Genomic DNA, 115,343 nt, shown 5'->3' on the forward strand with positions numbered 1-115,343 from the left:
AGAAGGACTCCTCGATCAACGAGGAGGTCGAGCGGCTGCGCCACTCCGCGACGAACTCGCTGCTCACCCGGCGCGATGTCGTCGTGGTCGCCTCCGTCTCCTGCATCTACGGCCTCGGTACGCCGCAGGAGTACGTGGACCGGATGGTTCCGCTCAAGGTCGGCGACGAGATCGACCGCGACGAGCTGCTGCGCCGCTTCGTCGAGATCCAGTACACCCGCAACGACCTCGCGTTCACCCGCGGCACGTTCCGGGTCCGCGGCGACACCATCGAGATCTTCCCGGTCTACGAGGAGCTCGCCGTCCGCATCGAGATGTTCGGCGACGAGATCGAGGCGCTCTCCACCCTCCACCCGCTCACTGGCGAGGTGATCAGCGAGGACCAGTCCCTCCACGTCTTCCCCGCCAGCCACTACGTCGCGGGCCCCGAGCGCATGGAGAAGGCGGTCAACGGCATCGAGCGGGAGCTGGAGGAGCGCCTCGCCGAGCTGGAGAAGCAGGGCAAGATGCTGGAGGCCCAGCGCCTGCGGATGCGTACCACGTACGACATCGAGATGCTCCGGCAGATCGGCACCTGCTCCGGCGTCGAGAACTACTCGATGCACTTCGACGACCGCTCGCCCGGTACCGCCCCCAACACCCTTCTCGACTACTTCCCCGAGGACTTCCTCCTCGTCCTCGACGAGTCGCACGTCACCGTGCCGCAGATCGGTGCCATGTACGAGGGCGACGCGTCCCGGAAGCGCACCCTCGTCGACCACGGCTTCCGGCTGCCCTCCGCGCTCGACAACCGCCCGCTGAAGTGGGAGGAGTTCCTGGGCCGGATCAACCAGACGGTCTACCTCTCGGCCACCCCCGGAACGTACGAGCTGTCCCGGAGCGACGGCTTCGTGGAGCAGATCATCCGTCCCACCGGCCTCGTCGACCCGGAGGTCGTCGTCAAGCCCACCGAGGGTCAGATCGACGACCTGGTGCACGAGATCCGCAAGCGCACCGAGAGGGACGAACGCGTCCTCGTCACCACCCTCACCAAGAAGATGGCCGAGGACCTCACCGACTACTTCCTGGAGCTCGGCATCCAGGTCCGCTACCTCCACAGCGACGTGGACACCCTGCGCCGTGTCGAGCTGCTGCGCGAGCTGCGCTCCGGCGAGTACGACGTCCTGGTCGGCATCAACCTCCTGCGAGAGGGCCTCGACCTCCCCGAGGTGTCGCTCGTCGCCATCCTCGACGCGGACAAGCAGGGCTTCCTGCGCTCGGGCACGTCCCTGATCCAGACCATCGGGCGCGCCGCCCGCAACGTGTCGGGGCAGGTCCACATGTACGCGGACACGATCACCCCGGCGATGGCGCAGGCCATCGACGAGACCAACCGTCGCCGCGAGAAGCAGATCGCCTACAACACCGAGCGCGGCATCGACCCCCAGCCGTTGCGCAAGAAGATCAACGACATCGTCGCGACGATCGCCCGCGAGGAGGTCGACACCGAGCAGCTGCTCGGCACCGGCTACCGCCAGGCCAAGGGGGCCAAGGCCCCTGTCCCCGCACTCGGTGCCAAGGCGTCCGGCTCCGGGAAGAAGACCACCGCCGTGGTCACCGACCGGCCCGCCACCGAACTCGCCGGGATCATCGAGGAGATGACCGAACGCATGCGGGCGGCCGCAGCGGACCTGCAGTTCGAGGTGGCGGCCCGGTTGCGCGACGAGGTCGGCGAGCTGAAGAAGGAGCTGCGTCAGATGCGGGAAGCGGGTCTCGCCTGACCGCCATGCGGTCGATGTGTTGCAGGACCGACACAAAAACACCTCGAGCGGCCTCGTTGTCAGTGCGACTGCGTAGGGTGCTGAGAACACCGCGCACGGATGGTTGCGGGGCAAGCCGAGAGGGGACAGCGCGTGACGGTCAATATGACCAAGGGCCAGGCCATCAGCCTGCAGAAGAGCGACGGGGGAACCCTGACCGCGGTGCGGATGGGGCTCGGCTGGCAGGCGGCACCGCGCCGCGGCCTGTTCGGTTCGCGCACGCGAGAGATCGACCTCGACGCGTCGGCGGTGCTGTTCGCCGACAAGCAGCCGGTCGACGTGGTCTTCTTCCGCCACCTCGTCAGTGACGACGGATCGGTCAAGCACACCGGGGACAACCTGGTCGGGGGCGCCGGTTCGGGCGGCGACGACGAGGCGATCCTCGTCGACCTCCAGCGCGTGCCGGTCCACATCGACCAGATCGTCTTCACGGTGAACTCCTTCACCGGCCAGACGTTCCAGGAGGTGCAGAACGCCTTCTGCCGTCTCGTCGACGAGACCAACGGGCAGGAGCTCGCCCGCTACACGCTGGACGGCGGCGGGCAGTACACCGCCCAGATCATGGCGAAGGTGCACCGTTCGGGGAACGGGTGGCAGATGACCGCCCTCGGCAACCCGGCCAACGGCCGTACCTTCCAGGACCTGATGCCGGCGATCCTGCCGCATCTGTAACGACCTGGGGGCGGCAGGGGGGCGGAGCTCCCGCTCCCCGTCGCCCCAGGTTCGTGAGCACGGCCGGCCAGTCGGCCGACAGAGATACGCGCAGCTCCCGGAGGCAACGGCCGCCGGGAGCTGCACCACATGGTGCCGCACGGCACCGGGCGACACCGCACAGCGCAGCAGCAACTCGTCGAGGGGACATGGCAATGACGGCCGAGCTGGTCCGGGGGCAGAACCACACCTTGCCCCAGACCCGACTGGAGATCCGGGTATCGGCCGGCACGCCCGTCGTGGCAGGTGTCATGCTCGCCGACGAGAACGGCACCGTCCACGGCGCCGAGTGGGTCGCCCACCCCGGCGCGCCCCGGCTCCCCGGGCTCGAAGTGCCCCGTCAGGCCGCCGCCGGTCACCGGCTCGCCGCCGACCTCGACGCCGTGCCGGCCCAGGTGCACCGGATCACCGTGCTGCTGGCCCTGCCCACGGGCATCGGCGGCCCGGTCCGCTTCGGCGCGGTCGCCGCGCCCTTCGTCGCGGTCACCGGGCTCGACGGCGACGAGATCGCCACCTTCACCCTCACCGGGCTCGACACCGAATCGGCCGTCGCGGCCCTGGAGCTCTACCGTCGGCAGGGCGCCTGGAAGGTCCGCGCCGTCGGTCAGGGCTACGCGGGCGGCCTCGCCGCCATGCTCGCCGACCAGGGCCTGAACGGGGCGGCCGAGCTGGCCCACTCGATCCAGGACGCCGTCACCCGCGCGACGGCCCGCACGGTCGCACCGCCCCCGCCCCGCACCCCGGACGGTGATCGCGTCGGCCACGGCCCGCGCCCCGCACCGGCCCCGGACGTCCCCCCGGTCCCCGCCGCACCGCCCACGGCTCCCGGGGCCGAGCCACTCACCCAGCCCGCTCCGCCGCCGGGCACCGCCGCCACGGGTGGCCCCGTCGACTACACCCACCCGCGTCGCCAGACCTCCGCACCCCCGCCGCCCCCTCCCACCGCGCCGCCCGCCGCGCCCGGCAGCCCCGCCCAGCCCGTCGCCGGGGACGCCACCGGCTGGTCCATGGAGGAGCGCCTCTACAACCAGATCTGGGGCATGTTCGAAGACCTGGCCCGCACCACCGCCGCGTACCGCAGCGCCGTCGAATTCGCCGAGTCCCGCATGGACCAGGAACTCGACAGGACGCTGTCCGACCCGCGCAACCGGATCGGTGGCGCCGGCGACCGGGCCCGTGAGCAGGCCCGTGCCAAGCGCGACGAGCTCACCTTCCGGGCGAAGGAGGCGCTCGACCGCGACATCGCGCAGCTCACCGCCGAAGCCGCCGTGGTGGAACCCGCGCTCCCGACCGCGTACGCGGGATGGGACAACCCCGTCTGGCACGCCTACCGCGTCCCGATGGAGATCCCCATGGCACTGCGGATCGGCGACCTCCATCTGCCCGAGGCCACCGGTCTGCGCATCCCGCTGCTGGTACGGCTCCCGCTGGAGCGCGGCATCTGGGTGGACAGCGGCCGTACGGCATCCGGGGCGGCGGCCCTGGCGGACACCGCGCAACTGCGCCGTCTGGCCGTGGAGAGCGCCGTCGCGCACGTGGCCCGGCTGCTGGCCGTGTACCCGGCCGACGAGTTCTCCGTGCACGTCATCGACCCCGCGGGCGCGGCGGCAGGACCGCTTGCCCCGCTGGTCCGGTCCGGGGTGCTCGCCGAGCCGCCCGCCGCGGGCCCCGGCGGGGTCACCTCGGTCCTCGCCCGGCTCACCCGGCGCGTGGATCTGGTCCAGATGGCCATCCGGGCGGGCGCCGCCGACTCGCTGCCGCCGGACGTGGACACCGGCCAGCACCTGCTGATCGTCAACGACTTCCCCCACGGCTTCGACGACCGGGCCGTCACCCAACTGCGCTACCTGGCCGACGAGGGGCCCTCGGTCGGCGTCCATCTGCTGATGGTCGCGGACCGCGAGGACGCCGCCGCCTACGGGCCGGTGCTCGACCCGCTGTGGCGCTCGCTGCTCCGGCTCACCCCGGTCGCCGACGACCACCTGGCCGACCCCTGGGTGGGTCACGCCTGGACGTACGAGCCGCTCAGGGTGCCGCCCGGCAGCCGGGTGCTCGACGACGTCCTGGCCCGGGTGGCCGCGGCCCGCCGTACCTGGCGCCGCTGAGCCGCGGCGCCGCCGAGCGGCCTCTGACCACACCGCCCCGCTCTCGTTCACACCGCCTCCGACCTGGTGTTTTGATGATCCTTTAGCTATCTCTTTACCTTCCTTTGGTGTTTCCTGTACTGTTCCTTGGGCGGAGGGGAGTACTCCCACACGCGGCGTTCCCGTCAGTACGGACCCTGACCGGTCCCGGGGCGCCGGTCCTGGTGCGCATCGCGCGCCCGGGCGGAAGAGACCTCCGGCAGCGACGACGCTGAATCAGTAGCCGTAGTGAACTGCCGGAGGCGCAGTGGACGTTTCATGGACCCTCTGGGCGCTGACCATTCTCGGTCTGTCGGCCCTCATCGCCGTCGACTTCTTCATCGGGCGCAGGCCCCATGACGTGTCGACCAAAGAAGCCGGAATCTGGACGATCATCTGGATCACGCTGGCCGTGCTCTTCGGGCTCGGCCTGTTGGTCTTCGGTGACAGCCAGGCGTCGGGCGAGTTCTTCGCGGGCTTCATCACGGAGAAGTCGCTCAGCGTCGACAACCTGTTCGTCTTCGTCCTGATCATGGCGAAGTTCTCGGTCCCCTCCCATCTCCAGCAGCGGGTGCTGCTCGTCGGCGTGCTGATCGCGCTGGTGCTCCGAGCGGTCTTCATCGCCGCGGGTGCCGCGGTCATCGCCAACTTCTCGTGGGTCTTCTACATCTTCGGCGCGTTCCTGATCTACACCGCCTGGAAGCTCGTCCAGGAGGCGCGGGCCGATGAAGAAGGGGAGGAGTTCGAGGAGAACCGCCTGCTCAAGTCGATCGAGCGCCGCTTCGGGGTCGCCGACCGGTATCACGGCACCAAGCTCTTCATACGCGACAAGGGCAAGCGCGTCCTGACGCCGCTGATGGTCGTCATGCTCGCCATCGGCACCACCGATGTGCTGTTCGCCCTGGACTCCATCCCCGCGATCTTCGGCCTGACCCAGGACCCGTACATCGTGTTCACGGCGAACGCCTTCGCCCTGATGGGGCTGCGGCAGCTGTACTTCCTGATCGGCGGCCTGCTGAAGAAGCTGGTCCACCTCAGCTACGGGCTCTCGGTGATCCTCGGCTTCATCGGCGTGAAGCTGGTGCTGCACGCGCTGCACGAGTCCGGGGTGCACGTCCCCGAGATCTCGATACCGGTCTCGCTCGGCGTCATCTGCGGTGTCCTGGTGATCACCACGATCACCAGCCTGATCGCCGACCGGAAGCGGAAGCGGGCCGACGCGGCAGCGGAGGCGGACGAGGCCGAAGACGAGAAGGCCGGCATCGACGCCTGACGCGGCTGCCGCCCGACGCGGTTGCCGTCGGCCGACTGCCATGAGGGGCGCGCCCCCGTGCCCGTACCGCTTGCGACGCGGACACGGGGGCGCGCCCCGGCCCGTGTCCGCCGGGAGGCGGGAGGGGCGGGGCGCTCCGGAATCACGTGCGTGTCCCGCGCGGACCCGATGGGCCCGGCACGGGCGAAGTGGCCGCGGGAGCGGCCGGGTGTCACCAGCCGCGGGCGTGCCACTCGGGCAGCCGCGGGCGTTCGACGCCGAGCGTGGTGTCGTGACCGTGGCCCGGGTAGACCCAGGTCTCGTCGGGCAGTTGGTCGAAGAGCTTGGTCTCCACGTCGTGGATCAGGCTCGCGAACGCCTCGGGGTTCTTGCGGGTGTTGCCGACACCGCCCGGGAAGAGGCAGTCCCCGGTGAACAGGTGGGGGGCGCCGTGCGGGTCGTCGTAGACGAGCGCGATGGACCCCGGGGTGTGGCCGACGAGGTGGCGGGCGGTCAGTTCGACCCTGCCCACCCGGATCGTGTCGTTGTCGTCCACCAGGACATCGGTCGGGACCGGGATGCCCTCGGCGTCGTACCTGCCGGCGAACGTACGCGCTCCGGTGGCGGCGACGACCTCGCCGAGCGCCTGCCAGTGGTCGGGGTGCCTGTGGGTGGTGACGACGGAGGCGATGCCGTCGTCACCGATGAGCCGCAGCAGCGTCCCGGCCTCGTCGGCCGCGTCGATGAGGAGCTGCTCGTCGGTGGCCCGGCAGCGCAGCAGATAGGCGTTGTTGTTCCCCGGTCCCACGGCGACCTTGGAGATCATCAGATCCGTCAACTCGTGTACGTCAGCACGACCGCCGACCTTGACCGCTCCGCTGTACGTCATGCGTTCCAGCCTATAGCGGAGGCAGTGCGGGGAGGAGTCCGCCGTCGACGGTCAGCGCCGATCCGTCGCGGCGTCCGCAGAGCCAGCCGAGCAGTTCGGGCGCGGTGCCGCGGACCGCGACGGGGGCGCCCTCGGCGCCGCCGCCCGTGGACCAGGCACGGCCGTCGTCGGCGGTGATCCGCGTGGCCACGACCTCGGAGTGTCCGGCGAACCGTTCGGCGAGGAAGTCGATCTCCCGGGCGACGAACTCGTCCGGAAGGTCCTCCAGCTCGTAGCCGACGTTCAGGTCGACATGGTGCAGTTCGACCTCGACGCGGCGGCGGAAGGGGACCCGGGAGGCCGAGTCCGTCACGCCGTTGCGCAGGGTGACGGTGCGGGACCAGTCGGCCGGGGTTGAGGCCGCGTCCGCGAAGCGGGCCGCGCTGTCGGCGAGGTCGGTCAGCTGCTCCGCCTTCGGCCGGGGCGCGCCGCGTTCGATGTCCCGGTCGCGGGTTTCGCTGTCTGCGTACATCGGGCGGCCCTGGAGAACATTTACGAGCGCGTCGGCGTTACGAGAGAGGTGCGCGACGACATGGCCGCGGCTCCAGCCCGGCAGGCGCGAGGGCTCGGCAAGCGCCGCGTCGTCCAATTTCCCGGTGGCGCTGAGCAGCCGATCGGTCGCTTCACGTACGGCGCGCAGGTCGTGCGCGTGATCAGTCATGGCGCCGAGCGTAGCCCGCCCACTCATTCGGGTGAAGGGAGCGACAGCCGTCCGTAAATCGAATGTGCGTGCTATACGCTCGGAGTCGAAAAGCTTCGTACACCGCTGTGGCGCCCCCCATACCCTGGGACAGGGGCTCAGTTCCCCCACTTCTCTCTAGAAAGGTGCGGACCGGCGTGGTCGACCGTCTCATCGTCCGTGGCGCTCGCGAGCACAATCTCAAGAACGTCTCCCTCGACCTTCCCCGCGACTCGCTCATCGTCTTCACCGGGCTTTCCGGATCGGGCAAGTCGTCCCTCGCGTTCGACACGATCTTCGCCGAGGGCCAGCGGCGCTACGTGGAGTCCCTCTCCTCGTACGCCCGGCAGTTCCTCGGCCAGATGGACAAGCCGGACGTCGACTTCATCGAAGGCCTCTCGCCCGCCGTCTCCATCGACCAGAAGTCGACCTCGCGCAACCCGCGCTCGACGGTCGGCACCATCACCGAGGTGTACGACTACCTCCGGCTGCTGTTCGCCAGGATCGGCAAGCCGCACTGCCCCGAGTGCGGGCGCCCCATCGCGCGCCAGTCGCCGCAGGCCATCGTGGACAAGGTGCTGGGCCTCCCCGAAGGAAGCCGCTTCCAGGTGCTCTCGCCGCTGGTGCGCGAGCGCAAGGGCGAGTTCGTCGATCTCTTCGCCGATCTCCAGACCAAGGGATACAGCAGGGCCCGCGTCGACGGCGAGACGATCCACCTCGCAGAGCCGCCCAAGCTGAAGAAGCAGGAGAAGCACACCATCGAGGTGGTCGTCGACCGCCTCACGGTGAAGGAGGGCGCCAAGCGGCGGCTGACCGACTCGGTCGAGACCGCGCTCGGGCTCTCCGGCGGCATGGTCGTGCTCGACTTCGTCGACCTCCCCGAGGACGACCCCGAGCGCGAGCGGATGTACTCCGAGCACCTCTACTGCCCGTACGACGACCTCTCCTTCGAGGAGCTGGAGCCGCGCTCCTTCTCGTTCAACTCGCCCTTCGGCGCCTGCCCCGACTGCACGGGCATCGGCACGCGGATGGAGGTCGACCCGGAGCTGGTCGTCCCCGACGAGGAGCGGTCGCTCGACGCCGGCGCCATCCACCCCTGGTCGCACGGCCACACCAAGGAGTACTTCGGCCGGCTGATCGGAGCCCTCGCCAAGGCCCTCGGCTTCCGCACGGACATCCCGTGGGCCGGGCTGCCGCAGCGTGCCAAGAAGGCCCTCCTCTACGGTCACAAGATCCAGACCGAGGTCCGCTACCGCAACCGCTACGGACGCGAGCGCGCGTACACCACCCCCGCCTTCGAGGGGGCGGTGCAGTTCGTCAAGCGGCGTCACTCCGAGGCCGAGAGCGACTCCAGCCGGGAGCGCTTCGAGGGGTACATGCGCGAGGTGCCCTGCCCGACCTGTGAGGGCACCCGCCTCAAGCCGATCGTCCTCGCGGTGACGGTGATGGAGAAGTCCATCGCCGAGGTCTCCGCGATGTCGATCAGCGAGTGCTCGGAATTCCTCGGCCGGCTGACGCTGAACGCCCGGGACAAGAAGATCGCCGAGCGGGTGCTGAAGGAGGTCAACGAGCGGCTGCGGTTCCTGGTCGACGTGGGCCTCGACTACCTCTCGCTGAACCGTGCCGCAGGCACCCTGTCCGGCGGCGAGGCCCAGCGCATCCGGCTGGCCACCCAGATCGGCTCCGGCCTGGTCGGTGTGCTGTACGTGCTGGACGAGCCGTCCATCGGCCTGCACCAGCGGGACAACCACCGGCTCATCGAGACCCTCGTCCGGCTCCGCGACATGGGCAACACACTCATCGTCGTCGAGCACGACGAGGACACCATCAAGGTCGCCGACTGGGTCGTCGACATCGGCCCCGGCGCCGGTGAGCACGGCGGGAAGGTGGTCCACTCCGGATCGCTGAAGGAACTGCTGGGCAATGGCGAGTCGATCACCGGCCAGTATCTGAACGGCACGAAGGCGATCACGACGCCCGAGCTCCGGCGCCCCGTCGACCCGTCCCGCAGCCTCACGGTGCACGGTGCCCGGGAGAACAACCTCCAGGACATCGACGTCTCCTTCCCGCTCGGCGTGCTCACGGCCGTCACGGGCGTCTCGGGGTCCGGGAAGTCGACGCTGGTCAACGACATCCTCTACACCCACCTGGCGCGCGAGCTGAACGGTGCCAAGTCGGTGCCAGGACGGCACACCCGGGTCGACGGCGACGACCAGGTCGACAAGGTGGTGCACGTCGACCAGTCGCCCATCGGACGTACGCCCCGGTCCAACCCGGCCACGTACACCGGTGTCTTCGACCACATCCGCAAGCTGTTCGCGGAGACGATGGAGGCGAAGGTGCGCGGCTACCTGCCGGGCCGCTTCTCCTTCAACGTCAAGGGCGGCCGCTGCGAGAACTGCTCCGGCGATGGCACGATCAAGATCGAGATGAACTTCCTGCCGGACGTCTACGTCCCGTGCGAGGTCTGCCACGGTGCGCGGTACAACCGCGAGACCCTGGAGGTCCACTACAAGGGCAAGTCCATCGCCGAGGTGCTGGACATGCCCATCGAGGAGGGCCTGGAGTTCTTCGAGGCAGTCCCGACCATCGCCCGGCACCTCCGTACGCTCCACGAAGTCGGCCTGGGATACGTACGGCTCGGCCAGTCCGCGCCGACCCTCTCCGGCGGTGAGGCCCAGCGGGTGAAGCTGGCGAGCGAGCTGCAGAAGCGCTCCACCGGCCGCACGGTCTACGTGTTGGACGAGCCGACCACGGGCCTGCACTTCGAGGACATCAGCAAGCTCATCAAGGTGCTGTCCGGGCTGGTCGACAAGGGCAACTCGGTGATCGTGATCGAGCACAACCTCGATGTGATCAAGACCGCGGACTGGGTCATCGACATGGGCCCCGAAGGGGGCAACGGAGGTGGCCAGGTGGTCGCCGAGGGGACACCGGAGGAGGTAGCCGGAGTTCCGGCGAGCCACACCGGCAAGTTCCTCCAGGACATCCTCGATCCGGACCGGGTGAGCGAGGCAGCGGTTCCCGCGGCCCGCAAGCCGATGCGGAAGGTCGCCGCCAAGAAGGCGGTCGCCGCGAAGGCGGCCCCGGCCAGGAAGACGGCCACGGCCAGGACGAGCGCCGGGCAGGCCGCCAAGTCCACCACGGCCAGGACCGCCAAGACGACCGCGGCGAAGAAGCCCGCGGTGAAGAAGGCGACCGGCGCGCGCAAGTCCTGACGACCGCGTCCGGCCGGCGGCCCCCGACGAAGGGGGCCGCCGGCCTCGTCGCTGTCGCAGGATCCTCCACGCCGGCCCCGCCGCTGCCAAGAGCCCGCCGCCGTCGCCGGATCCGCGGCCGCTCCCGGCGCCTTCCCCGGTCCCGTCGGTACAGCTCAAGCCGTACCGATCCGGGCCCGGAATGCGCCCCTGACCAGCGGGAACCGGGCTCGGGTGGCCCGCGCGTCGGCCGCTCGGCCCTCGCCGGTATCGTCGGTTCCGTCACCGATGGCGCCGATGCCCGTGTACTTCCGGTACTCCCGTGTCCCCGCCGCCGGGCGACCTCCGTACGTTCCACCCCTCCGACCAGTGGAGACCGCATGCCCGGCCAGCCCGCCGCCCGCCGTACCGTGCTGAAGGGCGCCGCTCTCGTCGGCGTCGCCGGGCTGGGAGCGGCCGCCTGCTCGACCGAATCGGTGCTCGGCCACGCCGGGCCGCCCACGCCCACCGCTCCTGTCGACCTCGGCGCACCGGAGGAGATCCCGGTCGGCGCGTCCAAGCTCTACCGCGAGCAGCGGGTCGTCGTCAGCTGCCCGGCGAAGGGGCAGTACAAGGCGTTCAGCGCCCAGTGCACCCACGGGGGCTGCGTGCTGGACAAGGTCGAGGACAACGTGGGCAGCTGCCCCTGTCACGGCAGCCACTTCGACACGACGACCGGCACGGCGACGAAGGGACCGGCGACCGCGCCGCTGCCCGAGGTGCCGGTAAGGATCGAGGGCGGCAAGCTCGTCGCCGGCCCCAAGGCCTGAGACCGGCCGCGACCGCCCCGGGACCGGGCGTCCCCGCCATGGCGGGGACCGGCCCTCCGTGCCGTGGCGGGGACGCCCGGTCCCGCCGATCCCCCCGCTCCGGCCGGCGCCGACCCGTCCCGGGCCGCGCCGGGCGGAGGGGCGCGTCCGGACAGGCCGCACTGTCACTGCCCGCAAGTAGGGTGGGACACATGGCAGACCCCTCCAGCTACCGCCCCAAGCCGGGACAGATCCCCGACTCCCCGGGGGTCTACAGGTTCCGTGACGAGCACCGCCGGGTGATTTACGTCGGCAAGGCCAAGAACCTGCGCCAGCGTCTGGCCAACTACTTTCAGGACCTGGCCTCCCTCCACCCGCGTACGCGCACGATGGTCACCACGGCCGCGTCGGTGGAATGGACGATCGTCTCCACGGAGGTCGAGGCGCTCCAGCTGGAGTACTCCTGGATCAAGGAGTTCGACCCCCGGTTCAACGTCAAGTACCGCGACGACAAGAGCTATCCCTACCTCGCGGTCACGCTCAACGAGGAGTTCCCGCGCGTCCAGGTCATGCGCGGTGCCAAGAAGAAGGGCGTGCGCTACTTCGGCCCCTACGGTCACGCCTGGGCGATCCGCGAGACGGTCGACCTGATGCTCCGGGTCTTCCCGGTGCGCACCTGCTCCGCCGGGGTCTTCAGGAACGCGGCCAGGACCGGCCGCCCGTGCCTCCTCGGCTACATCGGCAAGTGCTCGGCCCCCTGCGTCGGCCGGGTCGCCCCCGAGGAACACCGCGAACTGGCCGAGGACTTCTGCGACTTCATGGCCGGTCGCACCGGCACGTACATCCGCCGCCTGGAGAAGGACATGATGGCGGCGGCCGAGGAGATGGAGTACGAGCGGGCGGCCAGGCTCCGCGACGACGTGGAAGCCCTCAAGCGGGCCATGGAGAAGAGCGCCGTCGTCCTCGCCGACGCCACCGACGCCGACCTGATCGCCGTCGCCGAGGACGAGCTGGAAGCCGCCGTCCAGATCTTCCACGTGCGCGGCGGCCGGGTGCGCGGGCAGCGCGGCTGGGTCACCGACAAGGTCGAGAACGTCGACACCTCGGGTCTGGTCGAGCACGCCCTGCAACAGCTGTACGGCGAGGAGACGGGCGACGCCGTCCCCAAGGAGGTCCTCGTCCCGGCCCTGCCCGAGGACCCGGACGCGGTGTCCCAGTGGCTCGCCGGCCGCCGGGGCTCCCAGGTCAGCCTGCGCATCCCGCAGCGCGGCGACAAGAAGGACCTGATGGCGACGGTCCAGCGCAACGCCCAGCAGGCCCTGGCGCTGCACAAGACGAAACGCGCCTCCGACCTGACGACCCGCTCCCGCGCGCTGGAGGAGATCGCCGAGGCGCTCGGCCTCGACACCGCCCCGCTCCGTATCGAGTGTTACGACATCTCGCACCTCCAGGGCGACGACGTGGTCGCGTCCATGGTCGTCTTCGAGGACGGGCTGGCCCGCAAGAGCGAATACCGCCGCTTCCAGATCAAGGGTTTCGAGGGTCAGGACGACGTCCGGTCGATGCACGAGGTGATCGGCCGCCGTTTCAAGCGGTACCTCCAGGAGAAGGAGCGGACGGGGGAGTGGGGGGAGACGACCGACCCGACGGACTCCACCGCGTTCCCGGACGGCCTCGCCGCGAAGGACCCCGCCGCCCCTTCCCCGGACGGACTTCCGACCGCGTCCGGACCCGTCGGTCCCGCCGCGGACGAAACCGGTCCGGGGAGTGAGCCCCGTGAGGACGACGGTCGTCCCAAGCGGTTCGCCTATCCGCCCCAGCTCGTCGTGGTCGACGGCGGGCAGCCCCAGGTCGCGGCGGCGAAACGGGCCCTCGACGAACTGGGCATCGACGACATCGCCGTGTGCGGCCTCGCCAAGCGGCTCGAAGAGGTCTGGCTGCCGGACGACGACGACCCCGTCGTCCTGCCCCGGTCGAGCGAGGGGCTCTATCTCCTCCAGCGCGTGCGCGACGAGGCCCACCGGTTTGCGATCACGTACCAGCGCACCAAGCGGGCCAAACGTATCCGCTCCGGCCCCCTCGACGCCGTCGCCGGACTCGGCGAGACCCGGAAACAGGCGTTGATCAAGCATTTCGGCTCCGTGAAGAAGCTGAGGCGGGCGACAATCGACGAGATCTGCGCGGTCCCGGGCATAGGCCGCCGGACGGCGGAGTCCGTGGCCGTCGCCCTGGCCGCGGCGGCCCCGGCCGCGCCCGCCGTGAACACGGCGACCGGAGAGATCATCGAAGAGGACGACGGGGGCAGCACGACATGACCGAGCACGAACACGAGAATCAGCGCAAGACCGGTCACGAGTACCGGGTCGAGCACGGCGGCACCGACCGAACAGACGGAGCAGGACACGTGAGTACGGGCACCACGATCGACAACGGCGACGGGGCCATCCCCGAGCTGGTGATCATCTCCGGGATGTCGGGCGCAGGCCGCAGCACCGCGGCCAAGTGCCTGGAGGACCTCGGCTGGTTCGTCGTCGACAACCTGCCGCCCGCCCTGATCCCCACCATGGTCGAGCTCGGCGCCCGATCGCAGGGCAACGTGGCGCGCATCGCCGTCGTCGTCGACGTGCGGGGCCGCCGCTTCTTCGACAACCTCCGCGAGTCCCTCGCCGACCTGGAGGCCAAACACGTCACGCGGCGGATCGTTTTCCTGGAGTCCTCCGACGACGCCCTGGTCCGCCGCTTCGAGTCGGTCCGGCGCCCGCACCCCCTCCAGGGCGACGGCCGGATCGTCGACGGCATCGCCGCCGAGCGCGACCTGCTGCGCGAGCTGCGCGGCGACGCCGACCTGGTGATCGACACCTCCAGCCTCAACGTGCACGAGCTGCGCGCCAAGATGGACGCCCAGTTCGCCGGTGAGGAGGAGCCGGAGCTGCGCGCCACGGTGATGTCCTTCGGCTTCAAGTACGGCCTGCCGGTCGACGCCGACCTGGTGGTCGACTGCCGCTTCCTGCCCAACCCGCACTGGGTCCCCGAGCTGCGCCCGTTCACCGGGCTCAACGAGGAGGTCTCCGCCTACGTCTTCGACCAGCCCGGCGCCAAGGAGTTCCTCAACCAGTACACGGAACTGCTCCATCTCGTCGCCGCCGGATACCGTCGCGAGGGCAAGCGCTACGTGACGATCGCCGTCGGCTGCACGGGCGGCAAGCACCGCTCGGTCGCCATGTCCGAGAAGCTCGCGGCCAGGCTCGCGACCGAAGGGATCGAGACCGTTCTGGTGCACCGGGACATGGGGCGCGAGTGACCAGCCGCAACCAGCGCCTGCGCCGACTGCGCAGAGCCACCTCCGCGCTGTCCGGCCGCAAACGCGGTACGCAGCCCAAGGTCGTCGCCCTCGGCGGCGGCCACGGGCTGTCCGCCTCGCTGGCGGCGCTCCGCCGGATCACCGGCGACCTCACGGCGGTGGTCACCGTCGCCGACGACGGCGGCTCCAGCGGCCGGCTCCGTGAGGAGCTGGGCGTGCTGCCGCCGGGTGATCTGCGCAAGGCGCTGGCCGCCCTGTGCGGCGACGACGACTGGGGCCAGACGTGGGCCCGGGTCATCCAGCACCGCTTCCAGTCCAAGGGCGACCTGCACGAGCACGCCGTCGGCAATCTGCTGATCGTCGCCCTGTGGGAGCAACTCGGCGATCACGTCCAGGCCCTGGACCTGGTCGGCAGGCTCCTCGGCGCGCACGGCAGGGTGCTGCCCATGTCCGCCGTGCCGCTGGAGCTCCAGGCGCTCGTACGCGGACACGACCCGGCCCGCCCGGACGACGTGGACACGGTGCGCGGCCAGGCGACGGTGGCGTTGACCCCGGGAGAGGTGCAGTCCGTCCATGTCGTGCCGAACGACCCGCCGGCCGTCCCCGAGGCCGTCGCCGCGGTCCTGGACGCCGACTGGGTGGTGCTCGGCCCGGGGTCCTGGTTCTCCTCCGTGATCCCGCACCTGCTCGTCCCGGAACTGCTCGAAGCACTGGTCGAGACCAGGGCCCGCAAGGTCCTCTCGCTCAATCTCGCTCCGCAACCCGGCGAAACTGATGGCTTCTCCCCGCAGCGTCATTTGGAGGTTTTGGGACGACACGCCCCTAAACTCGCCATGGACGTGGTGCTGGCCGACGAAGCCGCCGTGCCCGATCGTGAGTCCCTCGTCGATGCCGCCAAGCGGCTCGGCGCCGCGGTCGAGCTGGCGCCGGTGGCCTCACCCGACGGCGTTCCGATCCATGATCCGGAGCTGTTGGCCGCCGCGTACGACCGTATTTTTCGGATGCATGGAAGGATCGGCCCATGGCGATGACGCCGGCGGTGAAGGACGAAGTCTCCCGGCTTCCGGTGACCCGGACCTGCTGCAGGAAGGCGGAGGTCTCGGCGATTCTTCGGTTCGCGGGCGGGCTCCACCTGGTGAGCGGCCGGATCGTGATCGAGGCGGAGCTGGACACCTCGATGGCGGCGCGCCGGCTGAAGCGGGACATCCTGGAGATCTTCGGGCACAGCTCGGAGCTGATCGTGATGGCCCCCGGCGGGCTGCGGCGCGGCTCCCGCTACGTCGTACGCGTGGTGGCGGGCGGCGACCAGCTGGCCCGCCAGACGGGCCTGGTGGACGGCCGCGGCCGTCCCATCCGCGGCCTGCCCCCGCAGGTGGTCTCGGGGGCCACCTGCGATGCCGAGGCCGCCTGGCGCGGTGCCTTCCTGGCGCACGGCTCGCTCACCGAACCCGGCCGCTCCTCCTCCCTGGAAGTGACATGTCCGGGTCCGGAGGCCGCGCTCGCCCTCGTCGGTGCGGCGCGCAGGCTCTCCATCGCGGCGAAGGCCCGCGAGGTGCGGGGGGTGGACCGGGTCGTCGTCCGCGACGGCGACGCGATCGGCGCCCTGCTCACCCGGCTCGGCGCCCACGACTCGGTGCTGGCCTGGGAGGAGCGGCGGATGCGTCGCGAGGTCCGCGCCACCGCCAATCGGCTCGCCAACTTCGACGACGCCAACCTGCGCCGCTCCGCGCGGGCCGCGGTCGCCGCGGGCGCCCGGGTCGGGCGCGCGCTGGAGATCCTGGGCGAGGACGTGCCCGAGCACCTCGCCGCGGCCGGCCGGCTGCGCATGGAGCACAAGCAGGCGTCCCTGGAGGAGCTGGGCGCGCTCGCCGATCCGCCGCTCACCAAGGACGCGGTCGCGGGCCGGATCCGCCGGCTGCTGGCGATGGCCGACAAGAGGGCGCAGGACCTGGGGATCCCGGGCACCGAGTCCACTCTCAGTGACGAGCTCGCCGACGGTCTCGTGGGATGACCTGACAATCGCTTGGTGGGGTGAGCCGAAAGACGAGAAACCGGCTGAATGCGGAACAGGCAACACACGTACGTGTATTGACGCTCCGTGACACCCATCCGATGAGCGGCCATGTTTCCGCAGACCCGTACCCCTACCGAGGAGTACGGGTCTGCGCGGTTTCGACCGGACCCGTTCGATGTCACTCCCCGCCCCTCGGAGAGGTAGGGTCGGAGGCGGTCGGGGACATCCGTATACAACTCGCCGATTCCTAGGAACCGGCGTACCTGACGAGGAGATCGGTTTCGTGACGATCCGCGTAGGCATCAACGGCTTCGGTCGCATCGGTCGTAACTACTTCCGCGCGCTGCTGGAGCAGGGGGCGGACATCGAGATCGTGGCTGTCAACGACCTGGGTGACACTGCGACCACGGCTCACCTTCTGAAGTACGACACCATCCTGGGTCGTCTGGAGGCCGAGGTCAGCCACACCGCCGACAGCATCACCGTCGGCGGCCACACCATCAAGGTCCTCTCCGAGCGCAACCCGGAGCTCATCCCCTGGGGCGAGCTGGGCGTCGACATCGTCGTCGAATCGACCGGCATCTTCACCAAGAAGGCGGACGCCGAGAAGCACCTCGCCGGCGGCGCCAAGAAGGTCCTCATCTCCGCTCCGGCCAAGAACGAGGACATCACGATCGTGATGGGTGTCAACGAGGACACCTACGACCCGGCCAACCACCACGTCATCTCCAACGCTTCCTGCACCACCAACTGCGTCGCGCCGATGGCGAAGGTCCTGGACGAGAACTTCGGCATCGTCAAGGGCCTGATGACGACGGTCCACGCGTACACCAACGACCAGCGCATCCTGGACTTCCCGCACTCGGACCTGCGCCGTGCCCGTGCAGCCGCGCAGAACATCATCCCGACGACCACCGGTGCCGCCAAGGCCACCGCCCTGGTGCTCCCTCAGCTCAAGGGCAAGCTCGACGGTCTCGCGATGCGGGTTCCCGTCCCGGACGGCTCGGTCACCGACCTCGTGGTCACGCTGGAGCGCGAGGTGACCCGTGACGAGGTCAACGCCGCCTTCCAGAAGGCGTCCGAGGAAGGCCCGCTCAAGGGCAAGCTGTTCTACACCGAGGACCCGATCGTTTCCTCGGACATCGTCTCGACCCCGGCGTCCTGCACCTTCGACTCCCTGCTGACCATGGCGGAGGGCTCGCAGGTGAAGATCATCGGTTGGTACGACAATGAGTGGGGTTACTCGAACCGCCTCGTCGACCTGACCGTCTTCGTCGGCAGCCGTCTCTGACCGTCCGGTCGGCAGGCACCTCGATGTGAGTACGGGGCTCGAACGGCGCACTGGCGCGCCGTTCGGGCCCCGCCGCATGTTCTCTCGTCCTCCAAGGAGTCCAGCAGGAATGAAGACGATCGACGAACTCCTCGCCGAAGGGGTCACCGGCAGGCGCGTATTCGTCCGCGCCGACCTCAACGTGCCGCTGAGCGGCACCACCATCACCGACGACGGACGCATCCGCGCCGTCGCGCCGACCGTGGAGAAGCTCGCCGCGGCAGGTGCGCGGGTCGTCGTCGCCTCGCACCTGGGCCGCCCCAAGGGCGCTCCCGACCCGGCGTTCTCCCTGGCGCCCGCCGCCGCCCGGCTCGGCGAGATCATCGGGGCCGGCGTGGCCTTCGCGACCGACACGGTCGGCGAGTCCGCGCGCGCCACGGTCGCCGCGCTCGCCGACGGCCGGGTCGCCGTCCTGGAGAACCTCCGCTTCAACCCCGGCGAGACGTCCAAGGACGATGCCGAGCGCGGCGAGTTCGCCGACCGGCTCGCCGAACTCGCCGACGTGTACGTGGGCGACGGCTTCGGCGCGGTGCACCGCAAGCACGCCTCGGTCTTCGACCTCCCCGCCCGCCTCCCGCACGCCGCCGGCGACCTGATCGCCACCGAGGTCGGCGTCCTGAAGAAGCTCACCGAGAACGTCGAGCGTCCGTACGCCGTCGTGCTCGGCGGCTCCAAGGTCTCCGACAAGCTCGGCGTGATCGACCACCTGCTGGAGCGCGCCGACCGCATCCTCATCGGCGGCGGCATGGCGTACACCTTCCTCAAGGCCAAGGGCCACGAGGTCGGCAGCTCCCTCCTCCAGGAGGAGCAGATCCCGGTGGTGCTGGAGTACCTGAAGCGTGCCGAGGACAAGGGCGTGGAGTTCGTGCTCCCCGTCGACGTGGTCGTTTCCCAGCAGTTCCCCGACCTCGAGGCCAAGGCGCCGACCGAGCACCGCACAGTGCCCGCGGACGCCATCCCGGCCGGTTTCATGGGCCTCGACAACGGTCCCGAGACCAACCGGCTGTACGCCTCGAAGCTCGCCGACGCGGCCACCGTCTTCTGGAACGGCCCCATGGGTGTCTTCGAGCACCCCGACTACGCCGAGGGCACCAGGGCCGTGGCCCAGGCCCTCGCCGACTCCCCGGGCTTCACCGTGGTGGGCGGCGGCGACTCCGCCGCGGCCGTCCGCACCCTGGGCTTCGACGACAACGCATTCGGACACATCTCGACCGGTGGTGGCGCCAGCCTCGAATACCTCGAGGGCAAGACGCTTCCCGGCCTCGCCGCTCTGGAGGACTGAACTTTCATGACCACTCGCACCCCGCTGATGGCGGGCAACTGGAAGATGAACCTCAACCACCTGGAGGCCATCGCCCACGTCCAGAAGCTCGCCTTCGCCCTGGCCGACAAGGACTACGACGCCGTCGAGGTCGCCGTCCTGGCGCCCTTCACCGACCTGCGCTCCGTACAGACCCTGGTCGACGGCGACAAGCTGCGGATCAAGTACGGCGCCCAGGACATCTCGGCGCACGACTCCGGCGCGTACACCGGTGAGATCTCCGGACCGATGCTCGCCAAGCTGAAGTGCACCTACGTCGCCGTCGGGCACAGCGAGCGCCGCCAGTACCACGGCGAGACCGACGAGCTCTGCAACGCCAAGGTGAAGGCCGCCTACAAGCACGGCCTGACCCCGATCCTCTGCGTCGGCGAGGAGCTGTCCGTCCGCGAGGCGGGCAACCACGTCCCGCACACCCTCGCCCAGGTCGACGGCGGACTGAAGGACCTGCCCGCCGAGCAGGCAGAGTCGATCGTGATCGCGTACGAGCCGGTCTGGGCGATCGGCACCGGCAAGGTGTGCGGCGCCGACGACGCGCAGGAGGTCTGCGCGGCGATCCGCGGGCGCCTCGCCGAGCTGTACTCCCAGGAGCTGGCCGACAAGGTCCGCATCCAGTACGGCGGCTCCGTGAAGTCCGGGAACGTCGCCGAGATCATGGAGAAGCCCGACGTGGACGGCGCCCTGGTCGGAGGTGCCTCGCTCGACACCGACGAGTTCGTCAAGATCGTCCGCTTCCGCGACCAGTGAGTATGCGGTAGCGCGGATCCGTCGTACCCTTGCGGGGGCCGGGAAGGGCTCAGCCTCCCGGCCCCCGTTGCTCGCACATGCAGTCCAGAGGACTCCGGAAAGTAGGGACCAGCCGTGATTTTGGGGTTCGAGATCGCCCTGATCGTCTTCAGCCTGCTGCTGATGCTGCTGGTGCTGATGCACAAGGGGAAGGGCGGCGGCCTCTCCGACATGTTCGGTGGCGGCATGCAGTCGTCCGTGGGTGGCTCCTCGGTCGCGGAGCGCAACCTCGACCGGATCACGGTGGTCGTGGGCCTGCTCTGGTTCGCGTGCATCGTCGTGCTCGGTCTGCTGATCAAGCTGGACAGCTGACGCGTCGTGAGCGAATCCCGGTGAGGGTGTAACTCCTTTCACTGGACGCGCGTTGGGCCTTACGTAGACTGGGGCATCTTCGAGCACCATCACGCAGGGGAGTTACGACCGTGGCAAGTGGCAACGCGATCCGGGGGAGCCGGGTCGGGGCGGGGCCGATGGGGGAGGCCGAGCGGGGCGAGTCCGCGCCGCGTCTCCGCATCTCCTTCTGGTGCTCGAACGGGCACGAGACGCAGCCGAGCTTCGCCAGTGACGCGCAGGTACCCGAGACGTGGGACTGCCCGCGCTGTGGTTTCCCGGCCGGCCAGGACCGGGACTGCCCGCCCGACCCGCCGCGCACCGAGCCGTACAAGACGCACCTCGCGTACGTGCGCGAGCGGCGCAGCGACGCGGACGGCGAGGCCATCCTCGCCGAGGCCCTGGCGAAACTCCGGGGCGAGATCTGAAGACCACCGGCCGGGTACCCATGAGGGGCCCGGCCGGAGTGCATCCACCGGTGCCGCACCTCGTCGCCGCCTCGTCGGCCCCTTCGATCAATTAGGTTGGGGACTCGGCGGGGCATCTGCAATCACGAGAAGAAGTGGGCCGACAACCGGGATGAACACACCGAACCGAACCAGTCTCAACCGGACCCCCGAATGGGCGGCTCTGGGCAAGCACCGTGAGCAGCTCGGGGACACGCATCTGCGGCAGCTCTTCGCGGACGATCCGGAACGCGGCGCCCGATACACCCTCCAGGTCGGCGACCTGTACATCGACTACTCCAAGCACCTGGTCGACGACACGGCGCTGCGCCTCCTGCGCGACCTCGCGGCCGCCACCGGAGTGGCGCAGCTGCGGGACGCGATGTTCCGCGGCGAGAAGATCAACACCACCGAGGACCGCGCCGTCCTGCACACGGCGCTGCGCGCCCCGCGCGACGCGGTGATCGAGGTCGACGGCGAGAACGTGGTGCCGGGCGTGCACGCGGTGCTCGACAAGATGGCGGCGTTCTCCGACCGCGTCCGGTCGGGTGAGTGGACCGGCCACACCGGCAAGCGCATCAGGAACGTCGTCAACGTCGGCATCGGCGGTTCCGACCTCGGCCCCGCCATGGCCTACGAGGCGCTGCGCTCCTTCGCCGACCGCTCGCTCACCGTCCGTTTCGTGTCCAACGTGGACGGTGCCGACCTCCACGAGGCGGTGCGCGACCTCGACCCCGCCGAGACGCTGTTCGTCATCGCGTCGAAGACCTTCACCACGATCGAGACCATCACCAACGCGACCTCCGCCCGCAACTGGCTGATGACCGGCCTGAACGCCGGTCAGGAAGCGGTCGCCAAGCACTTCGTGGCGCTGTCCACCAACGCCGGCGAGGTCGCGGACTTCGGCATCGACACCGCCAACATGTTCGAGTTCTGGGACTGGGTCGGCGGTCGCTACTCGTACGACTCCGCCATCGGCCTCTCCTTGATGATCGCGATCGGCCCGGAGCGGTTCCGTGAGATGCTCGACGGCTTCCACCTCGTCGACGAGCACTTCCGCACCGCCCCCGCCGAGGCCAACGCCCCGTTGCTGATGGGCCTGTTGGGCGTCTGGTACGGGGCCTTCCTCGACGCCCAGTCGCATGCCGTGCTGCCGTACAGCCACTATCTGTCCAAGTTCACCGCGTACTTGCAGCAGCTGGACATGGAGTCCAACGGCAAGTCCGTGGACCGGGACGGCCGCCCTGTCGAGTGGCAGACCGGACCGGTCGTCTGGGGCACCCCCGGCACCAACGGACAGCACGCCTACTACCAGCTGATCCACCAGGGCACCAAGGTCATCCCGGCGGACTTCATCGGCTTCGCCGAGCCGGTCGAGGACCTGCTGCCCGGACTGGTCGCCCAGCACGATCTGCTGATGGCCAACTTCTTCGCGCAGACCCAGGCACTGGCCTTCGGCAAGACGCCCGACGAGGTCCGTGCCGAGGGCGTCGCCGAGGAACTCGTGCCGCACAAGACCTTCAAGGGCAACCACCCGACGACGACGATCCTCGCCGACCGGCTGACCCCGTCCGTCCTCGGCCAGCTCATCGCGCTCTACGAGCACAAGGTCTTCGTCCAGGGAGCCGTCTGGAACATCGACTCCTTCGACCAGTGGGGCGTCGAACTCGGCAAGGTCCTCGCCAAGCGGATCGAGCCGGTGCTGACCGACGGCAGTGGTGGCGAGGGGCTGGACAGCTCCACCGCGGCCCTCGTCGGGGCGTACCGCGCCCGCAGGGGGCGTTGAGCCGGTGAGTGCGGGGGAGCGGACGGTGCGGCTGAGGCCGCCGAACAACACCCTGGATCCCAGGGCGGTCGACTGGTGGCGCGCCCAGTGGCTGCTGCTGACCGCGCTGCCGGTGGTGGTCCTCGTCGTACTGGGCGTGTTCATCGAGCCCGCCAGGTTCTGGCTGCTGCTGCCCGCCGCGGTTCTCGCGGTGCTCGGTGTCGGCTGCGCCGTCCTCTTCCCGCTCTGGTGGTTCCGTACCCACCGCTGGGAGGTCACCGACGAAGCCGTCTACGTCAGGACGGGCCTCCTGTGGCAGGAGTGGCGGATCGCCCCGATGTCCCGCATCCAGACCGTGGACACCGTGCGCGGACCGCTCGAACAGCTCTACCGGCTCGCCACCGTCACCGTGACCACCGCCTCGTCCAAGGGCGCGGTACGGATCGCGGGGCTGGGTCACGAGTCGGCGGCCGAGCTGGCCGAACGCCTGACCAGGATCACCCAGGACACCCCCGGGGACGCCACATGAGCACGGAGGCGACCGCTTCGCCGCCCGGAGCGGGCGACGACGGCGTCGACACCGATGCCATCGGCGCGGTGACGGTGACCGGCGAGGGCACCGACTGGCGGCGGCTGGACCGGCGCACGGTCCTTGTCAGCGCGCTGCTCACGGCCGGTGTCGCGGTCGGCGCGTCCGTGCCCGTCACGCTCGGGCTCTCCGGGCGGTTCGGGTTCGGGGCGGCGGTGGCCCTGGTGGTGGCCGGTGCGCTCGCGCTGGTCGGCTGCGCTACGGCGGGCGACTACGTGCGGTGGCGTCGCACCCGTTACCGCGTCGGTGCCGAGCGGGTCGAGCTGCACACGGGGCTGCTCATGGTCAAGAAACGCTCGCTGGCCCGGGAGCGCGTCCGCAGCGTCGATCTCACCGCCCATCTGCTGCAACGGGTCCTCGGCCTGGTCACCGTCCGCATCGGTACCGGCGAGCACTCCGGAAACGACTCCACCCTGGAACTCGACCCGGTGGCCCGGGGCGAGGGCGAACGGCTCCGCCGCGAACTGCTGGAGCGCGCGGACACGGGCGCCCCGGGCACCCATCGCGAGGGCGAGCTCGCCGTCCTGGATCCGGGCTGGATCCGCTACGCGCCGGTGTCGTTCGTCGCCCCGGCGCTCGGCGGCGCGGCGGCCGGTGCGGTGATGCAGGTCAGCGACTGGTTCGGGGCGCAGGGCAAGGTCATCGGATGGGTCGGCGACCGGTTCCGGGACACCGCGCTGCCGGCCGTGATCGGGGTCGTCGCACTCGTCGTGCTGGCCGCCGGCGTCGTCGGCGCGCTCGGTCTGTGGGTCGAGATGTGGTGGAACTACCGGCTGGAGCGCGAAACGGGCGGCACCCTGCGCATCCGGCGCGGGCTGCTGACCTCACGTTCCGTCTCCATCGAGGAACGCCGACTGCGCGGTGTCGATCTCGTCGAACCGCTCGGCGTCCGGCTGTTCGGTGCCGCCCGGGTCGACGCGATCACCACCGGACTCGCCAAGGACGACGAGGAGCGCCACCGCGACCAGGACACCCTGCTGCCCGTCGCGCCCCGGTCCGTGGCTGACGCGGTGGCCGCCGACGTCCTGCGCGAGGCCGTCTCCCCGACCGGTGCCGCGCTGACCGCCCACCCCACGGTGGCGCGGGGGCGGCGGCTGCGCCGGGCCCTGTGGGCCGTCGCCGTACCCGTGCTCGTCCTGGTCGTGCTGGGGCTGCTGCTGACCCCCGTCCTGCTGTGGGCGGCGCTCGTCTGCGCGGTCGTGGGGCTGCCGCTCGGGCTGTTCCTGGCCCGGGACGCCTACCGGGGCCTGGGGCACGCGCTCAGCGGCGACTACCTGGTGGTCCGGTCCGGTACGCTCCGGCGTTCCACCGCCGCGCTGGAGCGGGCCGGGGTCATCGGCTGGACGGTGCGGCAGACGTATTTCCAGCGGCGGGCCGGGGTGATCGGCATCGCCGCGACCACGGCCGCCGGGGCGGGCGCGTACACGGCGTACGACGCCGACGAGAGCGAGGGCCTGGACTTCGCCTCCCGGGCCGTCCCGGGCCTGCTGGAGCCCTTCCTGGAGCGCACCCCGCCCACCGGCTGAGAGCCTGTCGGGGGGACCTTCGATCGGAGAGCGGACGCGGCGTGGTGCGTGCGATTCCAAGGCGCCGGAAGCGTGCGTGCCACGCCGCGTCCGCCCGATCAGAGGTCACCCGACAGGCTCCGAGACCGCGAGGACGGCCCCGCTCCCGCGTACGGGCCGAGACCGTGAGGACGGTGTGCCCGGCCCGGCCCCGCTTCCGGTGCGCCCTGGGCACGGCCGCCTCCCGGAACGCCCGCGGGCCCGGTCGCTCCGAGGAGCTGACCGGGCCCGCGGGCGTCGGTTCCGGGAACCGATCAGGACGAGGCCGGCGGATACAGGGCGCGCGGCAGCCGCGAGGCCGCCGCCGCGTCCAGCAGCCACAGCGTCCGGGCGCGTCCGTACGCACCGGCCGCCGGGGCCTGGATCTCCCCGGCGCCCGAGAGCGCGATCTCCGCGGCCTCCGCCTTGTCCTCTCCCGCGGCGAGCAGCCACACCTCGCGCGCGGCCCGGATCGCGGGCAGCGTCAGCGAGACGCGGGTGGGCGGCGGCTTGGGAGCTCCGTGCACACCGACGACGGTGCGCTCGGTCTCCCGTACCGCGGGCAGCTCCGGGAAGAGCGACGCGACATGCGTGTCCGGGCCGACGCCCAGCATCAGCACGTCGAACGTCGGCACCGGCCCGTGGTCCTCCGGACCGGCCGCGGCGGCCAGCTCGGCGGCGTACGCGGCCGCCGCCGTGTCGGCGTCGTTGCCCCAGGGGCCGTCCGACGCGGGCATGGCGTGCACCCGCGACGGGTCCAGCGGCACCGTGTCCAGCAGTGCCTCACGGGCCTGCGTGACATTGCGCTCCGGGTCGCCCTCCGGCAGGAACCGCTCGTCGCCCCACCACAGGTCGAGCCGCGACCAGTCGATCGCGTCCCGGGCGGGCGCGGCGGCGAGGGCGGCCAGCAGGCCGTTGCCGTTGCGCCCGCCGGTGAGGACCACCGAGGCGTGACCGCGCGCGGCCTGGGCGTCCACCACCTTCGTGATCAGCCGGGCCGCGGCGGCCTGTGCCATCAGCTCCTTGTCGCGGTGCACGACGAGTTGAGGGGCACTCACTTCGACGCCGCCTTCTTGGCCGGGGACTTGGCCGCGGCCTTCTTCGCGGCGGCCGGGGCGGGGGCGGCCCCGGCGGGCTCAGGGTCGGCCGGCTTCGGATCGGCGGGCTTCGAGCCCTCCGTCTTCGGCCGTGCCGGTCCGCCGAGCTTGTCCACGCCGAACTTCACCGTCGCCTCATAGGTGTTGTCCGGGTCCAGACGCCGCAGCTCCTCGGCGAGCAGTTCGGCGGTGTCCCGCCGCTTGAGCGCCACCGCGCGGTCCGGCTGGCCCTCCATCGAGAGCGTGGCCATCGAACCGTCCGGCCGGTCCAGGACGATGACACCGCTCCTGGTCTCCATCCGCACGGCCGTCAGGCCGGGACCGTCGGACTGGGCGCGCTCGACCGGGACCCCGAGCCGGTCCGCCAGCCACATGGCGAGCAGCTCGCAGCTCGGGTTCTCCGACTCGCCCTCGACCGTCGCCGAGACGATCTCGGCGTGCTGCTGGTCGAGCGCTGCGGCCAGCATCGAGCGCCACGGCGTGACGCGGGTCCAGGCCAGGTCGGTGTCGCCGGGGGCGTACGACCGGGCGCGCAGGGTGATCTCGTCGCAGGGGTGCTCCGCCGAGTAGGCGTCCGTGATCCGGCGCTGCGCGAGGGCGCCCAGCGGGTCCTTCGCCGGCTCGGCGGGCGCGTCCTGCGGCCACCAGACCACGACCGGGGCGTCCGGCAGCAGCAGCGGCAGGACGACCGACTGGGCGTGGTTGGCCAGCTCGCCGTGGAGGCGCAGCACGACCGTCTCGCCGGTGCCCGCGTCGGAGCCGACCCGCACCTCGGCGTCGAGCCGGGCGTCGCGGCGGCTGCGCGGCGAACGGCTGAGCCGCTTGATCACCGCGATGATCCGCGAGGGGTGCTCGCGCGAGGCGTCACCGGCCGACTTGAGGGCGTCGTACGCGTTCTCCTCGTCGGTGACGATGACCAGGGTCAGCACCATGCCGATCGCCGGGGTGCCGATGGCACGCCGGGCCGACACCAGCGCCTGGTTGATCTTGCTGGAGGTGGTCTCCGTGAGGTCGATCTTCATGGCCGGCGCCAGCTCCGTCCGTCTCGTGCGAGCATCTCGTCCGCCTCGGCCGGGCCCCACGTGCCCGCCGGGTACTGCGCGGGCTTGCCGTGCTCGGCCCAGTACTCCTCGATCGGGTCGAGGATGTTCCAGGAGAGCTCAACCTCCTGGTGCCGCGGGAAGAGGTTGGCGTCGCCGAGCAGCACGTCGAGGATGAGCCGCTCGTACGCCTCCGGGCTCGACTCGGTGAAGGACTCGCCGTACGCGAAGTCCATCGTGACGTCCCGGACCTCCATCGAGGTGCCGGGCACCTTGGAGCCGAACCGGACGGTCACGCCCTCGTCCGGCTGGACCCGGATGACCAGGGCGTTGCCGCCCAGTTCCTCCGTCGCGCCGGACTCGAAGGGCAGGTACGGGGCGCGCTTGAAGACCACCGCGATCTCCGTGACCCGGCGGCCGAGCCGCTTTCCGGTACGGAGGTAGAACGGCACGCCCGCCCAGCGGCGGTTGTTGATCGTCAGCTTGATCGCGGCGAAGGTGTCGGTCGTCGACCCGGGGTCGATGCCGTCCTCCTCCAGATAGCCGGGGACCTCCTCGCCGCCCTGCCAGGCGTGCGCGTACTGGCCGCGCACCGTGTGCTTGCCCAGGTCCTCCGGCAGGTCCACGGCCGCGAGCACCTTGAGCTTCTCGGCGACCAGGGCCTTGGGGTGGAAGGAGCCGGGCTCCTCCATCGCGGTCAGCGCCAGCAACTGGAGCAGGTGGTTCTGGATGACGTCACGGGCGGCGCCGATGCCGTCGTAGTAACCCGCCCGGCCGCCGATGCCGATGTCCTCCGCCATGGTGATCTGGACGTGGTCGACGTAGGACCTGTTCCAGATCGGCTCGAACATCGTGTTGGCGAACCGCAGCGCCAGGATGTTCTGGACCGTCTCCTTGCCGAGGTAGTGGTCGATCCTGAAGACCTCGTTGGGCGGGAAGACGTCGTGCACGATCCGGTTGAGCTCCTGCGCGCTCTGCAGGTCGTGTCCGAAGGGCTTCTCGATGACGGCACGCCGCCAGGAGCCCTCCTTCTGGTCGGCCAGCCCGTGCTTCTTGAGCTGCTGGACGACCTTGGGGAAGAACTTCGGCGGCACGGACAGATAGAAGGCGAAGTTGCCGCCCGTGCCCTGTGCCTCGTCGAGCTCCTGGATCGTCGCCTTCAGCGTCTCGAACGCCTCGTCGTCGTCGAAGTTGCCCTGGACGAAGCGCATCCCCTGGATGAGCTGCTGCCAGACCTCCTCGCGGAACGGGGTGCGGGCGTGCTGCTTGACGGCGTCGTGGACCTCCTGTGCGAAGTCCTCGTCCTGCCACTCCCGGCGCGCGAAACCGACGAGCGAGAAGCCCGGCGGCAGCAGGCCGCGGTTGGCCAGGTCGTAGACGGCGGGCATCAGCTTCTTGCGGGACAAATCACCCGTGACGCCGAAGATCACCAGGCCCGACGGCCCCGCGATGCGCGGGAGCCGTCGATCCTGGGGGTCACGAAGCGGATTGGCTCCGGGAACACCAGACAAGGTGGTCAGTCCTCCGAAGGGGCGAGGCGCTTGAGCTCCGCCTCGGTCGAGTTGAGCAGATCGATCCAGGACGTCTCGAACTTCTCGACGCCCTCGTCCTCCAGCAGCTGGACGACGTCGGCGTAGGAGATGCCGAGCTCCGCCACGGCGTCGAGCTCGGCGCGGGCCTGCTCGTAGGTGCCGGCGATGGTGTTGCCGGTGATCCGCCCGTGGTCGGCGGTGGCGTCCAGGGTGGCCTCGGGCATGGTGTTGACGGTGCCGGGAGCGACCAGTTCGTCGACGTACAGGGTGTCCTTGTACGCGGGGTCCTTGACCCCGGTCGAGGCCCACAGCGGGCGCTGCTTGTTGGCCTGCGCCTTGTCCAGGGCGGCCCAGCGCTCCGAGCCGAAGACCTCCTCGTACGCCTGGTAGGCGAGGCGGGCGTTGGCGAGCGCCGCCTTGCCCCGGAGCGCCTTGGCCTCGGGGGTGCCGATCGTGTCGAGCCGCTTGTCGATCTCGGTGTCCACCCGGGACACGAAGAACGACGCCACCGAGTGGATCTTGGACAGGTCCAGGCCCGCGGCCTTGGCCTTCTCCAGACCCGCCAGGTAGGCGTCCATGACCTCGCGGTAGCGCTCCAGCGAGAAGATCAGCGTGACGTTGACGCTGATGCCCTTGCCGATGACCTCGGTGATCGCCGGGAGACCGGCCTTCGTCGCCGGGATCTTGATGAGCGTGTTGGGCCGGTCCACCAGCCAGGCCAGCTGCTTGGCCTCGGCGACGGTGGCGGCGGTGTGGTGGGCCAGACGCGGGTCCACCTCGATGGAGACCCGGCCGTCCTGGCCGTCCGTGGCGTCGAAGACGGGGCGCAGGATGTCCGCCGCGTCCCGCACGTCGGCCGTCGTGATCATGCGGATGGCCTCGTCGACGGTGACCTTGCGGGTGGCGAGGTCGGTCAGCTGCCGCTCGTAGCCGTCCCCGCTCGAAATCGCCTTCTGGAAGATCGACGGGTTGGTGGTGACGCCCACCACGTGCTGCTCGTCGATCAGCTCGGCCAGATTGCCCGACGTGATCCGCTTGCGCGACAGGTCGTCGAGCCAGATCGCCACGCCCTCGTCGGAGAGGCGCTTGAGTGCGTCTGTCATGAGAGTTGCATCTCCTACTTGTCTCTATAAGGGCGTCAGCGCGCGGCGGCGGCGAGAGATTCCCGCGCGGCGGCGGCGACGTGCTCGCCGGTGAAGCCGAACTCACGGAAGAGGACCTTGGCGTCGGCCGAGGCACCGAAGTGCTCCAGCGAGACGATCCGGCCGGCGTCCCCGACATACCGGTGCCAGGTCAGGCCGATGCCGGCCTCGACCGCGACCCGCGCCTTCACCGACGGCGGCAGGACGCTGTCCTTGTACGCCTGGTCCTGCTCCTCGAACCACTCGACCGACGGCATCGACACCACACGGGTCGGGATGCCGGCCGCCTGCAGCTCCTCGCGCGCCTCGACGGCGAGGTGCACCTCGGAGCCCGTGCCGATCAGCAGCACCTGCGGCGACGTGCACTGGCCTTCGGGCCCTTCGGCGTCCAGGAGCACGTAACCGCCCTTGGCCGCGTCCTCGTTCGCCTCGTACGTCGGCACGCCCTGGCGGGTCAGCGCCAGGCCGTGCGGGGTCCCCTCGCCGAACACCTTGGTGTGGCGGCGCATGATCTCGCGCCACGCGATGGCGGTCTCGTTGGCGTCGGCCGGCCGGACGATGTTCAGACCCGGGATGGCGCGCAGCGAGGCCAGGTGCTCCACCGGCTGGTGGGTCGGGCCGTCCTCGCCGAGACCGATCGAGTCGTGCGTCCACACGTACGTCACCGGCAGGTGCATCAGCGCGGAGAGCCGTACGGCGTTGCGCATGTAGTCGGAGAACACCAGGAAGGTGCCGCCGTAGACACGGGTATTGCCGTGCAGCGCGATGCCGTTCATGGCCGCGGCCATGGCGTGCTCGCGGATGCCGAAGTGGATCGTGCGGCCGTACGGGTCCGCGCCGGGCAGCGGGTTGCCCACGGGGAGGAACGACGACGTCTTGTCGATCGTCGTGTTGTTCGAGCCCGCCAGGTCGGCGGAGCCGCCCCACAGCTCGGGGACGATCTCGCCGAGCGACTGGAGTACCTTGCCGGAGGCGGCGCGGGTGGCCACGCTCTTGCCGGGCTCGAAGACCGGGATCCTGTCCTCCCAGCCCGCGGGCAGCTCGCCCGCGGAGATCCGGTCGAACTCGGCGGCGCGCTCCGGGTTGGCGGTGCGCCACGCGGCCAGGGACTTCTCCCACTCGGCCCGGGCCTCACGGCCGCGGTCCAGCGCCTTGCGGGTGTGCGCGATGACCTCGTCGGAGACCTCGAAGGACTTCTCGGGGTCGAAGCCGAGGACCTTCTTCGTCGCGGCGACCTCCTCCTCGCCCAGCGCCGAGCCGTGCGACGCCTCGGTGTTCTGGGCGTTCGGGGCGGGCCACGCGATGATCGAGCGGGCGGCGATGAAGGACGGGCGCCCGGTCTCGGCCCTGGCGGCCTCCAGCGCCCGGTACAGACCCGCCGGGTCCAGGTCGCCGCTGGGCAGCTGCTCGACGCGCTGGACGTGCCAGCCGTACGCCTCGTACCGCTTCAGGGTGTCCTCGGAGACCGCGGTCTCCGTGTCGCCCTCGATCGAGATGTGGTTGTCGTCCCACAGCAGGACCAGGTTGCCGAGCTTCTGGTGCCCCGCCAGCGAGGACGCCTCGGCGGCGATGCCCTCCTGGAGGCAGCCGTCACCCGCGACGACCCACACCATGTGGTCGAACGGGGAGGTGCCGGGGGCCGCCTCCGGGTCGAACAGACCGCGCTCGTAGCGGGAGGCCATCGCCATGCCCACGGCGTTGGCGACGCCCTGGCCCAGCGGGCCCGTGGTCGTCTCCACGCCCGCGGTGTGCCCGTACTCCGGGTGGCCCGGGGTCTTGGAGCCCCAGGTCCGGAAGGACTTGAGATCGTCGAGCTCCAGGCCGTAGCCGGCCAGGTAGAGCTGGGTGTAGAGGGTCAGGCTGCTGTGGCCGGCAGAGAGCACGAACCGGTCGCGGCCGGTCCACTCCGGGTCGGCGGGGTCGTGCCGCATCACCTTCTGGAAGAGGGTGTACGCGGCGGGAGCCAGGCTCATCGCCGTGCCCGGGTGGCCGTTTCCGACCTTCTGAACGGCATCGGCGGCGAGGACGCGAGCGGTGTCCACGGCCCGCTGGTCCACTTCGGTCCACTGGAGATCTGTGGTGGTCGGCTTGGTGCTCACCCTGAGTCAGGGCTCCTCTCCACTGTTGTCAACCGGTGACGGTGACCGCACCGGGGATTCCGGTGACTGTGACCGCACCGGGATGGTCGAGCCTACCTGTGTCGGAACGCGCGTTTTCCGCTGCTTTCCAGGGTGCGGGCGGCCCGGCGGGTCCGCCTCCCGTATGAGCGCGGGGGCTCACTTCTGCGCCGCTCCGGTGAGCGGGCGAGGGCCCTTCCGTGCCGCTCCGGCGAGCGGGTTCCGCGCTTGCGTGAACGCTCCGACGACTGGCGTCCGGAGCCTGCGTGCCGCTCCCGCGGGCGAGACCGCGGGAGCCTTTCCCGTGCCGGTCCGCGCGCCGGACCGTCCGTCCGCGTCTCGATCCGGTGGGCGTGTCCCGCCGGGGTGCGCGGGGCACGGCGCCCGGAGGTGTGCGGAGCGTGCCGCTCCGGTGGGCCTCCCGCGTCGCCGCGAGGGGCGCCCGTCGCCGCCTCGACACCGCCGTGACGGGCGTGATTCCGCGCTTCCGTGCCACGCCAACACGATCCGACCCCCACGAAGGACGGCATGTTCCCAACGTCTACAGTGGTCTGGTTCGCGCAAGTCTTTACCGGGTCCTCACGCCCGGAGCTTGCTGGATTTCTCTGTCAGGGGTGTGCGTGACGGCCGTCGAGTCCCGACCCGCAGGGGTCGCCTTGACTTCCAGCCCGGGGGGCCATCGCCCGTTCGGGACTCGTGTCAAGGCATTCGTGGCGCTGACCAAGCCTCGGATCATCGAACTGCTGCTGATCACCACCGTGCCGGTGATGTTCCTGGCGGCCCAGGGCGTACCCGATCTGTGGCTCGTGCTCACGACCACCATCGGCGGATACCTCTCCGCGGGCGGCGCCAACGCGCTGAACATGTACATCGACCGCGACATCGACGCGGTGATGCACCGTACGTCGCAGCGCCCGCTGGTCACCGGCATGGTGAGCCCGCGCGAGTGCCTGGCCTTCGGCATCGTCCTCGCGGTGGTCTCCACGGTCTGGCTCGGGCTGCTGGTCAACTGGCTGTCGTCCGCGCTCGCGCTCGGTGCTCTGCTGTTCTACGTCGTGGGCTACACGCTGGTGCTGAAGCGGCGTACCGCGCAGAACATCGTCTGGGGCGGCATCGCGGGCTGCATGCCGGTCCTCATCGGCTGGTCGTCCGTGACGAACTCGATGTCGTGGGCCGCGGTCATCCTCTTCGTCGTGATGTTCTTCTGGACGCCGCCGCACTACTGGCCGCTCTCGATGAAGGTCAAGGACGACTACGCCCGCGCCGGTGTTCCGATGCTCCCGGTGATCACGACCAACCGTGTGGTGGCCCGCCAGATCGTGCTCTACAGCTGGGCGATGGTGCTCGTCTCGCTGCTGCTGACCCCGCTCGGCCACACCGGCTGGTTCTACACCGCGGTGGCGCTGCTGACCGGCGGCTTCTGGCTCTGGGAGGCGCACGCCCTGCTCAACCGGGCCAAGGCGGGAGTGACCGGCGCGAAGCTCAAGGAGATGCGGCTGTTCCACTGGTCGATCACCTACGTCTCGCTGCTCTTCCTCGCCGTGGCGATCGACCCCTTCCTGAGGTAGTCCCGCCCCGCTCCACCGGAGCGGTCCCGCCGACGGGCGGGGTACGTGGCCCACGCCACGTGCCCCGCCCGTCGCACGTCGTTCTACCCATCGATAGCATCCTGACCATGGCAGAGACGGCTGAGACCCAGGTGGAGAGCGGCAAGCGGGCGGCCCGCGCGGAGCGCAGGGCGGCGAAGCTCGCCAAGCAGATCGGTGCCTTTTCCAAGGCGCACGGCGGCGCGGAGGGGCAGCTCGCCTACATCGGGCAGATGGGCGCCCGCATCGTGCTCGTGGGCGAGGACGGCGGCTGGGGCGATCTGGTCGCCCCTTCGTACGCGGTCGCCGAGAGTGCCGCCCGGAAGGCCGGGATCACGATGCACGAGTCCTTCGACGGGGAGCTCGCGGCGAAGGTCCGCACCGGCCCGTACGAGTGGACGCGGATGGCCGGGATCCAGGTGGGCGGCCCGTCCGACAAGGGCTGAGAGCGGCCCCGATACGTCTGTACACCGATGCCGGGCGGTCCTTGGTCAAGGAACCGCCCGGCATCGGCGTACAGACGTATCGGCAGGGCCCACGAGGGCCCGCCCCGGCTCACCCCGCGGCGGCCGGCTCCGGCTTCTCGGCGGCGGGGCCGGGGACCGCGGGTACGGCCACCGGGCGCTCGCGCAGCGACAGCAGCACCCGCACCACCGCGATCCACACCAGACACGAACCGAACATGTGCAGGCCGACCAGGATCTCCGGGGTGTCCGTGAAGTACTGGACGTAGCCGATCACGCCCTGCCCCAGCAGCACCAGGAACAGGTCGCGGGCCCGCCTCCGCGGGCCGACCGGTGCGTCCACGGCCTTCAGCGCGAACCAGAGGGCGACGGTCAGCGCCACCACGACCCAGGCCAGGTCGGCGTGCAGCTGCGCGACCATCTGCCAGTCCACCGGAATGCGGGGGACGTCGCTGGAGTCGCCCGCATGCCGTCCGGCGCCCGTGACGACCGTGCCGACCGCGATCAGCAGCCCCGCCGCGACCACGAGCAGCCAGGTCAGCTGGGACACCGCCTTGCCCACCAGCGGCCGGGGCGCTTCGTCGCCCTCGCCGATCCGCTGCCACATCACCATCGCGACGGTGAGCAGCGCCGTGGTGAGCAGGAAGTGCGCGGCGACGGTGTACGGGTTGAGGCCGACCAGCACCACGATGCCGCCGAGCACCGCGTTGCCCATGACCACCCAGAACTGCGCCCAGCCGAGCCGGGTGAGGCTGCGCCGCCAGGGCTTCGCCGAGCGGGCGGCGATGATCGCCCAGCCGACGGCCGCGCACAGGACGTACGTCAGCAGGCGGTTGCCGAACTCGATGACGCCGTGCAAGCCCATCTCGCTCGTCGCGGTGAGGCTGTCCTCGGTGCACTTGGGCCAGGTGGGGCAGCCGAGGCCGGAACCGGTCAGCCGTACCGCACCGCCGGTGACGACGATGACGACGGACATGACGACGGCCGACAGGACGGCACGACGGACGATGCGTTCCGTCGGCGTCCACCGTTCGGCGATGTAGAGGAGCGGGTTCCGCGCGGCTTGAGCGACTTCGGCTCGGGTCAGCTTGGGCACGCGCACCATCGTAGGCGGCGGCTTGTGCAAGCTTTCACGAGGGGGACGAGTAGCGCGAAACGGCGACGGAGCGCTGACAAAGGCTCACGTCGAGCACCCGGACCGGGACGTCGCGCACCCGTCCGGCTCACTCCCAGCGGAAGAACTTCGCCGCCGCGCCCAGCCCGAGCACCGCCCACACCGCCAGCACGCCGAGATCGCCCCACGGCATCCCGGCGCCGTGCTGGAGGACGTCGCGCAGCCCGTCCGACAGGGCCGTGATGGGCAGCAGCCCGAGCGCCGACTGCACCGCGTCCGGGAACTTGTCCAGCGGCACGATCACCCCGCCGCCGACCAGCAGCAGCAGGAAGACCAGGTTGGCCGCGGCCAGCGTGGCCTCCGCCTTCAGCGTCCCGGCCATCAGCAGTCCGAGCCCGGAGAACGCGGCGGTGCCGAGCACCAGCAGCAGCACCACGGCGAACGGGGCGCCGTGCGGCGACCAGCCCAGCGCGAACGCGATCACCGTCAGCAGCACCACCTGCAGCACCTCGGTGACCAGCACCGAGAGGGTCTTGGCGGTCATCAGCGCCCAGCGCGGCAGGGGCGAGGCGCCGAGCCGCTTGAGCACCCCGTAGCGCCGCTCGAAACCGGTGGCGATGGCCTGGCCGGTGAAGGCCGTGGACATCACGGCGAGCGCCAGGACGCCGGGCGTCAGGAAGTCCACGGACCGCCCCGCGCCGGTGTCCACGACGTCGACCGCGCTGAACAGCACCAGCAGCAGCGCCGGGATGATCACGGTCAGCAGCAGCTGCTCGCCGTTGCGCAGCAGCATCCGCGTCTCCAGCGCCGCCTGCGCGGCGATCATCCGGGAGAGCGGGGCGGCGCCCGGCCGCGGGGCGTACGTACCGGCGCTCATGCGCGCAGCTCCTTGCCGGTCAGTTCGAGGAAGACGTCCTCCAGGGTGTGCCGCTGGACGGAGATGCCGGACGGCATCACCCCGTGCTGCGCGCACCAGGAGGTGACGGTGGCCAGCAGCTGCGGGTCGACGTCGGCCGTGATGCGGTACGTGCCCGGGGTGGGCTCGGCCGCCTCCGCGCCGTCCGGCAGCGCCTTGAGCAGGGAGCCGAGGTCGAGGCCGGGGCGGCCGGTGAAGCGCAGGGTGTTCTCGGCGCCGCCGCGGCAGAGTGCCTCGGGGCTGCCCTGGGCGATGACCCTGCCCGCGTCGATGACGGCGACGTCGTCGGCGAGCTCCTCGGCCTCGTCCATGAAGTGCGTGGTCAGGACGACGGACACGCCGTCGGCGCGCAGCTCGCGCACGAGGTCCCAGGTGGAGCGCCGGGCCTGCGGGTCGAGCCCGGCGGTCGGCTCGTCGAGGAAGACCAGCTCGGGGCGGCCCACCACGGCCATCGCCAGGGAGAGGCGCTGCTGCTGGCCGCCGGAGAGCCTGCGGTAGGTGGTGCGGCCGCAGGTGCCGAGGCCGAGGCGGTCGATCAGCGTGTCGACGTCCAGGGGGTGGGCGTGGAGCTTCGCCATGTGGCGGAGCATCTCGTCCGCGCGCGCCCCGGAGTAGATGCCACCGGACTGGAGCATCACGCCGATCCGGGGGCGCAGCCGGGCGGCGTCCGCGACCGGGTCGAGGCCGAGGACCCGCACCGTCCCGGCGTCGGGGCGGCGGTAGCCCTCGCAGGTCTCGACGGTGGTGGTCTTGCCGGCGCCGTTGGGGCCGAGGACGGCGGTGACCGTACCGGCGCGGACGCTCAGGTCGAGGCCGTCCACCGCGGTCCTGCGGCCGTACCGCTTCACCAGCCCGCGGATCTGGACGACCGGCTCGCTCTTCATGGCCGGTAAGTCTAAGGGCTGCCACTTCGCCCCCGGCGGGCGCGGGGGCGTCCCGCCGGACCCCCGTCGGGAGGGGCACGCGGCCGGTCTCCGGCGTGGATTAGGTGACCCTAAGTGATGAAGCGCACCGTAGATCGTTCCGGACCGTGGTTGTCAGGGCCGGATTAATTACGCAACAATGGCGTTGTGAAAAACGGCGAGACCAAGCGGGAGACACCCCAGGAGGAACTCGCGACCGGCGAGCGTTCGACGCGCAACAGGGTCGCGCGCTCCATCCTGGACCACGGCCCGTCCACCGTCGCCGAGCTGGCCAAGCGCCTCGGTCTCACCCAGGCCGCGGTCCGCCGCCATCTCGACACCCTCGCGTCGGACGGCGTCGTCGAGGCCCGTGAGCAGCGGGTCTACGGAGCACGGACGCGTGGCCGCCCGGCCAAGGCGTTCGCCCTGACCGACTGCGGACGGGACGCGTTCGACCAGTCCTACGACAAGCTCGCGGCGGACGCCCTGGGGTGGATCGCCGAGACCTCGGGCGAGGCCGCGGTCGCCGCCTTCGCCCGGGCCAGGATTGCGGCCCAGACCGAGGCGTACCGGGCGGCGATCGAGGCGGCGGATCCCGATGCGCGCACCGAGGCGTTGGCCAAGGCCTTGTCGGCCGACGGGTACGCTGCTACGGCGCGTAGCGCGCCCGGCCCGCAGCAGGGCGAGCAGTTGTGCCAGCACCACTGCCCGGTCGCTCATGTCGCCGAGCAGTATCCGCAGCTGTGCGAGGCGGAGACGGAATTCTTCTCCAGCCTTCTCGGTACGCATGTGCAGCGTCTGGCCACCATCGCCCACGGCGACGAGGTGTGCACGACGTACATCCCGCGCAGCGGTCGCCGCACAGCACCGAAGACCACTCATTCAGCATCTGCAAGCAAGGCCGGGAGGAACCCCGCATGACGCTCCCCACGGAGACTGCCCACCCCGAACTCGAGGGGCTGGGCACGTACGAATTCGGCTGGGCCGACTCCGACGCGGCAGGCGCCGCGGCCAAGCGCGGGCTCTCCGAGGATGTCGTCCGCGACATCTCGGCGAAGAAGAACGAGCCCGAGTGGATGCTGAAGCTGCGCCTCAAGGGCCTCAGGCTCTTCGACAAGAAGCCCATGCCCACCTGGGGCTCCGATCTGTCGGGCATCGACTTCGACAACATCAAGTACTTCGTGCGGTCCACGGAGAAGCAGGCGGAGTCCTGGGAGGACCTGCCCGAGGACATCAAGAACACCTACGACAAGCTCGGCATCCCGGAGGCGGAGAAGCAGCGCCTGGTCGCCGGTGTCGCCGCGCAGTACGAGTCGGAGGTCGTCTACCACCAGATCCGTGAGGACCTGGAGTCGCAGGGCGTCATCTTCCTCGACACCGACACGGCGCTGAAGGAGCACCCGGAGCTCTTCAAGGAGTACTTCGGCACCGTCATCCCGGTCGGCGACAACAAGTTCGCCTCGCTGAACACGGCCGTGTGGTCCGGCGGCTCGTTCATCTACGTGCCCAAGGGCGTCCACGTCGACATCCCGCTCCAGGCGTACTTCCGTATCAACACGGAGAACATGGGCCAGTTCGAGCGGACGCTGATCATCGTCGACGAGGACGCGTACGTCCACTACGTCGAGGGCTGCACCGCTCCGATCTACTCCTCGGACTCGCTGCACTCCGCGGTCGTCGAGATCATCGTGAAGAAGGGCGGCCGCTGCCGCTACACGACGATCCAGAACTGGTCGAACAACGTCTACAACCTGGTCACCAAGCGCGCCGTGGCCTATGAGGGCGCGACCATGGAGTGGGTCGACGGCAACATCGGCTCCAAGGTCACCATGAAGTACCCGGCCGTCTACCTGATGGGCGAGCACGCCAAGGGCGAGACCCTGTCCATCGCCTTCGCGGGCGAGGGCCAGCACCAGGACGCCGGCGCCAAGATGGTCCACATGGCGCCGAACACCTCCTCCAACATCGTCTCCAAGTCGGTGGCGCGGGGCGGCGGCCGCACCTCCTACCGCGGTCTGATCGAGATCGGCGAGGGCGCTCCGGGCGCGAAGTCGAACGTGCTCTGCGACGCGCTGCTGGTCGACACCATCTCGCGCTCCGACACCTACCCGTACGTCGACGTCCGTGAGGACGACGTGTCGATGGGGCACGAGGCGACCGTCTCCAAGGTCTCCGAGGACCAGCTGTTCTACCTGATGAGCCGCGGTATGACGGAGTTCGAGGCGATGGCGATGATCGTGCGCGGCTTCGTCGAGCCGATCGCCAAGGAACTGCCGATGGAGTACGCGCTCGAACTCAACCGGCTGATCGAGCTGCAGATGGAGGGTTCGGTCGGCTGACCCGGCCGACGACCGAATCCCCGGACACTTCACTGAGAAAGCGAGCACTACGACAGCCATGGCTGAGGCTCAGAACATCCCGGCGGGATCCACCACCACCGGTTCCATCGCGGTGGCCGCCGAATCGACCGTCGCCACGCGCATGAGCGCGCCGCCGTCCTTCGACGTCGCGGACTTCCCGGTGCCGCACGGCCGCGAGGAGGAGTGGCGGTTCACGCCGCTGGACCGGCTGCGCGGGCTGCACGACGGCACGGCGGTGGCCACCGGCGACGGCGTCAAGGTCGCCATCGAGGCCCCCGAGGGCGTCTCGGTCGAGACCGTCGGCCGCGACGACTCCCGGCTCGGCCGGGCCGGCACTCCGGTGGACCGCGTCGCCGCCCAGGCGTACTCGTCCTTCGAGCAGGCGTCCGTGGTCACGGTCCCCAAGGAGGCCGTGCTCACCGAGCCGATCCGCATCGCGGTGCACGGCGAGGGCGGGGTGGCCTTCGGCCACCAGGTCGTGGAGCTGGGTGCCTTCGCCGAGGCCGTCGTCGTCATCGACCACACCGGTGACGCGGTGCTCGCCGCCAACGTGGACTACGTCCTCGGCGACGGCGCGAAGCTCACCGTCGTCTCCGTCCAGGACTGGGACGAGAACGCGGTCCACGTCGGCCAGCACAACGCCCTGGTGGGCCGGGACGCCTCGTTCAAGTCGATCGTCGTCACCTTCGGCGGCGACCTCGTCCGCCTCCACCCGCGCGTCAGCTACGCGGGCACCGGCGGCGAGGCCGAGCTGTTCGGCCTGTACTTCACCGACAAGGGCCAGCACCAGGAGCACCGCCTCCTGGTCGACCACAACACCCCGCACTGCAAGTCCAACGCCGCCTACAAGGGCGCGCTCCAGGGCGACGACGCGCACGCGGTGTGGATCGGCGACGTGCTGATCCGGGCCGCCGCCGAGGGCACCGACACCTACGAGATGAACCGCAACCTCGTCCTCACGGACGGCGCGCGCGTCGACTCCGTGCCGAACCTGGAGATCGAGACCGGCGAGATCGTCGGCGCCGGCCACGCCTCCGCGACCGGCCGCTTCGACGACGAGCAGCTGTTCTACTTGATGGCGCGCGGCATCCCGGCCGAGGAGGCCCGCCGGCTCGTCGTACGCGGCTTCTTCGCCGAACTCGTCCAGCAGATCGGCCTGCCGGACGTCGAGGCGCGGCTGCTCGACAAGATCGAGACCGAGCTGAAGGCGTCCGTCTGATGGCCTTCGTCAAAGTCTGCGCGCTCAGCGAGCTGGAAGAGGACACCCCGAAGCGTGTGGAGCTCGACGGCGTCCCGGTGTCCGTCGTCCGTACCGAGGGCGAGGTGTTCGCGATCAACGACATCTGCTCGCACGCGAACGTCTCGCTGTCCGAGGGAGAGGTGGAGGACTGCATGATCGAGTGCTGGCTGCACGGCTCCAGCTTCGACCTCCGCACCGGCAAGCCGTCCGGCCTTCCCGCGACGCGCCCCGTCCCCGTATACCCCGTCAAGATCGAAGGGGACGATGTGCTCGTCTCCGTCACCCAGGAGTCCTGAGTCACCCATGGCAACGCTTGAAATCCGCGACCTGCACGTCACCGTCGAGGCCGACAACGCCACGAAGGAGATCCTCAAGGGCGTCGACCTGACCGTGAAGCAGGGCGAGACCCACGCCATCATGGGCCCCAACGGGTCCGGCAAGTCCACCCTCGCGTACTCGCTCGCGGGTCACCCCAAGTACACGGTCACCGGCGGTTCGGTGACCCTGGACGGCGAGGACGTCCTGGAGATGACCGTCGACGAGCGCGCCCGCGCGGGCGTGTTCCTCGCGATGCAGTACCCCGTCGAGGTCCCCGGCGTCTCGGTCTCCAACTTCCTGCGCACCTCCGCCACCGCCGTCCGCGGCGAGGCGCCCAAGCTTCGCACCTGGGTGAAGGAGGTCAAGGAGACCATGGAGCGGCTCCAGATCGACCCGGCCTTCGCCGAGCGCAACGTCAACGAGGGCTTCTCCGGCGGTGAGAAGAAGCGCCACGAGATCCTCCAGCTGGAGCTCCTCAAGCCGAAGGTCGCGATCCTCGACGAGACCGACTCCGGTCTCGACGTCGACGCCCTGCGGATCGTCTCCGAGGGCGTCAACCGGGTCCGCGGGACCGGCGAGGTCGGCACGCTGCTGATCACGCACTACACGCGGATCCTCCGCTACATCAAGCCCGACTTCGTGCACGTCTTCGCCAACGGCCGCATCGCCGAGTCCGGCGGTGCCGAGCTCGCCGACAAGCTGGAGAACGAGGGCTACGAGGCATACGTGAAGGGTGGCGCTTCCGCGTGACACAGCTGCCGGGCCTCCTCGACACCGAGGCGATCCGCAAGGACTTCCCCCTGCTGGATCGCACGGTCCACGACGGGAAGAAGGTCGTCTACCTGGACAGTGCGGCGACCTCGCAGAAGCCGCGCCAGGTCCTCGACGCACTCAACGAGTACTACGAGCGCCACAACGCCAACGTGCACCGCGGTGTGTACACGATCGCGGAAGAGGCCACGGCGCTGTACGAGGGCGCCCGTGACAAGGTCGCCGCGTTCATCAACGCGCCCAGCCGCGACGAGGTGATCTTCACCAAGAACGCCTCCGAGTCGCTGAACCTCGTGGCCAACATGCTCGGCTGGGCCGACGAGCCCTACCGGGTGGACCACGACACCGAGATCGTCACCACGGAGATGGAGCACCACTCCAACATCGTGCCCTGGCAGCTGCTCTCGCAGCGCACCGGCGCGAAGCTGAAGTGGTTCGGCATCACCGACGAGGGCCGCCTCGACCTGTCGAACATCGACGAGATCATCACCGAGAAGACGAAGATCGTCACCTTCACGCTGGTCTCGAACATCCTGGGCACGATCAACCCGGTCGAGAAGATCGTCCGCCGCGCCCAGCAGGTCGGCGCGCTGGTCTGCATCGACGCCTCGCAGGCGGCCCCGCACATGGTGCTCGACGTGCAGGCGCTCCAGGCCGACTTCGTGGCCTTCACCGGCCACAAGATGGTCGGCCCGACCGGCATCGGCGTGCTCTGGGGACGGCAGGAGCTCCTGGAGGACCTGCCGCCGTTCCTCGGCGGCGGCGAGATGATCGAGACCGTCTCGATGCACTCGTCGACGTACGCCCCCGCGCCGCACAAGTTCGAGGCCGGTACGCCCCCGATCGCGCAGGCCGTCGGCCTCGGCGCGGCCGTGGACTACCTCTCGTCGATCGGCATGGAGAAGATCCACCGTCACGAGCAGGCGATCACCGAGTACGCGGTGAAGCGGCTGCTGGAGGTCCCCGACCTGCGGATCATCGGTCCGGCGACGGCCGAGGACCGCGGCGCCACGATCTCCTTCACGCTCGGCGACATCCACCCGCACGACGTGGGCCAGGTGCTCGACGAGCAGGGCATCGCGGTCCGGGTCGGACACCACTGCGCACGGCCGGTCTGTCTGCGGTACGGAATTCCCGCGACGACGCGAGCGTCTTTCTATCTGTACTCCACGCCCGCCGAGGTCGACGCCCTGGTGGCCGGCCTGGAGCACGTACGGAACTTTTTCGGATGAGGGACGAGCGGCTGAGGGGTGACTGGTGAAGCTTGATTCCATGTACCAGGAAGTGATCCTGGACCACTACAAGCACCCCCACGGGCGCGGCCTGCGGGACGGCGACGCAGAGGTGCACCACGTCAACCCGACGTGCGGCGACGAGATCACTCTCCGGGTGAAGTACGACGGCGAGACCATCGCCGACATTTCGTACGAGGGTCAGGGATGCTCCATCAGCCAGGCCAGTGCGTCCGTGCTGAACGACCTCCTGGTCGGCAAGGAGCTGGGCGAGGCGCAGAAGATCCAGGAGACCTTCCTGGAACTGATGCAGTCGAAGGGCCAGCTGGAGCCGGACGACGCCATGGAGGAGTCGCTGGAGGACGCCGTCGCGTTCGCCGGTGTCTCCAAGTACCCCGCCCGGGTGAAGTGCGCGCTGCTGAGCTGGATGGCGTGGAAGGACGCGACGGCGAAGGCGCTGTCCGAAGGGAAGACGGCATGAGCGAGAACACGGTGACTTCCGAGGAGACCCCGGTGACCTCCGAAGAGACTCGGGTGACCAAGCCGGCCTCCGAGGAGGAGGTCCGCGAGGCCCTGTACGACGTCGTCGACCCCGAGCTGGGCATCGATGTGGTCAACCTGGGGCTGATCTACGGCATCCACATCGACGACGCCAACATCGCCACCCTCGACATGACCCTGACGTCCGCGGCCTGTCCGCTGACCGACGTCATCGAGGACCAGGCGAAGTCGGCGACCGACGGCATCGTCAACGAGCTGCGGATCAACTGGGTCTGGATGCCGCCGTGGGGCCCGGACAAGATCACGGACGACGGGCGGGAACAGCTGCGCGCGCTGGGCTTCAACGTCTGATCCCACCGCGTCGCACGCGGAACCCTCTCGCGTGTCACCCCGTACACGTCATCCCGTACGCCTCACGGCGTTCGGTACCGTGCCGCGTCGCACCATGTGTGGCACCGCGGGGTGGCGCGTGACATCCGTACCGACCGACGAACGGCCTCCGGTTCACACCGGGGGCCGTTCGCCGTGGTGGGCGAGGACGGCGTGCGGGTCTCCCGCGACGGGGGCGTGGTCCATGTGCACGGTCGCGGCGGTCAGCCGGGGCACGGCGTGGATCAGGGCGTGCTCGGCGGCGACGGCGATGCGGTGGGCCTCGACGACGGTCAGCCGCGGATCGACCACGACCTCGGTCTCGGCGCGCAGCTCATGGCCGATCCACCGCATCCGCACGCGCCCGGTGTCCAGGACGCCGTCGACGTTCCGCAGGGCGCAGTGGGCGGCGGCGACGAGGCCGGGGTCGACGGAGTCCATCAGACGTCGGCAGACCTCGCGGGCGGCGTCCTTGAGGACCATCAGGATGGCCACGGCGATGAGCAGGCCGACCACGGGATCGGCGGCGGGCAGGCCGAGCGCCGCGCCGCCCGTGCCCAGCAGGACGGCCAGCGAGGTGAATCCGTCGGTCCGGGCGTGCAGCCCGTCGGCGACCAACGCGGCGGAGCCGATGCGGCGCCCGGTGCGGATGCGGTAGCGGGCCACCCATTCGTTGCCGATGAAACCGATGAGCGCGGCGGCGGAGACGGCCCACAGGTGGGTGATGTCGCGGGGGTGGAGCAGCCGGTCCACCGCCACGCAGGCGGCCAGGACGGCGGAGGCGGCGATGGTCGCGACGATCAGGACGCCGGCCAGGTCCTCCGCCCGGCCGTAGCCGTAGGTGTAGCGGTGGTTCGCCGCCCGTCGGCCGAGGAGGAAGGCGATCCCCAGCGGGACGGCGGTCAGCGCGTCGGCGGCGTTGTGGACGGTGTCGCCCAGCAGGGCCACCGACCCCGACAGGGCGACGACGACGGCCTGGGCGACGGTCGTGGCACCGAGGACGACCAGTGAGATCCACAGCGTGCGCATGCCCTCGCGGGAGGCTTCCATCGCCGTGTCGACCTTGTCGGCCGTTTCGTGGCCGTGCGGCGTGACGAGGTGCGCGAGCCGGTGCCGCAGACGCGCGGTGCGGGAGACGCCGTGACCGGGCCGGTGTCCGGCCTCGCCGGGCGTGTGACCGTGGCCGTGCATGCGGCTCCCCGCGTGGCCGTGTCGGCCGTCGAGGCCGTGGTCGGGGAGCTGTCCGTGCTCGTGGCGGTCGTGTGCGTGAGTGTGTCCGTTCCCCTCCATGCGGTTCACGGTGGCACACGAATCCGATTGCGGCTACAGCCGTCGTACGCCCTGTGACCAGGTGCGATGTGCTCGCAACAGCGCTGCTGTGGCGCCCGGTGCCGACGGCCGGTACCGGCCCGGAGCGCCGAACCGGACACAGAACGTACGCCCGAAGTCTGCTCGGTGTGTGCTCGGTGTTGTCGCGGGTATCGGAGCCTTTCCGCACCTTCCCGCGCCACCACGCCGACGAGAGGCATGCCGTGCTGCACACGTCTTCGTTACGGAACCGTCGGACGGCCGCCGCCGCGGGCGCCGTTCTCGCGCTGACCGCCTTCGGGCCGAACACCCCCGCGCACGCCGCGAGTTACGGGACGCCGACCATCGGGCTCTCGGTCTCCTACCTCTCCGGTGCCGTCGGCGCGACCGGCGACCCCGTGGTCACCGTCACCGTCGCGCAGAGCGGTGCCGACGCCGGGGCGCTCACGGTGGCGGCGTCCGCCAGCTCCAAGCCGTCCGTCGCCGGGACCGGCGATGTGACCGTGACCGGGACGGGCACCACCCGGAGGCTGTCCGTCGCCGCCCACGGGCGCGGCTTCACCGACCTCACGGTCGAGGTCACCGGACTCGGCGGCAGGACCGCCACCAAGAAGCTGCACTACGCGGCGTCGGCCGCCGTGCGGGACGCCGCCGACACGCGCTACCTCGCCGGCTCGTCGGACGCCTCGGCCGCCGTGGACGTCGGCGGCGGCTACGCGGTCGTCGCCGACGACGAGTCCAACACGCTGCGCCTGTACGACCGTTCCGTCTCCGGCGCGCCGGTCAGGAGCTGGGACGTCGGCCCGGAGCTCGGGGTGTCGAAGGAGATCGACATCGAGGCGGCGGCCCGGGTCGGGAACACCATCTACTGGACCGGTTCGCTCGGCAACAACAAGAGCGGCGAGTACAAGGCCGACCGCAACACGGTGTTCACCACGACGGTGTCCGGATCGGGCGCCGGCACCCGGCTGACGGTCGGCGGTTCGTACAAGAGGCTCCGGGACGACCTCGTCGCCTGGGACGAGGCGCACGGCGACCGGTTCGGATTCGCGGCGGGGACGGCGGACGGCGAGGTACCCAAGCAGATCGACGGGTTCAACATCGAGGGCCTGGAGTTCGCGCCCGGCTCCACGACCACCGCGTACCTCGGCTTCCGGGCCCCGCTCGTGCCGCCGAAGACGGGCGGCAAGGCGCTGATCGTGCCCGTCACCAACTTCGACAGGGTGGCCGGCGGCGGGGCGAAGGCGGCCATCGGCATGCCGATCGAGCTGGACCTCGGCGGGCTCAGCATCCGCGACATCCGGAAGAATGCCGCCGACCAGTACCTGATCGTGGCCGGTTCCTGGGCGGCCGACGACAACTCCGACCCGTACGCCCTCTACAGCTGGGACGGGGTCGCCGCCCACGCCCCGGTCAGGCGGCTGGACCTGCCCACCGGCGACCCGGGCGGCTGGGAGGCCGTCGTCGACGTCCCGGACCTGACCGTGCCGGGCGCCCGGGTCCAGCTGATCACGGACTCGGGGTCGGCCGATCTGTACGGGGACGGCACGGAGGCGAAGGACCTCGACCACGCCGAATGGAAGAAGTCGCGCGCCGTCCGGTTCACCGTCGGCGACTGACGGCACGACGGGCACCGGCCCGGTCCCTGGTCGCCGGGGCCGGGCCGGAGGCCGGCCGGAGGTGCCGGGCACCGGATCCCGGGCGCCGCGAGCACCGCTACGGGCCGTGCGGGGCCGGCGCGGCGGCCGCCGCCTCGGCCAGGACCGGGCCCAGATTCTCCGTACGCATGCGCCGGTCGACGTAGAGAAGCCCGATCACCAGCTGGGGGAACGTCGCCGAAATGAACTGGCCGACCAGCTGCCCCAGCAGCATGATCACCATGTAGCCGCTCATGGCGAGGACGACCGATGCGGGGTTCGGGTCCTCGGCGAGGGCCGCGCCGCCGATGGCGCCGGAGAACATGCCGAGGAACGAGAACGGCATCTGGATCATGTAGCTCGCCACCGCGGCCATGGCGAGGCCCAGCAGAGCGATTCCGAAGATCCGCCACCAGTCGCCGCGCACCAACTGCGCCGAGCGGCGCATGGCCGCCACCGGTCGCAGGCCCTCGAAGACCACGGCAGAGGGGGCCAGGCTGAACTTCACCCAGAGCCAGGCGGCCAGCGGGGCGGTGGCGAGGGCGCCCAGGAGCCCGAAGGCGGACCACAGCACGGCGGCGCCGGCGCTGTCCGACAGGGTGATCACACTGACCATGAGGGCGATGAAGCCGACCATCGCGAGCACGACGGGGATCATCACGACCAGGGACACGAGGATCACCGTCCCGGCCACCGACGGTACGCGGGACCAGGCCCGGCGCCAGACGGCGGAGAAGGTCGTCGGCCTGCCCAGCACCGCTTCCTGGAGGACGGCCGGCACCGCCGCGTAGACCAGGGCCGTCGCCAGCACGAAGGTGAGCACGCCGACCAGCCAGACGGCGCCCAGACCGGTCAGCACCGGTACGAGATCGCCCGTCGCCGGATCCTCGTCCGCGCTGAGCTCCAGGAGCCGGCGCAGGTGCTCACCGGCCGTCGCGTACGCGATCAGGGCCGTCACCGCCACGACGGCCAGCGTCCCGCCGTACGCGGCCCCGCCGACCCCGAGCAGCTGCTTCCAGTAACGGCCCGTCGTGCCGAAGGCGCCCCCGAGTATGTCCGCGAGCTTCAGGGGCGCCAGCGGTATCACCCCGGGTTTCGGTGGCGGTGGCATCCAGCCACCCCAACCCGGCGGTCCTCCGTAGGGCGCTCCGCCGTACGGCGCCCCGCCACCCCACCCTGCGTCCTGCGTCACTGCTGCTCCGTCGTGTCTTGTGTCCGTTGCCGCCGTCCGTGCCCCGGTCCGGGACACCGTAGCCGCCCATCGGCGAGAAGTCGTCGTACCGTACGAAGAGCGGCGATGCGTACACTCGTACACATGGGTTACGGACTGCTTGCCGCGGCGATCGTGGCGGAGGTCGCCGGCACGACGGCGATGAAGTACAGCGAGGGCTTCACCCGGCTGTGGCCCTCACTGATCACCGTCGTGGGCTACCTCACCGCCTTCACGCTGCTCGCCCGGGCGCTGAAGACGCTCTCGGTGGGGACCGCCTACGCGATCTGGGCCGGTATCGGCACCGCCGCGGTCGCCGCCATCGGCATCCTCTTCATGGGGGAGTCCGGCGGTCCGGTCAAGCTCGCGGGCATAGCGCTCGTCATCGCCGGAGTGGTGGTGCTGAATCTGGGCGGGGCCCACTGATGGCCCGCCGGTACGACCCCGAGCGGCGTGATCGCATCATCGACGCCGCGCTCCGCGTGGTCGGCGCCAAGGGCATCGCGGGCCTCAGCCACCGTTCCGTCGCCGCCGAGGCCGATGTGCCGCTGGGTTCGACGACCTATCACTTCGCCTCGCTGGACGAGCTGTTGATCGCCGCGCTGCGCCGGTCGAACGAGAACTTCGCGAAGGTCATGCGGGAGAGCCGGGCCCTCGCCGACCCCGCGGCCGACCTCGCCGAGGAACTGGCCCGGCTGCTGGGGGAGTACTTCCGCGGCGGGCGGGGACGCGCGGAGCTGGAGTACGAGCTGTACCTCGCCGCACTCCGCAGACCCGCGCTGCGGCCCGTCGCCGCCGAGTGGACCGACGGCGCGGCCGAGCTGCTGTCCCGGCGCACCGATCCGGCCACGGCGCGTGCGCTGATCGCGCTCATGGACGGGATCTGCCTGCAGGTGCTGCTCACCGGCGGGAAGTACGACGAGGCGTACACGCGGGAGATGATGGGGCGCGTCGTCGGCTGACCGGTCCTCGGCGCGTGTGTGTTGCCGACGTGTGGCGTCCGGCGCGCCGACCGTGGCGGCTGCCCGCCGACCGACCGGTTCGCGGCCCGGCGTGTGGTGCACGGCGGCGGCCCGGCCCGCCGGACCGTGCGCCGCGTGCTCACTCGTCCGGCCGGGCCGCTCCTCGTACGGCCCGCAGCGCCGCCCGTACGCTCGCCTCGATGTCCGTGACCGGGTACAGCGCCTCGCGGATCGTCCGGTCCCGGTCGACCACCAGCGTCAGCCGCTTCAGCCGGCCGACACCGGCCGCCCGGAAGGTCGGCAGTCGCAGGGCCGCGGTCAGATCCAGCTCGGCGTCCGAGAGCAGCGGGAAACGCAGCCGCTCCGCCGCCGCGAACGCCCGCTGCTCGTCGGGCCGTTGGGTGGACACGCCGTGCACGGTCGCGCCGGCCGTCGTGAACTCGGCCAACTGGTCGCGGTATGTGCGGGATTCGAGCGTGCAGCCGCTCGCGCCCGGGATGCCCGCCCAGCCCGGCGGATAGGCGTCGCGGCGGGCATAGGCGCCGGGGAAGCAGTACAGGACGGTGTGCGGTGTGTCGGCGACCGGGTCGCGCCACTCGCCGTCGTGGTCCAGCAGGCGCAGTTCGGGCAGGCGGGTACCCACCAGGGCGTGCACCCGGGCCGCCTCCTTCGAGTTCTCCGCGGCCGTCGCCCTCACGTCCCCTTCCCCCATGACCCAGGTGTCGCCCCAGTCCTGGAGCGCGATCAGTACAGGCAGCAGCGCGTGTCCGCGCGGGGTGAGCCGGTACTCGTACCGGGGCGGCCGGTCCTGGTACGGCTCGCGCGACAGCACGCCCGCGTCGACCAGCAGCCGCAGCCGTTCGGTCAGCACCTTGCGGGACACGCCCAGTTCCGACTGGAGCGCATCGAAACGGTGCACCCCGCGTGCCGTGTCCCGCACGATCAGCAGGGTCCACCAGTCGCCGACGACGTCGAGCGCCTGGGCGATCGCGCAGTCGGCGTCGGCCAGGCTGGTGCGCTGGGGCATGGGATTCTCCGTGGGTCTCCGGCGCTCCGGGTCTCCGGGACTCCATTCCCGGCCCGTCGCCCGGATCGGCGCTCGGGAACCATGATGCCATGGTCGGTTCCCAAAGGAGACCGAGTGCGGGCCGGGAAAGGCTCGGGAGTCCTGGGAGCCTCGCGGGGAGCGGGCGCGGCCTTCCGGGGGGCTTGCCGCGACCACTCGGCGAGACCGGTTGGCTCCGGTCACACCTGCCCGGTTAGGTTTCGTGCATGAGCGATACGACTTCTCCCCGCACCACCGGCGCCGTCGCCGCCGGCCTCGCCACCGTCGCAGGTGACGGTTCCGTTCTCGACACCTGGTTCCCCGCCCCCGAACTCGCCGACGCCCCCGGCCCGGCCGGGTCCGAACGGCTCACCCCCGACCAGGCCGTCGACCTCCTCGGCGCGGGTGCCGCCAAGGCCATCGGGGTGGACGCCCGGCGCGGTGTCGAGGTCGTCGCCGTACGCACGGTCATCGCCTCGCTCGACGACAAGCCGCTCGACGCCCACGACGCGTACCTGCGTCTGCACCTCCTCTCGCACCGTCTCGTCCGGCCGCACGGACAGAACCTGGACGGCCTCTTCGGGCTCCTCACCAACGTCGCCTGGACCTCGCTCGGCCCGGTCGCCGTGGACGACGTCGAGAAGGTGCGACTGAACGCCCGCGCCGACGGTCTGCACCTCCAGGTCACCTCGGTCGACAAGTTCCCCCGAATGACGGACTACGTCGCCCCGAAGGGCGTCCGGATCGCCGACGCCGACCGGGTCAGGCTCGGCGCGCACCTGGCCCCCGGCACCACCGTCATGCACGAGGGCTTCGTCAACTTCAACGCGGGCACCCTGGGCACGTCGATGGTCGAGGGCCGGATCTCCGCGGGCGTCGTGGTCGGCGACGGCTCCGACATCGGCGGCGGCGCCTCCACGATGGGCACCCTCTCCGGGGGCGGCAAGGAGCGCATCGTCATCGGTGAGCGCTGCCTGATCGGCGCCGAGGCCGGGGTCGGGATCGCGCTCGGCGACGAGTGCGTCGTCGAGGCCGGGCTCTACATCACGGCGGGCACCCGCATCACGATGCCGGACGGCCAGATCGTCAAGGCTCGTGAGCTCTCCGGCGCCTCGAACATCCTCTTCCGCCGCAACTCGGTCACCGGCACGGTCGAGGCCCGTCCGAACAACGCGGTGTGGGACGGTCTCAACGACATCCTGCACAGCCACAACTAGCGCCGCGGCAGGCAACGTTTGCCCGTCAAGGAGCGCGTCCGGTACGTGCTCTCGGTGTGCCGGCCGGAAGCCCTCGTACTGGATGTACTTGGGATTTCGGCCGGTGCGGCGAGAGGGCGCGCCGGGCGTCGCGACGGGGCGAACGTTGCCTGATGCGGCACTAGTGCCGCGCCCGGCAACCTTTGCCCGGAAGGAGCGTCGTCCGGTGCTTCCCCAAGCTCTCAGCCTTGTTCGAGCAGGGGAGACCCCATTGATCGCAAGGCGGCCGGAAGCCCTCGGATGGGGTCTCCCCTGCTCGAACGAAGTCGAGAGCTTGGGGAAGGGCTACGTGAGCTTTTGGCCAACGGCGCGAGCGTGCGTGCCGGACGGCGCGACGGGGCAAACCTTGCCGGTCACGGCACCAGTGCCGGGAGCGGCACCAGTGCCGCACAGCCACAGCTGCCCTCCGGGGGCAGGAGAGGGAGTGCACGCCCTCCGCTCCGTGTCGGCGAGCAGTTCCTCGTAGGCTCCGCGCAGCCCGTCGGTCGCCCCGCGCCCGGCGGGCTGCGGCGGTTCCCGGACCGGTCCGGCGTCGAGCAGCGCCTTCGCCGTGACCGTGCCGAGCAGCTCGTGCGCGCGGTCCTTCATGGACGGCCGAACCCCGAAGCCCGCTCGGTTCTTCTCCGAGTGAAGAAGAAGGAACGCGCAACGGTCGGGGGAAGGCGCTCGGCGGGCCTCCTGGGCTCCGGCGGGCTCTGGCATGATCGAACGCCTATGCGGCAGGCCGACGTGGGGGCGGGTGCATGAGCGTGTGGGCGCGGAGACGGGCACGGATGCGGGCAGACGCAATCGCGGGGACGGGGACAGGGGCAGAGGCACGAGAACGGGCGGGAACCGGGGCCGGGAGACGGGGACCGGCGGCGGCCGTGCGCGCGGCGCTCACGACGGGGGTCCTGGGGTTGTCGCTCTCGGGATGCGCGGGGTTCCTCGTACCGGCGGGCGAGGGCGAACCGGAGTCGGCTCCGGTGGTGACGCCGAGCGCGTCGTATCCGCCCGGCTCCGCGCACGCCGACAGACTGCCCTCGCCCTTCCCGAGCGTTCCCGAGGAGCTCCTCGACCGGCCGTCGCCCCCGTCGGCGCAAGGGCCCGCCCCCACGCCCACCGCGAGCGGCCGGACGCACTGTCCGCCTTCCGGGGTCGTCGTCGGCATGGGCGAGATCGAGGCCGCGCTGGGACATCGGGCCGTCGGGCTCACCCTCACCAACTGCGGCGGCAAGCCGTACCGCGTCCACGGCTACCCGTCCGTCCGGGCCCTGGACGAGGCGGGCGACCCGCTGCCGGTGCCGGTGAACCCGGCCTCCTCGTACATGGGGACCGATCGGGGCCCGCAGGAGGTCGTGCTGAAGCCGGGGCAGACGGTGTGGTCGCTGCTCGCCTGGGTCTCCACCCCGACCGGCGGTGACCTCGTCGAGGGCGACGCGCTGGAGATCGCACCGGCCCCCGGCATGGAGGCGCGCGTCTTCCCGCTGGAGGGCAGCGACGTGCGGCTGCTCGACGAACTGAACATGACCGCCTGGCGGACCGGCCCCGCTTAGTGCGGCGCAGGCGCCGCGCCCCATGGATGGCCGGTGCCGGTGCCGGTGCCGGTGTCGCGTCGCGCGGGCGGGGTCAGCGTCGTGCCATGTAGAGCGTGAAGGCCCGGTGGAGCAGCTTGTTGATGGGGTAGTCCCATTCACCGACGTACTCGGCGGCCCGGCCACCGGTGCCGACCTTGAAACGCAGCAGGCCCAGCAGATGGTTGTCCTCGGCCAGAGTGTCGGTGATCCCGCGCAGGTCGTACACGGCCGCGCCCCGCTCGTGCGCGTCGCTCATCATGCGCCACTGGATCGCGTTGCCGGGCTGGACCTCGCGCTTGCGGGCGGTCGAGGCGCCGTAGGAGTACCAGACGTGGTCGCCGACGGTCAGCATCGTCGCGGCGGCCAGTGCCTCGCCCTCGTGCTGGGCGAGGTAGAGCCGCATGCGGTCGGGGTCCTCGGCGCGCAGCGCGGTCCACATGCGCTGGAAGTAGCCGAGCGGGCGGGGGACGAAGCGGTCGCGCTCGGCGGTCTCGCGGTACAGCTCGTAGAAGACCGGAAGGTCCTCGTAGCCTCCCTCGTCGACCTTGACGCCCGCCTTCTCCGCCTTCTTGATGTTGCGCCGCCACTGCTGGTTGAGACCGGTCCGGACCTCCTCCAGCGACCGCCCGGCGAGCGGCACCTGGAAGACGTACCGGGGCTGCCCGGCGGCGAAGCCGTCCTCGCCGTCCTCCTCGCCCCGTTGCCAGCCCATCCCGCGCAGCCGGTCGACGAGCGCGGCGGCCCGCGGATCGTCCGCGTCCGCCCGTACGTCGCGCAGGCGCCGGGCCGCCGGGTCCGCGACGGCCTCCTTGACGGTCTCGGCGTCCCAGTACCGGGCGATCACCGGGGGGCCCATGCGCACCGCGAACGCGCCGCCCGACTTCAGGTGCGCCAGCATCGGCCCGAGCCACCGCCCCGGGTCGGGGTCGTTCCAGTCGATGACGGGGCCCTCCGGCAGATAGGCCAGCGTGCGCCTGGTCCGGGGGATCGGGCGGTGGAGCACGAGCGCCGCTCCGGTGAGCTGTTCCCGGCCGGTGCTGTCCGGTTCGAACCAGCCGATGCTCTCCGCGCGCCAGTCGGGTTTCACGTCGCCCCACGACGGAACCTGCATATGGCTCACGGCGGGCCTGCTCGCGACGAATGCCAGATGTTCCTCGCGGGTGATCGCCCTGAGGTGCGGGTTCATGCGGTACTCCGATCGTCTTCCGGTTCCGGCCGTCTTCCGGCTCGTTCGGTCATCCGGCCCGGTTCGCCATCCGGTTCTGCTCGCCCGTTCGTCCCATCGGTTCCGGCGGCGGGAGCGCCGTTGACCTCGAGCGTGCTTGACGTAGCAGTGTGGCCGTCGGCGGCGTACCGCACGGGTGCGCCGGGTCAGGAGGACCCGTCATGAGTGTGCGTTTCGCATCCCGTCCCGATCTTGCCCGCAATGACGTCGGACTGGTCAAGGCGAGCACCTGGGATGTCGGCACTCCGGAGCGCCAACGGCGGACGGTCGAGGCGATCCGCGAGGCGTGGGACGGCAGGGAGTGGCCGCATGCGGGACTGCTTTCGTACACCGTCCATACCGGTGAGGACGGAAAGACCTTGTTCCATTACACCCAGTGGAGTGGGGAGCGGGCGTACCAGGACTTCTTCCGGCACGGCCGGGACGAGCGCAACGCGGACATCGACGCCGCCGTGCCGGGCATCCGGCGGCTCGGGCTGCACAGCCTCGAAATGTACCGCTCGAAGGGCCCGGGGGAGGGGGACGGACGGGAGCCGGGATGCGTGGTGATCGTCGACGTCGAGTTCGAAGGGGCGGACAAGGCACGTCAACGGGACTGGGTGGACACGGTGTTCGAGGCACTGGGGACCGACCCGGCGCTCGCCCCCGAAGGGATCTCCGCGCACTTCCACGTGAGCGTCGACGGGACCCGTGTGCTCAACTACGCCGAATGGGAGAGCGCCCGGGCCCACGCCGACGCGCTGGCCGCGCCCGGTGACGGGATCGGGTCCAGGACGCCGCAGTGGGAGCGCGTGCGGTCCTACCCGGGAGTGGCCGCGAGCACCGTGAACCGCTACGCGCCCGCGCTCAGCATCGGACCGAGGGCGGGCGCGTAGCAGGTGGTGCGTGGGGTACGCGGGGCGCGGAACGGGCGGAAGGGCGTGAGCCGCCGGGGTGAACGCGGTCGGCCGCGCCCGGCCGGCTCGGAACGGTCCCGGCCCGCCACGGCCGGCTCGGGACTGTTCCGTTCGACCGTCCCGTCCGGTTCGACCGTCCCGTTCCGCTCCGGTCGTCCGGGGGCCGCCCCGCCCCGCCCCGCCACGGCTCACGGACGGAAGCGGAGCACCTGCGGGTCGTGGTCGCTGTTCTGCGCGGCGAACTCTGCGTTGATGTGCACGCTGTCGTACTCGAAGTCGTCGATCGACGGGCTGGTCAGGATCTGGTCGAGGACATGGCTGTTGCCCTGGTAGACGTACGAGTAGCGCTCCGCGCGCGGCAGCGACCTCACGGCCGGGTACAGCACGCCACCGGCCGTGAGCGTCTTGGTCGTACCGGAGAACTCGAAGTCGTTGATGTCGCCGACGACCAGCACGTCGGCGTTCCTCTGGACGCTCAGCAGCTTCGTGACGAAGGTGTTGACGACCCCGGCCTGTGCGTGCCGCTGCACCTCGGACGAACGGGTCGGCGGCTGGTGCTGGGAGACGAGGGACTCGTCGCCGCCCTTGGACGCGAAGTGGTTCGCGACGACGAACACCGTACGGCCGCGGAAGACGAACTCCCCGACGAGCGGTTTGCGGCTGTTCTCCCACGCCGCGTTCGCCGGGTCGATCCGGCCGGGGGAGTGGGTCAGCGCCGCCCGGCCCCGCTCCCGCACGACGCCGGTCGCCGTCGTGGCGTCGCCGCCCGCGCGGTCGGTGAACGACACTCGCTCCGGGTTGAAGAGGAACACCTGGCGGATGTTGCCGCCGGGCTCGCCGCCGTCCTTCTTGTCCTGAGGGTCGACGGAACGCCACTGGTAAGCCGGACCGCCCGCGGCCACGATCGCGTCGACGAACTTCGCGACGGTGCGGTCGGCGGAGACCGTGCCGTCGTCCTTGGCGCCGTTGTCGTCCTGGATCTCCTCCAGCGCGACGATGTCGGGCGAGGCGAGGTTGTTCACCACCGCGGCGGCGAGCGCGTCGAACTTCTCCTGAGGGTCGGTCGGGTCGAGGTTCTCGACGTTGTACGTCGCCACCGCCAGTTCGCCTCGGCGCTGCTCGCGGGTCGTCTCCCGGCGCAGGCCCTTGCCGGTGACCTCGCCCAGTGTGCGGGCGGTCAGCGTGTAGCCGCCGTACTGGTTGAAGTCGAGCGGCCCCTCGGTCGTGCCCGACAGCACGTCGCCGACGTCGGCGGTCGGGAAGGGGCGTTCTGCGAGCGGCACCAGCGACTGGATCTGGAGGCGGCCGGTGTTCTGCGCGTCGTACGAGCCGTAGACGGTGCCGCCCCTCCGGTTGGCGTGCTCGTGCGGCTTCACCGTCACCCACAGCTCGGCGTACGGGTCGGTGGCGCCGACCACCCGCGCGGAGCCGATCCGGACGTTCATGCCCTCCAGCGACTCGTAGTGGTCCAGGGCGTAGCGCGAGGGAGCGAGGGGGAGCGCGTTGACGGAACCGCCCGCCGCCGGGTCTCCGGCCGGCGCGTACCGGGAGGGGACCGAGCGTGCGGAGATCGTCACCGGCGCGGGCAGCGGGTTGCCGGAGGACACCACCTCGACGGTGGGCTTGCTGATCTGGGTGAGCGACTGGTTGCCCGAGGCGACACCGCCCGGGACGTACTCGGTGACGGTGCCGGAGACCGTGACCGCGTCTCCGACCGCGACCGTCGGCGCGGACGAGGTGAAGACGAAGATCCCCTCGCTGGTGGCGGGGTCGGCGTCCGGACGCGGGTCCTGGAACCAGAAGCCCTTCGAACCGTAGGTTCGCACCCCCGTGACGATGCCGGTGACACCGCTCACCTGCCGGCCGCCGAGCGGGGATATGCGGGTGGAGCCCTGGATGTCGTGGATCCTGACCGGGCCGTCGGCGGAGGAGCCGGAGGGGGACGGAGAAGCGGCGGACGCGGAGGTGGTGGCAGCGCCGGTGAGCAGGCCCGCCGCGAGCGCGGCGGTCACTACGGCGGAGACGGCGGTCGTTCTGGACGATGCGGCGGGCATCACGGGCTCCGGGATGTCGAGGGTCGTAGAGGGAGGTCGGGGGAGGTCGGGGGCTCGGGAGGTAACGGCGCGGACGGGCGGGACTCCGCGTGGCTCGGGAGCGCGCCCGGACAGGGTTGTCCCCGGGCCGGGGCCGCCTCCGGTACGGGAGCGCGTACGGGCCGGTCGCCCGTACGGTCGGTTGGCCGCGCGAGGGACCGACGGCCTGCGAGAGGAGCCGATGGCCTCCACGTGGATCTACGCGCGTCAATCTCGTGTGTGTGCCGGGCAGTTGTCAAGGGCCCCCGGGTGTCCCGCCGTCGTCCTTCGCCCGAGCCGGGCGGCATGGGACGAAATGCGTCTACGCTGGGCCGCCTGACCCGGTACGCCCCGTACGCCCGAGGAGAATCACCAGATGTCCGCAGAGCAGCGCCCCACCCTGCCGCCCGTACGGCTGCACACCGAAGCCGAGCTGGCGCGGGACGCGCTCGCCGCACCGCTGCTGGCCCGCGCCGTCCGGCTCGCGCGCTGGGCCGGCCCGGAGACCAGGGTCGGTGCCGGTGGAGAGCTGGTCGAGGCACAGCTGCCCGCGGCGGCCGAGCACCTCGGCCTCGCGGCGGACGAGGAGGGCGCGGCGGAGGCGAGCGAGGCGTGGCGGCTCGCGGTCGACACGGGGCTCGTCGACGTCGAGGACCCGGACGAGGACGCCGGCCCGGACGCGGAGGGGACCGCCGCCGCGGGCGAGAACCTGGCGCTGATCACCGGAGGTTCCCCGCGGGACGTCCTCTCGATCTGGCTCGACGGCCTGGAGGCCGCCTACGCCGATGCCACCGCGCCGGTCTTCGACGACCTGGCCGACCTCGTCTCCGAGGACGGTTCGGTCGACTTCGACGCCCTGGACTGGGACCCGGACGCCGAGGCGGAGTTCCTCGACGGGGTCCTCGGCAATCTGTACCTGCTCACCGTCGGCGACGGCGCCGGTGACGGCGGCGCGCAGACGCCCCCGGTGCCGCTGCCCGCGCTCGCCGCCTCGTTGATCGTGCCGGACGACATGGGCGAACCCACCGACGACATCCTTGAAGAGGTGTCCGAGGCGATGATGCGGCTCGACGACCAGTTCCGGGTCCTCGAACCCATCGGGATCGTCGAGTACCAGCCGGTGGACGAGGCGTTGCTGGTCGAGGAGGACGAGGACGCCGACCCGCAGGCCGACGACGAGGACGTCACCCGGTACGGCATGGTGAAGCTGACCCCTCTCGGCCTGTACGGCATCCGCGCCCGGATGCTGGAGGCGGGCGTGGACGCCCCGGCGGTCGGTGACCTCGTGGACAAGGGGGCCGATGTGCTCCTCGGCGGTATCGCCCACTACCCCGAGGCGGCGGCCCGCGCCGAGTCCGAACTGTGGCTCGCCCGCCGCGGCGCGGACGGTGCCGCGGCCGAACTCCTCGCGGCGGCGCGGGGTACGGACCAGGAGGCGCCCCTGCGCCGGCTCCACTGCCAGCAGGCGCTCTCCCTGGTCGGCGCGGAGGCGGAGCCTGCGGTGCGCGCGGTGCTGGACGATCCCGAGCTGGGCGGCCTCGCCCGGGTCTGGCTCGTGGAGCTGGGCGCGGCGGACGTGCCCGCGCCGCCGGAGCCGATGATCTTCTGGCTCGCCGTGGACACCATCGCGGCCCAGCTGGAGGCCGAGGGCGATCTGGACGAGCTCCGGGGCCTCGTCGAGAGCCTGGCGGACCGGCACAGCGGCTTCTTCGACGAGGTGTGGCGCGTGGAGCACCCCGCGACGGCGGACGTCCTCGACGCGATGGGGCAGCTGCACAGCGACAAGAAGAAGGCCAAGGAGGCCCGCAAGGCGGCGTTCAAGGCGCGCTCGCGCGCGGGCGCCTGAGGCCGGCCGCGCGATCGAGCGAGGCGCGAACGCCTCAAGTGCCGCTCGTGGGCGGGCGCCCGAGGAGCGGTCGACGACCGGCACTAGTGCTGCTCCCGGCAAGGTTTGCCCCGTTGCACCGTCCGGCACGCACTCCCCCAAGGCCTTAAGGGCCAGGGGGACCCCCTTCGGCGTTGGCCGAAAGCGCACGTAGCCCTTCCAGGCAAACCTTGCCGGTCACGGCACTAGGGGTGAACAGGGCGTGACGGGCGGGTCCGGCAGACACGGCAGCCGGACCCGCCCGGCCGCCGTCGGCGGCCGTCCGCTCGCCCGAACGCGGCAGCCGGACAAGGACTTTCGGCCGTTCGCATACTTTCGGCCGATCGCATCCGGTCAACTGCACAGGAAGGATGCCCCGGGGCGTCGCCCGCAGTTCAACTGGAGTTGGGGCAGGAGCGTCACTGTGGGCGCGCCAACAACCCGCTCAGTCGTTCCAGGAGTGACGTGATGTCCTTCACGCGCAGGGAATTCACCAGACAGTCCGCCCTCACCGGTGCCGGCATCGCGCTGACCGGTACGGTCGCCGCGCTGGCCACCGCTCCCGGCGCCCTGGCCGCCGGGGACCCGAAGCACGGTCACGGCAACGGCCATGGACACGGGCACGGTCACCAGGACGAGCCCGGCTACGGACCGCTGGTCTCCGACCCGAAGGGCATCCTGGCGCTGCCCGCCGGGTTCTCCTACGAGGTCATCACCCACTGCGGTGTCACCAGGCTGGAGACCGGCGAGTACACCCCGTCCAACCACGACGGCACGGCCACCTTCGAGGGCCCCCGCGGTGTCACCCTGCTCGTCAACAACCACGAGCTGAGCGGCACCCGCGCCGGCTGGGAGCACCCCGTGCCGCTGACCGAGGGGCTGGTCTACGACCCGGTCGCGGCCGGTGGCTGCACGGTCGTGGAGACCCGCCGCGACGGCCGTACCGCCGAGTGGGTCGGCATCGCCGGCACCTCCACCAACTGCGCGGGCGGCGCCACCCCGTGGGGCACCTGGCTCACCTGCGAGGAGACCGAGGACAAGGCGGGCAAGAACGGCCTGCTCAAGGACCACGGCTACGTCTTCGAGGTCGACCCCTACGACCGGCGCGCCAACCGCGACCCGCGCCCGATCAAGGCGTTCGGCCGGTACGCCCACGAGGCCGTCGTCATCGACCCCAAGCGCGGCCACGCCTACCTGACCGAGGATGCTTCCAACCCGAACGGGCTGCTCTACCGCTGGGTGCCGCCGCACGGCTTCCGGCACGGCCGCGGCAAGCTGCGCACGCTCGCCGACGACGCCGGTGTGCTCCAGGCGTTCAAGTGCTTCGACCGCAACGGGGCGTTCGTCGACGACCTGTCCCGGGCCACGCGGATCGGCACGGTGTACGGGGTGGACTGGGTCGACGTCCCCGATCGCGACGCGAAGACCGTCTCGGTGCGCAAGCAGTTCGCGGACGGCGAGGTCACCCGCGCGCGCAAGCTGGAGGGCATGTGGTGGGGTGACGGCGGCGCGTACATCGTCTCCTCGTTCGCCCGCGCGGAGAGCCCCGGCCGGCACGACGGCCAGGTCTGGTTCTACGAGCCGAAGCGCCGCACGCTGACGCTGAAGGTACTGCTGGGCGTGAACGCGGATCCGTCGAAGGAAGGCGCCTTCGACGGCCCGGACAACATCACCGTCTCGCCGTACGGCGGTCTGGTCATCGCCGAGGACGGCGACGGCCTCCAGCACCTGTTCGGGGCGACGGAGAGCGGCCGCACGTACCCGATCGCCCGCAACGAGCTGAACATCGGCAGCGAACAGGAGCCGGAGTACAGCGAGTTCACCGGCGTGACGTTCTCGCCCGACGGCCGGACGCTGTACGCCAACATCCAGGACCCGGGCATCATGCTCGCGATCACCGGCCCCTGGAAGCGGCAGCCGAACCGCCACTGACGCACCGTCCGCGTGGCCGGGCCCGTACGGACCCGGCCACGTACGATTCCCCGTCCGCGTACGGGCCACTCGTTCGATGCGTACGCGTATGGGCTCGTACGCGCGTGCGCTCGTACGTGCGTGCGTAAATCCCTCGCGTCCGACGCGGCTTCCCCTTTAGAGTCCTGTTCGTGCCCAGGTGCGCAGGCAGGACCTACTTCCACTCTTAATGGGGAGGCCGCGGGTTCGATTCCCGCCACCGGATCTCGATCCGGTGTAGCTCAGTGGCAAGAGCACCATCGTCGGTTCCGCCGACCTGGATCTCTGGGCACCACAACTGCATCAGCAATGACTGCATGCACCTCCCGGTGCGCGGGCTGCGGCTCCTTCCTGAAACGAAATCGCCGCCGCCGACTCTGATCTCGGGAGGCACAGAGCCGGGAGGGTGCCCGGTGCGAAGACGACGGATACTTCCCGGATCCGACGGTTGCGGGTTCGAATCCCGCCCGGCCCCGGTCGGTAGCTCAACCCGGAAGAGCATCGGACAATTCCGTCGTCGCCCCTGATCTCGGGCGCCCTCCCCTCGTTGTGCCTTCTCCCAACGAATTCGCGGGAATTCACATGGCACGCTTCAACCTCCGCACCACCAAGTCCCGTACCAACACGTCTCGTTCGGACAGTCGCCGGGCCGCCTCGCCCGTGAGGTCGACCGGACGCACCGCGCCGAACCATCAGGGCGGCCTGGGCTTCCTGCGCGACAACCGCTCCGAGCTCTTTCTGCTCGCGGTCTCCAACTTCGTCTCGCAGCAGACCTTTTACGAGGACGGCGAGCGGCGCGACGACCGCTTCGCCGAGCTGGTACGGATCCTCGCCGTCGGCGATCCGGAATGGACCGCCGGCCTGCTCCACTGGCTGCGCCGTGACGGGCAGATGCGTACCGCTTCGCTCGTCGGCGCCGCCGAGTACGTGAAGGCGCGTCTCGACGCCGGTGCCGAGGACGGCCCTTCCAACAGACGGGTCGTCGACTCCGTCCTGCTGCGCGCCGACGAGCCCGGCGAATTCCTCGGGTACTGGACCTCGCGCTACGGCCGTGCCGTGCCCAAGCCCGTCAAGCGCGGCATCGCCGACGCGGTGCGCCGTCTCTACGACGGCAGGTCGCTGCTGAAGTACGACACCGCGTCCAAGGGCTACCGCTTCGGCGACGTGCTGAACCTGGTGCACGCCTCGCCCGACCCGGCCAAGCCGTGGCAGGGCGAGCTGTTCCGGTACGCCCTCGACCGCCGCCACCACCCGGAGACGGCCGTGCTGCCCGCCGCCGACCGCACCCTCACGGCCCACAAAGCACTGAGGGAGATCCCGGTCGGGGAGCGGCGGGCCGTGGTCACCGGAGCGGACGGCGCGGACCGGCTGGCCGCCGCGGGCATGACCTGGGAGGCGCTGGCGGGCTGGCTGCAGGGTCCGATGGACGCCGTGGCCTGGGAAGCGATGATTCCGTCCATGGGCGCGATGGCGCTCGTCCGCAATCTGCGGAACTTCGACGAGGCGGGGGTCTCGGACGAGGTCGCCGCGCGGGTGGCGGCGAGGATCAGCGACCCGGAGGTGGTCGCCGCGTCCCGGCAGTTCCCCTTCCGCTACCTCGCGGCGTACCAGCACGCGCCCTCGCTGCGCTGGGCGCACGCGCTGGAGAAGGCGCTCGGGCACTCCCTGGCCCATGTGCCCGGACTGCCGGGGCGGACGCTGATCCTGGTGGACCGCTCGGGATCGATGTGGTCGCCGCTCTCGGACCGTTCGCAGCTCAACCGTGCCGACGCCGCAGCGATCTTCGGCACGGCGCTGGCGCTGCGGGCCGAGGATGCGGACTTGGTGCAGTTCGGCACGAGCAGTGCGCGGGTGAAGTTCCGGCGCGCCGAGTCCGTGCTGAAGGTGCTGGAGCGCTTCGGGGACCTCGGCGGCACCAACACCGCGGAGGCGGTGCGCCGCCACTACCGGAAGCACGACCGGGTGCTGATCGTGACCGACGAACAGGCGTCGTTCTCGTACGCGGCGGACGCCACGGCGGCCGTGCCGTCCACCGTGCCCGTCTACACCTGGAACCTGGCCGGGTACCGGACCGGGCACGCCCCGTCGGGCGGCGCGAACCGGCACGTCTTCGGCGGGCTGTCCGACGCGGCGTTCCGTATGGTGCCGCTGCTGGAGGCGGGCCGTGACGCGGACTGGCCCTGGAACCGTCCGGAGCCGGACCGGGCCTGAACGGCAACCCCGCGGGCGGCCGGGGCGGGCGTCACGGCGCCCGCCCCGGCCGTCTCGACCATGGCGGGGTGGTGGCCGGGCGCCGCCGCCCCGGGGCGCTACAGCGCCTGGGCGGCGGGCTTCACCATGCCGCGGACGGTGCGTGCCTTGATGAATTCGCCCATGGCCGTCATCTCCCATTCGCCGGAGAACTGCCTGATCAGCTTTGCCATCATCACGCCGGTCTGCGGCTGAGCACCGGTCAGGTCGAAGCGGACCAGCTCCTCGCCGGTGACCGCGTCGATCAGTCGGCAGTACGCCTTGGCGACCTCGGTGAACTTCTGGCCCGTGAACGAGTTGACCGTGAAGACCAGGCCGGACGCCTCGGCCGGGATCCGCCCCAGGTCGACGGTGATCACCTCGTCGTCCCCGGCGCCCTCGCCCGTGAGGTTGTCGCCGGAGTGCTTGATCGCCCCGTTCAGGATGGAGAGCTTGCCGAAGTAGCAGCTGTCCAGGTGGTTGCGCTGGGGGCCGTAGGCGATCACCGAGGCGTCCAGGTCGATGTCCTTGCCGCGGAACGCGGGTTCCCAGCCGAGGCCCATCTTGACCTGGGAGAGCAGCGGACGGCCGCCCTTGACCAGGGACACCGTCTGGTTCTTCTGGAGGTTGACCCGGCCCTTGTCGAGGTTGATCCGGCCGGAGGGCGCGGGTGCGGGTGCGGGTGCGGCCGACGGGGCGGCGGGGGCCGGGGGAGCGGCGATCCGCGGGTCCACGGGGGGCGCGGAGGGCATCGGCGGCGCGGCGGCCGGCGTGGGCGGCGCGCTGGTCACGGCAGTCGCTGCCGGTGTGGCGGTCGGCGCGGGCTCGTCCTCCACCGAGACGCCGAAGTCCGTCGCGATGCCGGCCAGGCCGTTCGCATAGCCCTGACCGACCGCGCGGACCTTCCAGGCGCCGTTGCGGAGGTAGACCTCCATGACCACCAGCGCCGTCTCGGTCGTCAGCCGGGGTGGGGTGAACGTGGCCAGCACGCTGTTGTCGTCGGCGTTGCGCACGGTCGCCGTGGGCTCGATGCCCTGGAAGGTCTGCCCCGCCGCGTCCGGGCTCGCCGTGACGACGATCTTCTCGATCCCGGGCGGCACCGCGGCGGTGTCCACCACGATCGCGTCCGGTGACGTACCGCCACCCGAGCGGTACGTCACGCCGGGGCCGACGGGCTGGTTGTAGAAGACGAAGTCGTCGTCGGAGCGCACCTTGCCGGAGGCGGTGAGAAGCAGGCCCGAAACGTCGAGCCGCACCGGTGCGGAGACGTCCACTGCCACGCGGGCGGCGGACAGAGGGATGTTCGAGCCAGGGGTCATAGCGGTCATGCACCGGGTAACGAACGACCCGGCTTTGCCGTTCCCTTACCTTCACCCGCCTTGACGTACCCGTGACACCGCTTCCCCGTTCCGCCGCGACGCGAGCCGACCCGCGCCCCGTGCCGTCCGTCGCCCCGTGAGCAGCAGGACCGGAGCCAGCAGCGCCGCCGCGCCGGTCAACGGCAGCAGCACCCGGACGTCCACCAGCGCGATCAGTCCGGCGCCCAGCGCCAGTGCCACCGCGTTCGGCACCATCATCAGCGTGTTCGCGGTGGCCGAGGTACGGCCCAGCACCGCGTCCGGGGTCTCCCGCTGCACCGCCGTCATCGCGGCGATCAGCACGCACGGCAGACCGAACCCGATGATCGCGCTGCCCGCCAGCGCCACCGCGTCGTACGGCAGCGCCCGCAGCGCGATCGCCACCGCGAACACCGCGGTTCCGGCCGCCGCGAACACCCGCTCGTCCATCCGCCGCAGCAGCGGTCCCGCCAGCAGCCCCACGGCGACGGACCCGGCGCGAAGCCGGTCGGCGACGGCCCCGAGCGCGGGCCCGAACAGCACCGGCAGCCACATCGCGAAGACGGCGAGCGCCGCCAGACTGGCGGAGCCGGTGAGCGACTTCACCCAGACCCCGGCCGCCAGCCACATCGCCGATGTCCCGAACCCCGAGACGACGACCGCTGTCAGGAACAGCCCCGCCGTACGGTCCCGCAACACCCTCACCGTCGCCGGACCCGGCCTCGCACCCACCACGACAATCCTCCAGAACCGTGCCTGTGTGACGCGTCCAGGCTGGTCATTGAGGTGGCCCGGGGGCATCGGGAGGATGCCTTATTCCGTACCGGCCGAGCCCGCGGCCCCGGCGGCACTCGTACGGCAGATGCCCGATACGGCCCCGGCGCGGGTGTGCGGCCGGGGCTCGGGAAGAGGAAACGGAATCGGAAGCGGAATCCGGAAGCGGAGGCGGAGGCGGCACGGGAGGAGAGAGCGGGGAGGAGAAGGGGAGGACACCGTGCCGGGACCGGCGTACGCACCGCCCCGTCGACCCCGCCCCCTCCCTGCCGACCCGCCCCGCCCGGCTGTCAGCGCGCCAGGGCGGCCTTCATCATCTTCTGGGCGATCGGCGCGGCCAGGCCGTTGCCGCTGACCTCCGAGCGGGCCGCGCCCGAGTCCTCGACGAGCACCGCGACCGCGACCTCCTTGTCGCTGGTCCGGTCCTTCGCGTACGAGGTGAACCACGCGTACGGAGTCCTGCTGTTGCCCACGCCGTTCTGCGCGGTCCCCGTCTTGCCGCCGACCTCGGCCCCGGCGATCCGGGCGTTGCTGCCCGTGCCCTCCTCGACGACCGTCACCATCGCGCTGCGCAACTGCTCGGCGGTGGACTTCGAGACCACCCGCTTCGTGTCCCCGTCGGCGTACTCCTGCAGGGTGTCGCCGTCGGCGTCCGTCACCTTCGAGACCATGTGCGGCGCGGCGAGTTCACCGCCGTTGGCGAGGGTGGCCGACACCATGGCGATCTGCAACGGCGTCGCGGTCACCTCGAACTGCCCGATGCCCGACAGCGCGGTCTGCGCCTTGTCCATGCCGGACGGGTAGACGCTCTCGAAGGCGCGCACCGGTACGTCGAGCTTCTCGTTGTTGAAGCCGAACTTCTCCGCCATCGCCCTGACCTTGTCCTGGCCGAGATCGACGGCCATCTTCCCGAAGACGTTGTTGCAGGAGTACTGGAGCGCGGTGCGCAGCGTGGCGTTCTCGCAGGGGGCGGAGGCGTTCTCGTTCTCCAGGTCCCTGCTGCTGCCGGGCAGGCGGTACGGATTCGGGCTGTCCGTGCGCTCGTCGACGGAGCCGTACAGTCCGTCCTCCAGCGCCGCGGCGGCCACCACCAGCTTGAACGTCGAACCGGGCGCCAGCGGCTGCCGCAGCGCCCGGTTGACCAGTGGCTTGTCCTTGTCGTCGCGCAGCTTCTCCCACGCGTCGCCATCCGCCGCCGCACTGATCGTCGACGGGTCGTAGGACGGGGTGGAGACCATGCCCAGGATCTGCCCGGTGCCCGGGTCGATCGCGACCGCGGCGCCCTTGTCGTCGCCGAGCGCCTCGTATGCGGCCTTCTGCACATCGGGGTCGATCGTGGTCAGGACGTCGCCCGGGGCCGCCTGCTTGCGGGTCAACGCGTCCACCGGGTTCTTCAGCCGGTCGTCGGTGCCGTTGAGCACGGGGCCGTAGATCCCCTCCAACTGCGTGATGCCGAACGCCTGGGAGCTGTAGCCGGTGACGGCCGAGTAGAGCGCGCCATCGGTGTAGGTGCGCTGGTACGCGAGATCGCCGCCCTTCGTCTTCTTCGAGCCGGTGACCGGTTTCCCGGCCACGATGATGTCACCGAGCGGCTGCGCGTACTGCGCCATGATCTTCCGCCGGTTGTGGTCGTTGTCTGCGAGTGCCTGTGCCTGATACGCCTGCAGCCAGGTCGCCCGCACCAGCAGGGCGAGGACCAGGAGCAGACAGAAGACCGAGGTCCGCCTGATCGTCTTGTTCATCCCGCAGGAGGACGTGCGGGGCATCGCGCGTTGTTCCAGGTCGCGCCGATTCTCACCGATTCCTCATGAACGGTGCGACCAGGTCGGAACGGACACGACGGGGCCGGGGCCGGACAGTACGCATGCGACCGGACCCGGACCGGGACCCGGACCTGGACGGGGCGCAGGCGACGGGACCGCACAGGGCGCGGGACCGCACACGAACGGAGCGGGCACGGTCCGGCCCGTGGGGAAAGCCCGGCTCACAGCCTCCGGGTGGCGAGGGCGAGCCGGTCCCGCGCGTCGAACAGCGCGGCCTTCACCATCTGCTCGTGCGCGGGCGTGAGCCGGGCGACCGGAACCGAGCAGCTGATGGCGTCGCGCGCCGGGGTGCGATACGGGACGGCGACACCGAAGCAGCGCAGGCCGAGGGTGTTCTCCTCGCGGTCCACCGCGTACCCCCGCTCGCGCACGGCGTGCAGCTCCTCGATGAGCCTCTCGCGGTCGGTGATGGTGTGCCCGGTCGGCGCGGGCAGCGTTTCCGGCAGCATCTTGCGCACCTGCTCGTCGCTGTGGGTGGCCAGGAGCGCCTTGCCGAGCGCGGTGGAGTGGGCGGGCTGCCGTCGGCCGACCCGGGTGAACGGACGCAGATGGTGCGGGGACTGCCGGGTCGCCAGGCACACCACGTTCGTGCCGTCGAGGCGGGCCAGGTGAATGGTCTCCGTGGTGTCGTCGGCCAGCCGGTCCAGGGTCGGCCGGGCCGCCGCGACGACCTCGTCGCCGTCGATGTACGAGGTGCCGACCAGCAGGGCCCGTACGCCGATCCCGTACCGGGTGCCCGTCGCGTCGGTCTCCACCCAGCCCAGCTCCACGAGCGTGCGCAACAGCATGTAGAGGCTGGACTTGGGGTAGCCGACGGCCTCCTGCACCGTGGTGAGCGAGTGCATGCCGGGCCGTCCGGCGAAATACTCCAGCAGTTCCACCGTGCGCACGGCGGACTTGACCTGCGCCCCACCCGATTCGGCGGCAGCCATCGTCCCGCACCCCTTCCCGTCCCACACCGTCCGTCCGCTGACGAGACCCGTGGCTTCCCGCCCCGGCGCCTTCGGCCCCAGCCTCTCCGGAATCCGGGGACCCCTTGGCCGTACGGATCCTTGCCAACTCCCGAGGCCCGGAAATAGAGTCGGGCCATATTCAAGATCGCGAACTGCGTTCAGAATACCGAACGAATTCCGATGTGTGGCAGCGGAGCGGAAGGAATCACGGTGGCAGCAGCACCCGTCTTGAGCGTCGACCCCCGCACCGGCAACCCGCGCGAGCAGGTTGCGGTGGAGGCTTCGTCGGAGGAGGTCGACCGCGCCGTCCGGGCCGCGCACGCCGTACGCGGCACCCTCGCCGACCGCGGCGTACGCGCCGCCTTCCTGCGCACCGCGGCCGACCTGCTGACCGAGGCGGGGGAGCACGTCATCGAGGCCGCCGACGCGGAGACCGCGCTCGGCCCGGCCCGGCTCACCGGCGAACTCGCCCGGACCGCCGCCCAGTTGAGGGCGTTCGCGGAGGTCGTCGAGGAGGGCGCCTTTCTCGACATCCGTATCGACCACGAGGACGCCACCCGGACCCCGCCGTGGCCCGACCTGCGCCGCTACAAGGTTCCGCTCGGGGTGGTCGCCGTGTATGCGGCGAGCAACTTCCCGCTCGCCTTCTCCGTCCCCGGCGGTGACACCGCGAGCGCGCTGGCCGCCGGCTGCCCCGTCGTCGTCAAGGCGCACCCCGACCACCCCGCCACCGCCGAACTCTGCGCCTCCGTACTGCGCCGGGCGGCGGCACGGGCCGGACTGCCCGAGGACGTGCTGGTCCTGGTGCACGGCTTCGACGCGGGCCTCGAACTGATCAGGCACCCGCTGGTGACCGCCGCCGGATTCACCGGCTCGGTACGCGGTGGACGCGCCCTGTACGACGCGGCGGTCGCCCGCCCCGTCCCCATCCCCTTCCACGGCGAACTGGGCTCCCTCAACCCCGTGGTCGTCACCGAGGCCGCCGCCGCCGAGCGCGGCGAGCGGATCGGTGCCGGGCTCGCGGGCTCGATGACCCTGGGCCTGGGCCAGTTCTGCACCAAGCCCGGACTCGTCCTGGCCCCGGCCGGGGAGAGCGGCGACCGGCTCCTGAAGGCGCTCACCGACGCGGTCGGCGACACCGAGGCCGGGGTCCTGCTCGACCACCGGATGCGCGACGCCTTCCTCTCAGGGGTGGGCGAACGGGCCGGACTCCCCGGTGTCGAGGCCCCGGTCACCCCCGGCGCGCGCGGCGACCACACCGTCGCACCCGGCTTCCTCACTGTTCCGGCGCACCTTCTCGCCGCCGACGGCCCGCACGACACGCTCCTGGAGGAGTGCTTCGGGCCGGTCACGGTCGTGGCCCGCTACACCAGCGACGACGAGATCGACGCCGTCCTCTCGCGCCTCCCCGGCAACCTCACGGCCACCCTCCACACCGCCACCGACGGGCCCGACGCCGACGCCCCCGCCCTCCTCGCGGCCCTCACCCCGCTGGCCGGGCGCGTCCTCGTCAACGGCTGGCCGACCGGCGTCGCCGTCGCCCCCGCCCAGCACCACGGCGGCCCCTACCCGGCCACCACATCCACATCCACCTCGGTCGGCGCCACCGCGATCGAACGCTGGCTGCGCCCGCTCACGTACCAGTCGACCCCCGACGCGCTCCTTCCGCCGGAACTCCGCGAGAGCAACCCGCTGAACCTGCCCCGCAGCGTGGACGGCCGCCGCGCGTGACTCTCGCCGTCCCGTCCTGCGGACGACGATGCGGAACCGACGACCGGCCGATGCGGGAGGGCGGGCTCAGCTGACAAGTCTGATCAGTGCCCAGAGAACGATGAGGTCCAGCGTCATCACGCTGATGGCCCACAGCGGGTAGTACGGGATGAACATGAACTGGGTGACCAGGCTGATGGCGGCGAGCCCGATACCGGCCGAACGACCCCAGCTCATGGCCCGCAGCACTCCGAAACCACCGGCCAGCAGGGCGATTCCCACGATCAGATGGATCCAGCCCCAGGTGGTGAGGTCGAAGCGGTACTCGTAGTGCAGCGGTACGCCGTACAGCCTGTCGCGGGCGATGCCGGTGATGCCCTGGAGAACGCTCAGCACCCCGCTGAGGACCAGCGCCACGCCGACGAACATCGCCGGTCCGGCCACCCGTTCGCCGCTCCGGGAGCCCGTCGTGTCCTGTCGCACACCACTGGGCATGCTCGCCATGGCTGTCACCTTTCGTCGCCGACGCGGTCGTCGCCGCACACCGTGGTGCGAAAGCGGAATCCGGACCGCGCTTCCGCCACGTTCACAGCGTGAACCCGCGACCACCGTGCGGCGACCGCACCAGGCCAGCCGAGTGACCCGGCCGCCCGGCCCCGTCGGCCGACGAGCCTGCCGCGCCCTGCCGGGGCGTCCTCGAATGCCGGACTCACCTCAGTGGGGGCGCGAGGGTGGCAGTTCTCCGTTGGGACGGGGACGCCGGGGCGTGCTGCTCACTTCGCCGCGTATCGCAGGAAGTGCGTCCAGGCGGTCGGGGCGAGGGTGATGTGGGAGCGGGCGGTGTCCTTCGAGTCGCGGACGAGGACGGCCTGTTCGACGACGGATACCTCGACGCACTCGCCGCCCTCGTTGGAGCTGTGACTGCTCTTGAACCACGAGTTCTCTGCCGGGCTCTGAACCCGGATGTCGGGCTTCATCGGTCTTTCAGCAACCTTTCGATCAGAGCCAAGGACTCACGCGGTGTGAGCGCCTGCGATCGGATGCACCCGTATCGTGCGGCCAGAATACGAACTTCCTCCGGGTCGGTGATCAACCGGCTGACGTTCTGCACCTCAAGGTAGCCGACCTGTGGTTTACGTGTCGGAGTGAGGAGGATGAACGGGCCACCGAGGCCCGCGTGTTCAGGTCGGTCCAGCGGCATGACCTGAAGCTCCACGTTTCGCAACCCGCCGACCCTGACCAGCTCTTGGAGCTGCTCCTCGTGAACGTCCCATTCACCGATGGGGCGTCGGAGGATCGCTTCCTCGATGACGCAACTCACCATCGGGGCGGGGCGCTTCGTCAGAACGGTCTGTCGAGCCAGGCGGGACGTCACCCGCTGTTCGATGAGCTCGTCGTCCAGCAAGGGCTTGCGCATGGCGTACAGGGCACGTGTGTGCGCCTCTGTCTGAAACAGACCAGGCACCGTGTGATTGCTGTAGTAGGAAAGCTCGACAGCGTCCGCTTCCAGCCTCGCGTAATCCTTGAACCACGCCGGATGCTTCACGCGGGCCCGCGCCTTCGCGCGCTTCACGTCCTCCATCGTGGACCGGAGCAGCCCGCCCGCGCTCAGCAAGTCGTCGGCCGCGTCCAGGAATTCGGGCTGTGGCGTTCTGCGTCCGCGTTCCAGCGAGCGGATCAGCTCCTCGCTGTACCCGAGGCGTTCGCCCAGTTCCCGCCGTGTGAGGCCGGCCCGTTCGCGCAGCAGCCGGACTTGACGGCCGACCACACGGAACAGGTCCGCCGCTTCCTCCGAGTCGTCGCTGCCGTCGATCGCGCCGTCCAGCTCCATGGTGCTGCCCGCCTTCGTTGCTCATCGGCCCGCCGCGCTCGTCGCCGCCCGTTCCTCCGTCATGGGGGACGGGCGGTACCGGTCGCCGTGTGTACCGGTACATGCACGCTGCGTACCGTCGTCGTTGCTGGTCAGCGTACGGCCGCTCGACCACGCTGAGTGGCGTGACGAGTGAATCCGTACAGATCGATACCCCGCAATCAGCAGCATCCGCACAGCAGTTCACGCAGTTGTTCAGTGCCACCCGCCGAGGCGCCCGTCTGGCCCGGTTGCTCGCGGTGGAGCAGTTGGCGGCGTGGGGATGGCCGCGTGACGGGGCGCGCACCGACGCCGCCGCGCTCGTCGTCGCCGAACTGGCGGCGAACGCGGCCGTGCACGGGAGGCTGGACGGACGGGGGTTCCGTCTCGGGCTGGCCCTGCTGCCGACCGGACGGCTGCGGATCGAGGTCACCGACCCGCGCGGTGATCGCGATCTCCCCGCCGTGCCCCGGGAGGCGGACGAGGGCGGGCGAGGGCTGATCATCGTCGAGGCGCTCGCCGTGGACTGGGGCGTGGACCCGTGCCCACCGTCCGGGAAGACGGTATGGGCCGAGGTCCGTGCCGTGACCACCGGGGCGCGGAGGCAGGCCCTCAGTGTTTGAGCGTCGCCATGAGGTCGCGCATGTCACTGATCATGGCCGAGTGGTAGACGGACGCCTTGGGCACCTCCGGTTCGTCGTCGGCGGGCTGCTCGTGCGAGCCGTCGCCCATGTACTGGGTGAAGACGTAGAGATTCAGGGAGAAGACCGCACCGCCCTCCCGCACCCGGAGCTCCGAGGATCCGTCGTCACCGGTCAGCAGGTAGGCCCGTTCGCCGAGATTCGGCACGGTCTCCAGCTTCGCCTCCGGGTCGATGCCCGTGTCGGTCACCCGTCGCAGGGCTTCGAACTCGGCTCCGGGGTCCGACTCCTTGTGCAGCGACACCGTGACTCCGACGCCGTACTCGATCGACCAGCCCTTGCGGGGCTGCTCGACCGCGCCCGTGGGCCGAAGCGAGATGAAACACCGCGCCTGGTCGAGGGCGGCATGGTTCAGGAGCCGTGGTCCGGGATCGGCCTTCTCTCTCGGTCCGATCGCCGCGCCCATCGACTTCAGCCGCAGGGACGGGCAGGGATCCTTGTCCAGCCGGTACCCGTGCAATTCCGGTCTCCGGTCGCCGAGTCCGTACAGGAAGAACGCCCCGGCCCAGAGGGCAGTGGCCATGACGGCCCCGCCCAGCGCCCACAGCCACGGTCTGTGCTTCCCGGATCTCCCGGCGGGTTCGCTTCCGAAACCGTGCATCACCTCGCGGGAGTCGGTGGGGGCGAAGTCCCCCGTCATCTCCGGCTCGGAAATCATCGGGCTCCCCCTCGATCGTGACCTTCGTCCCCGTTGGATCACATCACGCACCGTTGCGTTCGCGCAGGTGTTTGGGGCCCTCTGTCCGAGCCGTGATGGTTCAGGCGCCGATGAGGCCGTTGAGCTGTGGGGGAGAGCGCACGAAAACCATGCCTGTGCGGCCCGGGAGAGATCGCTTGGGCCCGGGGCGCCCGGAGGGTCCTGCCGCGCGTCGCGTCGTCTCTCCGCCGTGGTTGAGCGACGCGGACGGGGCGATCCGGCTCGGCGGGTCCGGTCGGTGTCGCGTCCGTGGCGAGGGCGGTCAGGTAGGCCATGGCCGGCATGGCCGGGGTGACGCGCCCGTGTCATGCGGTCCAGTGGCGGACCTGGTAGTGGTCCAGGCCGCCCCGGCCCTTCGCTGCCTGGAAGTACTCCGGAACGGTCGTGGTCCCCCGCCCGATCAGGGGCGTGGTGTTCCGGTTCTCGGTGGCTGCTCGGTGCAGCAGTACCGACATGTGGCGGCAGCGGCCGGCAGATCCTCGGACAGGCAGGCCGGGCACGTCTTGACAGGCCCCGGCTCTTCGAAGACCACCACACCGTGCCGCGCCGAATATCGCTTGTACGGCACGACGATGAGGAAGTAGACGACGGCCATGAAGATGATGAAGTAGATGACTGCCGAGATGAAGGAACCGATATCAAGGTACGTAGCCTTGTTGCCCGGCTGGCCGAGTTGCCAGCCCAATCCGACTGAACGGCCGCCCTGAGCACGCGCAATAATGGGATTGATCACGGAATCGGTGAACGCCTTGATCAAGGTACTGAAGGCCAGTGCGACAATGAGGCCTACAGCTACGACGACGACATCGCCGCGCATCATGAAGTTCTTGAACCCCTTGAGCATTTCCGGCTCCTCGCGACTGGGCCCCCGGTCGGGACCGGCAGCACGCTACATTCCTCGGCGTGCATTGAGCATTTCGGCGCAGGCGCGGGAGGATTTCTTCCCTCGACTGCCGAACTCCGCCGGCGGTCGGTACATCGATCGGGCGAATATCAGCATCTGAGAAACGAACAGTTCGTGTAATTCACCCGCGTCGGCCAAAAGGTGGCGGCACGTGGGCACCTCGCGGCACGAGGTGGCCGATGCCGACGCGACGACACGAGTCTGTAGCCCGACAACGCGTCGGCCGACAGGGCCCGCGTCGTGACGGCTCCGCCGTGGCGCGCGGGGTGCCCGTGCCGCGCACCGGCCGGTTCGTGTTCCGGGAATGCGCGGGGCCGTCGTGGTGTTCGTTCCGGTGCGCGGAGGAGTGCTTCGCGCTGCCCGGCCCCGGCCACCAGCACCGGACCCCGGATTCCGGGAGCCGGACCCCAGCCCCCGACTCCCGGAGAGAAGAAGAGACATGCGCGTCGAGATCTGGAGCGACATCGCCTGCCCCTGGTGCTACATCGGCAAGGCCCGCTTCGAGAAGGGCCTGGCGGGGTTCGCCCACCGCGACCAGGTCGAGGTCGTGCACCGGTCCTTCGAGCTCGACCCCGGGCACGCCAAGGGCGACACCGTACAGGTGGTCGACATGCTGGCGCGGAAGTACGGTCGCACCCCCGACGAGGCGCGGGCCATGGAGGAGAACGTCGCGGCCAACGCCCGGGCCGAGGGGCTCGGCTACCTCACCGAGGGCCGCGACCACGGCAACACCTTCGACATCCACCGGCTGCTCCACCTGGCCAAGGCCCGCGGTCGCCAGGACGAGCTGCTGACCCTCGCCTACCGGGCGAACTTCGCCGAGGAGCGTTCCGTCTACGACGCCGATGTGCTGGTCGAGCTGGCCGTCGAGGCCGGGCTCGACGCGGACGAGGCGCGGGCCGTGCTCGCCGATCCCGAGGCCTACGCCGACGAGGTGCGGGCGGACGAGCGGGAGGCGTCCGAGCTGGGGGCCAACGCGGTGCCGTTCTTCGTGCTCGACCGGCGGTACGGGGTCTCCGGCGGTCAGCCCGCCGAGGTCTTCGCGCAGGCGCTCGAACAGGCGTGGAAGGACCGGCCGCTGACCGCGATCGGCGGGGACGCCGCGGCCTGCGACGCCGACGGTGCCTGCGCGGTCCCGCAGAACGGCGGCGGCGCTTCCTGAACCCCGGAGGTCCTGGCAGTTCGGGCGCGGGCGCCGGCCCCGGGCCGCGTTCGTGCGGTGGGTCGAGGCATGGCCCGTGCGGCGGCCCGCGGGCCGGGCCGTGCGGTGGGCTGCGGGCGTGGACGGGGGGTGTCGCTCTGGATTTCCTTTGATCGTCGGTGATCTTCGCTGATCGTCAGTGATTGACGGGCGTTCAAGTCGGCTTCAGGCTGGACGCATGGAGACTGATTCGCTCAGCCGTGTGGTGGAAGACCAGTTCGCACCGGAGACCACGTACCTCAACACCGCCAGCTGCGGCCTGCTGCCCCGTCGTGCGGTGGAGGCCGTGAAGAAGCTCGCCGACGAACTCGCCACGGGACGCAGGGGCGGTTCCGGCGACTTCGAGGCGGTGGAGGCGGCCCGGGCCGGATTCGCCCGCCTCGTCGGGGTCGACGCCGACCGGGTGGCCACCGGCGGTTCCGTCTCCGTGCACGTCGGGCTGATCGCGGCCTCGCTCCCGGCGGGAGCCGAAGTCCTCGCGCCCGAAGGGGAGTTCACCTCCATCGTCAGCCCGTTCGCGGTCCGTGGCGACCTGAGGGTGCGGTACGTTCCGCTGGAGGCGCTGGCCGACGCGGTGCGGCCCGGGACCGCGCTCGTGGCCTTCTCCTCCGTGCAGTCCGCCGACGGCCAGATCGCCGACCTCGACGCGGTGCGGAAGGCAGCGGCGGCCCATGGCGCCCGGACCCTGCTCGACGCCACCCAGTCGGCCGGCTGGCTCCCGCTGGACGCCGGGGCGTACGACTACGTCGTCGTCGGCGGCTACAAGTTCCTGCTCGGTCCACGGGGCACGTCGTTCCTCACCGTCACTGAGGAGGCGCAGCGCACCCTCCCGGCCCTCTTCGCCGCGTGGGCCGCCTCCGACGACCCCTGGAACAGCATGTACGGCCCGGTCCGGCGGCTCTCGCGGAGCGCCCGCCGCTACGACGAACCGCTGTCCTTCCTCTCGTACCACGGGGCCGAGCACTCCCTCGCCCTTTTGGGCGAGGTCGGTGTCGACGCCGTGCATGCGCACGTCACGGGGCTCGCGGCCCGCTTCCGGGAAGGGCTCGCGGGGCTGGGGCACGAGGCGGTGCCCGGGGAGTCGGCCGTCGTGGCCGTGCCCGGTCTCGGCGGACGGGCGGCCGAGCTGGCGCGGGCCGGGGTGGTGGTCTCGGACCGGGCGGGGAGTCTGCGCGCGGCCTTCCACCTGTACAACACGGAGGCCGACGCGGACCGGGCCCTGGACGTGCTCGCCCGCTGAGTCCGCGAGGGGGCGACCCGGGGCGTGCGTTCGGCAGGCGTCAGCGGCGCCCGGGGCAGTCCGCGGCCCCCGTGGCCTCCTGGCAGAGGTTCTCCTCGACCTTGCCGAGCAGCCGGGCCAGCTCCGCGCGTTCGGCCGGTTCCAGCCCGGCGAGGGTGAGGCCCTCCAGATCCGTCCAGGCCCGCCCCACGGCCGCGTGCAGCGCACAGCTCTCCTCGGTGGCCTCGACCAGGACGGCCCGGCGGTCGTCCGGGTCGGGGGAGCGGCGGACGTGCCCGGCCTGCTCCAGGCGCTGGAGCATCTTGGTGACCGTGGAGGGGTCCAGGTCCATGACCTTGATCAGCTCGGACTGCCGTACCGGGCCCACGTCCCACAGAAACATCATCAAGAACTCCTGGCCGGGGTAGAGCCCGAGCCCCCTGAGCAGTTTGCCCGCGGCGATCCGGTGCAGCCGGGCGACCCGTGAGACGGCATGGCTGACCGGGCCGCCGACGGTGGCGCTCGGCGGTTGGGTACAGGCGGGTTCGGCCTTCATCGGGACTCCTCGGGGTGGTGTCGCCGCCGCCGTGCCCCAGTGGTGCGGGGGCGGGCGGGGAGCGGGAACCGGGCGCTTCCTCCGACGAAACACTACCTTCACCGAATTATTGCTTGGTCGGCCAAATAATGGGCTACAGTGGCGCGATCGGCAAATAGTTGGCCGACCATATATTCTTCCGGGAGCTTTCATGACCACCGCGTTCGACCCGATCGACCTGCCCGGCATCCGGCTCGCCAACCGGATCGCCATGGCCCCGATGACCCGCAGCCGGGCCGGTGAGGGCGGTACCGCCACGGATCTCGTCGCCGAGTACTACGCCCAACGCGCCTCGGCGGGCCTCATCGTCTCGGAGGGCATCCAGCCGTCGGTGGTGGGCCAGGGCTACCCCGGCACCCCGGGGCTGCACAGCGCCGAGCAGGTCGCCTCCTGGCGCAAGGTCACCGACGCGGTGCACGCCGTGGGCGGCCGGATCTTCGCCCAGCTCATGCACGCGGGCCGGATCGGCCACCCGGTCGTGCTGCCGGACGGGCTCACGCCGGTCAGCGCCTCCGCGGTCAGGCCCGCGGGACAGCTCTTCACCGGCGCAGGGATGAAGGACTTCACCACGCCGCACGAACTGACCGGCGACGAGGTCCGGCAGACCATCACCGACTTCGCCTCGGCCGCCCGCAACGCGGTCGACGCCGGCTTCGACGGGGTCGAGCTGCACGGCGCCAACGGCTATCTCATCCACCAGTTCCTCGCGCCGAACAGCAATCTGCGCACGGACGAGTGGGGAGGCTCCGAGGAGGCCCGCATCCGGTTCGCCGTCGAGGTGGTCAAGGCCGTCTCCGCCGAGATCGGCGCGGAGCGGACCGCGCTGCGCATCTCGCCCGGAAACCCGTACAACGACATCGACGAGCCCGCGCCGGAAGCCGTCTACACCGCGCTCGTACGCGCCATCGACCCGCTCGGCCTCGCCTATCTGCACGTCCTGGAGGCGGTGGAGATGCGTGAGCTGACACGCGCGCTGCGCAAGCAGTTCTCCGGCGTCCTCGTCCTGAACGCGCACACGGACGGACCGACCGGGCCGGACGACCACACACTGGTCGACGACGGGACCGCCGACGTCATCTCCTACGGCGCGCTGTTCATCGCCAACCCGGACCTGCCCGCCCGGCTGAGGGCCAATGGCCCGTTCAACATCCCCGACCCGTCCACCTTCTTCGGCGGGGACGCCAAGGGATACGTCGACTACCCGGCGCTGGACACCGTCGGGTCCTGACGGCCGCGAGGGGGGGAGCCCGGTTGCGTGAACGGCCCCGCCACGACGGCGGACCGCCGCGTCACCCGTACCGTCCCGGAGCCGGTCCGGCCCCATGGCCGCCGGACCGGCCCGGCCCCGTCGCGCGCTCCGGGCGGGCGCCGACCGGCTCCGCCGCACGCGCCTTCGACCCCACGGTGTTAAAAAGGGCAATGTGGTCAGTCGTCGCGGCCGATTCCGGAGCGCACAGCTTCGGTCACTCGTGGGCAAGTACCCCCGGAGCCTCGCGGGCCAGGTCTTCGCCCTTCAGGTGGCCCTGGTCGTGCTCCTGGTGGCCGCCGCGATGCTGGCGCTCGTCGTGGAGTCCCGGTACGACAGCGAGACCGAGGCGAGACGCCGCTCCATCGCCGTCGCACAGACGTTCGCGCACGCACCCGGCCTCCCGGCCGCGCTGCGCGACCCCAACCCCTCCAGGGTGCTCCAGCCGCTCGCCGAGGCGGGGCGCAAGGCGGCGGACGTCGACTTCATCGTCGTGACGGACACGCAGGGCATCCGCTACACGCATCCCCGGCCGGAACTGATCGGGAAGCGGGTCGTCGGCGACATCGGACCGCCGCTGGCCGGCCACGTGTACACCGAGAGCGTCAACGGGCCGCTCGGCCGCGAGGTGCAGGCGATCGTCCCCGTCCGCGATTCCGCGCACAAGGTCGTGGGCCTGGTGGCCGCCGGCATGAAGGCCGAGAACGTGGCCGGAGCGGTGACACGGCAGGTCCCGATCATCCTCGGCGCGGGCGCGGGCGCGCTCACCGTGGCCACGGCCGGGACGGCGCTGGTGGCCAGGCGGCTGCGGCGACAGACCCACCGGCTCGGCCCGGCCGAGATGACCCGAATGTACGAGCACCACGACGCGGTGCTGCACTCCGTGCGCGAGGGCGTGCTCATCGTCGGCAACGACGGCCGGCTGCTGCTGGCCAACGACGAGGCCAGACGGCTGCTGGACCTGCCGCTCGACGCCGAGGGGCGGCACATCTCGGAGGTGCCCGGTCTCGACCCCGGCATGGCAGCACTGCTGGCCTCGGGGCGCACGGCCACGGACGAGGTGCACCTCGTGGGGGACAGGCTGCTCGCGGTGAACCAGCGGACCACGGACCGTCACGGCGGACCCAAGGGGACGGTCGCGACCCTGCGTGACTCCACGGAACTGCGGGCGCTGTCCGGCAGGGCGGAGAGCGCCCGCGAGCGGCTGCGGCTGCTGTACGACGCCGGCCTCGGCATCGGAACCAGCCTCGACGTGGTGAGCACGGCCGAGGAGCTGGCCGAGGTCGTGGTCCCCCGGCTGGCCGACTTCGCCACCGTCGACCTGGCCGACCCGGTCCTGCGGGGGGACGAGCCGACCGGTACGGACGCGGACATGCGCCGCACCGCCGTCCACGGCATCCGGGATGACCACCCCCTCTACCGCCCCGGCCGTCTGACCAGCTTCCTCCCCTCCACCCCGCAGGCACGGGCCTTCGCCACCGGCCGGCCGGAGCTGGTGCCCGACCTGTCCGCCGCGCCCGGCTGGCTCGCCCAGGACCCGGAGCTGACCCGGAGGATCGTCGATTACGGCATCCACTCCCTGATCACGGTGCCCCTCCAGGCACGGGGCGTCATCCTGGGCATGGCCAACTTCTGGCGCTCCGGGAAGCCCGAGCCGTTCGACGAGGACGATCTGTCCCTGGCCGAGGAACTGGTCGCCCGGGCGGCCGTCAGCATCGACAACGCCCGCCGCTACACCCGTGAGCACGTCATGGCCGTGACGCTGCAGCGCAGCCTGCTCCCGCGGGCCCTGCCCGAACAGAGCGCGCTCGAGGTCGCCCACCGCTACCTGCCCGCGATCTCCGGGGTGAGCGGCGACTGGTTCGACGTGATCCCGCTCCCGGGCAGCCGGGTGGCGCTGGTCGTCGGGGACGTCGTCGGCCACGGTCTGCACGCGGCCGCCACGATGGGACGGCTGCGCACGGCCGTGCACAACTTCTCCACCCTCGACCTGCCGCCCGACGAGATCCTCGGCCACCTCGACGACCTGGTCGCGCGCATCGACCAGGAGGAGGCGGAGACCGCCGTCGGCGCGGGCGTCATGGGAGCCACCTGCCTCTACGTGATCTATGACCCCGTCTCCCGCCACTGCGCCGTGGCGCGGGCCGGACATCCCCCGCCCGCGCTGGTCCGGCCCGACGGCGACGTGTCCTTCCCCGACCTGCCGGCCGGCCCGCCCCTGGGCCTGGGCGGCATGCCGTTCGAGACCGCGGAACTGACGGTTGCGGAGGGCACGCAGTTCGTCCTCTACACCGACGGGCTCATCGAGGACCGGACCCGGGACATCGACGTGGGGATCGAGCTGCTGCGCCAGGCCCTGGCGGGCCACCCCGACCGGTCGCCGGAGGACAGCTGCCAGGCGGTGCTCGACGCGCTCCTGCCCAGTCGGCCGAAGGACGACGTGGCGCTGCTCATCGCCCGGACGCGGGCGATCCCGCCCGACCGCGTCGCCGACTGGGACGTACCGTTCGACCCCGCCGCGGTGGCGGGGATGCGCGCCGCCGCGGCCCGGAGGCTCGACGACTGGGGCCTGCCCGCGCTCGCGTTCCCGATGGAGCTGGTCCTCAGCGAGTTGATCACCAACGCCATCCGCTACGGCTCCGCGCCGGTCACCGTACGACTGCTGTACGACCGCACCCTGACCTGCGAGGTGGCCGACGCCAGCAGCACCTCGCCCCATCTGCGGGACGCCGCTCTGATGGACGAAGGAGGCCGTGGTCTGTTCCTCGTCGCCAGAGTGGCCGAACGCTGGGGCACCCGTTACACCCCGCAGGGAAAGGTCATCTGGGCGGAGCTGTCGCTGCCCCGGGCCGGTGGGGGCGCGGACGGCACGGCGTGGCTGGACGTCTTCGCCGCGGGACTCTGACCGCCGCCCCGAGGGGCGCGTCATTCCCGCCGCGGCCCGGTACCCCCGGCCGGTACCCCCGCTACCCCGCTAATCCCGCCCGGATTCCGCCGGAGGCGCGCCGTACCACCGCCAGGAGTCGAGCCGGGGGCGGCCCGGCAGCCCGGCGCGCCCGGTGGCCCAGAGCAGCACCGCCCATCGGTCGGAGTCCTTCGGCGCGTCCGGGAACAGCCGGGCCAGCACCCGGTCGCAGAGACCGGCGGGCGGAGCCCAGGGCACCCCCAGGCCGGCTGCGAGGTCGTGCGCGTGCACCAGCGTCTCCACGACGCCCATGGCCGCGAAGCCCTCCGGGTCGGACAACCCGGAGGGGTGGTACGCCCTGACCTCGGGCGAGGCCGTCCGTACCATCGCCGCGAGCAGCGCGCCGCTCGCCTCCAGGGTGTCCAGCAGCCCCGCCGGCCCGGCCGACCGGTCGGCGAGGACCGCGTTCGCCGGGCCACCTTCGCGGTCCGCGGTCCAGCGGTACGGAACGTATGCGTCCAGGCGCGGCCTGCGCGGGCCCAACTGGACGGCGTAGGCGAAGAGATCGTCGCTCAGGTGCTCCGCCGTCTCCCAGCAGTCCCACTCCAACGACCCTGCGGGGGAACGCCAGTTGTCGATCGGGGCGTCGCGGAACGCGTCGACGGCGAGACGGACCGCTGTGGTCACGTCGTCCGCGGTGACCGGCGGCCGGACCCCGGTCGGCGCCGCGCGCTGCGCCGCGCTCCGCTCGACGCACAGCTCATTGCCCTCCGGGTCGGCGAGCGTCACCCAGCCCCGCCCGTCCGGTTCGCGGTGGTCGGCGACGAGGCGGGCGCCCAGGGCGAGCAGCCGCTCCACCTCCTGGTCGCGGGTGCGGTCCTGCGGCTGGAGGTCCAGATGCAGACGGTTCTTGGTGCGCTTCGGCTCGGGCACCCGGATGAACAGCAGCGCGGCGCCCGGGGTCTCGACGACGGCCTCGGGATCACCGGGGGCGTCGTTGTCGGAGAGCGGGGCGCCGAGCACCTCGGACCAGAAACGGGCCAGTCCGTAGGCGTCGGCGCAGTCGATCGTGAGGTGGCGCACGAGTGAGGTCATGGCCCCACTGTCGACGCCGACAACCGTCCCGGTCCATCGAATTGCGTGCGGGGCGGGGGCGTTCGCGCCCCCGCCCCTGTCCGGCCCGCCGGGGGCGTCACCCCACCGGCGTGAAGTCCCGTGCCCCGATGAACTCGGGACGCCGCGCCGGTGCCGCGAACGGCTCCTCGGCGGCGTTCTCCACGCTGTTGAAGACGATGAACACGTTGCTGCGCGGATACGGGGTGATGTTGTCGCCCGAGCCGTGCATGCAGTTGCAGTCGAACCAGGTCGCCGAGCCCGCCGGTCCCGTGAAGAGCTTGATGCCGTGCCGGTCGGCCAGCCCGGTCAGCGCCTCGTCGGACGGGGTGCCGGCGTCCTGCATGCGCAGGGACTGCTTGTAGTTGTCCTGCGGGGTCGCGCCGGCGCAGCCGAGGAACGACCTGTGCGAACCGGGCATGATCATCAGCCCGCCGTTGGTGTCGTGGTTCTCGGTCAGCGCGATCGACACGGACACCGTCCGCATGCGCGGCAGACCGTCCTCGGCGTGCCAGGTCTCGAAGTCCGAGTGCCAGTAGAACCCCGAGGCGCCGAACCCCGGCTTCACGTTGATCCGGGACTGGTGGACGTACACGTCCGAGCCGAGGATCTGACGGGCCCGGCCCACCACCCGCTCGTCGGCGACCAGCCGGGCGAAGACCTCGCTGATCCGGTGGACCTCGAAGACCGACCGGACCTTCTGCGACTTCGGCTCGATCACCGAGCGCTCGTCGGCGCGCACCACGGGGTCGGCGATCAGCCGGTCCAGCTCGGCGCGGCAGGCGGCGACCTCGTCCGGGGCGATCAGCCGGTCCACGGTGAGGAAGCCGTCGCGGTCGAAGTCCTGGAGGTCCTTCACGGCGATCGGCCCCGGGGTGCCGGGCGCGGACCAGACGACCGGGTCCTGCCGGGGGGTGACCATCTCGGCCGTGCCGCGTGTGGGGTAGAGGTCGGGGCGCGCGCCGGTGCGTACGGTCGTGTGTGCGTCGGTGGTCATGGGTTCAGCCCTCCTCGGTCAGGAGGGGGTAGACGCCGTTCTCGTCGTGTTCCTCCCGTCCGGTGACCGGCGGGTTGAAGACGCAGACGCAGCGGAAGTCGGTCTTCGGCCGCATGGTGTGGCGCTCGTGGCCGTCCAGCAGGTACATCGTGCCGGGGGTGATCCAGTGCTTCTCGCCGGTCTCCTCGTCGGTGAGTTCGGCCTCGCCCTCGACGCACAGGACCGCCTCGATGTGGTTCGCGTACCACATGGTCGTCTCGGTGCCCGCGTACATGATGGTCTCGTGGAGGGAGAAGCCGACCTTCTCCTGCGCCAGCACGATGCGCTTGCTCTCCCAGGTGCCGGAAGCGGCCTTCACGTGCCGGTCGGTGTTCTCGATGTCGCTGAAGGATCGGACGATCACGGTGGATGGGTCGCCTTTCTCTGTTCTCTGTTCTCTGTGCTCGGTTCTCTGCGCGGTGCCGCCCGGTGCGGGACTCGTCCTCGCGGCCGGGCCGGGGAGCTGAGGGACGGTGCGGGCCGGTCCGGTACGGGGCGGGATCCGACGCGTCCCGTACCGGAGCGGCCCGGGGTCAGGCCGTCTCGCGGATCGCGCGGGCCAGTGTGCGCAGCCCCTCGTCCAGTTCCTCGGGGGTGACGGTCAGCGGCGGCAGCAGCTTCACGACCTCGCTCTGCGGACCGGAGGTCTCGACCAGGAGGCCCAGTTCGAACGCGCGGGCGCAGACCGCGGCGGCGCGCGAGGGGTCGGTGAACTCCACCCCCCAGACCAGACCGCGGCCCCGGTACCGCGCCCCGAGCCCGGCGTGTTCGTCGCAGATCGCGAGGAGCGCCTGTTCGACCTGCTCGCCCCGGGCCAGGGTCTGCTTCTCCGTCTGGCCGTCCGCCCAGTAGGCGTCCAGCGCGGCGGCGGCCGTGACGAACGCCGGGTTGTTGCCGCGGAACGTGCCGTTGTGCTCGCCCGGCCCCCAGATGTCCAGCTCCGGCCTGAACAGGCAGAGCGACATGGGCAGTCCGTAGCCGCTGATGGACTTCGACAGGGTGACGATGTCGGGGACGATGCCGGCCTCCTCGAACGAGAAGAAGGCCCCCGTGCGCCCGCACCCCATCTGGATGTCGTCGACGATCAGCAGCATGTCGCGGCGCCGGCACAGGTCGGCGAGCGCCCGCAGCCACTCGGCGCGCGCCACGTTGATGCCGCCCTCGCCCTGCACCGTCTCGACGATCACGGCGGCGGGCTGGTTGAGACCCGACCCCTGGTCCTCCAGGAGCCGTTCGAACCAGAGGAAGTCGGGCACCCGGCCGTCGAGGTAGTTGTCGAACGGCATCGGGGTCCCGTGCACCAGCGGGATGCCGGCCCCGGCCCGCTTGAACGCGTTGCCGGTGACGGCCAGGGAGCCCAGCGACATGCCGTGGAACGCGTTGGTGAACGAGACGATCGACTCGCGCCCCTTCACCTTGCGGGCCAGCTTCAGCGCCGCCTCGACCGCGTTGGTGCCGGTGGGGCCGGGGAACATCACCTTGTACGGGAGGTCGCGCGGGCGCAGCACATGGTGCTGGAAGGACTCCAGGAAGGCGCGTTTCGCGGTGGTGGCCATGTCGAGGCCGTGGGTGATCCCGTCGCGCTCGACGTAGTCGATCAACGCGCGTTTCAGCACGGGGTTGTTGTGGCCGTAGTTGAGGGATCCCGCGCCGGCGAAGAAGTCGAGGTAGTCGTGGCCGTCCTCGTCGGTCAGACGGGAGCCCTGCGCACGGTCGAACACCGCGGGCCAGCCGCGGCAGTAGCTCCGTACCTCCGACTCCAGGGTCTCGAAGACGCTCAGCGCGGGCGGGGTGATGGTCACAGGGGGTTCTCCTGCTTGAGGGGGGTGACGGGTGGCGTCATGCGTTCCGGATCGCTCAGGAGGGGAACGGGCCGATGCGGTAAAGGACTTCGGGCAGATGCGTTCCCTCGGGGAACAGCTCGCCGTCGAAGAGCACCTCGCGTTCCAGGGCGACCGCGTGGCGTCGCGCGTACGAGGTGAACAGCCGGTCCGACGCGGTGTTGTCCGGGGTGATGGTCGTCTCGACGCGGGACAGGCTCCGCGCGTCGGCGACCCGCGAAGTCAGCGCGTCCAGCAGCCTTCCCGCGAGCCCGGATCCGCGGTGGGCGCGGTCGACGGCCACCTGCCAGACGACGAGCGTCCCGGGGCGGTCCGGCCGGAGGTAGCCCGTCACGAAGGCGACGGGCTCGCCGGAACCGTCGCGGGCCACCACGGAGGTGGCGGCGAAGTCACGGCACCACAGCAGGTAGCTGTACGAGGAGTTGAGGTCCAGGACCTCGGAGTCGCGGGCGATGCGCCAGATCGCGGCCCCGTCCTCCACTCGTGGGGTGTCGATGGTGAGGAATTCGCTTCGGGCACGTGCAAAATCTGCTGGTGCGGCGGTCATGCAAATTGAATTTACCCAGCAAATTCTCAAATTGCATCGACGTGAGGGGTTGGGCAGGAAGATCGCCTGTGTTATCACGCGGGCGCGCGCACTGGCGCGACCGGGCTGCGCTTTCCACCGTTTTGAGGCCATTTTATCCGGCATAACGGTCGCACTGTGGAGTCGGTCACAAGGTCGTAACTCTCGGATCACGCAACGGAATTGTGTGGATCGGTGCTGGGAGAAGTCCCTGGGAAGTCGGGTGTTTAGGGCTGGGGAAAGCGGGCAGAAGAATGCGGGGAGCTGCCCTGGATAAAGCAGCTCCCCGCATTTATGGAATATCGCGTGAACGGCGCGTATTTATGCGCTCGGCCAGGTTTCCGAAACGGCCTTGCGGGCAGTTTCGAAGTCGACCTGCCGGCCCGTGTCGGCCAGCGCCGCCCCCAGGGCCGCGAGCGAGGACTGCACCGCGCCCCGCGTCGCGTCCACACCGTAGTGATTGACCCGGATCATCTCCTTGGACAACGCACCCCCGCCCGCGATCAGCGGCAGCGAAGGATCGGCCGCCAGCGCGCGGGCGACCAGCTCCGCCGCGTCCGCCCCCTCGGGCGCGCGCAGGGTCGTCGCGACCGGCGCCGCGTCCCTCGCCTCGTGGACGTACGGCGTCAGCCCGCCGCCGAGCGCCAGCGCGCCCGCGCGCGTCGCCGCGGCGGCCGAGGCATGCCGGGCCATCAGCGCGTCCAGCCCCTCGCTGTCGATGCGGTCGACGCACGCCTCCAGGGCCAGCATCTCCAGCTGGGCGGGGGCGTGCAGCAGCGCCTTGCGGCCACCGTCGATCCAGCGCTCCTTCCAGTCCAGGAGCGAGAGGTACGAGCGGCGCGGGGCCCTCGGGTTGGCCGCGATCCGCTCCCAGGCGCGCCCGCTCACCGACACCGCCGAGACCCCGGCCGGGCCGCCCATCGCCTTCTGGGCGCCGATCACGCAGAGGTCGACGCCCCACGCGTCGGGCAGCAGCGGCTCGGCGCCCACCGAGGCGACGGCGTCCAGCATGAACAGCGCCCCGTGCGCGCGGACGACCTCGCCGATCTCCGCGACCGGGTTGGTGTTGCCCGTCGCCGCCTCGGCGTGGACCAGGGAGACGAAGTCGATCTCCGGGTGCTCGTCCAGCGCCCGCGCGACCTGGTCGGCGGTGACCGCGGTGTGGAACGGGACCACCAGGTCGACGACCTCGGCGCCGCAGTCCCGCAGCCAGTTCCCGAAGGTCTGCCCGTACGGACCGGTGACGACGTTCAGCGCGGTCGAACCGGGCCGGGCACCGCCCCGGATGCAGCCTTCGAGCGGGAGCAGCGCCTCGCCCTGCATGATGACGACGTCCTGCTCGGTGGTCAGGAGGCCGGCCACCCGCTGCTCGATGGCCGCGAAGCGCGCGGCGGTGAGCGGGGCGAGGTCGAGGAACGGGTGCGTCACGGTGGTGCTCTCTTCGGATCGGGGGCCGTGCGCGGCGGTGCCGTGAACGGACGGGGCTACCGTCGAAGCGTACCGAGGGGCCCGGAAGGGGGCTCGTACAGTGCTGTTCATGAGTGATCGCAGAGCAGCGAGGGTGCTGCACGTGAAGGGGCGGGTGCTCGTCGGACCCGACGACGTCCGGGACGAACTCTGGGCCGTCGACGGGCGGATCACCTACGAGCGGCCGGCCGGGGCCGACGGGGCGGTGACCGTCACCGGCTGGGCGCTGCCGGGGCTGGTCGACGCCCACTGCCATGTCGGGCTCGACCTGCACGGCGCCGTCGACGCCGTGACCAGCGAGAAGCAGGCGGTCGACGACCGGGAGGCGGGGGCGCTGCTGCTGCGGGACGCGGGTTCGCCCGCCGACACCCGGTGGATCGACGACCGCGAGGACCTGCCGAAGATCATCAGGGCCGGGCGGCACATCGCCAGGCCGCGCAGGTACACCCGGAACTACGCCCACGAGATCGAGCCGGAGGACCTCGTCGCGTACGTCGCGCAGGAGGCGCGCCGGGGCGACGGCTGGGTCAAGCTGGTCGGCGACTGGATCGACCGCGAGGTGGGCGACCTGACCGCCTGCTGGCCCCGCGGGGCGGTCGAGGCGGCCATCGCCGAGGCGCACCGGCTGGGCGCCCGGGTCACCGCGCACTGCTTCGCGGAGGACTCGCTGCGTGATCTCGTCGAGGCCGGGATCGACTGCGTCGAGCACGCGACGGGGCTGACCGAGGAGACGATCCCGCTGTTCGCCGAGCGCGGTGTCGCGATCGTCCCGACCCTGGTCAACATCGCCACGTTCCCCTCGCTCGCGGCGGGCGGCGACGCCAAGTTCCCACGCTGGTCGGCCCATATGCGGCGGCTGCACGAGCGGCGCTACGACACGGTGCGCGCCGCTTACGACGCGGGGATCCCGGTCTTCGTCGGCACGGACGCGGGCGGGGTGCTCGCCCACGGACTGGTGGCGGACGAGGTCGCGGAACTGGTGAAGGCGGGCATTCCGCCCCTGGACGCGCTGTCCGCGACCACCTGGGGCGCCCGCGCGTGGCTCGGGCGGCCGGCGCTGGAGGAGGGGGCCCCGGCGGACCTGGTCGTCTACGACGACGACCCGCGGGCGGACGTGCGGGTGCTGGCGGCGCCGCGACGCGTCGTGCTGAACGGCCGCGTGATCGGCTGACGGCAACCGGGGACGCGCCGCGTCGACGGACGGTCGCCGGACGCGTGCCGTCCCGTCGAAGCACGCTGCCTATCGGTCCCCAGGTCGTTATCCGCGCTCCCCGTCGTGATCGGCCTCCGCGCCGTCCGCGCTCGGCGGAACGGGTGAGCCGGAGGAACGCGCGTACCGAGATATTCGAATAGAGACGCGGAAACGCCCCTTTAGGGTGAACTCACGTCAGGTGTCTGCCGGTTCACCCTCTGTGCGAAAAGCTGTCGGGGTCGAGGCCACCGGTGCCCGCGATGTCCCCCATTGGGCGGTACCGGTGGCTCCATGTCTCTTGTGGGGGTTCCACCATCTTGAACAGCAACACCTTCCGCCTGGCCGCCCTGGCGGTCGCCGCCGCTCCGGTCGCCCTGCTGGCCGCCTTCCCGGCGCAGGCCGCCGCCGCGACCACCGCGACCGACGGCGACGGGAAGGCGAGCGCGGTCGTGCTCCGCGCCGCGCTCGACGTCTCTCTTCTGAACAAGGCGGTCGAAGTGCCGCTCAGGGCCTCGCTCAACGAGGTGCACGCACCGGCCGACGCCAAGCAGACCGCGCTCAGCGTGCGGCTCGACGGGGTGGACGGCGGCCGGCCGGTCAACGTGCTCAGCGCCGACGTGGCCACCTCGGACGCGACCGTCGACAAGCGCCGGGCCGAGGGCTACAGCAACGTGGTGAAGGCCCGGATCCACGTGCCCGGACTGCCGGCGCTGCCGCTGGTCGAGGTCGAGAAGGTCACGTCCAAGGCGGTCTGCGAGGTGGGCCGCAAACCGGTCGCCGAGTCGAACGTGCTGGGCCATGTGACGATCCTGGGGCAGCGGATCGACCTCTCCGCGGGCGGCACGACGCACATCGAGGTGCCGGCCGTGGGCGAGGTGACCCTCGACCTGTCGAAGAAGAGCACCACCTCGCGCACCGCGGCGGCGACCGCGTTGCAACTGAAGGTCTCCGTCAACCCGCTCAAGCTGAACGTCGCCGACGTGCAGGGCGAGGTCACCCTCGTCCAGGCGACCTGCGAGACCCCGAAGGACACCGGGGGCGGCAGCGACGGCGGCTCCGGCAACGGCGGGAGCGGAAGCTCCGGCGGATCGAACAACGGCGGATCGGGCAACGGCGGTACGGACGGCGGTGGTTCGAACACCGGTGGCGCGAACAGCGGCGGCTCCGGGAACGGCGGGTCCGGCAACGGCGGCGCCGACGGCGGCGGTTCGAGCGACGGCGGCGCCTCCGGGAACGGCGGCGGCAGCGCGGGTTCCACCGGCGGCGACGTGAAGCCCCAGACCGGCACCGGCCACGCCCCGGACGGCAACCTCGCCGAGACCGGAGGCAGTTCCGCCACGCCGTACATCGCGGGCGGCGCCGCCGCGCTGCTGGCGGTGGGCGCCGGGGCGACGGTCCTGGCCAGGCGCCGCGCGCGGAGCTGAACGCGTCCGTGACCGAACGTGCCCGTGGCTGAGCGGGCTCGCGAGCGACCCTGGGGCCGGCCGGTCCCTCCGGCCCCGGGGTCCGCGACGGACGTCCCCGTCCACGCATGACGTCCATGTGCCCCGTCCGTGGCGACGGTGCTCGGGTCCGGCCGTGCCTGGCGCTGCCCGGAGCCGTCCGTGCGCGAGGGCGGGGAACCGGCCGTCCGCCGCTGCGGTCGGGTCCGTGCGTGACGGCGGCCGGCGCACGGACATCGGCGCACGGATGTCAGCGCACGGACGTCAGCGACTGCAACGCCTGGTCGAGCGACTGGAGGAAGCAGTTGGTCGTCGTGCGCCCGCGCACCGCCAGCCGCAGCCACTGCGGCCCGAGCCCGGGGAACGTGTCCCCGCGACGCACCGCGAACCCCAGCACCCGCAGGCGTTCGCGCACCTCGGCGGCCCGTTCCAGCCGCATCAGAACGAACGGGCCCTCGGCCGGTTCGGCGACCTCCACCTCGGTGAACTCCCGCAGCCCCGCGACCAGATGGGCCCGGTCCACCGCGATCCGCTCCGCCGCGGCGGCGGCCTCGGCCAGGGCCCGCGGCTCCATGCACGCCCCGGCCGCGGCCAGCGCCGGGGACGACACCGGCCACAGCGGCTGCGCCGCCTCCAGCGCGGCCACCGTCTCCGGGGCGGCCAGCACGTAACCGATCCTGAGCCCCGCGAGTCCCCACGTCTTGGTGAGGCTGCGCAGCACCACCAGGCCCGGCACGTCCGTCCGCCCGCACAGTGCCTCGCGTTCGCCCGGCACCGCGTCCATGAACGCCTCGTCGACCACCAGCGTCCGCCCGGGGCGCGCCAGTTCCTCCAGCACGGCCGCCGGATGCAGGACCGAGGTGGGATTGGTCGGGTTGCCGACCACCACCAGGTCCGCGTCCTTCGGCACGGCCGCCGGGTCCAGCCGGAAACCGTCCTCGGCCCGCAGCAGCACCCGCCGCACCTCGTGCCCGGCCGCGCGGAGCGCCGCCTCCGGCTCCGTGAACTGCGGGTGGACCACGACCGGGCGGCGGGCCGGCAGCGCCCGCGCGATCAGCACGAACGCCTCCGCCGCGCCCGCCGTCAGCAGGACCCGCTCGACGGGCAGCCCGTGCCGGGCCGCGACCGCCGCCCGCGCCGGACGCCCGTCCGGGTAGGCGGCGAGCGAGCCCAGCGCATCGGCGATCCGCTCCCTCAGCCAGGCCGGGGGAGTGTCCGCCCGTACGTTGACGGCGAGATCGGTCAGATCCCGGCCCCGTCCCCGTACCTCCGCGTCACCGTGGTGCCGCAGGTCGTACGTGCCCGCGCCTGTCGCGTCGGGACTTTCAGTGGGAGTGTGCATGACCGCCGTGGTGGTGGTGATGGTGGCCGTCGTCATCGGGGTGGAAGTGCGGCTGCTGTGGCAGCCCCACCTTGTCCTCGAAGCCCGGCAGCGCGATTCGGTACACGCATGAGTCGCAGTTCATCCGCAGATCGCCCTCGACCGCCTCCCCGTAGCGCTCCATGACCAGGTCGTACAACTCCTCGGCCGCACCGATGACCTCGGCGCAGCGGACGTCGGACTCCGGGTGGGCGGCGGCCCACTCCTCGGCCTGATGACGGACCCGGTCCGGCAGGACACCCGTGAAGAGGAAGTACGGCAGAACGACTATGCGCCGGGCACCCAGCCTGACGCAACGGTCGAGACCCGACGGCACGTCCGGCGCCGCGAGCGAGACGAACGCCGTCTCCACGCCCGCGTAGCCGCGGCCCTCCCAGAACAGCCGCGCCGCCTTGAACACCTCGGCGTTGGCGTCCGGGTCGGTGGAACCGCGCCCGACCAGCAGCACGGTCGTCTCCGAGCGGTCGGTGTCGCCCAGCACCTCGTCCACCCGGCGCTCCAGCACCTTCAGCAGCTCCGGGTGCGGGCCGAGCGGACGGCCGTAGGTGTACGCGATGCCGGGGTGGCGGTCCTTCTCGCGGGCCAGCGCCGCAGGGATGTCCCCCTTGGCGTGCCCGGCCGACACCAGCATCAGCGGCACGGCGGCGAAGCGCCGGACACCGCGCTCCACCAGCTCGGTCACGGCGTCGCCGAGCGGCGGCGGGGACAGCTCGATGAAACCGCCCGCGACGGGCAGTTCGGGCCTGCGGCGGCCCAGTTCGGCGACGAACTCGCGGAACGCGGCGGCGCCGCCGTCGTCCCTGGTGCCGTGACCGGCGACGAGCAGGGCGGGCCGGTCGGGCGGGGTGGCGGGAGTGGTCACAGGTTCTCCTCGGTGTGATTCACGGTGGTTCACGGGGATTCGGGGGAGTGGTACAGCAGGGCGTTGAGCGCGGCCGAAGCGACGGCCGAACCGCCCTTCTCGGACACGTTGCTCACGGCGGGCAGACCGCTCTCGCGCAGCGCCGCCTTCGACTCGGTCGCGCCGACGAAACCGACCGGCAGCCCGATGACGAGTGCGGGCGCGGCATCGAGGACGAGCAGTTCCTCCAGCGCGGTGGGCGCGTTGCCGATCACCCAGATCGCGCCGGGCCCGACCTCCTCGTACGCGAGCCGGATCGCATGGGCCGAACGCGTCAGGCCGGGGCCGGACCTGGCCCGACGCAGACGGCACACGGTCTCGCGCCGGGTGATGCCCGCCGCGACCATCTCCACGTCGGTGACGACCGGCGCCCCGGCGTGCAGCGCCGCGTGCCCGGTGGCCAGCGTCGCCTCGTCGCAGACCAGGTCCGTGGCGTAGCCGAGGTCTGCCGCGGAGTGGATGACCCGCTCCACGACCGCCCGGGTCAGCGGCGGGAAGTGCGAGGTGTCCAGGCGGGCGCGCAGCCGCCGGTAGGACTCCTGCTCGATGGGGTGGACGGCCCGCTCCCAGGGACGGTTCATCGCCCGCCCTCCCCGGTCCCGGCGGCCGACTGCCAGCGGTAGCCGCGCGGCGTCACCATGCGGCCCGCGATCTGCCGGGTGGCCGTGTTGCCGACCGTCACCACCGTCATCATGTCCACGGTCGCCGGGTCCAGGGCGGCCAGGGAGGTCACCCGGACGCTCTCGTCCGGGCGCGACGCGTTGCGCACCACACCGACCGGAGTGGCCGGATCCCGGTGCTCCGACAGGATCGACAGCGCCTCGGGAAGCTGCCAGGCGCGGCCCCGGCTGCGCGGGTTGTAGAACGTCACGACGATGTCGGCCTCGGCCGCGGCCCGCACCCGGCGCTCGATGACCTCCCACGGCGTGTGCAGGTCGGAGAGGCTGATCGACACGTGGTCGTGGCCCAGCGGGGCGCCCAGGACGGCGGCGGCGGCCAGCGCGGCCGTCACCCCCGGCACGCCGACCACGTCGATGTCCGCACCGGCCTCGGCGAGCGCGGGCGACGCCATCGCGTACACACCCGCGTCACCGCTGCCGATCAAAGCCACCGCACGGCCCTCGCGCGCCTCGGCGACCGCGGTGCGGGCCCGCTCCTCCTCGGCGCCCAGCCCCGACTCCAGGACCGTGGTGCCGGGCCGCAGCAGATCCCTGATCTGGTCCACGTACTGGTCGAGCCCGACCAGTACCGAGGCCCGCCGCAGCTCCTCCCGGGCCCGGGGCGTCAGCAGGTCGCGCGCGCCCGGTCCGAGACCGACCACGGCCAGCCGCCCGCGCGGGGCCCGGCGCACCACCGCGCACGTCGCCATCGCCGCCCGTCCCTCGGACCCGGGAGGCGGCGTCGACTTCCGCTTCGGCACGAGGAGTTCGCCCCCCTCCGCGAGCGCGGCGGCCTCCGCGACCGACGGCGTCCCGACGGCGGCGAGCGGCGCGCCCGACGGGTTGGGCACCTCGACCCCGGCCAGCGCCTCGGCCGCGTACGTCCGCAGCGGAACGCCCAGCCGCGCGGCGGCGGCGACGATCCCGGGTTCGCCCGCCTTCGCGTCGACCGTCACCAGTTCGGCGATGCTCAGCGGCGAGAGCCCGGCCTCGCGCAGGGCGTCGTGGACCAGGCCCACGACCTCGTCCACCGGCGCCCCCCTGGACGCGCCGACGCCGACCGCGAGCGACGCGGGCCGCACCACGGCCCGCCGCGCCCCGGACTCCACGAGCCGGTCGGTGATGTGCAGCACCGCGGCGTCCGCCGGGTCCGCGGGCACGGAACCGGGGGCCACGCTCGGCGGCAGCGCGGGCAGCGGCCACACCGCGTCCGCCCGCAGTTCCACCGGGGCGCCGTCGAGCATCGCCCGCGACACCCCGGCCACATCGCCCTCCACCGGGAGGCCCAGCATGTCCAGGCCCAAAAGTCCGGCCGCGTCCGTCGCGGTCGTCACGACCGGGGCCGCGCCCAGGACCTCGCCGACCGCCTCGGCCAGCGCGTTCGCCCCGCCGGCGTGCCCGCCCAGCAGCGCCACCGCGTGGCGGCCCGCCTCGTCGACACAGACGACGCCCGGGTCCGCGGACTTGTCGGACAGCAGCGGCGCGAGCAGCCGCACCACGGCCCCCGTCGCGAGGAAGCAGACCAGCTGCTCGCACTCGGCGAACGCCCGGTGCACGGCCTCGCGCACCGGCCCCTCGTAGACCACGGCACGGTCGGGCCAGGCCGCGGCCAGCCGGTCGCGGGCGGCGGCGCCCGCCGCCGTCGCGGAAATCAGGCCGATCACTGGGTCGCTCCTTCACTTGCGCCGACACGCGCGGCAACCATGCCCGCACGCTCGCCTGCCTGGGCCGAGGGACGACTGCCCCACAGCAGAAATACCGGATTGGTCGCGGCGAGCCGGGTCACCTCACCGGGCAGCGGCGCCAGCCGGGAGGACTGCAGCAGCACGCCCTCGGGCTCCAGCCCGGCACCGGCCAGCGCCGCACGCACCTGCGGCACCCGGTCCAGGGCGGCCAGCGCCACCACCACCGTGCGCCGCGCACGCCGGGCGCACGCCGTCACGACTGCGGGCAGTTCGCGCCCGCCACCGCCGACGAACACGGCGTCCGGGTCGGCCAGATCGTCGAGCGCGGCCGGGGCCGAACCGTGCACCACATCGACGTACACCCCGTGCGCGGACGCGTTCGCCCGGATCCGCCCGACCCCGTCCGCGGCCTTCTCCACGGCGACGGCCGCGGCGCCGAGCCGCGCGCACTCCACTGCCACCGAACCCGATCCGGCACCGATGTCCCACACCAGATCACCGGTGCGCGGGCCCAGCCGGGCCAGGGCCAGGGCCCGCACCTCGAACTTGGTGATCATCGAGTCGCGATGCTCGAACTCGGTCTCCTCCAGCGCCCATCGGCCCGGCCCCACGGACGGCCCCGCGAGGGTCCGCGCCGGGGACGGCGCCCGGGACTCGTCCAGGCACAGCACCACGCTCACCGGATCCGGCCAGTCGCGGGCCACCGCCTCGACGGGGGTGAGCCGCTCGACGCGCTCGCGTCGCGGATCGCCGAGCGCCGTCGCCACGACGAGCGTGCGCCCCCCGGCCCCGTGGAGCAGCCCGGCCGCGAGCTCCGCCGGTCCGGTACCGGGGCCGGTCAGCACGGCCACCTTCGGGTGCGCCAGACACGCGTGGACGGCGGTGCGGGGGTCCCGTCCGTGCGCGCTGACCACGACCGCGTCGTCCCACGTCAGCCCGAGCCGGGCGAACGCGACCGCGACGGACGGCGCACCCGGCCGTACATCGAGCGCGTCCGCCCCGAACCGCTCGGCGAGCGCCCGTACGATCCCGAAGAATCCCGGGTCGCCGGAGGCCAGCACGACCACCCGTGCCTCGTCCCGGGCCAGGTGTTCGGCGACCCGGTCGAGCGCGGGCGCCAGTGGACCGAGCACGATCCGCCCGACATGCCCGGCGTCCTGGGTACCCGTGCCCGGGTACGCGGCCTCCAGGTGGCGCCGGGCGCCGAGCACCAGCGTGGCCGCCTCCAGCGCCTCTTGGGCCTCGGAGCCGAGCGGCTCGCCCGTCCCCGTGCCGAAGACCCGGATCGGCGCGGCCGTCCGCGCGCCGGTCCCCGTACCGCGAGCGCCGCTCACGAGCCGGACCGCTGGGCGCGCAACTCGGCCCGCGCCGCCCTGTCGGCCTTGCGGAAGCCGTGGAAGTGGCCCGGGTGGTACAGGTGCGAGCGCGTCCCCGACGACGACAGCGCCGGGCCGACGAGGAAGAGGGTGTGCTTCCAGAGCCTGTGCTCCTTGACCGTCTCCTCCAGGGTTCCGACCGTGCAGCGCAGGATCAGCTCCTCCGGCCAGGTCGCCTGGTACGCGATCACGACCGGCGTCGACGTCGGGTATCCGCCCTCCAGCAGCTCCTGGGTGAGCTGGCCGGAGCGGGCCGCCGACAGGAACAGCGCCATCGTGGTGCCGTGGCGCGCGAACTCCCGCACCTCCTCGCCCGGCGGCATCGGCGTCTTGCCGCCGCCGAGCCGGGTCAGGATCACCGACTGCGCGACCTCCGGGATCGTCAGCTCCCGCCGCGCGATCGCCGCGACCGCCGAGAACGACGACACCCCCGGTACGACCTCGACCGCCACGCCCAGCTCGGCGCACCGGTCGATCTGCTCCTGGGTGCCGCCCCACAGCGCCGGGTCGCCGGAGTGGATGCGGGCCACCTTCAGCCCCTCGGCGGCGGCGCGTTCGTACACGGCGACGACCTCTTCCAGCGACATCCGCGCCGAGTCGAGGATCTCCGCGCCCTCCCGGGCGTGCTCCAGGACCTCCGCCTGCACCAGGCTCGCCGCCCAGATGACGACGTCGGCGTCCGCGATGGCCCGCGCCGCCCGGAAGGTCAGCAGATCGGCGGCGCCGGGTCCGGCACCGACGAACGTCACCCGGCCTCGGGCGGGCGCGTCGGCCGCTGCGGACGTGTCGGCCGTGTCGACGGCTGCGGCCGCGTCGGCTGCTTCGGACATGGGACGGGGTCCTTTCAGAAAGGGGAACATGCGGGGCCCACAGGGCGTATGGGGCCTGCGGGTCATGGGGACGGCGGGGGATCAGGGGCGGAGGGGAGAAGCCGGGGCGGGAGCGGCGGGAGACGGGACGGGCCCGCCGGGACGCGCCCCGCGGCGTCGACCGGCCGACGAGGGCCGCGGGCGGTGCGCGCGGCACCCGACGGCGTCGGCCGGACACCGCGACACCGCCCGCGCGCGCCTCACAGCTTCCCGCCGCGCCCGCCGTCGCGCGGCGCGGGCGCGATCAGCGTCGACAGATACGGCAACGGCCCCTCGTCCAGGTCCGCCGCCGGCCGGATCGACTCCTCGGGCAGCCCGAGCGCCGAACCCCACACCGCGTCCTCGGTGCGGCCGGTCTCCCGCAGCGCCGCGGCCACCTCGGCCGCCAGCCGGCCGAACTTGTACGCGACGACCGTCCCCGGGCCCTCCAGCGCCCGCCTCAGCACCGCCGCGCCCGCCGTCACCGGCACCAGCGTCAACGGCTCCGTGCCCTCCGTCAGCACCGCGCCGCTGCGGGCGGCCAGGTCCTGCATGGCCGTGATCCCGGGCACCGTCTCCACGGCCGTCCCCGGCAGCAGCGCGCCGATCGTCTGGGCCAGATACGTGAACGTCGAGTACACGTTGGGGTCGCCGATCGTCGCGAACGCCACCGAGCCGTGCGTCCGCAGCAGCTCCGCGACCCGCTCACCGGCCGCGTCCCACGCGGCCTCCCGGCGTGCCCGGTCGCTGCGCTCGTTGAGCGCGAACACCACGCGCACGACCTTCTCGGAGGGCACGTAGTGCAGCACGGTCGCCTCGGCCCGCCCCCGCTCACCGGTGTCCATCACCGGTACGACGACGACCGCGGCGTCCCGCAGCGCGTTCACGCCCTTGACGGTCACCAGCTCCGGGTCACCGGGCCCGACACCGACGCCGATCAGCCTGCTTTCACCCTGACCGTGGTTCACCCTTCGCACCTCTCGACGAATCGACGGGCCGCAGCGGGCGTGGCGGCCCAGTGCGTATGCAGATAGCTCGCGTGCACGCCCCGCCGTACGAATCCCTCCACGCGCCGCTCCGGCTGGTGCAGGCCCCACGCGGGACGCTCTCCCGCGCCCGGCTCCAGGACCGTGCGGTGGAACTCGTGCCCGCGCGTCCGGGTCCCGGACGCCGCCAGCACGCTGTCGCAGACCGCCACGGCGTCCCGGTAGCCCAGCGTCAGCCGCTTTGACATCCGTGCCTCGGCGTCCAGCACCCCGCACATCGGCAGCCCGTCGAGCGAACGCGCCAGATACAGCAGCCCCGCGCACTCGGCGGCCACCGGAGCTCCGGACTCCGCCAGCGCGGCTACGGCCCCGCGCAGCGCGGCGTTGGCGGACAGCTCCGAGGCGTACACCTCCGGGAAACCCCCGCCGATCACCAGCCCGCGCACGCCCTCGGGCAGCGCCTCGTCCCGCAGCGGATCGAACGGGACGACCTCGCCGCCGGCGGCGGCGAGCAGTTCGGTGTGCTCGGCGTACGAGAACGTGAACGCGGCCCCGGACGCGACGGCGACCCTGCGCGAACCCGGGGCGGGCCGGGCGACGGGTCCGCCGCACGCGTCCACCACCGCCGCCGGGTCCCACGCCTCGCCGGGCACGTCGGGCGCGGAGCGGGCCAGCGCCCACAGCGCGTCCAGGTCGCAGCCCGCCCGCACCCGGTCCGCCATCGCCGCGACCGCGTCCAGCGCGTCGCGGCGCCGCTCGGCCACCGGCACGAGCCCGAGATGCCGTGACGGCACCGCCACCTTCTCCGTCCGCCGCAGCACCCCCAGCACCGGCACGCCCGACTCGTCCAACGCCTCCCGCAACAGCGCCTCGTGGCGCGGCGAACCGACCTTGTTGAGGACCACCCCGCCGATCCGCACCCCCGGATCCCACGAGGCGAAGCCGTGCACCAGCGCGGCCACCGAGCGGGACTGCGACGAGGCGTCGACGACCAGCACCACCGGCGCCCGCAGCAGTTTCGCCACCTGCGCGGTCGACGCCAGCTCGCCGTTCCCCGCGGCGCCGTCGTACAGGCCCATCACGCCCTCGACGACCGCCAGGTCGCAGCCGCGCGCCCCGTGCGCGAACAGCGGGGCCACCAGCTCCGGGCCGCACAGGTACGCGTCGAGGTTGCGACCCGGCCGGCCCGTGGCCAGGGCGTGGTAGCCGGGGTCGATGTAGTCGGGCCCCACCTTGTGCGGGGACACGGTCAGACCCCGCCCCGCGAAGGCCGCCATCAGCCCCGTGGCCACGGTCGTCTTGCCGCTCCCCGACGCGGGCGCGGCGATCACCAGACGTGGAACGTTCACCGGTCACCACTCACCGTTCGCCCGGCGCGCGCCCGGCGCCCGCTCCTTCTCCCACTGCCGATCATGGGCGAGGTCGTCACCATTCGATGCCCCGCTGGCCCTTCTGGCCGGCGTCCATCGGGTGCTTGACCTTCGACATGTCGGTCACCAGATCGGCGGCGTCCACCAGCTCCGGCGGCGCGTTGCGACCCGTGACGACGACGTGCTGGGTACCGGGACGGCTCCGCAGCACCTCGACCACCTCGGCGGTGTCGACCCAGCCCCAGTGCATCGGGTACGCGAACTCGTCGAGGACGTACAGCCGGTACGTCTCGGCGGCCAGATCGCGCTTGACCTGCTCCCAGCCCTCGCGGGCCGCCTCCTCGTTGTTCAGCTGCCGGTCGCGCTGCACCCACGACCAGCCCTCGCCCATCTTGTGCCAGGCGACGGTGCCGCCCTCGCCGCTGGCGCCGAGGACCTTCAGCGCGTTCTCCTCGCCGACCTTCCACTTCGCCGACTTGACGAACTGGAAGACCCCGATCGGCCAGCCCTGATTCCAGGCGCGCAGCGCGAGCCCGAAGGCCGCCGTCGACTTCCCCTTCCCGATGCCGGTGTGCACCACCAGCAGCGGACGGTTGCGGCGCTGACGGGTGGTGAGCCCGTCGTCCGGCACGCTGACCGGCTGTCCCTTCGGCATTACGCCGCCCTCCTGTCGGTTCCCCGGACGTCCTTGACCAGACCCGCGATCGAGTCGGCCCGCAACTCGTCGAGCGTGACGGCGACCGAGCCCAGATCGCGGGCGAGGTCCGCCGCGAGCCCGAGCCGCACCGGGCCCGACTCGCAGTCCACGACGACGGAGGCGGTGCCCTCCGCCGCGTGCAGCCGCGCCGCCCGCGACGCCAGCGCCACCGGCTCCGGCCCGCCCGTCGCCCGGCCGTCGGTCACCACGACCAGCAGCGGACGCCGCGACGGATCGCGCATCCGCTCCACGCGCAGCACCTCATGGGCCTTCAGCAGCCCGGCCGCGACGGGGGTGCGCCCGCCGGTCGGCAGCGCCTCCAGCCGTGCCGCTGCCGCGTCCACCGACGACGTCGGCGGCAGCGCCACCTCGGCGCCCCGGCCCCGGAAGGTGACCAGACCGACCTTGTCCCGCCGCTGGTACGCGTCCAGCAGCAGCGACAGCACCGCGCCCTTCACGGCGCCCATCCGCTGTCGGGCGGCCATCGACCCGGAGGCGTCCACCACGAACAGCACCAGGTTGCCCTCGCGCCCCTCCCGGGTGGCCTGCCGCAGATCGTCCCGCCGCACCACCAGCCCCGGCCCCGACCGCCCGCGCGCCCGCTGGTGCGGGGCCGCGGCACGTACGGTCGCCGCCAGGTGCAGCTTGGTCAGCGCCCCGTGCGGACGCCGCGCGCCGGTGGTGCGCCCGTGCTCGGTGCGCGCCCGGGAGCGCCGCCCCGCCGCGCCCTCGCCCAGACCGGGCACGCTCAGCGTCTTCGCGCGGAACGGCTCGGCGGCCCGTACCGGCTGCTGCTCACCGCCGCCGGACGACCGCCCCTGCTCCTGCTCGCCGCCCTGCTCGGGAACGGCGGGGGCGGGCGTGTCACCGGCCTCCGCGTCGGGCCGCGGCGGAGTGTCCGGGCCGTCGCCCCGTGGGGGCCGGCCGCCGCCGTCGGGGCCGTCCGGATCCGGGTCGTCGTCCTCGCCGCCGTGCTGCTCCAGCGCCTCGTCGAGCTTGTCCTCGTCCAGGCCCGGAGCGTCGAACGGGTTGCGCCTGCGGCGGTGCGGGAGCGCGAGCAGGGCGGCCTGCCGCACGTCCTCGGCCAGCACGTCCGTACGCCCCGCCCAGGCGGCCAGCGCGGTGGCGGTCCGCGCCATCACGATGTCCGCGCGCATCCCGTCCACCTCGAACGCCGCGCAGGTCGCCGCGATCTGCCGCAACGCCCCGTCGCCGAGCCGCACCTCGGGAAGCAGCGCCCGCGCGGCGGCGATCCGCGCCCGCAGCGCCGCCTCCTCGTCGGCCCACTGCGCGGCGAAGGCGGTGGGATCGGCGTCGTACGCGAGGCGCCGGCGCACCACCTCGACCCGCTGGTCGGTGTCGCGGGACGCGGCGACCTCCACGGTCAGTCCGAACCGGTCCAGCAACTGCGGCCGCAACTCGCCCTCTTCGGGGTTCATCGTGCCGACGAGCAGGAACCGGGCGGCATGCCGGACCGAGACGCCCTCGCGCTCCACGTACGAGGCGCCCATGGCCGCCGCGTCCAGCAGCAGGTCCACGAGATGGTCGTGGAGCAGGTTGACCTCGTCGACGTACAGGATCCCGCGATGGGCGTCGGCGAGCAGCCCCGGCTCGAACGCCTTCACGCCCTCGGACAGCGCCCGCTCGATGTCGAGCGCCCCGACCAGCCGGTCCTCCGACGCGCCGACCGGCAGCTCCACCGTCCGGGCGGCCCGTGCCGCCCCGGACCCGGCCTCGTGCGGGCCGTCCGGGCACGCCGGATCGGGCGCCGCGGGGTCGCAGGAGAACCGGCAGCCGGGAACCACGTCGACCTCGGGCATCAGCGCGGCGAGCGCCCGCACGGCGGTGGACTTGGCGGTGCCCTTCTCGCCGCGCACCAGCACGCCGCCGACCGCGGGCGAGACCGCGTTCAGCAGCAGCCCGAGCCGCAGATCGTCCTGCCCGACGAGGGCGGTGAAGGGGTACGGCGTGTTCACGATGCCTCCTTGGGCGAACGGCGTGATGTCACTGCCCCCGGCGCGGGGGAGGGGAGCGTTTGGGCGCCCGCCCGTCGCCCCCGGGGAAACCTCCGGGCGCTCACTCGTCGCCCTCCAGATCGCCTTCGAGCTCCAGGTACGTGGCCCGCAGCCGCTCCAGGGTCTTTGCGTCCGGCTCCGCCCACAGCCCGCGCTCGGCCGCCTCCAGCAGCCGCTCCGAGATCCCGCGCAGCGCCCAGGGGTTGGACTTCTTCATGAAGTCGCGGTTGGTCTCGTCGAAGACGTACTCGGCCGACAGCTTCTCGTACATCCAGTCGTCGACGACCCCGGCCGTGGCGTCGTACCCGAAGAGGTAGTCCACGGTCGCGGCCATCTCGAAGGCGCCCTTGTACCCGTGGCGCCGCATCGCCGCCATCCAGCGCGGGTTCACCACCCGCGCCCGGAACACCCGGTGCGTCTCCTCGCCCAGCGTCCGCGTGCGCACCTGGTCCGGCGTGGCGCTGTCCCCGACGTACGCCTCGGGCGAGGTGCCGGTCAGATGCCGCACCATGGCGACCATGCCGCCGTGGTACTGGAAGTAGTCGTCCGCGTCGACCAGGTCGTGCTCGCGGGTGTCGACGTTCTTCGCCGCCACCGCGATCCGCCGGAACGCCGTCTCCATGTCCCCGCGCGCCGCCCGCCCGTCGAGCCCGCGCCCGTAGGCGTAACCGCCCCACACCGCGTACACCTCGGCCAGGTCCGCGTCCGAGCGCCAGTTCCGGGCGTCGATCAGCGGCAGCAGCCCCGCCCCGTACGCCCCCGGCTTCGAACCGAAGACGCGGGCCGTGGCCCGGCGCCGGTCGCCGTGGACCGCCGTGTCCTCGTCGGCGTGCGCCCGCACGTAGTTGGACCCGGCCGGCTCGTCCAGCTCCGCCACCGCCCGCACCGCGTCGTCGATCAGCCCCACCACGTGCGGGAAGGCGTCCCGGAAGAACCCGGAGATGCGCACCGTCACGTCGATGCGCGGACGCCCCAGCTCGTTCAGGGGCACCACCTCGAAGCCGGTCACCCGGCGCGAGGCGTCGTCCCACACCGGACGGCAGCCCAGCAGCGCCAGGATCTCCGCGATGTCGTCGCCCTGCGTGCGCATCGCGGACGTGCCCCACACGGTCAGACCCACCGACTTCGGGTACTCGCCCGTGTCCGCGAGGTAGCGGGCGATCAGCGAGTCCGCGAGCGACTGCCCGACCTCCCAGCTCAGCCGGGACGGAATCGCCTTCGGGTCCACCGAGTAGAAGTTCCGGCCCGTCGGCAGCACATTGACCAGACCGCGCGTCGGCGAGCCCGACGGGCCCGCCGGGACGAAGCCGCCGCGCAGCGCCCGCAGGATGTGACCGATCTCGTCCGTCGTCCGGGCCAGCCGGGGCACGACCTCCTCGCACGCGAAGCCCAGCACGGCGACGGCGTCCGGGAGTTCGTGGCCCAGCACCTCCCGCACCAGCCCCGCCGCGCCCGCCACGTCCCAGCCGCGCTCCTCCATGGCCTCCGCGAGGCGGCGGCACAGCTTCTCCAGCAGATCGATCGCGTCCGCGCCGGTGCGCGCCGGACCGTCGACCAGCTCGGTCAGCTCCGCCGGCACCTTCACAGGGGCGCCCGGCTCGGCCAGCAACTCCCGTTCGCTCAGCCCGAAGTGGGCCGCGATCGAGGCCCGCAGACCCGGCAGCGCGTTCGCTGTGCCGCCCCACACCTGGGACGCGCGCAGCACCGCCAGCACCAGGTTGACCCGCGCCTCGCCCACCGGGCCGCCGCCCAGGACGTGCAGGCCGTCGCGGATCTGCACGTCCTTGATCTCGCACAGGTAGCCGTCGATGTGCATGACGAACTCGTCGAACGCGTCGTCGTCCGGCTGCTCGTCGACATGCAGGTCGTGGTGGAGCTCGGCGGCCTTCACCAGCGTCCAGATCTGCGCCCGCACCGCCGGGGCCTTCGCCGGGTCCAGATCGCTGACCAGCGCGTACTCGTCGAGCAGCTGTTCCAGCTTGGCCAGGTCGCCGTAGGTGTCGGCACGCGCCATCGGCGGCACCAGATGGTCCACCACCGTGGCGTGCCCGCGCCGCTTGGCCTGGGTGCCCTCACCGGGGTCGTTGACGATGAACGGGTAGACCAGCGGGAGTTCGCCCAGCACCGCGTCCGGTCCGCAGCCCGCGGACAGGCCCAGGCCCTTGCCCGGCAGCCACTCCATCGTGCCGTGCTTGCCCATGTGCACGACGGCGTCCGCGCCGAACGAGTTCTCCAGCCAGCGGTACGTCGCCATGTAGTGGTGCGACGGCGGCATGTCCGGGTCGTGGTAGATCGCGATCGGGTTCTCCCCGAAACCGCGCGGCGGCTGGATCAGCACCACCACGTTCCCGAACCGGAGCGAGGCCAGGACGATCTCGTCGCCGTCCACGTACAGCGAGCCCGGCGGTTCCCCCCAGTGCTCCAGCATCGCATCCCGCAACTCCGGGTCCAGCGTGGCGAACCAGGCCCGGTAGTCGGCCAGCGGCACCCGCGCGGGGGCGGCCGCGAGCTGCTCCTCGGTCAGCCACTCCACGTCGTGGCCACCGGCCTGGATGAGACGGTGGATCAGCTCGTCGCCGTTGTCCGGATATCCGTCGACCGTGTATCCGGCGCCGCGCAGCGCGTCCAGGACCCGCACCGCCGACGCGGGCGTGTCCAGACCGACCGCGTTGCCGACCCGGGAGTGCTTGGTCGGATAGGCGGTGAAGACCACCGCGATCCGCTTCTCGGCATTCGGCTTGTGCCGCAGCGCGGCGTGCCGCACCGCGATCCCCGCGACCCGCGCGGCCCGCTCCGGATCGGCCCGGTACACCGGCACGTCGTCCGGGCCCTGCTCCTTGAAGGAGAACGGCACGGTGATCAGCCGGCCGTCGAACTCGGGGATCGCCACCTGCATCGCCGCGTCCATCGGGGACAGCGCGGCGTCCGACGCCTCCCACGCGGCACGCGCCGAGGTCAGGCACAGGCCCTGGAGCACCGGGATGTCCAGCTCCGCCAGCGCGCCGATGTCCCACGCCTCCTCGTCGCCCCCGGCCGACGCGTCCGACGCGCGGGTACCGCCCGCCGCCAGGACCGTGGCGACCAGCACGTCCGCCCGGCCCAGCAGCTCGTACAGACCGGCGTCCGCGCCGCGCAGCGAACCGCAGTACACCGGCAGGGCGTTGGCGCCGCGCGCCTCGACGGCCTCGCACAGCACGTCCACGAACGAGGTGTTCCCGGACAGTTCGTGCGCCCGGTAGAACAGCACCCCGACGGTCGGGCGGCCCTCGACGAACTCCCGGTCGCCGCGCACGCCCCACTCCGGCATCCGCTGCGGCTCGGCGAAGCCGTGACCGGTCAGCAGCACCGTGTCGGAGAGGAAACGGGTCAGCTCCACCAGGTTCCCCGGACCGCCCTCCACCAGATAGCGCAGCGCCTCGGCGACGACCCCGGCGGGTACGGACGACTCGGCCATCAGCTCCGCGTCCGGCACGGTCTCGCCGCCCAGCAGCACGGTCGGGATGCCGGACGCCCGCAGCACGGCCAGGCCGTCCTCCCAGGCGCGCTTGCCGCCGAGCAGCCGGACGACGGCGACGGAGGCGCCCTCGATCAGCGCGGGCAGTTCCTCGTGGACGTCGACACGGGTGGGGTTGCCGATCCGGTAGGGCGCGCCGGAGGCGCGGGCGGCGAGCAGGTCCGTGTCGGCGGTCGACAGCAACAGCACGGTGCTCGTGGGGGCGTTCATACGCGTGCTCCAGGTGCTCCGGGGGCGATGAAGGGAAGTCCGGACGGCGCGCCCGACTCGATGAGCCGGAGCAGCGCGCCGGTGTCGGCGTGTTCTTCGATCAGGTCGCCGAGGCGGTCGAGCTGTTCCTCGCGCAGCTCGGCGAAACGGGTGTCGGGGGCGGGGACGAAACGTCGGCCCGCGGCGCGCGCCACCTCGGTCAGGAAACGGCGGCGGAACGCGTCGCTCTCCAACGAGCCGTGCCAGTGGGTGCCCCACACGGCTCCGGCCCGGCAGCCGTCCAGGGCGCGGCCCCGGCCGTTGGTGAAGAACGGCTCGCCGCCGCGCACGTCGGCGACGCCGTGGTGGATCTCGTAGCCCTCGACCGGCGCGCCGAGCGCCTCCCCGACGGGCCGGGCCAGGGTCTTCTCGCGGTCGAACCGGACGCGCAGCGGCAGCAGTCCGAGCCCGTCGACGTGCCCGGCCCGCGATTCGACCTCGTCCTCGATGTGCTCGCCGAGGACCTGGTAGCCGCCGCAGACGCCGAGGATCGGCAGGCCCTCGGCGGCACGCCGGGCCAGGGCGTCGGCGAGCCCGCGCTCGCGCAGCCAGGCCAGTGCCCCGACCGTGCCCCGGGTGCCGGGCACGACGACGAGGTCGGCGTCGGCCAGCTCCTCGGCGCGGTCCACGAAGCGGACGACGACGCCCGGTTCGGCGGCCAGCGCGTCCACGTCGGTGAAGTTCGACATCAGGGGCACGGCGCACACCGCGACCCGCAGCACGTCCTCGCCGTGCGGCGGCGCGATCACCGACTCGCGCACGGCGCCGCGCAGCGAGACCCGGAGCCCGTCCTCCTCGTCGATGCCGAGGCCGTGCGCGAAGGGCAGCACCCCGTACGTCGGGCGGCCGGTGATCTCGCGCAGCATCTCCAGGCCCGGCTCCAGCAGCGACACGTCGCCGCGGAACTTGTTCACGAGATAGCCCGCGACCAGTGCCTGGTCCTCGGCGGAGAGCAGCGCCGTCGTACCGAAGAACGACGCGAAGACACCGCCCCTGTCGATGTCGCCGACCACCACCACCGGGAAGCGCGCCGCCCGGGCGATGCCCATGTTCACGATGTCCGTGCGCCGCAGATTGATCTCGGCCGGGCTGCCGGCCCCCTCGCAGATCACCGCGTCGTACGTGCTCCGCAGCCGCTCCAGGCAGTCCACGACCGTGCCGAGCAGGGCCTCCTGCCGTCCGCCGTGGTAGCCGCGCGCGCTCATCTCGCCCACCGGCCTGCCCATCAGGACGACCTGGCTGGAGCGGTCCCCGCCGGGCTTGAGCAGTACCGGGTTCATCAGCGCGGACGGCTCCACCCGGGCGGCCGCGGCCTGCATGGCCTGGGCACGGCCGATCTCGGCGCCCTCCCGGGTGACGTAGGAGTTCAGCGACATGTTCTGCGCCTTGAAGGGCGCCACCTTCACTCCCCGGCGCGCGAGCCAGCGGCAGATGCCCGCCGTGACGACGCTCTTGCCCGCGTCCGAAGTGGTCCCGGCGACCAGGAGTCCGCCGCTCATGTCCGTCTCCGTCCTGCGCCCGGGCGTCCCGCGGTCAGGAGCCGCGCGGCCCCCGCGGCGCCGTTCATGCCCGCGGGCCGGGCGCCCGTGATCCGTCCCCGTCCCGTGCCCCGTACGTCCGCGAGCCGTCGCGCGGCGAGACCCGCGCCCAGCCGCGCGGCCACGCACACGCCGAGGGCCAGCACGCCCACCCGGCGCGAGAGCCGCACCGCGCGTTCGATGTCCGCGGTCTCCACCGCCCGGCCCGTCTCCCCGTTCAGTACCGGGCGGTGCTCCACCCGGCCCCCGTACGCCAGCGTTCCGCCCAGGCGCACGCCCAGCGCGCCCGCGAACGACGCCTCCACCGGGCCCGCGTTGGGGCTCGGGTGCTGCGCCGCGTCGGCCCGCCAGGCCCGTACCGCCTCGCGCGGCCGTCCGCCCGCGACCACGGCGAGCACGGCGGTCAGCCGGGCGCCGGGCCATCCCGCGAGGTCGTCGAGGCGGGCCGAGGCCCAGCCGTAGCGCCGGTGGCGGGGCGACTTGTGGCCGACCATCGCGTCCAGGGTGTTGACCGCGCGGAAGCCGACGAGGCCGGGCACACCGGCCAGCGCCCCCCACACCAGGGCGCCCACCACGGCGTCCGAGGTGTTCTCGGCCACGGACTCCACCACGGCGCGGGCGATCTGCGGCCCGTCCAGGGAGTGCGGGTCGCGCCCGCACAGATGCGGCAGGCGTTCCCGGGCCACCGCGACGTCCCCGGCGGCCAGGGCGCCGCCGACGGCCCGTGCCTCCCGCCCCAGCGAGGTGCCGCCGACCACGGACCAGGTGACGGCCGCGGCCAGCGCGACGGAGGCGGCGGGGTGACGGCGTACGGCACGGGTGAGCAGCGCCGCACCGCCCACGGCGCCTCCGGCGCAGACGAGGGTGTGCAGCGCGCCCCACCCGCGGTGGTCGCGCCACAGACGGCGTTCGACGCCCGCCGCGGCCCGCCCGAAGGCGGCGACCGGGTGCCCCCTGCGGGGGTCACCGAGCAGCAGATCGCCGATCAGACCGGCTGTGGCGCCGTACGCGAATACGCGATCGGCACGCATGGCTCAGTCGGCCGTCGCGCCTCGGAGGGCCTTCGTACGGGCGGCTCTCGGCGAGAGCGCCGGGGCAAGGGACGCACGGCTGCCAGGCATGGCGACTTGTCCTCACTCAGGGTCCGCGCCCTGGTTCGACGTGACCGGCGACCAGAGTCTCCTGGCTCCCGGATCCGCGATTCCCCCGGCCTTCCAGCCCGCTCGCGCGTGCCGTGACTTCCCGGTGTGGGGGACCGCTCCCCGGTGACAGTGGCGGGACCGCGCCGGATTCGCACCGGCTTCCTCTGCTGTCGCCGTAAATGGCTCCGGCAGTCCACCACGCTCTGCGAACGCCCGTCAACTTGCCGTTGACCTGCGGCGGGCAGTGTGCTGAGGCCCACATCGGGACGGGGACACGACGACGGGCCGGACGCGCGAGGTGCGTCCGGCCCGTCGGGGCTGCGAAAAGTGGGTGCGAGGGGAGGGTCTCAGGCGACGATCAGATAGATCCCGTACGCGACCGCCGCCGCGCACAGCGCGAAACAGACGTACGCGCCCGCACGCGCCAGCACCCGTGATCCGCCGGAGCCGCCCTGGGCCGCCGCCTCGGGCTGCTTGGCGAGACCGACGATGCCGAGGGTGAAGACGCCCACCAGCGCGACGGTGACGACGAGGGAGACACCGAAGACGGAGCCGAGGGCTGCCCAGTCGATTTTCATGCTGCTTCCTTAGACGGTCTGCGGACGGTCCGCGTGTTCGGTCGGGTGCCGGTCACGGCACCAGTGCTGTGGCCGGAAGGGTGTGCCGGGGAGCTCGCGGCGTCCGGTGCGGTGCGTCGCAAGGCGGAGGATGGCCGGGACGTACTCGGGTGATGCGACAACGCGGCGAGGTGCCGTGCCGGGCGTCGCGAGCCGGTGAACCTTTCCGGTCACGGCACTAGACGGCGGCGGGACGCGCCGGGTCCTGGGCGGTGGCGGCCGGGGCGGTGGCCGTGGGCGTGGCCGGGATGATGGTCATGAGGTCCTGCGCCGCGGCGGTGGCCGCCACGGTGGGCGGCGGGCTGACGGCGGCGATGGCCGTGGTGACGACGCCCGCGGGTTCGACGGCGCTCTCCGAGGGAGCGACATCCCCGTGGCCGACCGGCTTGCGGCGCGAGACCAGCCAGATCGAGCCGGAGCCCACGACCAGCAGCGCCGCGACCACGACGACGCCCCAGGTGCCCTGCTGGGTCAGGAACTCGGCGCCCGCGCCGACCAGGCCCGCGGCCGGCAGGGTCAGGCCCCACGCGACGAACATCCGGGTGGCGGTGGACCAGCGGACCACGCCGCCCTGGCGGCCGAGGCCCGCGCCCATCACGGCGCCGGAGCAGGACTGGGTGGTGGACAGGGAGAAGCCGAGGTGCGAGGAGGCGAGGATGACCGTGGCCGCGCTGGTCTGGGCGGCGAAGCCCTGCGGCGGCCTGAGGTCGGTGAGGCCGCTGCCCATGGTGCGGATGATGCGCCAGCCGCCCAGGTAGGTGCCGAGCGCGATGGCCGTACCGGCGGAAACGATGACCCAGACGGGCGGGTTGGCGCCGGGGTGCAGCACACCACCGGTGACCAGGGCCAGGGTGATGATGCCCATGGTCTTCTGCGCGTCGTTGGTGCCGTGGGCGAGGGAGACCAGCCCGGCCGAGGCGATCTGACCGGCGCGGTAGCCCTTGGCGGTGGCCTTCTGCTGGGCCTCGTCCCGGATCTTCCCGCCGATCCGGTACGTCAGCCGTGTGGCCAGCAGCGCGGCGAACCCGGCGACGATCGGGGCGGCGACCGCGGGGATCAGCACCTTGGTGACGATCGTGCCGCCGTTGACCGAGGACCAGCCGGCCGACATGACCGCGGCGCCGATCAGCCCGCCGAACAGGGCGTGCGAGGAACTGGACGGCAGCCCGACCAGCCAGGTCAGCAGATTCCACAGGATGGCGCCGACGAGTGCCGCGAAGATGACCTCCGTGCGCAGCCCGTCCTCATTGATGATCCCACCGGAGATCGTCTTGGCGACCTCCACGGACAGGAACGCGCCGACGAGGTTGAGAACGGCGGACATGGCCACCGCGGTCTTCGGTTTGAGTGCGCCGGTCGAGATGGTGGTGGCCATCGCGTTGGCGGTGTCATGGAAACCGTTCGTGAAATCGAACACTAGAGCTGTCACGATCACAATCGCGAGAAGCAGCGTGATGTGTTCCATTTACCCAGGCAATCGTTCGACGTCATTGGCAGGTTGACGGTAGGCAACTTTGGTGAACGGGAGATGAACTGAGCGGGGCTTCATGGTGTCCCCGAGGGACGCTTCGGAACGGTTCGCGGCCACCGTGTCCGCCGCCCCCGCCTCGTCGTCACTCTTCGTGGTTCCTTCGGTCGGTCGTGTGTACCTATGCCCGGCGGGCTGACAGGATCACGGTCATGAGTGATCAGCAACGGGACGCGAGCGATCAGCAACAAGGTGTGATCGAACAAACCTGGGCCGATCTCGTCACCACCGCCCGCAGGACGGCGGCGGACGGTCTGGTCGTCGGCACGTCGGGCAACGTGTCGGCCAGGGTCGGCGACACGATCCTGGTCACCCCGAGCGGCGTGCCCTACGACCGGCTCGGCCCGCAGGACGTGGTCGGCGTCGATCCGGAAGGAAATCAGGTCCTCGGCGTACTGACCCCCACCAGCGAACTCCCGCTCCACCTTGCGGTCTACCGGAACACCGACGCGGCCGCCGTCGTGCACACCCACGCGGTGCACGCCACGGCGGTCTCCACCCTGGTCCCCGAGGTCCCGTCCATCCACTACGCCGCCGCCATGCTCGGGGGACCGGTGCGGGTGGCGGCCTACGCACGTTACGGGACCGAGGAACTGGCCGCGAACATGCTGGACGCCCTGCGCGACCGCACCGGCTGCCTGCTCCGCAACCACGGCACCGTCACCCACGGAGCCACCCTGGACGAGGCGTACGACCGGACCGCGCAGCTGGAATGGCTGTGCCGGCTCTGGCTCGCCGCCGTCTCCGTACCCGGACTGTCCCCGGCCCTGCTCACCCCGGCCCAGCTGGACGACGTACGGGAGGCGCTGAAGGGATACGGACAGGCACGCTGACCCCGCCGGGCACCGGCGAGCGGCCGTTTCCGCCTTCCGCTTCCGCCTTCCGCCGCGTGCCCGACGGCGGCCCGTGCCGTCCCCCGCCGGGCGCCGTGCGGACCCGTCCGGGTGGCAGGGCGCGACCCGCCCCACCAGACTGGAACGGTGCGCCCGGCGACAGTCACGGCAGCAGCCGTCACCACGATCCTCGGCCTCGGTGCGGCAGCGGTCGCGGCCGGCCGGTACGCGGGCGACGCCGCCCTCAAGGCACCGTCCGGGCGGCCGCTGCCCGCCGACCGGGGACTGACCGTGCACGCCACGGCGGCCGGCCGGGTCACCCTGACCCGTTCCTTCACCTCTTTGCGGCCCGGCACGTACGGACTGGAGGGCGACGGCCTGCACGCCGTCGTCGGCCCGGTGGTCGAGCACACCCACCATGCCCCCGACACCGTCGTGCGCAGGCTGGAACGCGTCGACCGGGGCAGCCTGGAGCCCGGCGCCAAGGTCCGGATCACGCCCCAGCTGTACAGCGGCGACCCCTCCTCGGCGCTCGGCCTCGACCACGAGGAGGTCGAGATCCCCGGCGAACTCGGAGCGCTGCCCGCCTGGTTCGTGCCGGGCGCCCGCGACACCTGGGTCATCACCGTGCACGGCCTCGGCACCACCAGGGAACACCCCATGAACCTCATGGCGTTCCTGCACGACCTGCACCTGCCCGTCCTCGACCTGGCCTACCGCGGCGACCCCGGGGCCCCGCGCTCCCCGGACGGACTCGCCCACCTCGGCGAGTCCGAGTGGCGCGACCTCGACGCGGCGATCCGCTTCGCCGTCCGCTACGGCGCGGAGAACATCGTCCTGCACGGCTGGTCCACCGGCGCCTCGATGGCGCTGCACGCGGCCGTCGACTCCGCGCTGCGCGACCGGATCAGCGGCCTCGTGCTCGACTCCCCGGTACTGGACTGGGCCACCACGCTGCGCGCCCTGGCCACCGCCCGCGGCGTCCCGGCCGCCCTGCTGCCGCTCGCCGTCCGGGCCGCCCAGGGACAGACCGGACTGCACGGCGCCCGCCTCCTGGACGGCTCCCTCGCGTCGGCCCTGCGCGCCCCGACACTGATCTTCCACGGCCCGGACGACACCCTGGCGCCCTGGCAGCCGTCCCGCGACCTCGCCGCCCGCCGACCGGAACTGATCGCGCTGCGCACCGTGCCGCAGGCTCCGCACGGGGCGATGTGGAACGCCGATCCGGATCACTACGAGGAGACCCTGCGGCGCTTCCTGACGCCCCTCATGTGACCCGATGCGCGGGATCGGGTGATTGGTTCCGGGCCCCGTCACCACCCCGTCCACCGGGAATCCGGGTTCCGTTTGGGCTTTCGGGCCGTCAGGGGCAAGACTGCTCTCCGTGACGTCCCGTACCCCGCGCGACTCCAGGCTCCGACTTGTCCGCCCGCGACCCCTCACCACCGCTCGCAAGGCCGTGACCGCCCGGCGCACCAGGCCGGCGCCCCGCCCCCCGGAGGGCACCCCGCCCCGGGCGGAACTGGCCCGCCAGGCGAGGGTCGTCCTCGCCGACGCCGTACGGATCGCCCGCTGGGCGGCCGACGGTGCGCTCCCCGGCGCCCCGCCCCCGGCCGCCCAGGCCCTCGAAGGGGCCGCGGCGGCCCTGGAACTCTCCCCGGCCCAGGTGTGCTCCGGCTGGGACCGGGCCCGCCTCGCCGGTCTCGTGGAACTGCACGGCGGCACCGCGCGCCCCGGCTGGCGCCTGCGCGCCTGGGACCGCGACGACTCCGCCGTGCTGCGCGGCTGGGTGGCGCTGTTCGACGCCTGGTCCCTCGTCCACCCGGCTCCGGACGACGTCGAGGTCACCGCGGTCGCCGAGACCGTCGAGGCGGTGCCCCAGGTGCTCTCGCTCCTCCAGCTGTCGGCCGGCCCGGTCGCCGTGCCCGCCCTCCTGGACCTCCTCGAACAGCGCGTCGCGGAACTCCACGAGGAGCGCTGCCTGGTGCCGTACGAGCCGTCGCCCGAACCGGCCGTCCCGGCGCCCGCCGCACACCCGGCCGCCCTGGTCGCGCGGCTGCTCGACTGGGCCCTGGAGGGACTGGCCGCCGTCGGCGCGCTCACCCTCGGCACCGGGCACGCCACCCTCACCCCGCTCGGCAACTGGGCGGTCTGGGTCAAACTGGAACAGATCTGCGTCGCCGCCCAGAGCCCGGCGGGCAACATCGAGCAGTCCGCCGCCGACATGCTGCACGGCTGTGCCCGGCTCACCCCCGGCCCGGCCCGCGACGAGTACCGCGCCTGGCTCGCCGCCCGCCCCGTCGGCAGCGCCGTCGCCGAACTCCTCGCCGTCGCCCGCGGCGAGGACGCCCTCCTGCGCGGGCTCGCCTTCGAGGCGCTCCGGGTGGTCGGCGCGCCCGCCGAGCCCGAGGTCCGCTCCGTCCTCGGCGATTCCTCGCTGCGCCCCTACGCGCTGCTGTGGCTGGCCGAGTACGAGGGCGCCGATCCCGAGGACGCCCAGGACGTCCTCAGCCGGGAGGAGGCCACCTGGCTCTGGGTGGACACCGCGGCGGCGGTCGCCGACCACGGCGAGACCGGGCTCCTGGTGCGCCACCTCGACTCGGCCGTCCAGGGCACCGTGCCCGCCCTCCTCGACGAGGTACGGGCCGTCGGCCATCCGCGCACGGTGCAGGTCCTGGTCGCCCTGGCCGCCGCCCACCCGGACCCGGCCCTGGCCAAGGCCGTGCGCCGGGCCGCGTTCCAGGTGCACACCGGCGGCGTCTGACGCGGACGGCCTCCCCTGGTCCGCCGGGGAGGCCGGCCGGCCGCAGTCCCGCGAGAACGGCGCGCCTTCGAGGAGGCGCCGTCCGACCGGGCGGGCCCCGCTCACCGCAAGGTGTTGCACTTGCCGATGTCGCCGGTGCGGTAGCCCGTCGTGAACCACTGCCGCCGCTGCGCGGCCGATCCGTGCGTCCAGGACTCCGGCGTGACCCGCCCCTGGAACTTCTCCTGGATCCGGTCGTCGCCGACCGCCTCCGCCGCGTCGATCCCGTCCCGGATGTCCGCCTGCGTCAACGACGTGATCAGCGGCCGTCCCGTCTCCTCGTCGGGCGTGGTCGTCGCGTGGTGCGCCCAGACCTCGGCGCAGCAGACCGCCTGCAGCTCCACCCGGACCGCGTTGCTGTTCGCGCCCACGCCCCCGTCCTGCGCCCGGCCCGGCGTCCCCATCAGGTCCTGCACATGGTGTCCGAACTCGTGGGCTGGGTGCCGCCCTCCGCTCCGGCCGTGGTGGTCCTTCCGCCTCCGCCGAGTATGGGAGAGATCACCCCAGCACGCCCGGTCGAACCCTGCGGGGGAGCGGGCCGGGCGGCTGCCGGACGGACGGCCGACGCCCGCCCCGACGCATGAGGAAAAGTGGTTGCACACCGCCAGTAGAATGAGCCGCATGGCAATTCTCCTCGTGCATGAGTAACGGCGTCGAGACGACTCCGCCCTCGCCCCGTCCGCCGTCCGTCCGCCCTGGAGTTTTACCGTGATCACCGCTTCCGGCATCGAGTTGCGCGCCGGCGCCCGCATCCTCATCGAGTCCGCCTCCTTCCGCATCGCCAAGGGCGACCGCATCGGCCTCGTCGGCCGCAACGGAGCGGGCAAGACCACCCTCACCAAGTGCCTCGCGGGCGAGGGCGCCCCGGCCGGCGGCACCATCACCCGCTCCGGCGAGGTCGGCTACCTCCCGCAGGACCCGCGCACCGGCGACCTCGACGTGCTCGCCCGTGACCGCATCCTCTCCGCCCGCGGCCTCGACGAGATCCTGCGCAAGATGCGGGAGAACGAGGACCGGATGGCGAACGGCAAGGGCGCCACCCGCGAGAAGGCGATGAAGAAGTACGAGCGCCTGGAGACGGAGTTCCTCACCAAGGGCGGTTACGCGGCCGAGGCCGAGGCCGCCACCATCGCCGCCGCGCTCAGCCTGCCCGACCGAGTGCTCGGACAGCCGCTCCACACGCTCTCCGGCGGCCAGCGCCGCCGCGTGGAGCTGGCCCGCATCCTGTTCTCGGACGCCGACATCCTGCTGCTCGACGAGCCGACGAACCACCTCGACGCCGACTCGATCGTCTGGCTGCGCGACTACCTCAAGAACTACCGCGGCGGCTTCATCGTGATCTCCCACGACGTCGAGCTCGTCGAGACGGTCGTCAACAAGGTCTTCTACCTCGACGCCAACCGCTCGCAGATCGACGTCTACAACATGGGCTGGAAGCTCTACCAGCAGCAGCGCGAGGCCGACGAGAAGCGCCGCAAGCGGGAGCGGCAGAACGCCGAGAAGAAGGCCGCGGCCCTCAACTCGCAGGCCGACAAGATGCGTGCCAAGGCCACCAAGACCGTCGCCGCGCAGAACATGGCCAAGCGTGCCGAGCGGCTGCTCTCCGGCCTGGAGGCCGTGCGGGTCGCCGACAAGGTCGCCAAGCTGCGCTTCCCCGAGCCCGCGCCGTGCGGCAAGACTCCGCTGATGGCGGAGGGCCTGTCCAAGTCGTACGGCTCCCTGGAGATCTTCACGGATGTGGATCTCGCCATCGACAAGGGCTCCCGGGTCGTCATCCTCGGCCTCAACGGCGCGGGCAAGACCACGCTGCTGCGGCTCCT

93 protein-coding genes, 1 tRNA gene, 5 pseudogenes and 1 riboswitch (2 of these 100 running past the window's edge) are annotated in these 115,343 nt (G+C 71.8%); of the genes and pseudogenes, 51 read left to right on the plus strand and 48 right to left on the minus strand.

The features are described from left to right. The 4 genes from uvrB to ACFYY6_RS21800 form a co-directional block, all read left to right on the plus strand. Window positions 1-1,760: the 3' portion of an excinuclease ABC subunit UvrB gene (gene uvrB / locus ACFYY6_RS21785; protein WP_351520563.1), read on the plus strand. Its footprint begins 355 nt before the window's first position; only the last 1,760 of its 2,115 coding nucleotides appear in the window; the start codon falls outside the window, past its left edge; the stop codon is at window positions 1,758-1,760. A gap of 132 nt (window positions 1,761-1,892) precedes the next feature. Further along, window positions 1,893-2,471 (plus strand): TerD family protein, encoded by a 579-nt coding sequence (locus tag ACFYY6_RS21790; protein ID WP_073788639.1) that lies wholly within the window; start codon window positions 1,893-1,895, stop codon window positions 2,469-2,471. A gap of 194 nt (window positions 2,472-2,665) precedes the next feature. After that, on the plus strand, window positions 2,666-4,615 hold the full coding sequence (locus ACFYY6_RS21795) for a TerD family protein (RefSeq protein ID WP_389194699.1): 1,950 nt from the start codon (window positions 2,666-2,668) through the stop codon (window positions 4,613-4,615). A gap of 286 nt (window positions 4,616-4,901) precedes the next feature. Further along, window positions 4,902-5,906, plus strand: coding sequence for a TerC family protein (locus ACFYY6_RS21800; protein ID WP_351520561.1), 1,005 nt, complete (start codon window positions 4,902-4,904; stop codon window positions 5,904-5,906). A gap of 211 nt (window positions 5,907-6,117) precedes the next feature. On the opposite strand, the gene ACFYY6_RS21805 is transcribed toward ACFYY6_RS21800, so the two are convergent. Both ACFYY6_RS21805 and ACFYY6_RS21810 read right to left on the minus strand, forming a co-directional pair. Further along, entirely contained in the window at window positions 6,118-6,774 is a 657-nt protein-coding gene (locus ACFYY6_RS21805; protein WP_351524551.1) for an MBL fold metallo-hydrolase, read from the minus strand. A gap of 10 nt (window positions 6,775-6,784) precedes the next feature. Next, window positions 6,785-7,474: a maleylpyruvate isomerase family mycothiol-dependent enzyme gene (locus ACFYY6_RS21810; RefSeq protein ID WP_351524550.1), complete on the minus strand. Its 690-nt coding sequence runs from the start codon at window positions 7,472-7,474 to the stop codon at window positions 6,785-6,787. A 176-nt stretch (window positions 7,475-7,650) separates the two neighbouring features. Between ACFYY6_RS21810 and uvrA the strand changes: the two genes are divergently transcribed. The 14 genes from uvrA (at window position 7,651) to ACFYY6_RS21880 (ending at window position 24,882) form a co-directional block, all read left to right on the plus strand. Next, entirely contained in the window at window positions 7,651-10,710 is a 3,060-nt protein-coding gene (gene uvrA / locus ACFYY6_RS21815; protein ID WP_351524549.1) for an excinuclease ABC subunit UvrA, read from the plus strand. Window positions 10,711-11,069: 359 nt separating this feature from the next. Next, on the plus strand, window positions 11,070-11,498 hold the full coding sequence (locus tag ACFYY6_RS21820) for a Rieske (2Fe-2S) protein (RefSeq protein ID WP_351524548.1): 429 nt from the start codon (window positions 11,070-11,072) through the stop codon (window positions 11,496-11,498). A gap of 191 nt (window positions 11,499-11,689) precedes the next feature. Beyond that, window positions 11,690-13,792: an excinuclease ABC subunit UvrC gene (gene uvrC / locus ACFYY6_RS21825; protein WP_351623510.1), complete on the plus strand. Its 2,103-nt coding sequence runs from the start codon at window positions 11,690-11,692 to the stop codon at window positions 13,790-13,792. Next, window positions 13,789-14,778, plus strand: a complete 990-nt coding sequence (gene rapZ, locus ACFYY6_RS21830; protein WP_351524546.1) for an RNase adapter RapZ — start codon at window positions 13,789-13,791, stop codon at window positions 14,776-14,778. The genes uvrC and rapZ overlap by 4 nt, the downstream gene beginning before the upstream one ends. Next, window positions 14,775-15,809 (plus strand): uridine diphosphate-N-acetylglucosamine-binding protein YvcK, encoded by a 1,035-nt coding sequence (gene yvcK / locus ACFYY6_RS21835; protein WP_073788622.1) that lies wholly within the window; start codon window positions 14,775-14,777, stop codon window positions 15,807-15,809. The genes rapZ and yvcK overlap by 4 nt, the downstream gene beginning before the upstream one ends. Beyond that, window positions 15,800-16,789 (plus strand): DNA-binding protein WhiA, encoded by a 990-nt coding sequence (gene whiA / locus ACFYY6_RS21840; protein WP_073788620.1) that lies wholly within the window; start codon window positions 15,800-15,802, stop codon window positions 16,787-16,789. Before yvcK ends, whiA begins: the two co-directional genes overlap by 10 nt. A 286-nt stretch (window positions 16,790-17,075) precedes the next feature. Next, a complete protein-coding gene (gene gap, locus ACFYY6_RS21845; RefSeq protein ID WP_351524544.1) occupies window positions 17,076-18,083 on the plus strand; it encodes a type I glyceraldehyde-3-phosphate dehydrogenase in 1,008 nt (335 codons plus the stop codon). 109 nt (window positions 18,084-18,192) lie between these two features. Next, entirely contained in the window at window positions 18,193-19,404 is a 1,212-nt protein-coding gene (locus ACFYY6_RS21850) for a phosphoglycerate kinase (protein ID WP_351524543.1), read from the plus strand. A 6-nt stretch (window positions 19,405-19,410) separates the two neighbouring features. Continuing rightward, on the plus strand, window positions 19,411-20,187 hold the full coding sequence (tpiA, locus tag ACFYY6_RS21855; protein ID WP_351524542.1) for a triose-phosphate isomerase: 777 nt from the start codon (window positions 19,411-19,413) through the stop codon (window positions 20,185-20,187). 114 nt (window positions 20,188-20,301) lie between these two features. After that, window positions 20,302-20,538, plus strand: coding sequence for a preprotein translocase subunit SecG (gene secG, locus ACFYY6_RS21860; protein ID WP_351524541.1), 237 nt, complete (start codon window positions 20,302-20,304; stop codon window positions 20,536-20,538). 110 nt (window positions 20,539-20,648) lie between these two features. Continuing rightward, window positions 20,649-20,984, plus strand: a complete 336-nt coding sequence (locus tag ACFYY6_RS21865) for an RNA polymerase-binding protein RbpA (RefSeq protein WP_073788610.1) — start codon at window positions 20,649-20,651, stop codon at window positions 20,982-20,984. Between the two features lie 151 nt (window positions 20,985-21,135). Then, entirely contained in the window at window positions 21,136-22,788 is a 1,653-nt protein-coding gene (gene pgi / locus ACFYY6_RS21870; RefSeq protein WP_351623509.1) for a glucose-6-phosphate isomerase, read from the plus strand. Window positions 22,789-22,792: 4 nt separating this feature from the next. After that, entirely contained in the window at window positions 22,793-23,296 is a 504-nt protein-coding gene (locus ACFYY6_RS21875; protein ID WP_351524539.1) for a PH domain-containing protein, read from the plus strand. Next, window positions 23,293-24,882 carry a PH domain-containing protein gene (locus ACFYY6_RS21880; RefSeq protein ID WP_388649336.1) on the plus strand — a complete coding sequence of 530 codons (1,590 nt, stop codon included), beginning with the start codon at window positions 23,293-23,295 and terminating at the stop codon, window positions 24,880-24,882. Before ACFYY6_RS21875 ends, ACFYY6_RS21880 begins: the two co-directional genes overlap by 4 nt. Before the next feature lie 293 nt (window positions 24,883-25,175). Here the strand turns inward: ACFYY6_RS21880 and pgl are convergent, their stop codons facing one another. From pgl to tkt, 5 genes are read right to left on the minus strand one after another with little or no spacing between them, the layout of a single operon-like run. Then, window positions 25,176-25,958 (minus strand): 6-phosphogluconolactonase, encoded by a 783-nt coding sequence (gene pgl / locus ACFYY6_RS21885; protein WP_351525572.1) that lies wholly within the window; start codon window positions 25,956-25,958, stop codon window positions 25,176-25,178. Beyond that, a complete protein-coding gene (opcA, locus tag ACFYY6_RS21890) occupies window positions 25,955-27,019 on the minus strand; it encodes a glucose-6-phosphate dehydrogenase assembly protein OpcA (protein WP_351525571.1) in 1,065 nt (354 codons plus the stop codon). Before opcA ends, pgl begins: the two co-directional genes overlap by 4 nt. Then, window positions 27,016-28,548: a glucose-6-phosphate dehydrogenase gene (gene zwf / locus ACFYY6_RS21895; RefSeq protein ID WP_351525570.1), complete on the minus strand. Its 1,533-nt coding sequence runs from the start codon at window positions 28,546-28,548 to the stop codon at window positions 27,016-27,018. Before zwf ends, opcA begins: the two co-directional genes overlap by 4 nt. Before the next feature lie 5 nt (window positions 28,549-28,553). Further along, complete coding sequence (gene tal / locus ACFYY6_RS21900) at window positions 28,554-29,672, minus strand: transaldolase (protein ID WP_351525569.1); 1,119 nt, start codon at window positions 29,670-29,672, stop codon at window positions 28,554-28,556. A 35-nt stretch (window positions 29,673-29,707) separates the two neighbouring features. Next, a complete protein-coding gene (tkt, locus tag ACFYY6_RS21905) occupies window positions 29,708-31,810 on the minus strand; it encodes a transketolase (protein WP_351525568.1) in 2,103 nt (700 codons plus the stop codon). 632 nt (window positions 31,811-32,442) lie between these two features. On the opposite strand from tkt, the gene ACFYY6_RS21910 reads away from it, so the two are divergent. After that, entirely contained in the window at window positions 32,443-33,396 is a 954-nt protein-coding gene (locus ACFYY6_RS21910) for a heme o synthase (protein WP_351525567.1), read from the plus strand. Window positions 33,397-33,503: 107 nt separating this feature from the next. Continuing rightward, on the plus strand, window positions 33,504-33,860 hold the full coding sequence (locus ACFYY6_RS21915; RefSeq protein WP_351524757.1) for a hypothetical protein: 357 nt from the start codon (window positions 33,504-33,506) through the stop codon (window positions 33,858-33,860). A 109-nt stretch (window positions 33,861-33,969) separates the two neighbouring features. On the opposite strand, the gene ACFYY6_RS21920 is transcribed toward ACFYY6_RS21915, so the two are convergent. From ACFYY6_RS21920 to ACFYY6_RS21930, 3 genes are all read right to left on the minus strand, one after another. Further along, entirely contained in the window at window positions 33,970-34,983 is a 1,014-nt protein-coding gene (locus ACFYY6_RS21920; protein ID WP_351623507.1) for a COX15/CtaA family protein, read from the minus strand. Window positions 34,984-35,101: 118 nt separating this feature from the next. Then, window positions 35,102-35,869 carry an ABC transporter permease gene (locus ACFYY6_RS21925; protein ID WP_351524755.1) on the minus strand — a complete coding sequence of 256 codons (768 nt, stop codon included), beginning with the start codon at window positions 35,867-35,869 and terminating at the stop codon, window positions 35,102-35,104. Beyond that, a complete protein-coding gene (locus tag ACFYY6_RS21930) occupies window positions 35,866-36,792 on the minus strand; it encodes an ABC transporter ATP-binding protein (protein WP_351623506.1) in 927 nt (308 codons plus the stop codon). Before ACFYY6_RS21930 ends, ACFYY6_RS21925 begins: the two co-directional genes overlap by 4 nt. A 186-nt stretch (window positions 36,793-36,978) precedes the next feature. Here ACFYY6_RS21930 and ACFYY6_RS21935 point away from each other — a divergent pair, with 186 nt between their 5' ends. Genes ACFYY6_RS21935 through ACFYY6_RS21970 form a run of 8 tightly spaced genes read left to right on the plus strand, consistent with a single transcriptional unit; the run spans window position 36,979 to window position 43,583 of the window. After that, window positions 36,979-37,731 carry an ArsR family transcriptional regulator gene (locus tag ACFYY6_RS21935; RefSeq protein WP_351524753.1) on the plus strand — a complete coding sequence of 251 codons (753 nt, stop codon included), beginning with the start codon at window positions 36,979-36,981 and terminating at the stop codon, window positions 37,729-37,731. Further along, on the plus strand, window positions 37,728-39,149 hold the full coding sequence (gene sufB, locus ACFYY6_RS21940; RefSeq protein ID WP_073788551.1) for a Fe-S cluster assembly protein SufB: 1,422 nt from the start codon (window positions 37,728-37,730) through the stop codon (window positions 39,147-39,149). Before ACFYY6_RS21935 ends, sufB begins: the two co-directional genes overlap by 4 nt. A 58-nt stretch (window positions 39,150-39,207) precedes the next feature. Continuing rightward, complete coding sequence (gene sufD, locus ACFYY6_RS21945) at window positions 39,208-40,389, plus strand: Fe-S cluster assembly protein SufD (RefSeq protein WP_351623505.1); 1,182 nt, start codon at window positions 39,208-39,210, stop codon at window positions 40,387-40,389. Further along, entirely contained in the window at window positions 40,389-40,706 is a 318-nt protein-coding gene (locus tag ACFYY6_RS21950; protein ID WP_351524751.1) for a bifunctional 3-phenylpropionate/cinnamic acid dioxygenase ferredoxin subunit, read from the plus strand. Before sufD ends, ACFYY6_RS21950 begins: the two co-directional genes overlap by 1 nt. Window positions 40,707-40,713: 7 nt before the next feature. Continuing rightward, window positions 40,714-41,478, plus strand: coding sequence for a Fe-S cluster assembly ATPase SufC (gene sufC, locus ACFYY6_RS21955; RefSeq protein WP_351524750.1), 765 nt, complete (start codon window positions 40,714-40,716; stop codon window positions 41,476-41,478). Beyond that, window positions 41,475-42,731 carry a cysteine desulfurase gene (locus ACFYY6_RS21960; protein WP_351524749.1) on the plus strand — a complete coding sequence of 419 codons (1,257 nt, stop codon included), beginning with the start codon at window positions 41,475-41,477 and terminating at the stop codon, window positions 42,729-42,731. The genes sufC and ACFYY6_RS21960 overlap by 4 nt, the downstream gene beginning before the upstream one ends. A gap of 25 nt (window positions 42,732-42,756) precedes the next feature. Next, window positions 42,757-43,212, plus strand: coding sequence for a Fe-S cluster assembly sulfur transfer protein SufU (gene sufU / locus ACFYY6_RS21965; protein WP_351524748.1), 456 nt, complete (start codon window positions 42,757-42,759; stop codon window positions 43,210-43,212). Beyond that, window positions 43,209-43,583 carry a metal-sulfur cluster assembly factor gene (locus ACFYY6_RS21970; protein ID WP_386608928.1) on the plus strand — a complete coding sequence of 125 codons (375 nt, stop codon included), beginning with the start codon at window positions 43,209-43,211 and terminating at the stop codon, window positions 43,581-43,583. Before sufU ends, ACFYY6_RS21970 begins: the two co-directional genes overlap by 4 nt. Window positions 43,584-43,736: 153 nt before the next feature. On the opposite strand, the gene ACFYY6_RS21975 is transcribed toward ACFYY6_RS21970, so the two are convergent. Next, entirely contained in the window at window positions 43,737-44,891 is a 1,155-nt protein-coding gene (locus tag ACFYY6_RS21975; protein WP_389194706.1) for a cation diffusion facilitator family transporter, read from the minus strand. A gap of 242 nt (window positions 44,892-45,133) precedes the next feature. Between ACFYY6_RS21975 and ACFYY6_RS21980 the strand changes: the two genes are divergently transcribed. After that, complete coding sequence (locus tag ACFYY6_RS21980; RefSeq protein WP_388649322.1) at window positions 45,134-46,528, plus strand: hypothetical protein; 1,395 nt, start codon at window positions 45,134-45,136, stop codon at window positions 46,526-46,528. Between the two features lie 97 nt (window positions 46,529-46,625). On the opposite strand, the gene ACFYY6_RS21985 is transcribed toward ACFYY6_RS21980, so the two are convergent. After that, complete coding sequence (locus ACFYY6_RS21985) at window positions 46,626-47,657, minus strand: hypothetical protein (RefSeq protein WP_351524745.1); 1,032 nt, start codon at window positions 47,655-47,657, stop codon at window positions 46,626-46,628. Window positions 47,658-47,861: 204 nt separating this feature from the next. Between ACFYY6_RS21985 and ACFYY6_RS21990 the strand changes: the two genes are divergently transcribed. Together ACFYY6_RS21990 and ACFYY6_RS21995 are read left to right on the plus strand one after the other, a co-directional pair. Continuing rightward, complete coding sequence (locus ACFYY6_RS21990) at window positions 47,862-48,182, plus strand: multidrug efflux SMR transporter (RefSeq protein ID WP_073788533.1); 321 nt, start codon at window positions 47,862-47,864, stop codon at window positions 48,180-48,182. Beyond that, window positions 48,182-48,718 (plus strand): TetR/AcrR family transcriptional regulator, encoded by a 537-nt coding sequence (locus ACFYY6_RS21995; RefSeq protein ID WP_388649317.1) that lies wholly within the window; start codon window positions 48,182-48,184, stop codon window positions 48,716-48,718. The genes ACFYY6_RS21990 and ACFYY6_RS21995 overlap by 1 nt, the downstream gene beginning before the upstream one ends. A gap of 139 nt (window positions 48,719-48,857) precedes the next feature. On the opposite strand, the gene ACFYY6_RS22000 is transcribed toward ACFYY6_RS21995, so the two are convergent. Then, window positions 48,858-49,745, minus strand: coding sequence for a winged helix-turn-helix transcriptional regulator (locus ACFYY6_RS22000; protein WP_351524743.1), 888 nt, complete (start codon window positions 49,743-49,745; stop codon window positions 48,858-48,860). Between the two features lie 245 nt (window positions 49,746-49,990). On the opposite strand from ACFYY6_RS22000, the gene dapD reads away from it, so the two are divergent. After that, window positions 49,991-50,980 carry a 2,3,4,5-tetrahydropyridine-2,6-dicarboxylate N-succinyltransferase gene (gene dapD / locus ACFYY6_RS22005; protein ID WP_351623501.1) on the plus strand — a complete coding sequence of 330 codons (990 nt, stop codon included), beginning with the start codon at window positions 49,991-49,993 and terminating at the stop codon, window positions 50,978-50,980. Window positions 50,981-51,466: 486 nt separating this feature from the next. On the opposite strand, the pseudogene ACFYY6_RS22010 reads toward dapD, so the two are convergent. Further along, a pseudogene (locus ACFYY6_RS22010) lies at window positions 51,467-51,595 on the minus strand (4-hydroxy-tetrahydrodipicolinate synthase); the annotation flags it as partial. 290 nt (window positions 51,596-51,885) lie between these two features. On the opposite strand from ACFYY6_RS22010, the gene ACFYY6_RS22015 reads away from it, so the two are divergent. Further along, window positions 51,886-52,554: a DUF4232 domain-containing protein gene (locus ACFYY6_RS22015; RefSeq protein ID WP_351623500.1), complete on the plus strand. Its 669-nt coding sequence runs from the start codon at window positions 51,886-51,888 to the stop codon at window positions 52,552-52,554. A 73-nt stretch (window positions 52,555-52,627) separates the two neighbouring features. Here the strand turns inward: ACFYY6_RS22015 and ACFYY6_RS22020 are convergent, their stop codons facing one another. Continuing rightward, window positions 52,628-53,761 (minus strand): lipid II:glycine glycyltransferase FemX, encoded by a 1,134-nt coding sequence (locus tag ACFYY6_RS22020; protein WP_388649314.1) that lies wholly within the window; start codon window positions 53,759-53,761, stop codon window positions 52,628-52,630. Window positions 53,762-53,961: 200 nt separating this feature from the next. Here ACFYY6_RS22020 and ACFYY6_RS22025 point away from each other — a divergent pair, with 200 nt between their 5' ends. Next, window positions 53,962-54,675 carry an antibiotic biosynthesis monooxygenase gene (locus ACFYY6_RS22025; protein WP_351623498.1) on the plus strand — a complete coding sequence of 238 codons (714 nt, stop codon included), beginning with the start codon at window positions 53,962-53,964 and terminating at the stop codon, window positions 54,673-54,675. Window positions 54,676-54,884: 209 nt separating this feature from the next. Here the strand turns inward: ACFYY6_RS22025 and ACFYY6_RS22030 are convergent, their stop codons facing one another. Then, a complete protein-coding gene (locus ACFYY6_RS22030) occupies window positions 54,885-56,750 on the minus strand; it encodes an endonuclease/exonuclease/phosphatase family protein (protein WP_389194711.1) in 1,866 nt (621 codons plus the stop codon). Window positions 56,751-57,144: 394 nt separating this feature from the next. Here ACFYY6_RS22030 and ACFYY6_RS22035 point away from each other — a divergent pair, with 394 nt between their 5' ends. The 4 genes from ACFYY6_RS22035 (at window position 57,145) to ACFYY6_RS22050 (ending at window position 62,793) form a co-directional block, all read left to right on the plus strand. Continuing rightward, entirely contained in the window at window positions 57,145-58,614 is a 1,470-nt protein-coding gene (locus tag ACFYY6_RS22035; RefSeq protein WP_351525239.1) for a hypothetical protein, read from the plus strand. 486 nt (window positions 58,615-59,100) lie between these two features. Then, a complete protein-coding gene (locus tag ACFYY6_RS22040) occupies window positions 59,101-60,564 on the plus strand; it encodes an alkaline phosphatase PhoX (RefSeq protein WP_351525238.1) in 1,464 nt (487 codons plus the stop codon). Window positions 60,565-60,738: 174 nt separating this feature from the next. Further along, window positions 60,739-60,808, plus strand: a tRNA-Lys gene (locus ACFYY6_RS22045). Window positions 60,809-61,164: 356 nt separating this feature from the next. Beyond that, window positions 61,165-62,793, plus strand: coding sequence for a TROVE domain-containing protein (locus ACFYY6_RS22050; protein WP_388649306.1), 1,629 nt, complete (start codon window positions 61,165-61,167; stop codon window positions 62,791-62,793). A 98-nt stretch (window positions 62,794-62,891) separates the two neighbouring features. Here ACFYY6_RS22050 and ACFYY6_RS22055 read toward each other — a convergent pair whose 3' ends face one another. From ACFYY6_RS22055 to ACFYY6_RS22070, 4 genes are all read right to left on the minus strand, one after another. Continuing rightward, the gene (locus ACFYY6_RS22055) at window positions 62,892-64,139 is read right to left on the minus strand and encodes a TerD family protein (RefSeq protein WP_389194715.1); all 1,248 of its coding nucleotides are present in this window, start codon (window positions 64,137-64,139) and stop codon (window positions 62,892-62,894) included. Window positions 64,140-64,181: 42 nt separating this feature from the next. Further along, a complete protein-coding gene (locus ACFYY6_RS22060; protein ID WP_351518311.1) occupies window positions 64,182-64,844 on the minus strand; it encodes an MFS transporter permease in 663 nt (220 codons plus the stop codon). A 368-nt stretch (window positions 64,845-65,212) separates the two neighbouring features. Next, the gene (locus ACFYY6_RS22065; protein ID WP_351518316.1) at window positions 65,213-66,664 is read right to left on the minus strand and encodes a penicillin-binding transpeptidase domain-containing protein; all 1,452 of its coding nucleotides are present in this window, start codon (window positions 66,662-66,664) and stop codon (window positions 65,213-65,215) included. Between the two features lie 242 nt (window positions 66,665-66,906). Next, complete coding sequence (locus ACFYY6_RS22070) at window positions 66,907-67,677, minus strand: IclR family transcriptional regulator (protein WP_351623494.1); 771 nt, start codon at window positions 67,675-67,677, stop codon at window positions 66,907-66,909. 231 nt (window positions 67,678-67,908) lie between these two features. Here ACFYY6_RS22070 and ACFYY6_RS22075 point away from each other — a divergent pair, with 231 nt between their 5' ends. Further along, complete coding sequence (locus tag ACFYY6_RS22075) at window positions 67,909-69,429, plus strand: aldehyde dehydrogenase (NADP(+)) (protein WP_351623493.1); 1,521 nt, start codon at window positions 67,909-67,911, stop codon at window positions 69,427-69,429. Window positions 69,430-69,495: 66 nt separating this feature from the next. Here the strand turns inward: ACFYY6_RS22075 and ACFYY6_RS22080 are convergent, their stop codons facing one another. From ACFYY6_RS22080 to ACFYY6_RS22090, 3 genes are all read right to left on the minus strand, one after another. After that, the gene (locus tag ACFYY6_RS22080) at window positions 69,496-69,912 is read right to left on the minus strand and encodes a hypothetical protein (protein WP_351518307.1); all 417 of its coding nucleotides are present in this window, start codon (window positions 69,910-69,912) and stop codon (window positions 69,496-69,498) included. 269 nt (window positions 69,913-70,181) lie between these two features. Continuing rightward, window positions 70,182-70,385, minus strand: coding sequence for a DUF397 domain-containing protein (locus ACFYY6_RS22085; protein WP_351518306.1), 204 nt, complete (start codon window positions 70,383-70,385; stop codon window positions 70,182-70,184). Continuing rightward, the gene (locus ACFYY6_RS22090; protein WP_351518305.1) at window positions 70,382-71,239 is read right to left on the minus strand and encodes a helix-turn-helix transcriptional regulator; all 858 of its coding nucleotides are present in this window, start codon (window positions 71,237-71,239) and stop codon (window positions 70,382-70,384) included. The genes ACFYY6_RS22085 and ACFYY6_RS22090 overlap by 4 nt, the downstream gene beginning before the upstream one ends. Before the next feature lie 164 nt (window positions 71,240-71,403). On the opposite strand from ACFYY6_RS22090, the gene ACFYY6_RS22095 reads away from it, so the two are divergent. Further along, window positions 71,404-71,880 carry an ATP-binding protein gene (locus ACFYY6_RS22095; protein WP_351518304.1) on the plus strand — a complete coding sequence of 159 codons (477 nt, stop codon included), beginning with the start codon at window positions 71,404-71,406 and terminating at the stop codon, window positions 71,878-71,880. On the opposite strand, the gene ACFYY6_RS22100 is transcribed toward ACFYY6_RS22095, so the two are convergent. Together ACFYY6_RS22100 and ACFYY6_RS22105 are read right to left on the minus strand one after the other, a co-directional pair. Further along, the gene (locus tag ACFYY6_RS22100; protein ID WP_351518302.1) at window positions 71,870-72,616 is read right to left on the minus strand and encodes a hypothetical protein; all 747 of its coding nucleotides are present in this window, start codon (window positions 72,614-72,616) and stop codon (window positions 71,870-71,872) included. The two genes, ACFYY6_RS22095 and ACFYY6_RS22100, sit on opposite strands and share 11 nt — an antisense overlap. A 439-nt stretch (window positions 72,617-73,055) precedes the next feature. After that, window positions 73,056-73,499: an MscL family protein gene (locus ACFYY6_RS22105; RefSeq protein WP_351518301.1), complete on the minus strand. Its 444-nt coding sequence runs from the start codon at window positions 73,497-73,499 to the stop codon at window positions 73,056-73,058. A gap of 499 nt (window positions 73,500-73,998) precedes the next feature. Here ACFYY6_RS22105 and ACFYY6_RS22110 point away from each other — a divergent pair, with 499 nt between their 5' ends. Both ACFYY6_RS22110 and ACFYY6_RS22115 read left to right on the plus strand, forming a co-directional pair. Continuing rightward, on the plus strand, window positions 73,999-74,721 hold the full coding sequence (locus ACFYY6_RS22110) for a DsbA family oxidoreductase (protein ID WP_351518300.1): 723 nt from the start codon (window positions 73,999-74,001) through the stop codon (window positions 74,719-74,721). Between the two features lie 217 nt (window positions 74,722-74,938). Then, the gene (locus tag ACFYY6_RS22115; protein WP_389194720.1) at window positions 74,939-76,000 is read left to right on the plus strand and encodes an aminotransferase class V-fold PLP-dependent enzyme; all 1,062 of its coding nucleotides are present in this window, start codon (window positions 74,939-74,941) and stop codon (window positions 75,998-76,000) included. Window positions 76,001-76,040: 40 nt separating this feature from the next. Here ACFYY6_RS22115 and ACFYY6_RS22120 read toward each other — a convergent pair whose 3' ends face one another. Further along, window positions 76,041-76,535, minus strand: a complete 495-nt coding sequence (locus ACFYY6_RS22120; protein ID WP_351518298.1) for a MarR family winged helix-turn-helix transcriptional regulator — start codon at window positions 76,533-76,535, stop codon at window positions 76,041-76,043. Between the two features lie 190 nt (window positions 76,536-76,725). Between ACFYY6_RS22120 and ACFYY6_RS22125 the strand changes: the two genes are divergently transcribed. Continuing rightward, a complete protein-coding gene (locus ACFYY6_RS22125) occupies window positions 76,726-77,802 on the plus strand; it encodes an alkene reductase (protein WP_389194724.1) in 1,077 nt (358 codons plus the stop codon). Window positions 77,803-77,896: 94 nt separating this feature from the next. Then, window positions 77,897-80,725, plus strand: coding sequence for a SpoIIE family protein phosphatase (locus ACFYY6_RS22130; RefSeq protein WP_389194727.1), 2,829 nt, complete (start codon window positions 77,897-77,899; stop codon window positions 80,723-80,725). Between the two features lie 69 nt (window positions 80,726-80,794). On the opposite strand, the gene ACFYY6_RS22135 is transcribed toward ACFYY6_RS22130, so the two are convergent. The 6 genes from ACFYY6_RS22135 to ACFYY6_RS22160 form a co-directional block, all read right to left on the minus strand. Continuing rightward, entirely contained in the window at window positions 80,795-81,820 is a 1,026-nt protein-coding gene (locus ACFYY6_RS22135) for a VOC family protein (RefSeq protein WP_389194730.1), read from the minus strand. 97 nt (window positions 81,821-81,917) lie between these two features. Continuing rightward, complete coding sequence (thpD, locus tag ACFYY6_RS22140) at window positions 81,918-82,835, minus strand: ectoine hydroxylase (protein ID WP_351518294.1); 918 nt, start codon at window positions 82,833-82,835, stop codon at window positions 81,918-81,920. A gap of 4 nt (window positions 82,836-82,839) precedes the next feature. Then, window positions 82,840-83,238 (minus strand): ectoine synthase, encoded by a 399-nt coding sequence (locus tag ACFYY6_RS22145; RefSeq protein WP_351518293.1) that lies wholly within the window; start codon window positions 83,236-83,238, stop codon window positions 82,840-82,842. A gap of 169 nt (window positions 83,239-83,407) precedes the next feature. Further along, complete coding sequence (gene ectB, locus ACFYY6_RS22150; protein WP_351518291.1) at window positions 83,408-84,676, minus strand: diaminobutyrate--2-oxoglutarate transaminase; 1,269 nt, start codon at window positions 84,674-84,676, stop codon at window positions 83,408-83,410. A gap of 55 nt (window positions 84,677-84,731) precedes the next feature. Further along, window positions 84,732-85,196, minus strand: a complete 465-nt coding sequence (gene ectA, locus ACFYY6_RS22155) for a diaminobutyrate acetyltransferase (protein ID WP_389194788.1) — start codon at window positions 85,194-85,196, stop codon at window positions 84,732-84,734. Between the two features lie 405 nt (window positions 85,197-85,601). Next, window positions 85,602-86,708, minus strand: coding sequence for an aminotransferase class V-fold PLP-dependent enzyme (locus ACFYY6_RS22160; RefSeq protein WP_351518288.1), 1,107 nt, complete (start codon window positions 86,706-86,708; stop codon window positions 85,602-85,604). 133 nt (window positions 86,709-86,841) lie between these two features. Here ACFYY6_RS22160 and ACFYY6_RS22165 point away from each other — a divergent pair, with 133 nt between their 5' ends. Both ACFYY6_RS22165 and ACFYY6_RS22170 read left to right on the plus strand, forming a co-directional pair. Further along, window positions 86,842-87,918 carry an amidohydrolase family protein gene (locus ACFYY6_RS22165; protein ID WP_386608651.1) on the plus strand — a complete coding sequence of 359 codons (1,077 nt, stop codon included), beginning with the start codon at window positions 86,842-86,844 and terminating at the stop codon, window positions 87,916-87,918. A 338-nt stretch (window positions 87,919-88,256) separates the two neighbouring features. Beyond that, the gene (locus ACFYY6_RS22170; RefSeq protein ID WP_351518286.1) at window positions 88,257-89,363 is read left to right on the plus strand and encodes an SCO1860 family LAETG-anchored protein; all 1,107 of its coding nucleotides are present in this window, start codon (window positions 88,257-88,259) and stop codon (window positions 89,361-89,363) included. A gap of 268 nt (window positions 89,364-89,631) precedes the next feature. Here ACFYY6_RS22170 and cobC read toward each other — a convergent pair. The 14 genes and pseudogenes from cobC to ACFYY6_RS22240 all read right to left on the minus strand — a co-directional run. Then, a pseudogene (gene cobC, locus ACFYY6_RS22175) lies at window positions 89,632-90,774 on the minus strand (Rv2231c family pyridoxal phosphate-dependent protein CobC); the annotation flags it as partial. Continuing rightward, window positions 90,707-91,624, minus strand: a complete 918-nt coding sequence (locus tag ACFYY6_RS22180; RefSeq protein ID WP_351518284.1) for a sirohydrochlorin chelatase — start codon at window positions 91,622-91,624, stop codon at window positions 90,707-90,709. The gene ACFYY6_RS22180 and the pseudogene cobC, both read right to left, overlap by 68 nt. Window positions 91,625-91,653: 29 nt before the next feature. Further along, window positions 91,654-92,244 carry a precorrin-8X methylmutase gene (locus ACFYY6_RS22185; protein WP_351518283.1) on the minus strand — a complete coding sequence of 197 codons (591 nt, stop codon included), beginning with the start codon at window positions 92,242-92,244 and terminating at the stop codon, window positions 91,654-91,656. Beyond that, window positions 92,241-93,986 carry a precorrin-3B C(17)-methyltransferase gene (gene cobJ, locus ACFYY6_RS22190; RefSeq protein ID WP_389194735.1) on the minus strand — a complete coding sequence of 582 codons (1,746 nt, stop codon included), beginning with the start codon at window positions 93,984-93,986 and terminating at the stop codon, window positions 92,241-92,243. The genes ACFYY6_RS22185 and cobJ overlap by 4 nt, the downstream gene beginning before the upstream one ends. Next, entirely contained in the window at window positions 93,983-95,341 is a 1,359-nt protein-coding gene (gene cbiE / locus ACFYY6_RS22195; protein ID WP_389194738.1) for a precorrin-6y C5,15-methyltransferase (decarboxylating) subunit CbiE, read from the minus strand. Before cbiE ends, cobJ begins: the two co-directional genes overlap by 4 nt. After that, window positions 95,338-96,213 (minus strand): precorrin-4 C(11)-methyltransferase, encoded by an 876-nt coding sequence (gene cobM / locus ACFYY6_RS22200; RefSeq protein WP_351518278.1) that lies wholly within the window; start codon window positions 96,211-96,213, stop codon window positions 95,338-95,340. Before cobM ends, cbiE begins: the two co-directional genes overlap by 4 nt. Before the next feature lie 239 nt (window positions 96,214-96,452). Beyond that, window positions 96,453-97,199 (minus strand): precorrin-2 C(20)-methyltransferase, encoded by a 747-nt coding sequence (gene cobI / locus ACFYY6_RS22205; RefSeq protein ID WP_351623485.1) that lies wholly within the window; start codon window positions 97,197-97,199, stop codon window positions 96,453-96,455. After that, complete coding sequence (locus tag ACFYY6_RS22210) at window positions 97,196-98,566, minus strand: cobyrinate a,c-diamide synthase (protein ID WP_386608630.1); 1,371 nt, start codon at window positions 98,564-98,566, stop codon at window positions 97,196-97,198. The genes cobI and ACFYY6_RS22210 overlap by 4 nt, the downstream gene beginning before the upstream one ends. Window positions 98,567-98,642: 76 nt before the next feature. Continuing rightward, complete coding sequence (gene cobO, locus ACFYY6_RS22215) at window positions 98,643-99,242, minus strand: cob(I)yrinic acid a,c-diamide adenosyltransferase (RefSeq protein WP_351518273.1); 600 nt, start codon at window positions 99,240-99,242, stop codon at window positions 98,643-98,645. Beyond that, window positions 99,242-101,260, minus strand: a complete 2,019-nt coding sequence (locus ACFYY6_RS22220; RefSeq protein ID WP_389194742.1) for a putative cobaltochelatase — start codon at window positions 101,258-101,260, stop codon at window positions 99,242-99,244. Before ACFYY6_RS22220 ends, cobO begins: the two co-directional genes overlap by 1 nt. A 100-nt stretch (window positions 101,261-101,360) precedes the next feature. Beyond that, the gene (gene cobN, locus ACFYY6_RS22225; protein WP_389194745.1) at window positions 101,361-105,023 is read right to left on the minus strand and encodes a cobaltochelatase subunit CobN; all 3,663 of its coding nucleotides are present in this window, start codon (window positions 105,021-105,023) and stop codon (window positions 101,361-101,363) included. Then, window positions 105,020-106,561 carry a cobyric acid synthase gene (locus ACFYY6_RS22230; RefSeq protein ID WP_351518270.1) on the minus strand — a complete coding sequence of 514 codons (1,542 nt, stop codon included), beginning with the start codon at window positions 106,559-106,561 and terminating at the stop codon, window positions 105,020-105,022. The genes cobN and ACFYY6_RS22230 overlap by 4 nt, the downstream gene beginning before the upstream one ends. Then, window positions 106,558-107,631 carry a cobalamin biosynthesis protein gene (locus ACFYY6_RS22235; RefSeq protein WP_389194748.1) on the minus strand — a complete coding sequence of 358 codons (1,074 nt, stop codon included), beginning with the start codon at window positions 107,629-107,631 and terminating at the stop codon, window positions 106,558-106,560. Before ACFYY6_RS22235 ends, ACFYY6_RS22230 begins: the two co-directional genes overlap by 4 nt. Window positions 107,632-107,775: 144 nt before the next feature. Next, a riboswitch (cobalamin riboswitch) is annotated at window positions 107,776-107,908 on the minus strand. Between the two features lie 181 nt (window positions 107,909-108,089). Next, window positions 108,090-108,320 carry a hypothetical protein gene (locus ACFYY6_RS22240; RefSeq protein WP_351518267.1) on the minus strand — a complete coding sequence of 77 codons (231 nt, stop codon included), beginning with the start codon at window positions 108,318-108,320 and terminating at the stop codon, window positions 108,090-108,092. A 296-nt stretch (window positions 108,321-108,616) separates the two neighbouring features. On the opposite strand from ACFYY6_RS22240, the pseudogene ACFYY6_RS22245 reads away from it, so the two are divergent. Beyond that, window positions 108,617-108,730 (plus strand): annotated as a pseudogene (locus ACFYY6_RS22245) (hypothetical protein); the annotation flags it as partial. A gap of 131 nt (window positions 108,731-108,861) precedes the next feature. On the opposite strand, the pseudogene ACFYY6_RS22250 reads toward ACFYY6_RS22245, so the two are convergent. Beyond that, window positions 108,862-109,824, minus strand: a pseudogene (locus ACFYY6_RS22250) (anion permease); the annotation flags it as partial. Window positions 109,825-110,039: 215 nt separating this feature from the next. Here ACFYY6_RS22250 and ACFYY6_RS22255 point away from each other — a divergent pair. The 3 genes from ACFYY6_RS22255 to ACFYY6_RS22265 all read left to right on the plus strand — a co-directional run bounded on the left by ACFYY6_RS22255 (window position 110,040) and on the right by ACFYY6_RS22265 (window position 113,484). Continuing rightward, window positions 110,040-110,720, plus strand: a complete 681-nt coding sequence (locus tag ACFYY6_RS22255) for a class II aldolase/adducin family protein (protein ID WP_351623479.1) — start codon at window positions 110,040-110,042, stop codon at window positions 110,718-110,720. Between the two features lie 147 nt (window positions 110,721-110,867). After that, window positions 110,868-111,995 (plus strand): alpha/beta hydrolase, encoded by a 1,128-nt coding sequence (locus ACFYY6_RS22260; RefSeq protein WP_389194752.1) that lies wholly within the window; start codon window positions 110,868-110,870, stop codon window positions 111,993-111,995. Window positions 111,996-112,179: 184 nt separating this feature from the next. Next, window positions 112,180-113,484 (plus strand): hypothetical protein, encoded by a 1,305-nt coding sequence (locus ACFYY6_RS22265; protein WP_351518315.1) that lies wholly within the window; start codon window positions 112,180-112,182, stop codon window positions 113,482-113,484. A 101-nt stretch (window positions 113,485-113,585) separates the two neighbouring features. Here the strand turns inward: ACFYY6_RS22265 and ACFYY6_RS22270 are convergent. Further along, a pseudogene (locus ACFYY6_RS22270) lies at window positions 113,586-113,960 on the minus strand (neutral zinc metallopeptidase); the annotation flags it as partial. 271 nt (window positions 113,961-114,231) lie between these two features. On the opposite strand from ACFYY6_RS22270, the gene ACFYY6_RS22275 reads away from it, so the two are divergent. After that, on the plus strand, window positions 114,232-115,343 hold the 5' portion of the coding sequence (locus tag ACFYY6_RS22275; protein ID WP_351518263.1) for an ABC-F family ATP-binding cassette domain-containing protein. The gene runs 487 nt beyond the window's last position; 1,112 of the gene's 1,599 nt are visible here — the first part of the coding sequence; it begins with the start codon at window positions 114,232-114,234; its stop codon lies beyond the right edge, outside the window.

This window comes from Streptomyces sp. NPDC001750 (assembly GCF_042892615.1).
Classification (GTDB): Bacteria; Actinomycetota; Actinomycetes; order Streptomycetales; family Streptomycetaceae; genus Streptomyces.

Coding starts and splice junctions, on each gene's coding strand:
- uvrC (WP_351623510.1), top strand. CDS start 11,690: ATGGCAGACCCCTCCAGCTACCGCCCCAAGCCGGGACAGATCCCCGAC.
- ACFYY6_RS22100 (WP_351518302.1), bottom strand. CDS start 72,616: ATGATTTCCGAGCCGGAGATGACGGGGGACTTCGCCCCCACCGACTCC.
- ACFYY6_RS22230 (WP_351518270.1), bottom strand. CDS start 106,561: ATGAGCGGCGGACTCCTGGTCGCCGGGACCACTTCGGACGCGGGCAAG.
- ACFYY6_RS21810 (WP_351524550.1), bottom strand. CDS start 7,474: ATGACTGATCACGCGCACGACCTGCGCGCCGTACGTGAAGCGACCGAT.
- pgi (WP_351623509.1), top strand. CDS start 21,136: ATGAACACACCGAACCGAACCAGTCTCAACCGGACCCCCGAATGGGCG.
- ACFYY6_RS22040 (WP_351525238.1), top strand. CDS start 59,101: ATGTCCTTCACGCGCAGGGAATTCACCAGACAGTCCGCCCTCACCGGT.
- ACFYY6_RS21985 (WP_351524745.1), bottom strand. CDS start 47,657: ATGCCACCGCCACCGAAACCCGGGGTGATACCGCTGGCGCCCCTGAAG.
- ACFYY6_RS21970 (WP_386608928.1), top strand. CDS start 43,209: ATGAGCGAGAACACGGTGACTTCCGAGGAGACCCCGGTGACCTCCGAA.
- ACFYY6_RS22105 (WP_351518301.1), bottom strand. CDS start 73,499: ATGCTCAAGGGGTTCAAGAACTTCATGATGCGCGGCGATGTCGTCGTC.
- ACFYY6_RS22125 (WP_389194724.1), top strand. CDS start 76,726: ATGACCACCGCGTTCGACCCGATCGACCTGCCCGGCATCCGGCTCGCC.
- ACFYY6_RS21915 (WP_351524757.1), top strand. CDS start 33,504: ATGGCAGAGACGGCTGAGACCCAGGTGGAGAGCGGCAAGCGGGCGGCC.
- ACFYY6_RS21795 (WP_389194699.1), top strand. CDS start 2,666: ATGACGGCCGAGCTGGTCCGGGGGCAGAACCACACCTTGCCCCAGACC.
- ACFYY6_RS22025 (WP_351623498.1), top strand. CDS start 53,962: ATGAGTGTGCGTTTCGCATCCCGTCCCGATCTTGCCCGCAATGACGTC.
- ACFYY6_RS22070 (WP_351623494.1), bottom strand. CDS start 67,677: ATGGCTGCCGCCGAATCGGGTGGGGCGCAGGTCAAGTCCGCCGTGCGC.
- ACFYY6_RS21990 (WP_073788533.1), top strand. CDS start 47,862: ATGGGTTACGGACTGCTTGCCGCGGCGATCGTGGCGGAGGTCGCCGGC.
- ACFYY6_RS21820 (WP_351524548.1), top strand. CDS start 11,070: ATGCCCGGCCAGCCCGCCGCCCGCCGTACCGTGCTGAAGGGCGCCGCT.
- ACFYY6_RS22110 (WP_351518300.1), top strand. CDS start 73,999: ATGCGCGTCGAGATCTGGAGCGACATCGCCTGCCCCTGGTGCTACATC.
- ACFYY6_RS21920 (WP_351623507.1), bottom strand. CDS start 34,983: ATGGTGCGCGTGCCCAAGCTGACCCGAGCCGAAGTCGCTCAAGCCGCG.
- ACFYY6_RS22080 (WP_351518307.1), bottom strand. CDS start 69,912: ATGGCGAGCATGCCCAGTGGTGTGCGACAGGACACGACGGGCTCCCGG.
- ACFYY6_RS22085 (WP_351518306.1), bottom strand. CDS start 70,385: ATGAAGCCCGACATCCGGGTTCAGAGCCCGGCAGAGAACTCGTGGTTC.
- cobN (WP_389194745.1), bottom strand. CDS start 105,023: ATGAACGCCCCCACGAGCACCGTGCTGTTGCTGTCGACCGCCGACACG.
- ACFYY6_RS22090 (WP_351518305.1), bottom strand. CDS start 71,239: ATGGAGCTGGACGGCGCGATCGACGGCAGCGACGACTCGGAGGAAGCG.
- rapZ (WP_351524546.1), top strand. CDS start 13,789: ATGACCGAGCACGAACACGAGAATCAGCGCAAGACCGGTCACGAGTAC.
- ACFYY6_RS22135 (WP_389194730.1), bottom strand. CDS start 81,820: ATGACCTCACTCGTGCGCCACCTCACGATCGACTGCGCCGACGCCTAC.
- ACFYY6_RS22255 (WP_351623479.1), top strand. CDS start 110,040: ATGAGTGATCAGCAACGGGACGCGAGCGATCAGCAACAAGGTGTGATC.
- thpD (WP_351518294.1), bottom strand. CDS start 82,835: ATGACCACCGACGCACACACGACCGTACGCACCGGCGCGCGCCCCGAC.
- whiA (WP_073788620.1), top strand. CDS start 15,800: ATGGCGATGACGCCGGCGGTGAAGGACGAAGTCTCCCGGCTTCCGGTG.
- ACFYY6_RS22235 (WP_389194748.1), bottom strand. CDS start 107,631: ATGCGTGCCGATCGCGTATTCGCGTACGGCGCCACAGCCGGTCTGATC.
- ACFYY6_RS22065 (WP_351518316.1), bottom strand. CDS start 66,664: ATGAACAAGACGATCAGGCGGACCTCGGTCTTCTGTCTGCTCCTGGTC.
- opcA (WP_351525571.1), bottom strand. CDS start 27,019: ATGAAGATCGACCTCACGGAGACCACCTCCAGCAAGATCAACCAGGCG.
- ACFYY6_RS22185 (WP_351518283.1), bottom strand. CDS start 92,244: ATGAACCGTCCCTGGGAGCGGGCCGTCCACCCCATCGAGCAGGAGTCC.
- ACFYY6_RS21995 (WP_388649317.1), top strand. CDS start 48,182: ATGGCCCGCCGGTACGACCCCGAGCGGCGTGATCGCATCATCGACGCC.
- ACFYY6_RS22120 (WP_351518298.1), bottom strand. CDS start 76,535: ATGAAGGCCGAACCCGCCTGTACCCAACCGCCGAGCGCCACCGTCGGC.
- ACFYY6_RS22115 (WP_389194720.1), top strand. CDS start 74,939: ATGGAGACTGATTCGCTCAGCCGTGTGGTGGAAGACCAGTTCGCACCG.
- tpiA (WP_351524542.1), top strand. CDS start 19,411: ATGACCACTCGCACCCCGCTGATGGCGGGCAACTGGAAGATGAACCTC.
- ACFYY6_RS21950 (WP_351524751.1), top strand. CDS start 40,389: ATGGCCTTCGTCAAAGTCTGCGCGCTCAGCGAGCTGGAAGAGGACACC.
- ACFYY6_RS21850 (WP_351524543.1), top strand. CDS start 18,193: ATGAAGACGATCGACGAACTCCTCGCCGAAGGGGTCACCGGCAGGCGC.
- cobO (WP_351518273.1), bottom strand. CDS start 99,242: ATGCCGAAGGGACAGCCGGTCAGCGTGCCGGACGACGGGCTCACCACC.
- ACFYY6_RS22020 (WP_388649314.1), bottom strand. CDS start 53,761: ATGAACCCGCACCTCAGGGCGATCACCCGCGAGGAACATCTGGCATTC.
- ACFYY6_RS21880 (WP_388649336.1), top strand. CDS start 23,293: ATGAGCACGGAGGCGACCGCTTCGCCGCCCGGAGCGGGCGACGACGGC.
- ACFYY6_RS21975 (WP_389194706.1), bottom strand. CDS start 44,891: ATGGAGGGGAACGGACACACTCACGCACACGACCGCCACGAGCACGGA.
- ACFYY6_RS22055 (WP_389194715.1), bottom strand. CDS start 64,139: ATGACCGCTATGACCCCTGGCTCGAACATCCCTCTGTCCGCCGCCCGC.
- ACFYY6_RS22000 (WP_351524743.1), bottom strand. CDS start 49,745: ATGCCCCAGCGCACCAGCCTGGCCGACGCCGACTGCGCGATCGCCCAG.
- dapD (WP_351623501.1), top strand. CDS start 49,991: ATGAGCGATACGACTTCTCCCCGCACCACCGGCGCCGTCGCCGCCGGC.
- ACFYY6_RS22035 (WP_351525239.1), top strand. CDS start 57,145: ATGTCCGCAGAGCAGCGCCCCACCCTGCCGCCCGTACGGCTGCACACC.
- ACFYY6_RS21925 (WP_351524755.1), bottom strand. CDS start 35,869: ATGAGCGCCGGTACGTACGCCCCGCGGCCGGGCGCCGCCCCGCTCTCC.
- ACFYY6_RS21805 (WP_351524551.1), bottom strand. CDS start 6,774: ATGACGTACAGCGGAGCGGTCAAGGTCGGCGGTCGTGCTGACGTACAC.
- ACFYY6_RS21930 (WP_351623506.1), bottom strand. CDS start 36,792: ATGAAGAGCGAGCCGGTCGTCCAGATCCGCGGGCTGGTGAAGCGGTAC.
- ACFYY6_RS22240 (WP_351518267.1), bottom strand. CDS start 108,320: ATGAAAATCGACTGGGCAGCCCTCGGCTCCGTCTTCGGTGTCTCCCTC.
- sufD (WP_351623505.1), top strand. CDS start 39,208: ATGGCTGAGGCTCAGAACATCCCGGCGGGATCCACCACCACCGGTTCC.
- tal (WP_351525569.1), bottom strand. CDS start 29,672: ATGACAGACGCACTCAAGCGCCTCTCCGACGAGGGCGTGGCGATCTGG.
- ACFYY6_RS22050 (WP_388649306.1), top strand. CDS start 61,165: ATGGCACGCTTCAACCTCCGCACCACCAAGTCCCGTACCAACACGTCT.
- ACFYY6_RS22030 (WP_389194711.1), bottom strand. CDS start 56,750: ATGCCCGCCGCATCGTCCAGAACGACCGCCGTCTCCGCCGTAGTGACC.
- ACFYY6_RS22130 (WP_389194727.1), top strand. CDS start 77,897: ATGGCCGCCGGACCGGCCCGGCCCCGTCGCGCGCTCCGGGCGGGCGCC.
- cobM (WP_351518278.1), bottom strand. CDS start 96,213: ATGTCCGAAGCAGCCGACGCGGCCGCAGCCGTCGACACGGCCGACACG.
- sufC (WP_351524750.1), top strand. CDS start 40,714: ATGGCAACGCTTGAAATCCGCGACCTGCACGTCACCGTCGAGGCCGAC.
- sufB (WP_073788551.1), top strand. CDS start 37,728: ATGACGCTCCCCACGGAGACTGCCCACCCCGAACTCGAGGGGCTGGGC.